At 73.1% G+C, this 115,343-nt stretch carries 97 protein-coding genes (2 of these 97 cut by a window edge); 54 read left to right on the top strand and 43 right to left on the bottom strand.

The window, feature by feature from the left end:
* The 3 genes in view from Q0795_RS00935 to Q0795_RS00925 are tightly spaced (each overlapping or abutting the next) and all read left to right on the top strand, a layout consistent with a single transcriptional unit that may run on beyond the window.
* A protein-coding gene (locus Q0795_RS00935) for a bifunctional RecB family nuclease/DEAD/DEAH box helicase (RefSeq protein ID WP_298885449.1) crosses the window boundary here: on the top strand, positions 1-1,553 show its end. Its footprint begins 1,981 nt before the window's first position; 1,553 of the gene's 3,534 nt are visible here — the last part of the coding sequence; its start codon lies beyond the left edge, outside the window; it ends in the stop codon at positions 1,551-1,553.
* On the top strand, positions 1,550-2,179 hold the full coding sequence (locus Q0795_RS00930) for a class I SAM-dependent methyltransferase (RefSeq protein WP_298885448.1): 630 nt from the start codon (positions 1,550-1,552) through the stop codon (positions 2,177-2,179). The genes Q0795_RS00935 and Q0795_RS00930 overlap by 4 nt, the downstream gene beginning before the upstream one ends.
* A complete protein-coding gene (locus tag Q0795_RS00925; protein ID WP_298885446.1) occupies positions 2,176-3,330 on the top strand; it encodes a UbiA family prenyltransferase in 1,155 nt (384 codons plus the stop codon). Before Q0795_RS00930 ends, Q0795_RS00925 begins: the two co-directional genes overlap by 4 nt.
* Here the strand turns inward: Q0795_RS00925 and glnA are convergent.
* The 6 genes from glnA to lipB form a co-directional block, all read right to left on the bottom strand.
* On the bottom strand, positions 3,252-4,676 hold the full coding sequence (glnA, locus tag Q0795_RS00920; RefSeq protein ID WP_298885444.1) for a type I glutamate--ammonia ligase: 1,425 nt from the start codon (positions 4,674-4,676) through the stop codon (positions 3,252-3,254). The two genes, Q0795_RS00925 and glnA, sit on opposite strands and share 79 nt — an antisense overlap.
* Positions 4,677-4,816: 140 nt before the next feature.
* On the bottom strand, positions 4,817-5,605 hold the full coding sequence (locus tag Q0795_RS00915; RefSeq protein WP_298885442.1) for a DUF4191 domain-containing protein: 789 nt from the start codon (positions 5,603-5,605) through the stop codon (positions 4,817-4,819).
* Between the two features lie 5 nt (positions 5,606-5,610).
* Positions 5,611-6,660 (bottom strand): lipoyl synthase, encoded by a 1,050-nt coding sequence (gene lipA, locus Q0795_RS00910; protein ID WP_298885440.1) that lies wholly within the window; start codon positions 6,658-6,660, stop codon positions 5,611-5,613.
* Between the two features lie 109 nt (positions 6,661-6,769).
* Complete coding sequence (locus Q0795_RS00905) at positions 6,770-7,759, bottom strand: hypothetical protein (RefSeq protein WP_298885438.1); 990 nt, start codon at positions 7,757-7,759, stop codon at positions 6,770-6,772.
* Positions 7,756-8,784, bottom strand: a complete 1,029-nt coding sequence (locus tag Q0795_RS00900; RefSeq protein ID WP_298885436.1) for an ATP-binding cassette domain-containing protein — start codon at positions 8,782-8,784, stop codon at positions 7,756-7,758. The genes Q0795_RS00905 and Q0795_RS00900 overlap by 4 nt, the downstream gene beginning before the upstream one ends.
* Positions 8,785-8,901: 117 nt before the next feature.
* A complete protein-coding gene (lipB, locus tag Q0795_RS00895; RefSeq protein WP_298885434.1) occupies positions 8,902-9,642 on the bottom strand; it encodes a lipoyl(octanoyl) transferase LipB in 741 nt (246 codons plus the stop codon).
* Between the two features lie 17 nt (positions 9,643-9,659).
* On the opposite strand from lipB, the gene Q0795_RS00890 reads away from it, so the two are divergent.
* Positions 9,660-11,366, top strand: a complete 1,707-nt coding sequence (locus Q0795_RS00890) for a serine/threonine-protein kinase (RefSeq protein ID WP_298885432.1) — start codon at positions 9,660-9,662, stop codon at positions 11,364-11,366.
* Here the strand turns inward: Q0795_RS00890 and Q0795_RS00885 are convergent.
* Both Q0795_RS00885 and sucB read right to left on the bottom strand, forming a co-directional pair.
* Entirely contained in the window at positions 11,308-12,267 is a 960-nt protein-coding gene (locus Q0795_RS00885) for a TIGR01777 family oxidoreductase (protein ID WP_298885430.1), read from the bottom strand. The two genes, Q0795_RS00890 and Q0795_RS00885, sit on opposite strands and share 59 nt — an antisense overlap.
* 5 nt (positions 12,268-12,272) lie before the next feature.
* On the bottom strand, positions 12,273-14,303 hold the full coding sequence (sucB, locus tag Q0795_RS00880; RefSeq protein ID WP_298885428.1) for a 2-oxoglutarate dehydrogenase, E2 component, dihydrolipoamide succinyltransferase: 2,031 nt from the start codon (positions 14,301-14,303) through the stop codon (positions 12,273-12,275).
* A gap of 187 nt (positions 14,304-14,490) precedes the next feature.
* Between sucB and Q0795_RS00875 the strand changes: the two genes are divergently transcribed.
* Positions 14,491-14,667, top strand: coding sequence for a DUF5302 domain-containing protein (locus tag Q0795_RS00875; RefSeq protein ID WP_161937878.1), 177 nt, complete (start codon positions 14,491-14,493; stop codon positions 14,665-14,667).
* A 75-nt stretch (positions 14,668-14,742) separates the two neighbouring features.
* Here the strand turns inward: Q0795_RS00875 and Q0795_RS00870 are convergent, their stop codons facing one another.
* Positions 14,743-16,263 carry a leucyl aminopeptidase gene (locus Q0795_RS00870; protein WP_298885426.1) on the bottom strand — a complete coding sequence of 507 codons (1,521 nt, stop codon included), beginning with the start codon at positions 16,261-16,263 and terminating at the stop codon, positions 14,743-14,745.
* Between the two features lie 81 nt (positions 16,264-16,344).
* Between Q0795_RS00870 and gcvT the strand changes: the two genes are divergently transcribed.
* Positions 16,345-17,457 (top strand): glycine cleavage system aminomethyltransferase GcvT, encoded by a 1,113-nt coding sequence (gene gcvT, locus Q0795_RS00865; protein ID WP_298885424.1) that lies wholly within the window; start codon positions 16,345-16,347, stop codon positions 17,455-17,457.
* A gap of 54 nt (positions 17,458-17,511) precedes the next feature.
* On the opposite strand, the gene Q0795_RS00860 is transcribed toward gcvT, so the two are convergent.
* Positions 17,512-18,105, bottom strand: a complete 594-nt coding sequence (locus Q0795_RS00860; RefSeq protein WP_298885421.1) for a DUF3043 domain-containing protein — start codon at positions 18,103-18,105, stop codon at positions 17,512-17,514.
* Between the two features lie 58 nt (positions 18,106-18,163).
* Here Q0795_RS00860 and Q0795_RS00855 point away from each other — a divergent pair, with 58 nt between their 5' ends.
* From Q0795_RS00855 to Q0795_RS00815, 9 genes are all read left to right on the top strand, one after another.
* A complete protein-coding gene (locus tag Q0795_RS00855; RefSeq protein WP_298885419.1) occupies positions 18,164-19,576 on the top strand; it encodes a dipeptidase in 1,413 nt (470 codons plus the stop codon).
* Positions 19,566-20,534 carry a glutathione S-transferase C-terminal domain-containing protein gene (locus tag Q0795_RS00850; RefSeq protein WP_366942439.1) on the top strand — a complete coding sequence of 323 codons (969 nt, stop codon included), beginning with the start codon at positions 19,566-19,568 and terminating at the stop codon, positions 20,532-20,534. Before Q0795_RS00855 ends, Q0795_RS00850 begins: the two co-directional genes overlap by 11 nt.
* 106 nt (positions 20,535-20,640) lie before the next feature.
* Entirely contained in the window at positions 20,641-21,726 is a 1,086-nt protein-coding gene (gene trpS, locus Q0795_RS00845) for a tryptophan--tRNA ligase (RefSeq protein ID WP_298885765.1), read from the top strand.
* Between the two features lie 28 nt (positions 21,727-21,754).
* Complete coding sequence (locus Q0795_RS00840) at positions 21,755-22,855, top strand: glycerate kinase (protein ID WP_298885417.1); 1,101 nt, start codon at positions 21,755-21,757, stop codon at positions 22,853-22,855.
* Positions 22,856-22,939: 84 nt separating this feature from the next.
* On the top strand, positions 22,940-23,290 hold the full coding sequence (locus tag Q0795_RS00835; RefSeq protein ID WP_298746024.1) for an iron-sulfur cluster assembly accessory protein: 351 nt from the start codon (positions 22,940-22,942) through the stop codon (positions 23,288-23,290).
* 178 nt (positions 23,291-23,468) lie between these two features.
* Positions 23,469-24,170, top strand: a complete 702-nt coding sequence (gene aat, locus Q0795_RS00830; RefSeq protein ID WP_298885415.1) for a leucyl/phenylalanyl-tRNA--protein transferase — start codon at positions 23,469-23,471, stop codon at positions 24,168-24,170.
* A gap of 139 nt (positions 24,171-24,309) precedes the next feature.
* Positions 24,310-25,110: a cytochrome c oxidase subunit II gene (gene coxB / locus Q0795_RS00825; protein WP_298746028.1), complete on the top strand. Its 801-nt coding sequence runs from the start codon at positions 24,310-24,312 to the stop codon at positions 25,108-25,110.
* Positions 25,110-26,888 (top strand): cytochrome c oxidase subunit I, encoded by a 1,779-nt coding sequence (gene ctaD, locus Q0795_RS00820; RefSeq protein ID WP_298746030.1) that lies wholly within the window; start codon positions 25,110-25,112, stop codon positions 26,886-26,888. The genes coxB and ctaD overlap by 1 nt, the downstream gene beginning before the upstream one ends.
* Positions 26,888-27,289: a cytochrome c oxidase subunit 4 gene (locus tag Q0795_RS00815; protein WP_298746032.1), complete on the top strand. Its 402-nt coding sequence runs from the start codon at positions 26,888-26,890 to the stop codon at positions 27,287-27,289. The genes ctaD and Q0795_RS00815 overlap by 1 nt, the downstream gene beginning before the upstream one ends.
* A 36-nt stretch (positions 27,290-27,325) precedes the next feature.
* Here the strand turns inward: Q0795_RS00815 and Q0795_RS00810 are convergent, their stop codons facing one another.
* The 3 genes from Q0795_RS00810 to Q0795_RS00800 are packed head-to-tail and all read right to left on the bottom strand — an operon-like array spanning position 27,326 to position 29,840.
* Positions 27,326-28,297, bottom strand: coding sequence for a quinone oxidoreductase (locus Q0795_RS00810; RefSeq protein WP_298885413.1), 972 nt, complete (start codon positions 28,295-28,297; stop codon positions 27,326-27,328).
* Between the two features lie 23 nt (positions 28,298-28,320).
* On the bottom strand, positions 28,321-29,421 hold the full coding sequence (gene trpD, locus Q0795_RS00805) for an anthranilate phosphoribosyltransferase (protein ID WP_298885411.1): 1,101 nt from the start codon (positions 29,419-29,421) through the stop codon (positions 28,321-28,323).
* Complete coding sequence (locus tag Q0795_RS00800) at positions 29,418-29,840, bottom strand: hypothetical protein (protein WP_298885409.1); 423 nt, start codon at positions 29,838-29,840, stop codon at positions 29,418-29,420. Before Q0795_RS00800 ends, trpD begins: the two co-directional genes overlap by 4 nt.
* Before the next feature lie 181 nt (positions 29,841-30,021).
* Here Q0795_RS00800 and Q0795_RS00795 point away from each other — a divergent pair, with 181 nt between their 5' ends.
* From Q0795_RS00795 to Q0795_RS00770, 6 genes are all read left to right on the top strand, one after another.
* On the top strand, positions 30,022-30,618 hold the full coding sequence (locus Q0795_RS00795) for a heme-copper oxidase subunit III (RefSeq protein ID WP_174964972.1): 597 nt from the start codon (positions 30,022-30,024) through the stop codon (positions 30,616-30,618).
* Positions 30,619-30,674: 56 nt separating this feature from the next.
* Positions 30,675-31,478: a cytochrome c gene (locus Q0795_RS00790; protein WP_298885408.1), complete on the top strand. Its 804-nt coding sequence runs from the start codon at positions 30,675-30,677 to the stop codon at positions 31,476-31,478.
* Positions 31,479-31,481: 3 nt separating this feature from the next.
* Entirely contained in the window at positions 31,482-32,570 is a 1,089-nt protein-coding gene (locus Q0795_RS00785; protein ID WP_298885406.1) for a ubiquinol-cytochrome c reductase iron-sulfur subunit, read from the top strand.
* 2 nt (positions 32,571-32,572) lie between these two features.
* Positions 32,573-34,381, top strand: coding sequence for a ubiquinol-cytochrome c reductase cytochrome b subunit (locus tag Q0795_RS00780; RefSeq protein ID WP_298885404.1), 1,809 nt, complete (start codon positions 32,573-32,575; stop codon positions 34,379-34,381).
* Positions 34,382-34,484: 103 nt separating this feature from the next.
* A complete protein-coding gene (locus tag Q0795_RS00775; RefSeq protein WP_298885402.1) occupies positions 34,485-34,820 on the top strand; it encodes a metallopeptidase family protein in 336 nt (111 codons plus the stop codon).
* 23 nt (positions 34,821-34,843) lie between these two features.
* Positions 34,844-35,125, top strand: a complete 282-nt coding sequence (locus Q0795_RS00770) for an Lrp/AsnC ligand binding domain-containing protein (RefSeq protein ID WP_298885400.1) — start codon at positions 34,844-34,846, stop codon at positions 35,123-35,125.
* 10 nt (positions 35,126-35,135) lie between these two features.
* Here the strand turns inward: Q0795_RS00770 and Q0795_RS00765 are convergent, their stop codons facing one another.
* Entirely contained in the window at positions 35,136-36,959 is a 1,824-nt protein-coding gene (locus tag Q0795_RS00765) for a DEDD exonuclease domain-containing protein (RefSeq protein WP_298885398.1), read from the bottom strand.
* A gap of 104 nt (positions 36,960-37,063) precedes the next feature.
* Here Q0795_RS00765 and Q0795_RS00760 point away from each other — a divergent pair, with 104 nt between their 5' ends.
* Complete coding sequence (locus Q0795_RS00760) at positions 37,064-37,423, top strand: hypothetical protein (RefSeq protein WP_298885396.1); 360 nt, start codon at positions 37,064-37,066, stop codon at positions 37,421-37,423.
* A gap of 26 nt (positions 37,424-37,449) precedes the next feature.
* Here Q0795_RS00760 and Q0795_RS00755 read toward each other — a convergent pair whose 3' ends face one another.
* Positions 37,450-39,243: a long-chain fatty acid--CoA ligase gene (locus Q0795_RS00755; RefSeq protein WP_298885394.1), complete on the bottom strand. Its 1,794-nt coding sequence runs from the start codon at positions 39,241-39,243 to the stop codon at positions 37,450-37,452.
* Positions 39,244-39,316: 73 nt separating this feature from the next.
* On the opposite strand from Q0795_RS00755, the gene Q0795_RS00750 reads away from it, so the two are divergent.
* Genes Q0795_RS00750 through Q0795_RS00740 form a run of 3 tightly spaced genes read left to right on the top strand, consistent with a single transcriptional unit; the run spans position 39,317 to position 42,029 of the window.
* Positions 39,317-40,273: an ROK family glucokinase gene (locus Q0795_RS00750; protein WP_298885392.1), complete on the top strand. Its 957-nt coding sequence runs from the start codon at positions 39,317-39,319 to the stop codon at positions 40,271-40,273.
* The gene (locus Q0795_RS00745; RefSeq protein WP_298885388.1) at positions 40,270-41,298 is read left to right on the top strand and encodes an ROK family glucokinase; all 1,029 of its coding nucleotides are present in this window, start codon (positions 40,270-40,272) and stop codon (positions 41,296-41,298) included. Before Q0795_RS00750 ends, Q0795_RS00745 begins: the two co-directional genes overlap by 4 nt.
* 44 nt (positions 41,299-41,342) lie before the next feature.
* Positions 41,343-42,029 carry an endonuclease/exonuclease/phosphatase family protein gene (locus Q0795_RS00740; RefSeq protein ID WP_298885386.1) on the top strand — a complete coding sequence of 229 codons (687 nt, stop codon included), beginning with the start codon at positions 41,343-41,345 and terminating at the stop codon, positions 42,027-42,029.
* A gap of 52 nt (positions 42,030-42,081) precedes the next feature.
* Here Q0795_RS00740 and Q0795_RS00735 read toward each other — a convergent pair whose 3' ends face one another.
* Complete coding sequence (locus Q0795_RS00735; RefSeq protein ID WP_298885384.1) at positions 42,082-42,564, bottom strand: hypothetical protein; 483 nt, start codon at positions 42,562-42,564, stop codon at positions 42,082-42,084.
* A 120-nt stretch (positions 42,565-42,684) separates the two neighbouring features.
* Between Q0795_RS00735 and Q0795_RS00730 the strand changes: the two genes are divergently transcribed.
* From Q0795_RS00730 to Q0795_RS00715, 4 genes are read left to right on the top strand one after another with little or no spacing between them, the layout of a single operon-like run.
* Entirely contained in the window at positions 42,685-43,575 is an 891-nt protein-coding gene (locus tag Q0795_RS00730) for a 1-acyl-sn-glycerol-3-phosphate acyltransferase (protein ID WP_298885382.1), read from the top strand.
* Positions 43,576-43,618: 43 nt separating this feature from the next.
* Positions 43,619-44,986 carry a class II 3-deoxy-7-phosphoheptulonate synthase gene (locus Q0795_RS00725; protein WP_201023248.1) on the top strand — a complete coding sequence of 456 codons (1,368 nt, stop codon included), beginning with the start codon at positions 43,619-43,621 and terminating at the stop codon, positions 44,984-44,986.
* Between the two features lies 1 nt (position 44,987).
* On the top strand, positions 44,988-46,058 hold the full coding sequence (locus tag Q0795_RS00720; RefSeq protein WP_298885380.1) for a GntG family PLP-dependent aldolase: 1,071 nt from the start codon (positions 44,988-44,990) through the stop codon (positions 46,056-46,058).
* Positions 46,055-46,648: a molybdopterin-dependent oxidoreductase gene (locus tag Q0795_RS00715; protein ID WP_298885378.1), complete on the top strand. Its 594-nt coding sequence runs from the start codon at positions 46,055-46,057 to the stop codon at positions 46,646-46,648. The genes Q0795_RS00720 and Q0795_RS00715 overlap by 4 nt, the downstream gene beginning before the upstream one ends.
* 40 nt (positions 46,649-46,688) lie before the next feature.
* Here Q0795_RS00715 and pknB read toward each other — a convergent pair whose 3' ends face one another.
* Together pknB and Q0795_RS00705 are read right to left on the bottom strand one after the other, a co-directional pair.
* Entirely contained in the window at positions 46,689-48,650 is a 1,962-nt protein-coding gene (pknB, locus tag Q0795_RS00710) for a Stk1 family PASTA domain-containing Ser/Thr kinase (RefSeq protein WP_298885377.1), read from the bottom strand.
* Positions 48,651-48,719: 69 nt separating this feature from the next.
* Positions 48,720-49,997 carry a LysM peptidoglycan-binding domain-containing protein gene (locus tag Q0795_RS00705; protein ID WP_298885375.1) on the bottom strand — a complete coding sequence of 426 codons (1,278 nt, stop codon included), beginning with the start codon at positions 49,995-49,997 and terminating at the stop codon, positions 48,720-48,722.
* A 155-nt stretch (positions 49,998-50,152) separates the two neighbouring features.
* Between Q0795_RS00705 and Q0795_RS00700 the strand changes: the two genes are divergently transcribed.
* The gene (locus Q0795_RS00700; RefSeq protein WP_298885374.1) at positions 50,153-50,509 is read left to right on the top strand and encodes an Rv2175c family DNA-binding protein; all 357 of its coding nucleotides are present in this window, start codon (positions 50,153-50,155) and stop codon (positions 50,507-50,509) included.
* A gap of 24 nt (positions 50,510-50,533) precedes the next feature.
* On the opposite strand, the gene Q0795_RS00695 is transcribed toward Q0795_RS00700, so the two are convergent.
* Complete coding sequence (locus Q0795_RS00695; RefSeq protein WP_298885373.1) at positions 50,534-51,616, bottom strand: polyprenyl synthetase family protein; 1,083 nt, start codon at positions 51,614-51,616, stop codon at positions 50,534-50,536.
* Positions 51,617-51,941: 325 nt separating this feature from the next.
* Between Q0795_RS00695 and Q0795_RS00690 the strand changes: the two genes are divergently transcribed.
* The 9 genes from Q0795_RS00690 (at position 51,942) to Q0795_RS00650 (ending at position 61,888) form a co-directional block, all read left to right on the top strand.
* Positions 51,942-52,343: a DUF6504 family protein gene (locus tag Q0795_RS00690; protein ID WP_298885372.1), complete on the top strand. Its 402-nt coding sequence runs from the start codon at positions 51,942-51,944 to the stop codon at positions 52,341-52,343.
* Positions 52,344-52,495: 152 nt separating this feature from the next.
* On the top strand, positions 52,496-52,939 hold the full coding sequence (locus Q0795_RS00685; RefSeq protein WP_058891515.1) for an SAV_6107 family HEPN domain-containing protein: 444 nt from the start codon (positions 52,496-52,498) through the stop codon (positions 52,937-52,939).
* Positions 52,940-52,947: 8 nt separating this feature from the next.
* On the top strand, positions 52,948-57,000 hold the full coding sequence (gene dnaE / locus Q0795_RS00680; protein WP_298885368.1) for a DNA polymerase III subunit alpha: 4,053 nt from the start codon (positions 52,948-52,950) through the stop codon (positions 56,998-57,000).
* On the top strand, positions 56,967-58,268 hold the full coding sequence (gene dinB, locus Q0795_RS00675; RefSeq protein ID WP_366942438.1) for a DNA polymerase IV: 1,302 nt from the start codon (positions 56,967-56,969) through the stop codon (positions 58,266-58,268). The genes dnaE and dinB overlap by 34 nt, the downstream gene beginning before the upstream one ends.
* A 113-nt stretch (positions 58,269-58,381) precedes the next feature.
* Positions 58,382-58,807, top strand: coding sequence for a DUF3040 domain-containing protein (locus tag Q0795_RS00670; RefSeq protein WP_298885367.1), 426 nt, complete (start codon positions 58,382-58,384; stop codon positions 58,805-58,807).
* The gene (gene sigK, locus Q0795_RS00665; protein ID WP_298885365.1) at positions 58,777-59,415 is read left to right on the top strand and encodes an ECF RNA polymerase sigma factor SigK; all 639 of its coding nucleotides are present in this window, start codon (positions 58,777-58,779) and stop codon (positions 59,413-59,415) included. The genes Q0795_RS00670 and sigK overlap by 31 nt, the downstream gene beginning before the upstream one ends.
* Positions 59,416-60,222 (top strand): anti-sigma factor, encoded by an 807-nt coding sequence (locus tag Q0795_RS00660; protein WP_298885363.1) that lies wholly within the window; start codon positions 59,416-59,418, stop codon positions 60,220-60,222. It begins immediately after the preceding gene.
* 129 nt (positions 60,223-60,351) lie between these two features.
* Positions 60,352-61,116, top strand: coding sequence for a CHRD domain-containing protein (locus Q0795_RS00655; protein WP_298885362.1), 765 nt, complete (start codon positions 60,352-60,354; stop codon positions 61,114-61,116).
* A gap of 1 nt (position 61,117) precedes the next feature.
* Complete coding sequence (locus Q0795_RS00650; RefSeq protein WP_298885360.1) at positions 61,118-61,888, top strand: class F sortase; 771 nt, start codon at positions 61,118-61,120, stop codon at positions 61,886-61,888.
* Positions 61,889-61,949: 61 nt separating this feature from the next.
* Here the strand turns inward: Q0795_RS00650 and Q0795_RS00645 are convergent, their stop codons facing one another.
* Both Q0795_RS00645 and Q0795_RS00640 read right to left on the bottom strand, forming a co-directional pair.
* A complete protein-coding gene (locus tag Q0795_RS00645; RefSeq protein ID WP_298885357.1) occupies positions 61,950-62,438 on the bottom strand; it encodes a DUF456 domain-containing protein in 489 nt (162 codons plus the stop codon).
* A gap of 75 nt (positions 62,439-62,513) precedes the next feature.
* On the bottom strand, positions 62,514-62,729 hold the full coding sequence (locus Q0795_RS00640) for a hypothetical protein (RefSeq protein WP_058891508.1): 216 nt from the start codon (positions 62,727-62,729) through the stop codon (positions 62,514-62,516).
* A gap of 197 nt (positions 62,730-62,926) precedes the next feature.
* Here Q0795_RS00640 and Q0795_RS00635 point away from each other — a divergent pair, with 197 nt between their 5' ends.
* From Q0795_RS00635 to Q0795_RS00625, 3 genes are all read left to right on the top strand, one after another.
* Positions 62,927-65,038, top strand: coding sequence for a DNA topoisomerase IV subunit B (locus tag Q0795_RS00635; RefSeq protein ID WP_298885355.1), 2,112 nt, complete (start codon positions 62,927-62,929; stop codon positions 65,036-65,038).
* A gap of 229 nt (positions 65,039-65,267) precedes the next feature.
* Entirely contained in the window at positions 65,268-67,520 is a 2,253-nt protein-coding gene (locus tag Q0795_RS00630; protein WP_298885354.1) for a DEAD/DEAH box helicase, read from the top strand.
* A 67-nt stretch (positions 67,521-67,587) separates the two neighbouring features.
* Positions 67,588-69,153 carry an NAD(P)/FAD-dependent oxidoreductase gene (locus tag Q0795_RS00625; RefSeq protein ID WP_298885352.1) on the top strand — a complete coding sequence of 522 codons (1,566 nt, stop codon included), beginning with the start codon at positions 67,588-67,590 and terminating at the stop codon, positions 69,151-69,153.
* A 10-nt stretch (positions 69,154-69,163) separates the two neighbouring features.
* Here Q0795_RS00625 and Q0795_RS00620 read toward each other — a convergent pair whose 3' ends face one another.
* From Q0795_RS00620 to Q0795_RS00610, 3 genes are read right to left on the bottom strand one after another with little or no spacing between them, the layout of a single operon-like run.
* The gene (locus Q0795_RS00620) at positions 69,164-69,316 is read right to left on the bottom strand and encodes a methionine/alanine import family NSS transporter small subunit (protein WP_298885350.1); all 153 of its coding nucleotides are present in this window, start codon (positions 69,314-69,316) and stop codon (positions 69,164-69,166) included.
* Entirely contained in the window at positions 69,313-70,860 is a 1,548-nt protein-coding gene (locus Q0795_RS00615) for a sodium-dependent transporter (protein WP_298885348.1), read from the bottom strand. The genes Q0795_RS00620 and Q0795_RS00615 overlap by 4 nt, the downstream gene beginning before the upstream one ends.
* A gap of 42 nt (positions 70,861-70,902) precedes the next feature.
* The gene (locus Q0795_RS00610) at positions 70,903-71,346 is read right to left on the bottom strand and encodes a type II 3-dehydroquinate dehydratase (protein WP_298885346.1); all 444 of its coding nucleotides are present in this window, start codon (positions 71,344-71,346) and stop codon (positions 70,903-70,905) included.
* A gap of 53 nt (positions 71,347-71,399) precedes the next feature.
* Here Q0795_RS00610 and Q0795_RS00605 point away from each other — a divergent pair, with 53 nt between their 5' ends.
* The 3 genes from Q0795_RS00605 to Q0795_RS00595 all read left to right on the top strand — a co-directional run bounded on the left by Q0795_RS00605 (position 71,400) and on the right by Q0795_RS00595 (position 75,277).
* Positions 71,400-72,146 (top strand): DUF429 domain-containing protein, encoded by a 747-nt coding sequence (locus tag Q0795_RS00605; RefSeq protein ID WP_298885344.1) that lies wholly within the window; start codon positions 71,400-71,402, stop codon positions 72,144-72,146.
* A gap of 109 nt (positions 72,147-72,255) precedes the next feature.
* Positions 72,256-73,743 carry an aldehyde dehydrogenase family protein gene (locus Q0795_RS00600; RefSeq protein WP_298885342.1) on the top strand — a complete coding sequence of 496 codons (1,488 nt, stop codon included), beginning with the start codon at positions 72,256-72,258 and terminating at the stop codon, positions 73,741-73,743.
* A 103-nt stretch (positions 73,744-73,846) separates the two neighbouring features.
* Positions 73,847-75,277 (top strand): GH1 family beta-glucosidase, encoded by a 1,431-nt coding sequence (locus tag Q0795_RS00595; RefSeq protein ID WP_298885340.1) that lies wholly within the window; start codon positions 73,847-73,849, stop codon positions 75,275-75,277.
* A gap of 73 nt (positions 75,278-75,350) precedes the next feature.
* Here Q0795_RS00595 and Q0795_RS00590 read toward each other — a convergent pair whose 3' ends face one another.
* From Q0795_RS00590 to xylA, 5 genes are all read right to left on the bottom strand, one after another.
* Positions 75,351-76,244 (bottom strand): carbohydrate ABC transporter permease, encoded by an 894-nt coding sequence (locus tag Q0795_RS00590; RefSeq protein WP_298885338.1) that lies wholly within the window; start codon positions 76,242-76,244, stop codon positions 75,351-75,353.
* Positions 76,241-77,230, bottom strand: a complete 990-nt coding sequence (locus Q0795_RS00585; protein ID WP_298885336.1) for a carbohydrate ABC transporter permease — start codon at positions 77,228-77,230, stop codon at positions 76,241-76,243. The genes Q0795_RS00590 and Q0795_RS00585 overlap by 4 nt, the downstream gene beginning before the upstream one ends.
* 93 nt (positions 77,231-77,323) lie before the next feature.
* Complete coding sequence (locus tag Q0795_RS00580) at positions 77,324-78,601, bottom strand: ABC transporter substrate-binding protein (RefSeq protein ID WP_298885334.1); 1,278 nt, start codon at positions 78,599-78,601, stop codon at positions 77,324-77,326.
* 197 nt (positions 78,602-78,798) lie between these two features.
* Entirely contained in the window at positions 78,799-79,818 is a 1,020-nt protein-coding gene (locus Q0795_RS00575) for a LacI family DNA-binding transcriptional regulator (RefSeq protein ID WP_298885332.1), read from the bottom strand.
* Between the two features lie 124 nt (positions 79,819-79,942).
* Entirely contained in the window at positions 79,943-81,133 is a 1,191-nt protein-coding gene (xylA, locus tag Q0795_RS00570) for a xylose isomerase (protein WP_298885330.1), read from the bottom strand.
* Positions 81,134-81,218: 85 nt separating this feature from the next.
* On the opposite strand from xylA, the gene Q0795_RS00565 reads away from it, so the two are divergent.
* Positions 81,219-83,489 (top strand): glycoside hydrolase family 3 N-terminal domain-containing protein, encoded by a 2,271-nt coding sequence (locus tag Q0795_RS00565; RefSeq protein ID WP_298885328.1) that lies wholly within the window; start codon positions 81,219-81,221, stop codon positions 83,487-83,489.
* Positions 83,490-83,527: 38 nt separating this feature from the next.
* Positions 83,528-84,763 (top strand): ROK family transcriptional regulator, encoded by a 1,236-nt coding sequence (locus Q0795_RS00560; RefSeq protein WP_298885326.1) that lies wholly within the window; start codon positions 83,528-83,530, stop codon positions 84,761-84,763.
* 24 nt (positions 84,764-84,787) lie between these two features.
* Here the strand turns inward: Q0795_RS00560 and Q0795_RS00555 are convergent, their stop codons facing one another.
* From Q0795_RS00555 to Q0795_RS00545, 3 genes are read right to left on the bottom strand one after another with little or no spacing between them, the layout of a single operon-like run.
* Positions 84,788-85,594, bottom strand: a complete 807-nt coding sequence (locus Q0795_RS00555; protein ID WP_298885323.1) for a helical backbone metal receptor — start codon at positions 85,592-85,594, stop codon at positions 84,788-84,790.
* On the bottom strand, positions 85,591-86,979 hold the full coding sequence (locus Q0795_RS00550) for a UTP--glucose-1-phosphate uridylyltransferase (RefSeq protein ID WP_298885321.1): 1,389 nt from the start codon (positions 86,977-86,979) through the stop codon (positions 85,591-85,593). The genes Q0795_RS00555 and Q0795_RS00550 overlap by 4 nt, the downstream gene beginning before the upstream one ends.
* A gap of 9 nt (positions 86,980-86,988) precedes the next feature.
* A complete protein-coding gene (locus Q0795_RS00545; protein ID WP_298885320.1) occupies positions 86,989-87,867 on the bottom strand; it encodes a DUF1295 domain-containing protein in 879 nt (292 codons plus the stop codon).
* 139 nt (positions 87,868-88,006) lie between these two features.
* Between Q0795_RS00545 and icmF the strand changes: the two genes are divergently transcribed.
* Positions 88,007-91,291 (top strand): fused isobutyryl-CoA mutase/GTPase IcmF, encoded by a 3,285-nt coding sequence (gene icmF / locus Q0795_RS00540; protein WP_298885318.1) that lies wholly within the window; start codon positions 88,007-88,009, stop codon positions 91,289-91,291.
* A 119-nt stretch (positions 91,292-91,410) separates the two neighbouring features.
* Here the strand turns inward: icmF and Q0795_RS00535 are convergent, their stop codons facing one another.
* Positions 91,411-92,976 carry a DEAD/DEAH box helicase gene (locus Q0795_RS00535; protein WP_298885316.1) on the bottom strand — a complete coding sequence of 522 codons (1,566 nt, stop codon included), beginning with the start codon at positions 92,974-92,976 and terminating at the stop codon, positions 91,411-91,413.
* Positions 92,977-93,142: 166 nt separating this feature from the next.
* On the opposite strand from Q0795_RS00535, the gene Q0795_RS00530 reads away from it, so the two are divergent.
* Both Q0795_RS00530 and Q0795_RS00525 read left to right on the top strand, forming a co-directional pair.
* Positions 93,143-94,000 (top strand): alpha/beta fold hydrolase, encoded by an 858-nt coding sequence (locus tag Q0795_RS00530; protein ID WP_298885313.1) that lies wholly within the window; start codon positions 93,143-93,145, stop codon positions 93,998-94,000.
* An 88-nt stretch (positions 94,001-94,088) separates the two neighbouring features.
* Positions 94,089-97,370, top strand: a complete 3,282-nt coding sequence (locus Q0795_RS00525) for a DEAD/DEAH box helicase (protein ID WP_298885311.1) — start codon at positions 94,089-94,091, stop codon at positions 97,368-97,370.
* Positions 97,371-97,426: 56 nt separating this feature from the next.
* Here Q0795_RS00525 and Q0795_RS00520 read toward each other — a convergent pair whose 3' ends face one another.
* Genes Q0795_RS00520 through Q0795_RS00510 form a run of 3 tightly spaced genes read right to left on the bottom strand, consistent with a single transcriptional unit; the run spans position 97,427 to position 100,474 of the window.
* Positions 97,427-98,260 carry a carbohydrate ABC transporter permease gene (locus tag Q0795_RS00520; protein WP_298885310.1) on the bottom strand — a complete coding sequence of 278 codons (834 nt, stop codon included), beginning with the start codon at positions 98,258-98,260 and terminating at the stop codon, positions 97,427-97,429.
* Position 98,261: 1 nt separating this feature from the next.
* On the bottom strand, positions 98,262-99,170 hold the full coding sequence (locus tag Q0795_RS00515; protein WP_298885307.1) for a carbohydrate ABC transporter permease: 909 nt from the start codon (positions 99,168-99,170) through the stop codon (positions 98,262-98,264).
* Positions 99,170-100,474: an extracellular solute-binding protein gene (locus tag Q0795_RS00510; RefSeq protein WP_298885305.1), complete on the bottom strand. Its 1,305-nt coding sequence runs from the start codon at positions 100,472-100,474 to the stop codon at positions 99,170-99,172. The genes Q0795_RS00515 and Q0795_RS00510 overlap by 1 nt, the downstream gene beginning before the upstream one ends.
* Before the next feature lie 178 nt (positions 100,475-100,652).
* On the opposite strand from Q0795_RS00510, the gene Q0795_RS00505 reads away from it, so the two are divergent.
* Entirely contained in the window at positions 100,653-101,462 is an 810-nt protein-coding gene (locus Q0795_RS00505) for a L,D-transpeptidase family protein (RefSeq protein WP_298885304.1), read from the top strand.
* Positions 101,463-101,487: 25 nt separating this feature from the next.
* Here Q0795_RS00505 and mmsB read toward each other — a convergent pair whose 3' ends face one another.
* From mmsB to araB, 6 genes are all read right to left on the bottom strand, one after another.
* Entirely contained in the window at positions 101,488-102,660 is a 1,173-nt protein-coding gene (gene mmsB / locus Q0795_RS00500; protein WP_298885301.1) for a multiple monosaccharide ABC transporter permease, read from the bottom strand.
* Positions 102,657-104,201, bottom strand: a complete 1,545-nt coding sequence (gene mmsA, locus Q0795_RS00495; RefSeq protein ID WP_298885299.1) for a multiple monosaccharide ABC transporter ATP-binding protein — start codon at positions 104,199-104,201, stop codon at positions 102,657-102,659. Before mmsA ends, mmsB begins: the two co-directional genes overlap by 4 nt.
* 105 nt (positions 104,202-104,306) lie before the next feature.
* Positions 104,307-105,464: a multiple monosaccharide ABC transporter substrate-binding protein gene (gene chvE / locus Q0795_RS00490; RefSeq protein WP_298885761.1), complete on the bottom strand. Its 1,158-nt coding sequence runs from the start codon at positions 105,462-105,464 to the stop codon at positions 104,307-104,309.
* Positions 105,465-105,545: 81 nt separating this feature from the next.
* Positions 105,546-107,060: an L-arabinose isomerase gene (araA, locus tag Q0795_RS00485; RefSeq protein WP_298885297.1), complete on the bottom strand. Its 1,515-nt coding sequence runs from the start codon at positions 107,058-107,060 to the stop codon at positions 105,546-105,548.
* A complete protein-coding gene (locus Q0795_RS00480) occupies positions 107,057-107,788 on the bottom strand; it encodes an L-ribulose-5-phosphate 4-epimerase (RefSeq protein WP_298885296.1) in 732 nt (243 codons plus the stop codon). The genes araA and Q0795_RS00480 overlap by 4 nt, the downstream gene beginning before the upstream one ends.
* Positions 107,785-109,521, bottom strand: coding sequence for a ribulokinase (gene araB, locus Q0795_RS00475; protein WP_298885294.1), 1,737 nt, complete (start codon positions 109,519-109,521; stop codon positions 107,785-107,787). The genes Q0795_RS00480 and araB overlap by 4 nt, the downstream gene beginning before the upstream one ends.
* A gap of 109 nt (positions 109,522-109,630) precedes the next feature.
* Here araB and Q0795_RS00470 point away from each other — a divergent pair, with 109 nt between their 5' ends.
* Positions 109,631-110,617: a substrate-binding domain-containing protein gene (locus tag Q0795_RS00470; RefSeq protein WP_298885292.1), complete on the top strand. Its 987-nt coding sequence runs from the start codon at positions 109,631-109,633 to the stop codon at positions 110,615-110,617.
* A gap of 14 nt (positions 110,618-110,631) precedes the next feature.
* The gene (locus Q0795_RS00465) at positions 110,632-112,911 is read left to right on the top strand and encodes an acyltransferase family protein (RefSeq protein WP_298885290.1); all 2,280 of its coding nucleotides are present in this window, start codon (positions 110,632-110,634) and stop codon (positions 112,909-112,911) included.
* A 10-nt stretch (positions 112,912-112,921) separates the two neighbouring features.
* Here Q0795_RS00465 and Q0795_RS00460 read toward each other — a convergent pair whose 3' ends face one another.
* Positions 112,922-114,097 carry an acyl-CoA dehydrogenase family protein gene (locus Q0795_RS00460; RefSeq protein WP_298885288.1) on the bottom strand — a complete coding sequence of 392 codons (1,176 nt, stop codon included), beginning with the start codon at positions 114,095-114,097 and terminating at the stop codon, positions 112,922-112,924.
* A 49-nt stretch (positions 114,098-114,146) separates the two neighbouring features.
* Between Q0795_RS00460 and Q0795_RS00455 the strand changes: the two genes are divergently transcribed.
* Positions 114,147-115,343, top strand: the 5' end (the start) of a protein-coding gene (locus tag Q0795_RS00455; RefSeq protein ID WP_298885286.1) for a xanthine dehydrogenase family protein molybdopterin-binding subunit. Its footprint extends 1,203 nt past the window's final position; the window shows 1,197 of its 2,400 coding nt (coding positions 1-1,197); its start codon is at positions 114,147-114,149; the stop codon falls past the right edge of the window.

Genomic DNA, 115,343 nt, shown 5'->3' with positions numbered 1-115,343 from the left:
CGGGTCCCGCGCGGACCGCAGGTCCGGACGGGGCGCCCTACGCCGCGGCGCGTGCCGACGCGATCGAGCCTGACGCCGACGACCCGCGGGTGGTCCTGCTCGTCGAGGCCCGATCGCCGGACGACGTCTTCGACGACCTGCCCGTGGCGCTAATCCCCGAGCCACCGCCCCGGCCCGACCCGATCCCGGCTGCCATCGCCGCGGTGGCCGGCGACGCCCTGGCCCACCCGGAGCTGCCCGGGGGAGCGGCGCTCGACCTGCTGGCCCGGCGTCTGCCGAGGCTGCGCGAGGGTGGTCGGCTGCCGCACGGGTCTGGTGCGGGCGCCCTCGGTGACATCGTCACGGCGCTCCTGGCGATGGACGACTCCTACGTCGCCGTGCAGGGCCCGCCCGGAACGGGGAAGACCTGGACCGGGTCGCGGGTCATCCGCCGGCTCGTGGAGGAGCACGGCTGGCGGGTCGGCGTGGTGGCGCAGTCGCACCTCGTCGTCGAGAACGTCCTCGGTGCCGTCGTGCGGGCGGGTCTCGACGCGACCCTGGTCGCCAAGTCGGCACCGAAGAGCGCCGACCCGACCTGGTCCACCCTGACGGATACGACGGCGGCGCGCGCGGCATACCTCGAGGAGCACCGGGGGACCGGGTGCGTCCTCGGCGGCACCGCCTGGACCTTCTCCCACCCCGACCTGGTCGAGCCCGGCGGCCTGGACCTGCTCGTCATCGACGAGGCCGGGCAGTTCGCGCTGGCCCCGACCGTCGGGGCCTCGCGGTCCGCGCACCGGCTCCTGCTGCTGGGCGACCCGCAGCAGCTGCCGCAGGTGAGCCAGGGCACGCACGCCGAGCCCGTGGACGAGTCGGCGCTGGGCTGGCTCATGGGGAAGGACTCGACCCTGCCGCCGGAGCGGGGGTACTTCCTGGAGCACACCTACCGCATGCACCCCGCGGTCACCGCGCCGGTCTCCGCCCTGGCGTACGCCGGCCAGCTCAGCTCCGCCGACCCCCCGTCCCGGCGACGGCTCGAGGGCCGTGCACCAGGTCTGGAGGTCGTGCGGCTCGAGCACCGGGGCAACCGCACGGAGTCGCCGGAGGAGGCGGCCGAGGTGGTGCGCCAGGTGCGGGCGCACCTCGGGGCCACCTGGACCGATCCCGAGGACCACTCCGGGCCACGAGCGCTGGGGCAGCGTGACGTTCTCGTCGTCGCGCCCTACAACGCGCAGGTGGCGCTCGTCCGGACGCACCTGGCCGAGGCCGGGCTGGGGCAGGTCCGGGTCGGGACGGTCGACGCGTTCCAGGGGCAGGAGGCCGTCGTCGCGATCCTGTCGATGACCGCCTCCTCCGCCGCCGACGTGCCGCGCGGCATGGGCTTCCTGCTGAGCCGCAACCGGCTCAACGTGGCGATCTCCCGCGCGCAGTGGCGGGCCGTGCTCATCCGCTCCGAGGCGCTCACCGCCCACCTGCCCTCCAGCCCGCACGCCGTGCTCCAGCTGGGGGCCTTCATCGGCCTGTGCGACGCAGGGGCGGGTGCCGACGTGGTCGCGGACGAGCTGGCGGGGTGAGGGTGGACCGCTACGGCGCGCTCACCGCCCGCACCTACGACCTGCTCTCCGGTGAGCCGGTGTATGCCGTGGGGCGGCACCTCGCCGTCCCGGCGCTGCGGCTGCGACCCGGCCACCGGGTGCTGGACCTCGGGTGCGGGACGGGGCTGAACCTCCCGGCGCTCCTGCACGGTGTCGGCCCGACGGGCACGGTCGTGGGCCTGGACCGCAGCCCGGCGATGCTGGAGGTGGCCGGCCGCAAGCGAGCCTCGTCGACGGGTCCGGGCCGGCTGCGGTTGGTGCAGGGGGACATGGCCGACCCGGAGGCGCTGCGGGAGGCTGCCGGGGGCCAGCCCTTCGACGCCGTCATCGCGACCTATGCGCTGTCGCTGACCCCCGACCCGGCAGCGGTGTGGCGCTCGGTCACCGGTGTGCTCCGGCCGGGCGCAGGCGTCGCCGTCGTCGACATGGCCCGGCCCACCGGCGCCGCGGCCTGGTCCGCGCCGCTGGCCCGGCTCGCCTGCCGGCTCGGCGGCGCCGACATCGACGCCCACCCCTGGGTGGTCGTCGAGCCGGAACTGACCCGGACCCGACGCTGGCGCCGTCGGGGCGGCCACGTGCGGGTGCTCGTCGGCACGTGGCGGTGAGCCACGGCGGACCCGCCGGGCCGACCTCGGTGCGGCTGCGCGCGGCCGTCCGGATGAGCCGCCCCGACCAGGTGCTGCTCATCCTCGCGGTCTACGCCGTGGGCTGGGTCGCGGGGACGGCGGGGGTAGGGGCCGGTGGGGCGGCGCTGCCCCGGCCCGGCGCCGTCCTCACCGCTCTGGTGGTCCTCGCGGTCGCGACCAGCGTGCACGTGGTCAACGAGTTCGCCGATGTGCAGACCGATGTCCGCACCGTCCGCACCCGGTTCTCCGGCGGCAGCGGGGCCCTGCAGGAGCACGGACTGCCCGCCGTGTTCGCGCTGCGCGTCGCCGTCGTGGCGGCAGCACTCGCCGCGGTGCTGACAGTCCTCGGACTGGCGACCGGCACGGTGAGCGGGCTGGTGGCCCTGCTGCTCACGCTCGGCCTGGTGGGCGGATGGGCCTACTCCGTCGGGCCCTGGCCGTTCTCGCGGCACGGGTGGGGGGAGGTGGCCAACGCGCTCCTGGGCGGCCTGCTGCTGCCGGCCACCGGGGCCGTGGTCGCCGGTGCTGCGCTCGGGCCGGGGTTGCTCACCTTTCTCCCCTTCGCCCTCCTGACCTTCGTCAACCTGCTCGAGACGCAGTGGGCAGACCGCGACGCCGACCGCGCGGCGGGCAAGCACACGCTGGCCACCCGGCTGCCGGCCCCGACGCTGCGGCGACTCGGGGCGGTGACCGGTGTGACGGCATACGGTCTGAGCCTGGTCGTCCACCCGTGGCCGGTCGCGCTCGCCGGCCTCCTCGCGGCCCCCCTGTCGGCCCTCGGCGTCCACCGCCTCACACGGCGCAGCGGGGGCCGGGCAGGCCGACCATCAGCCGGTCCGTCAACCAGGCGCCGGTACGTCATCCATCAGCCTCGACGAGGGGGCTGTCAGATGACGTTACGGCCGTCAGCTGACGTACCGGCCGACAGACGGCATACCGGCTGGGGAGACACCCCCGAGAACTCGTCCCCTGCAGACGCGGCGGAGGGCAGACAGCTCGTTCCTCGCTGCCTGCCCTCCGCCGACGCGATTCGTCAGCTGTCGACGCCTGATCAGATGTCGAAGTACAGCTCGAACTCGTGCGGGTGCGGCCGCAGCCGGGTCGGCTGGATCTCGTTGGCGCGCTTGTAGTCGACCCAGGCGCCGAGCAGGTCCTCGGTGAAGACCTCGCCCTCGGTGAGGAAGGCGTGGTCGTCCTCCAGCGCGTTGAGCACGTCCGGCAGGTTCGTCGGGAGCTGGTCGATGTCGGCCATCTCCTCCGGGGGGAGCTCGTAGAGGTCCTTGTCCACCGGCTCCGGCGGCTCGATGCGGTTCTTGATCCCGTCCAGGCCGGCCATGAGCTGGGCGGAGAAGGCGAGGTAGGGGTTCGCCGAGGGGTCGGGAACGCGGTACTCCACCCGCTTGGCCTTGGCCGAGGCCCCGGTGATGGGGATCCGGACGCAGGCCGAACGGTTGCGCGCCGAGTAGACGAGGTTGATCGGCGCCTCGAAACCCGGCACCAGGCGGTGGTAGGAGTTCAGCGAGGGGTTGGTGAAGGCCAGCAGCGCCGGGCCGTGGGAGAGCAGGCCACCGATGTACCACCGGGCGATGTCGGAGAGACCGCCGTAGCCGTTCTCGTCGTAGAACAGCGGCTCGCCGTCCTTCCACAGGCTCTGGTGGGTGTGCATCCCCGAGCCGTTGTCGCCGAAGACCGGCTTCGGCATGAAGGTCGCCGTCTTGCCCGCCGCCCAGGCGGTGTTCTTGATGACGTACTTGAACTTCATGAGGTCGTCACCGGAGTGGAGCAGGGTGTTGAACTTGTAGTTGATCTCCTGCTGCCCGGCGGTACCGACCTCGTGGTGGGCGCGCTCGACGTCCAGGCCGACGGTGTCCAGGTTGAGCACCATGCGGTCGCGGATGTCGGCGAAGTGGTCCACCGGCGGCACCGGGAAGTAGCCGCCCTTGAACCGGGGCTTGTAGCCGCGGTTGCCGCCCTCCTCGGCGCGGCCCGTGTTCCAGGCCGCCTCCACCGAGTCGATGTGGTAGTAACCCCCGCTGGGGCCGGTCGAGAAGCGCACGTCGTCGAAGACGTAGAACTCGGCCTCGGCACCGAAGTATGCGGTGTCCGCGATCCCGGTCGAGCGCAGGTGCTCCTCGGCCCGCCGCGCGATCTGCCGCGGGTCGCGCTCGTACGGCTCGTCGGTGAAGGGGTCGACGATCGAGAAGTTCATGACGAGCGTCTTCTCGACCCGGAACGGGTCGACGTAGGCCGTCTGCGGGTCCGGGATGAGCTTCATGTCCGACTCGTGGATCGACTTGAAGCCGCGGATCGACGAGCCGTCGAACATCTGGCCGGTGTCGAAGGCGTCCTGGTCGAACGTCTGGGCCGGCACGTTGAAGTGCTGCATGACACCGGGCAGGTCACAGAACCTGATGTCGATGAACTTGACGTCCTCGTCCTTGATGTAGGCGAGCACCTCGTCGGCATTGCTGAACATGGAGTTCCTCCTGTCGCGGACCGGGCGACGACTCGGGGTTACGGGTCCGGTGACCCTCAACCTACGTGGAGGCGGTTTCCGCCGGGTCACTCGGGTGTTACGCCGGTGTTACGCACCTGCATACTCCTGTGTCGTCAGCGTCAGCGGCCGCGCAGGGCGCGCCGGCTGGCGCGAGGCGGACGCGTCGGGTCCATGCCCGCCGGGATCGCCGGCTTGTTGCGGCTGCCCAGCGCCTTCATGCGTTGCTGGACGACGAGCGCCTCGTCGTTGCTCAACGACTTCGGGTACTTCTTGATGGTCTTGACGACCTCGCGCAGCGGGGTCTGGCCCTCGGCCTTGCCGACGGAGATCGTGTGCACGGGCACCTCGTGCCCCACGACGCGCGACACCTTGCGCTCCTCGGCCTTGACCAGACGCTGCGCGGAACCGCGCGGACCCTCGGAGATGAGCACGACGCCGGGGCGACCGACGGCCCGGAAGACCATGGCCGCGTTGTTGAGGTCACGCATACCGCGGACCTGGCCACCGGCCTCGGCGGCCACCGGTTCCTGGTCGTAGTACCAGCCGCGCCGCAGCTGCTGCAGCACCGCGGAGGCAGCGCCCGGCTGGCCCTCGATCTGCGCGAAGGCGGCCCGCTCGGCCTTGCGGCCCAGGACGATGACCGCCGCCAGGATGGCCATGGGGACGCCGAGGATGAGGACGTAGACCACCTGGTCGAGCCACAGCCCGACGAGCAGGGCCACCACGAGCACCGCCAGCGCCGCCAGGGCCATCCACCACAGGGCGGCCGGGTCCGCCTTGCGGGTCATGGTGAAGACCTGGCGGATCTGGGCGATGCGCCCGGGGTTGTTCGGGTCCTTGGGCTTGCGGGTGCGTCCGAAGCGGCGCTTCTTCGGCTCGGGCGCGGCGGTGGTGGAGGACGAGGACATGGGGATCAGGATACGCGGGCGCGGGGCATCTCCCGACGCTCCTGCGCCGCCACCAGCGAGGCCGCCTCCTGACGGGCGGGGATGTCCGCCTCGGCCTGCTGGGCCAGGTGGGACAGGTGCTCGGGCACCTCACGTCCCCACCGGCGCATGGCCTGCGCGTAGAGCTTGCCGGCCCGGTAGGAGCTGCGCACCAGCGGCCCGGCCATGACGCCCTTGAAGCCGATCTCCTCGGCGCGCTCGGACCAGTGGACGAACTCCTGCGGCTTGACCCACCGGTCGATGGGGTGGTGCAGCTTGGAGGGGCGGAGGTACTGGGTGATGGTAAGGATGTCGCACCCGGCGTCGTGCAGATCCTGCATCGCCTGGTCGATCTCCTCCTCGGTCTCGCCCATGCCGAGGATGAGGTTGGACTTCGTCACCAGCTCGTTGTCACGCGCCATGGACAGCACCCGCAAGGACTTGTCGTAGGTGAAGGCGGGCCGGATCTTCTTGAAGATCCGTGGCACCGTCTCCAGGTTGTGCGCGAAGACCTCGGGCCGGGCGTCGAACACCTGCTGGACCAGCTCCGGGACGGCGCCGAAGTCGGGGGGCAGGATCTCCACGCCGGTGGTGGGGTTGAGCTCGTGCACCTTGCGGATGACCTCGGCGTACAGCCAGGCCGCGCCGTCCTTCTGGTCATCCCGGGCGACCCCGGTGATGGTGGCGTAGCGCAGCTCCATCGTGCGGATGGACTCGGCGACCTTGCGCGGCTCCTCCCGGTCCAGCGGCAGCGGACGACCGGTGGAGATGTCGCAGAAGTCGCAGCGCCGCGTGCAGATGTCACCGCCGATGAGGAAGGTCGCCTCGCGGTCCTCCCAGCACTCGAAGATGTTGGGGCAGCCGGCCTCCTGGCACACGGTGTGCAGGCCACCGCTCTTGACCATCGAGTGCAGCTCCTGGTAGTCCGGTCCCATCTTGGCGGTGGTCCGGATCCAGTCGGGCTTGCGCTCGATCGGCGTCTCGGCGTTGCGCGCCTCGACACGCAGCAGTCGACGGCCCTCCGGTGCGACGGTCACAGGTGCTCCCTACGGTTCGGTTCGTTGTCACAGGTGACAACGCGTGCACCCCTTCAGGGTATGCCCCGCGTGCGCCCGTCGGTCCGGGCGGTCCACCCGGCCGAGCAGCTCAGTCGACGTCCGCGCGCAGGAACCGCCAGAGCGCGAGCCCGCCCACGATCAGCACGACGACGCCGAGCGTGGTCGCGGACTGGGCGAAGCTGAGCCGTTCCACCACCTCGCGGCACTCACCGGTCGGTCCCCAGCAGTCGGCATACACCGTCCACTGGGTGCCGTTCTCGATGAAGCCCTGGATGTTGCGGCCGAGGAGGTAGCGGGAGGTCTGCGGCAGCGAGGCGCCGAGGATGCCCTCCACCACGGCCAGGTAGCCCACCAGCACCCCCACGACGACGGCGCTGTGCCGGACGAGGAAGCCGGCGGCCGCACCGAGCGCCCCGGCCAGGGCGCCGAGCGCCATGATCCGCACGACGGCCCAGGTCAGCACGACCCACTGGTCCGCCGTGCCCCCGCCGTCGATGCCGTGCCACCGGAAGACGGCGGGCACCCCGAGCAGGACGAGGGTCACACCGACACCGGTCACGGGGAGGGCGACGATGGCGGCCGCCGTCACCTTGGAGGCGAAGACGACACCCCGGCGCGGCACGAAGGTGAGCCAGGACCCCATCGTGCGATGGGTGAACTCGGCGGCGACGTGCGTGGAGCCGACCAGCAGGGCCAGCAGGAGGAACGGGTAGGTGAGGGAGAGCAGGAGCTCGTCGTACTGCCCGGCCAGGGAGGGCATCGCGCCGTACATCTGCTCCGGGGTCGGGGCCTGCATCTGCTCGCACCCGAAGTCGACCGAGCCGTCGCCGCTGAGGCGGCGCTCCTCCTCCTGCGACTGCAGGCAGGTGGCGCGCTCCCGCTCGCCGTTCTCCTCCCACCACCGCAGCTGCTCCTGGAACGCCGCGTCGGCGCCGCTGCGGGCCCGCTCGAGCTGGACGGCCTGCTGGTTGACGGTGAACAGGGCGAAACCCGCGATCAGGGCGCTGGCCACCAGGGCCAGCACGACGATCCGCCGGGCCCGCAGGCGCTGCAGCTCGACTCCGACCAACCGGATCATGCGGCGCCCTCCTCGTGCTCGGAGGTGCGCATGGGCAGCGCGTCGTCCTCGGTGAGCTCGAGGAAGATCTGCTCCAGTCCCCTCCGGCTCGGCACCAGACGCTCCACCCACAGCCCCTGCGCCGCCAGCAGCCGGGTGATCTCGGCCGGGTGCGCGCCGGTGACCGTGAGCAGCCCGGCGACCTCCTCGTCCTCGCCCCGCCGGAGGGCGTCCGCCGCGTCCTGGCCACGGGGGCGGGCGAGCCACTCGGCGGCGAAGCCGGCCTCGCGCAGCACCCGTACGGCGGCCCCGGGGTGCCGCACCCCGACCTCGACCGTCTCCCCGCCGGCGCCGATGAGCCCGGCCACCGAGCCCTGTGCCAGCACCCGACCCCGCCCGATGATCGAGACCGTGTCGGCGATCTGCTCGACCTCGGAGAGGATGTGGCTGCTGACCAGGACCGTGCGCCCTTGGTCGGCGAGTCGGCGCATGGTGGTGCGGATCTCGTGGATGCCGGCCGGGTCGAGCCCGTTGGTGGGCTCGTCGAAGATGAGCAGGTCCGGCGCCTTGAGCAGGGTGGCCGCGATGGCCAGGCGTTGCTTCATCCCCAGGGAGTAGCTGCGGAAGGTGTCCTCGCCCCGGCCGCCCAGGCCGACCTCGTCCAGGACCTCGCCGACCCGGGTGGTCGGCGTGCCGATGGCCTCGGCGAGCAGGGTGAGGCTGCGGCGGCCGGTGAAGCCGGGGAAGAACTTCGGCGACTCCACGATGGCACCGACCCGGTCGACGACGGCCGGCAGCTCCCGGGGGACCGGGGTGCCGAAGATGCGCATCTCGCCGGCGTCCGGCCGCACCAGGCCGAGCAGCATACGGATGGTCGTCGTCTTGCCCGAGCCGTTCGGGCCCAGGAAGCCGTGCACGCCGCCCGTGGGGACGTCCATGTCCAGGCCGTGGACCGCGACCCTGCGCCCCCGCACGGTGCGGTAGGTCTTGCGCAGCCCGCGGATCGTCAGGGCCGGTCCCTCGTCGCTCGGGTGGGCCACGCTCACCTGCTCTCCTCGCATCGGTGGGCGCCCACACCCGGGCACCCGCACGTGGCCAGTCAACCGTGGCTGTGTCCTGAGGACCGCGTCTGTTGCACGCGTGTCCGCAACTTCCTGCGTCGGTCAGGCCCCAGGAGTGAGCGGGCGGTGTCCCGAGCCCGCAGCGGCCACCGGGGAGAGCACCCGGTCCAGGTGCCGCTCGACGACCGGCAGCACCTCCGGCACCCCCACGGGCCGGCCCAGCTCGGCGGACAGCGAGGTCACCCCGGCGTCGGCGATCCCGCACGGGATGATGGTGTCCGCCCAGCCCAGGTCGCAGTCGCAGTTGAGGGCGAAGCCGTGCATCGTCACGTCCTGGCTCACCCGGATGCCGATGGCCCCGATCTTGCGCTCGGGACGGTCGGCGTCCGCGGGCAGCCAGACGCCGGAGCGCCCCTCCACCCGGGTCGCCTCGACCCCGAGCTCGGCGCACACCCCGATCATCATGTCCTCGAGGCGGCGCACGTGCGCCACCACGTCGACGGGGGAGGGCAGCCGGACGATGGGGTATCCCACGAGCTGACCCGGCCCGTGCCAGGTGATCTTGCCGCCCCGGTCGACGTCCACGACCGGCGTCCCGTCCAGCGGGCGCTCGTGGGCCTCGGTGCGACGGCCCGCGGTGTAGACCGCGGCGTGCTCAAGCAGCAGGACCGTGTCCGGCAGCTCGCCGCTCACGACCCGGGCGTGAACCTCGCGCTGGTGCTCCCACGCCTGCACGTAGTCCACGAGGTCGGGGGCCAGACCGAGGTGCTCCAGACGCATACCAGCACTGTAGACCCTGACGGCCGGGGGCCTGTGGACAACTCCTGCATGCCTGCCCGCCAACCGGGCACGCTGTCGGTATGACGACCCCCACGGTCCCCGGATACGACCTCCTCGACCCGCTGGGGGCCGGCGGGAGCGGGCAGGTGTGGCGGGCGCGCCGCCGTGCGGACGGTCTGCCGGTGGCGGTCAAGCTCGTGCGTCCGGGCGCCGGCGACGGGGCCGCCCTGACCGCCGTCCTCGCCGAGGCGGGTCTGCTGGCCGGCCTGCGTCATCAGCACGTGCTGCACCTCTACGACGTGCTCCCGCTCGGTGACCCCGGGGACCCGACGGTGGCCCTCGTCACCCAGCTCGCTGCGGGCGGGTCCCTCGCCCAGGTGCTCGGTCGCCGCCGACTGCTCTCGCCCGGGGAGCTGGTGACCGTGCTGCACCCGGTCTCGGCTGCCCTGGGCGACCTGCACCGCGCGGGCGTCGTGCACGGCGACGTCTCACCGGGCAACCTGCTCTTCCGCAGCGACGGCATGCCGTTGCTCGGCGACCTGGGCGCGGCGCGGGTGGCGGGGGAGCAGGGGCTGCGCGGGTGGGGTACCGCCGCCCAGGAGGGGATGGTGGCGCCCGAGGTGCTGGAGGGCTTCGTGGCCACGGCCGAGTCCGACGTCTATCAGGTGGGCGCGGTGGCGTGGCTGTGCCTGGTGGGGGAGCGTCCGGGACCGGGCTTCGACCGGCCGGCCCTCGGGGACCTCGCGCCCGCCCTGCCGCCCGCGCTGGTCGAGCTGGTGCAGGCCTGCATGGCGCCGCAACCTGAGGACCGCCCCGCGGCCGACGACCTCCCCACCGCCCTGCTGGCGATCGTCGACCCCGAGCCGGTGGAGGTGGCTCCCGGTGCCGACGCCGCGACCGGCCTGACCGAGCGCCTGCGGCAGGTGGCGCTCGCGGACACCGAGGACCGGGCGGGCAGGCCGGACGCGGGTGAGCGGTGGTGGCGGCGACCCCTCGGACGCGGCCGCGGACCCGCCCGGGCGCAGGCCCGTCCGCGTCCGGTGGGCGGTGGCGGGCGGTCGGCGGACCGGCCCCGGCGCGGCGGGGCGCACCGGGTGCCCGACGGCACCGGACCGGCCCGCGCGGCGCAGGTGCGGCTGGTGCTGGGGCTCGGCCTGGTGCTGGCCGCGGTCGGTGTCGCGCTGTGGGCTGTGCTGCAGGTGCGGTCGGCGCCCGCGGGGGTGGCCGGGGCCGAGCCGACCCCGCCGGCCCCGGTCGTCCGGACCGCCGGTCCCCCCTCGTCAGGACCGGTCCAGTCGACGCCCTCCCCGGCCCCGGCGGACCCGGACGCGGCGGCCGGGACGGTCGCGACGGGGCACGACGGGTCGGTGCGGGACGTCGTTCAGGGGCTCCTCGACCACCGGTCCGCCGCCTGGGAGGGAGGGGACCTGCAGCGGCTGCGGCAGGTCACCGCACCCGGGTCCGTGGCGGACGTGCGCGAACGCTCCCTGCTCGGGGAGGCCGCCGAGCGGGGCCTGCGCTATCCCTCGGTGAGCTTCGAGGTGACGGATGCGGTGGTCGAGGAGCGCGACACCGGCCGGCTGGTCGTCGACGCCACCGTGCGCAGACCAGCCCTGGAGGTATGGCGTGGGGAGGAGCTGGTGCACGCCGTTGCGGGTGGTGTCGAGCAGGTCCGGATGGTGCTGACGGCGCACGACCGGGGGTGGCTGGTGCAGCGGTGGGAACCGCTCAGCCCCTCAGCTCCTCGACCACCCAGCGGGCCGCCCGCTCCCGGTCCGGGTGCGTGAACTCGAACCCGGACCGCTCGAGCTCGCGGGGCAGGGCGCGGGTCGAGGCCAGGATCTCCTGGGACATCTCGCCGAGCACGAGCCGTAGGGCCCACCCGGGAGCGGGCACGACGGCCGGGCGGTGCAGCTCGCGGGCCAGGGCACGGGTCACCTGCTGCTGGGTGGCCGGCGACGCGGCGCCGAGGTTGACCGGCCCGGTGACGTCGGCACGGTCCAGGAGGTGCACCAGCGCCCGCACCTGGTCGTGCAGGGTGATCCAGGGCCACCACGCGTCGCCTCCGGCCAGCGGGCCGGCCAGCCCGAGCCGGAGCAGCGGCAGCAGCCGGCCCAGCGCGCCGCCGTCGGGGGAGAGGACGATCCCGGTGCGCGCGTGCGCCACCGGCACCCCGGCCTCCTCGGCGGCTCCGGTCGCGGCCTCCCAGTCCTGGACCAGCCGGGCGAGGAAGCCCTCCCCGGCCGGGCTGTCCTCGGTGAGCACCTCGTCGCCACGGTCTCCGTAGAAGCCCACCGCGGAGCCGGAGACCAGGCGGGGCAGGTGCCCGTCGGCTGCGGCGACCTCTGCGAGGGCGCGGGCGAGGGTCCGGGTGCCGTCGACGCGGGAGGAGACCAGGACGGCCTTGCGCTCCTCGGTCCACCGCCGGTCACCGATACCCGCTCCCGCGAGGTGCACGACGCCGTCGACGCCCTCGAGGGCCCCGGGGTCCAGACGGTCCCCGGGGGCCCACCGGACCTCCCGCACCCGGTCAGGCAGCTCGGGCCCGGGTGCCGGGTCGCGGCGGACCAGGTGGAGCACCCGGTCGCCGCGACCACGCAGCACCTCGCTCAGCCGCGACCCGATGAGTCCGCTGGCGCCGGTGATGGCGACCAGCCGCGGCCCGGACGGGGTGTCAGGGAGGCTCACGTCGTTCAGACCTCGAACTTGCCGTCCTGCAGCCGTTCCTTCATGGTCGCGAGGAAGCGGGCGGCGTCGGCCCCGTCCACGACGCGGTGGTCGTAGCTGATCGCGAGGTAGACCATGTCGCGGATGGCGATGGTCTCCATCCCGTCCTCGTCCACGACCACGACCGGACGCTTGACGACCGCCCCGGTCCCGAGGATGCCGACGTTGGGCTGGTTGATGATCGGCGTGTCGAACAACGCTCCGCGGGACCCGGTGTTGGTCAGCGTGAAGGTGCCGCCGGACAGCTCGTCCGGTCCGACCTTGTTGTCCCGGGTCCGCTCGGCCAGGTCCGCGATCTTGCGGGCCAGCCCGGCGATGTTGAGATCGCCGGCGTCCTTGATCACGGGGACCAGCAGGCCGCGCGGGGTGTCCACGGCGACGCCCAGGTGCTCGGCCGCGTGGTAGACGATGGAGTCGTCCTCCACGCTGGCGTTGACGATCGGGTGCTCCTTGAGCGCCTCGATCGCCGCCATCGCGAAGAACGGCATGTAGGACAGCTTGGTGCCCTCGCGCTTGAGGAACTCGTCCTTGGCCCGCTTGCGCAGCCGGGAGATCTTGGTGACGTCGACCTCGACGACCGTGGTGAGCTGGGCGCTGGTCTGCAGCGACTCGACCATGCGGGTGGCGATGACCTTGCGCAGCCGCGACATCTTCTCGGTCGTGCCACGCTTGGCGTCGCTGCCGCCGCCGGCGGCACCGCCGCCGGTGGCCGGGGCACCCGACGTGCTCTCGGCGGGAGCCTGCTCGGCCGGGGCCTGCTCGCCCGCCGCCTGCTCGGAGGCCGCCTGCTCGCTCTGCTCCTTCTGGGCCTTGGCCGCGTCCAGCACGTCCTGCTTGCGGACGCGACCACCCACGCCGGTGCCGCTCAACGAGGCCAGGTCCACGCCGTGCTGCGCGGCCAGCTTGCGCACCAGCGGGGTGACGTAGGCGCTGACGTCCTGCGACGGCGCCTCACCCGAGCCGGAGCGCTGCTGGGCGTCCGGGGTGCCGTCGCCGTCGGCGTCCTTGTGCGAGGTGGTGCCGTTCTCGGTGGAGGTGGTCCCCACGCCGGTGGCGACACCGGAGTCGTCGGCCTCGGAGGTGCCGGACTTCTCGGCCGACTCCTCGGCGGCCTGCTCGTGCTTGTCCGACTCCTCGGCGAGGTCGTCGGAGGACCCGCCCTGCTCGTCGGCGGACGCCTCGTCGGCCTCCTGCTCGTCGGCCTCCTGCTCGTCGGCCTCAGAGCCCGAGTCCGTGTCGCCCTCGGCGTTGTCGTCCTGCTGCTCCTGCCCGCCACCGGAGGACCCGGAGGACTCGCCCCCGATGACCGCGAGCTCGCCGCCCACCTCGACCGTCTCGTCCTCGGCCGCGAGGATGGAGGTGAGGACGCCCGCCACGGGCGAGGGGATCTCGGTGTCGACCTTGTCCGTCGAGACCTCGAGCAGCGGCTCGTCGACCTCGACCGTGTCGCCCTCGGACTTCAGCCAGCGGGTGACCGTGCCCTCGGTCACCGACTCGCCCAGCGCCGGCATGGTGACCGTCTCGCCGCCCGAGGAACCACCACCGGAGGAGTCGCCGTCGGAGGACCCGCCCTCGGACGAGGCACCACCGGAGGACTCGTGGGTCGACGCGTCGTCGGAGGACCCGTCGTCGTCGGAGGTCTGGTCGTCCGCCTGGTCCTGCCCGTCCGGCTCGGAGGAGTCGTCGGAGGACTCGCCGGAGGAGTCGTCCTGCTGGGTGTCGGCGTCGGAGGAGCCGCCGTCGTCCCCGGAGCTGCCGTCGTCGTCGCCCACCACGCAGAGGTCGGCGCCCACCTCGACGGTGTCGTCCTCCTCGGCGAGGATCTCCTGCAGCACGCCGGCGACCGGGGAGGGGATCTCGGTGTCGACCTTGTCGGTCGAGACCTCGAGCAGCGGCTCGTCGACCTCGACGGAGTCGCCGACGCTCTTCAGCCAGCGGGTGATGGTCCCCTCGGTGACGGACTCACCGAGGGCGGGCATCGATACACGTTCCGACATGTGTTGACTCTCTCCTCGTCCGGGGCCTGCAGTCTACGGGTGATGCTGCCGCTGGGTCAGGCGTGGTGCCACCCAGGAAGGCCGGTCCGTGCGCCATCCTGCCACCTGCCGGAAATGCGGTGGCGGCCGATCCTCGCGCGTGTCAGGGTGAGCGCGTCATGTCCGGCGACAGTGAGGAGGTGGCCCGATGAGCAACGATCCGGTCACGGAGGATGTCAAGGCCAAGTTCCGCGAGGCGCTGGCCCGCAAGCAGGCCCACGGCGGCACGGACGTCTCGGACCACTCCGAGCACGGCAAGGTCGCGCAGGAGCGCGGCGCCAAGACCTCGGGTGCCCAGCAGATGTTCCGCCGCAAGAGCGGCTGACGTCCCGGAGACGGACACGAGGGGCACCACCGCGTCGCGGTGGTGCCCCTCGTGCGTGCCGGGGGCGAGGTGCGGTCAGCCCGCCAGCGAGCGGGCCAGGGCCACCAGGGGGCGGACCCCGGCGCCGGTCCCGCCCTTGGGGTGGTAGCCCCAGGCGGACTTCTCGTTGAACGCGGGCCCGGCGATGTCCAGGTGCGCCCAGGGGATCTGCCGGGCCTCCTCGCCCTCGCCCCGGGTCCCGACGAACTCCTGCAGGAAGGTCGCTGCCACCATGGCCCCGGCCGAGCGCTCGCCGGTGTGCTTGAGGTCGGCGACCGGGCTGTCGAGGGTGGGCCGGATCTCCTCGGGCATCGGCAGCGCCCACGCGGTGTCGCCGGACTCCGTCCCGAGCCGCGCCAGGGTGTCCCGCAGCTCGTTGTCGTTGCCCATGACCCCCATGGTGCGCTCGCCGAGGGCGACGATGCAGGCGCCGGTGAGGGTGGCGACGTCCACGATGGCGTCGGGCTGCTGCTCGGTGGCCAGGGCGAGGCCGTCGGCCATGACCAGCCGGCCCTCGGCGTCGGTGTTGATGATCTCGACGGTGCGACCACCGCGCATCGTCACCACGTCGCCGGGACGCTGCGCGAGGTCACCGGTCATGTTCTCGGCGAGGCAGAGGTATGCCGTCACCTGCACCGGGAGGCCGAGCTCGGCGACCGCGAGGGTCGCCGCCGCGCAGGCCGCCGCCCCGCCCATGTCCATCTTCATCGTCACCATCGAGGCGCCCGGCTTGAGGCAGAGCCCGCCGGAGTCGAAGGTGATGCCCTTGCCCACCAGCGCGAGGTGCTTCGCCGCCCCCGCAGGGGTGTACCGCAGGGTGACCAGCCGAGGTCCGCGTGCCGAGCCCTGCCCGACCCCGATGATGCCGCCGCAGCCCTCCGCGTCCAACCGCTCCGGGTCCCAGACCTCCACCTCGACCCCGGCCTCGCCGGCACGGCGCACGACGTCGTCCGCGAAGCTCTCCGGGAACAGCAGGTTGGGTGGCGTGTTGACCAGGTCGCGGGCGTAGCAGACCCCCGCGACCAGCGCCTCGACCTCGGCCTGGGCGGCGGTCGCCTCCTCGCCGCTCAACCCGGTCACCGAGGCCCGGGCGAGCCCGGCCTTGGCCGTGCCGGACTTGCCCACGCCGTGCTGCTCGGCATACGAGTAGGCGCCCAGCGCGACCCCCTCGGCGACCGCGACCGCCTCCTGCCGGTCCTGCTGACCGAGGGCGAAGACGGCCGACCCGCGGCCGGCCAGCGCCCGGGCGGCCGCCCCCGCGGCCCGCCGCAGCTGCTCGGTGCGGGGTGCCGGGCCACGGCCCGCGACGCCGACGACCACGACGAGGGGCGCCTCGATGCCCGCCACCCCGGTGAGCCGGGTCACCTCCTCGGGGCCACCCTCGGCCCCCAGCGCCACCAGCGCCTCCTGGAGCGCGGTGGCCGCCTCGTCGGACAGTCCGGATCCGGGCAGCAGGGCCACGGAGCCGTCCTGCTTGGCGGCCCCCACCACGAGGGCGTCGGCGGTGGTGGTGGTGGGGTCGTCGTCGGTGAAGGTCACGGGCGTGCGCGCAGCCATGGAGCGTCCTTGTCGTCGTCGGGGTGGAGGGTCGTCCGGCACCGAGACTAGGTCACCGGGCAGCCACTAGGGTGGCTGCCCATGAGCGACTCCGCGACGAAGACGTCCCCCCTGCACGAGAGGCATGTCGCGCTCGGCGCGAAGATGGCCGACTTCGGAGGGTGGTCGATGCCGATCGAGTACCCGGGGGGCGGCGTCGTGGCCGAGCACACCGCGGTGCGCGAGCGCGTGGGCCTGTTCGACGTCTCGCACCTCGGCAACGCCTCGGTCTCGGGCCCGGGCGCGAAGGACTTCCTCAACCGCTGCCTGACCAACGACCTGGACCGTATCCAGCCCGGTCAGGCGCAGTACACGATGTGCTGCGCCGAGGACGGTGGGGTCGTCGACGACATGATCGCCTACCTGCGCTCGGAGGACGAGGTCCTGCTCATCCCCAACGCCGCCAACACCGCCGCCGTGGTGCGGATGCTGCAGGAGGCGCCGGACCGGCCGGAGGGGGTCGTGGTGGAGGGCCAGCACGAGGACTACGCCATCCTCGCGCTCCAGGGACCCCGGGTGGACGAGGTCATGGAGGCGGTGGGCCTGCCGACGGGACACGGCTACATGAGCTTCGTGGAGGCGCGGTGGGGAGAGGTCCCGGTGGCGGTGTGTCGCACCGGCTACACCGGCGAGCGCGGCTACGAGCTCGTGTGCGCGGTGGCCGACGCCCCCGCGCTGTGGGACGCGCTCATGGCGGCCATGGGACCGATGGAGGGGTTGGCCTGCGGCCTGGGGGCCCGGGACACGCTGCGCACCGAGATGGGCTACGCCCTGCACGGCAACGAGCTGTCCCCGCAGATCACGCCGGTCATGGCGCGCACCGGCTGGGCGGTCGGGTGGCGCAAGCCGGAGTTCTGGGGCCGGGAGACGCTGGTCGCGCAGAAGGAGGCCAAGGAGTCGCGGCTGTCCGGTGGGTTGGTGGTCACCGGCCGGGGGATCCCGCGGGCCGGCTGCCAGGTGCTGGACCGGGACGGGCGCGAGGTCGGCACGGTGACCTCGGGCACCTTCAGCCCGACCCGCCGGCAGGGGGTCGCGCTGGCTCTCCTGGACCGCGGGGTGCAGCAGGGGGACGAGCTGGTGGTGGACGTCCGGGGCCGTGAGGTCCCGGTCGAGGTGACCAAGCCGCCGTTCGTCTCGGGGGGTGCCTCCGACTGATCCGACTGATCCGGCCGTTCCCGGAGGGCGGGCGGGGCCCGGCCCGGGGCGGGATCAGCGGCGGCGGAGCTCGGCGCCCCGGTCGACGGCCGGCCGGGGGATGCGGCTGCGGCGCATCTGGAAGGCCCGGAGCACGACGTACCACGCCGAGCCCCGCCCGGGCCCGTGCCCGAAGGTGGTCGTGAAGCGCTTGCGGGTGCGACGCCACAGCAGCCAGCAGTCGACGATGCCACCGAGCATGAGCGCGTAGGCGACGAGGAAGGTGCCCCCACGGGCCCAGTCGAAGGGCAGCAGGGAGATGGCCAGCACGAAGATCATCGCCGGCAGCAGGATCTCGCCGACGTTCCACCGGGTGTCCACGGCGTCGCGCAGGTAGCGGCGCTCGGGACCCTTGTCGCGAGCGGGCAGGTACTTCTCCTCGCCGTCCAGCATGGCCGCGCGGACCCGGGCGCGCTCGGCGCGGACCTTGGCCTTCTGCTCGGCCGTCTGCGCCTTGCGGTCGACCACGAGGGGGCGGCGGTTGGCGGCCTCCGCGTCACGTCGCCGCGGGGTGGGACGGCCCTTGCCACCCGGCCGCGCCGGGTCGGTCGGCGGAGCGGTGGTCACCGGTTCCGGGGCCACCTCGGTCGACTTCTTCCCGAACAGCACAGGAGGGAGTCTACTGGTCGCCCGTCGCAGGACCGCCCGCGTCGTTACCCTGGGCCGCGTGACTTCCCCCACCGAAGACGACCGGCCGACGGCGGCGACGACGCAGCAGCAGCGGACCGGTGAGCTCGCCGCGCGGATGACCGAGCTCATGCCCGGCGTGCGCTCGGACCTCGAGGCCCTCACCCGCATCCCCTCGGTGTCGCTCGACTCCTTCGACCAGCGCCACGTCGAGGACAGCGCAGCGGCCACGGCCGACCTGCTGCGGGCCGAAGGACTGGAGGTCCGGGTGGTGCGCGAGGGCGGGCGGCCGGCTGTCATCGGCCACCTCCCTGCGCCGCAGGGTGCCCCGACGGTCCTGCTCTACGCGCACCACGACGTGCAGCCCCCGGGCGACGACGCCGACTGGGACACCCCGGTCTTCTCGCCCACCCAGGTGGGGGACCGGTTGTACGCCCGCGGGATCGCCGACGACAAGGCGGGGATCATGGCCCACGTCGCCGCGCTGCGGGCGCACGCGGGGCGGCCCCCCGTGGGGGTGACCGTCTTCGTCGAGGGTGAGGAGGAGGTGGGCTCGGACTCGCTGCCCCGCATCCTGGAGGCGCACGGGGCGGACCTGGAGTGCGACGCCATCGTGCTGGCCGACTCGCACAACTGGAAGATCGGGGTGCCCGCGCTGACGACGACCCTGCGCGGCATGGTGCGGGTGGTCGTGGAGGTGCGAGCCCTCGAGCACGGGCTGCACAGCGGTCTCTACGGCGGTGTCGTGCCCGACGGCCTCACCGCGCTGTGCCGCCTGCTGGCCACGCTGCACGACGACGACGGCGACGTGGCGGTGCCGGGTCTGCGCACGTCCGAGGCGGCCGACCTCGAGTTCTCCGAGGACGACCTGCGCGCGGACGCAGGCCTGCCGGAGGGGGTCCGCACCATCGGCACCGGCTCGTTGCTGTCCCGGATGTGGACCCGACCCTCGATGACCGTCATCGGGATCGACGCGCCCGCGGTGGAGACCGCCGCGAACCTGCTCACCCCGGTCGGGCGGGCCAAGCTGTCCATGCGGCTCCACCCCGAGGAGGACCCTGCGCGGGCCGCGGAGGCGCTGACCCGCCACCTGCAGGAGCACGCGCCCTGGGGCTGCCACGTGCGGGTCACCGTGGTCGACGACGGCCGGGGGTTCGCCGCGGACGCGCAGGGGCCCGTCTACGACGCCGCCCGGGCGGCCTTCCGCGACGCCTGGGACGGCGTCGACCCGGTGGACATCGGGGTAGGGGGCTCGATCCCGTTCGTGGCGGCCTTCGCCGAGCGCTTCCCCGACGCGGCCATCCTCGTCACCGGCGTGGAGGACCCGGACACCCGGGCGCACGCGGCCAACGAGAGCCTTCACCTGGGCGAGTTCGAGCGGGTATGCCTGGCCGAGGCGCTCCTGCTGGACCGGCTGGCGGGTGCAGGGCATGATGGGGGCCATGATGAGTGACGATTCAACTACCCGCTCCGAAGGCTCGTCCGGCTACGTCAGCTCCGAGGGCAGCTTCGAGCGCAAGAGCCACTACATCCCCGAGCGGATCACCCAGGACGGACGCGACGGCTTCCCGGTGGAGCCGGGGCGCTACCGCCTCGCCGTCTCGCGGGCCTGCCCGTGGGCCCACCGGATGATCCTCACCCGTCACCTGCTGGGGCTCGAGGACGTCATCAGCATGGCGGTCGCCGGGCCGGTGCACGACGAGGACTCCTGGACCTTCGACCTCGACCCCGGCGGCGTGGACCCGGTGCTCGGCATCCCCAAGCTCAAGGACGCCTACGACGCCCGCCCCGAGGGCTACCCGGACTCCGGCGTCACCGTGCCGGCCTTCGTCGACACCACGACCGGCCAGGTGGTGACCAACGACTTCCATCAGATGGTCAAGGACCTCGTCACCGAGTGGGGCGACCACCACGCCCCCGATGCCCCGGACCTGTGGCCCGAGCACCTGCGGGACGAGATCGAGGAGGTCTCCGACCTCGTCTACGCCGACGTCAACAACGGGGTCTACCGCTGCGGCTTCGCCGGCTCCCAGGAGGCCTACGACGAGGCCTTCGAGCAGCTGTTCTCCCGCCTCGACTGGCTCTCCGAGCGGCTGGCCGACCAGCGCTACCTCGTCGGCGACCAGCTGACCCTCGCCGACGTGCGGCTGTGGCCGACGCTCGTGCGCTTCGACGCGGCCTACCACGGGCACTTCAAGTGCAACCGGCACAAGCTGACCGAGATGCCGGTCCTGTGGGCCTACGCCCGGGACCTGTGGCAGACGTGGGACTTCGGCTCGACCGTCGACCTGGAGCACGTCAAGGCGCACTACTACGCCACGCACCGCGACATCAACCCGACCGGTGTGGTCCCGCTGGGGCCGGACACCAGCGGCTGGACCACGCCGCACGGTCGGGAGTCGCTGGGCTGAGGCCGGACCACCCGCGCCGCACCGGCGGCGCGGGTGGCTACCATCACTCGTCGTGACCACCGAGCCCCAGACGACCCGATCGCAGGACGAGCCCGGCAGCGAGGCGCTGTCGGACTCCACGTCCGAGGCCTCGCTGCGCCGCAGCACGGCCCGCAGCGAGGAGATCTGGGCGGACCTGGAGCACCACCCCTCCCGCTACCGGATGCTCACCGGTGACCGCCCCACGGGGCACCTGCACCTGGGGCACTACTTCGGCAGCCTGCGCAACCGGGTGGCCCTCCAGGACCAGGGGGTGGACACCTGGGTGCTCATCGCCGACTACCAGGTCATCACCGACCGGGACACCGTCGACTCGATCCAGGAGCGGGTGTTCTCGCTGCTCGCCGACTACCTCGCGGTCGGCGTCGACCCGGCGCGCACCACGATCTTCGCGCACTCCCAGGTGCCCGCGCTCAACCAGCTGCTGCTCCCGTTCCTGTCGCTGGTCACCGACGCCGAGCTGCGCCGCAACCCGACGGTGAAGGCCGAGCAGGAGGCGACGGGGGGCCGACCCATGACCGGTCTCATGCTCACCTACCCCGTCCACCAGGCCGCCGACATCCTCTTCTGCAAGGCCAACGTCGTCCCGGTCGGCAAGGATCAGCTCCCGCACGTGGAGCAGACCCGGGTCGTGGCCCGCCGCTTCGACGAGCGCTACGGCCGGGCCGGGGACGGTTCGGTGCCGGTCTTCCCCGCACCCGACGCGCTGCTCTCCGAGGTGCCGAACCTGCTCGGCACCGACGGGCGGAAGATGAGCAAGTCCCGTGGCAACGTCATCGAGCTGCGGATGAGCGCCGACGACACCGCGCGCGCCGTCAAGAAGGCGGTGACCGACCCCCACCGGCACATCACCTACGACCCGGTCGCGCGCCCGGAGGTCTCCAACCTCGTGCTGCTCGCCTCCCTGACGACCGGTCGCGACCCGCACACCATCGCCGAGGAGATCGGCGACGGCGGGTCCGGCGCCCTCAAGCGGGTGGTCACCGAGGCGGTCAACGAGCACCTCGCCCCGCTGCGGGCCCGCAGGGCCGAGCTGGAGGCGGACCCGGCCGAGCTGCGGCGGGTGCTCGCCGTCGGCAACGCGCACGCGAACGACGTGGCCGAGGCGACGTTGTCCGAGGTGCGCGAGGCCATGCAGATGGTCTACGCCTGAGTCGCGGCGCGGTCGAGGGGTCCTGAGGGTGCGCACGCCACGTGTGGTCGTCGTCGTCGACCGTTCCGGTGACCGGCTGCCGCCGGGCACCGAGGAGGCCGTGGCGCGGGGCTGGCGCCGGGCGGCCCCGCACGCGCAGGTCGAGGCGCACCTGCTGCACGACGGGGGAGCCGGGTTCGCCGCGGTCGTGGCCGAGCGCGCCGCGTCCTCCGGCGCGCCCACGACCACCCACCCCGTCCTCGTGCCCGACCCGGCCGGACGCGAGGTGCCCGCGGCGGTCACCGTCGTCGGCGAGGGGAAGCAGGCCTCGGCCTACCTCGACACCGCGCAGGTCGTCGGACGCCACCTCGTGGACGCGAGCCGGCTGACGGACCCGGTCGGCCTCACCAGTGCCGGGGTCGGGGTGCTGCTGCGCCGCGCCCGTGACCTGGGGGTCGGCCGCGTCGTCGTGGGTGCCGGCCCGGCGGCCGCGCACGACGGCGGCCGTGGCCTGCTCGCCGAGCTCGGTGCCGGCGCCGATCTCCAGCACCTGGCCGCGGTCCGCGAACGCTGGTCCGACGTCGCTCTGGTGCTCGCGACGACCACCGAGGCCTCGCTGCTCGGGTTCCACGGGGCGAGCGCCTCGCTCGGCGAGCTGGGGGTGGCTCCCGCGGTGACCCAGCGGCTGGAGACCGAGCTGGGGCTGCTCACCGACCGCGTCAACGCGCTGCTGCCGCCGCCCCGGGACCTGCTGACCGGGCTGCCCCGCCGTCCGGAACGGTCCCCGGGGTCGGGGGTGGCCGGGGGGATCGGGTACGCCCTCCAGCTGCTCGGTGCCCGCACCGACACCGGGCCCCGCCTGCTCCTCGAGGACCTCGGCGTCGGCGCCCGGCTGGGCGGGGCGCTGGTCGTGCTCGTCACCGACACCTACGACTACACGACCGTCCACGCGGGAGTGGTCCCCGACACGGCCCGCGCGGCCTCCGAGGTCGCCGCCCCCACGGTCGTGCTCGCCCGCGAGGTCGCGGTCGGTCGTCGGGAGGGCATGTCGCTGGGGGTGAGCGGTTCCTACGGACTGCGGCCGGGGGAGGACCTGGCGGACCTGGCGGGGCGGGTCGCCCGGACCTGGACGCCGCCCGGACCCCGGTGACGTACCCTGGCGTGGACGGGAACAGGATCGCCCCAGGGTGACGTTCCACGTGCACGACTTCCCCTCACGAGAGGACCCCAGCGCATGACCGAGACCCAGACCACCAAGAGCCACGGCGTCACCCTCAGCGACCTCGCGGCGGGCAAGGTCAAGAGCCTGCTCGAGCAGGAGGGTCGCGACGACCTGCGCCTGCGGATCGGGGTGCAGCCGGGCGGTTGCTCGGGGCTCATCTACCAGCTCTACTTCGACGAGCGCACCCTCGACGGCGACCTGGTCGCCGACTTCGACGGTGTCGAGGTCGTCGTGGACCGGATGAGCGCCCCCTATCTCGACGGCGCGTCGATCGACTTCGCCGACACGATCGAGAAGCAGGGCTTCACGATCGACAACCCCAACGCTGGCAGCTCCTGCGCCTGCGGAGACAGCTTCAGTTGACCCCGCGGAACGCGAGCGCCGGCGAGCCTGTTTCGCGGAACAGAGAAAGATGGGCGAGCGGAGCGAGCGCGGAGCAGTACCCGGCGCAGCCGGTGACGGTGTAGCCGCTGGCGGTGTAGCCGCTGGCGGCGCAGCCGCTGGCGGCGCAGCCGCCGGAGGTGTAGCCGCCGGAGGTCCGGTGGAGCCCGATCCCACCCCCTGGGAGCTGACCACCGCGGGTGCGCTGCCGGGGGAGGACCTGGTGGGGGTCGGCGCCGACCTCGAGCCGGGAACCGTCCTCGCGGCCTACCGCGCCGGCCTGTTCCCCATGGGCCTGGGGGACGGCGGGGCACCTCCCATCGGGTGGTGGTCGCCGGACCCCCGGGGGGTGCTGCTCCCGGGGGACCTGCACGTGAGCCGCTCCGCCCGCCGCGCGAGCCGGGGGTGGCGGGCGACCGTCGACCAGGCGTTCGGCGCCGTCGTCGAGGGGTGCGCCGACCCTCGCCGGGACGGCGGCTGGATCACCCGGGACATCGCCGAGGCGTACGGCGCGCTGCACGAGCTGGGGTGGGCGCACTCGATCGAGGTATGGCGCGGGGACGAGCTCGTCGGCGGCGTCTACGGGCTGGCGGTCGGCCGCCTCTTCGCCGGTGAGTCGATGTTCCACCGGGCCCCCGACGCCTCCAAGGCGGCCCTGCACGAGCTCGTCGCCGTGCTGTCCGAGGACGGCGAGCCGTGGCTGCTGGACGTCCAGTGGCAGACCGCCCACCTGCGCTCGCTGGGGGTCAGGTCGGTCGACCGGAGGACCTACCTGGACCTGCTCCGGGACCGGGTGGCACAGGACCTGCCCAGCCGGTGGCGCGGCATACCCCCCGGTGGCAGAGCCGCAGCCACCTGGTGAGGGTAGAGTGTCTGGCGTGAAGCCGACCGTCCCAGCAGCAAGAGGTGGATCTGTGCCACGGACCGAACGACGAGTGGCCCCGGCCGGGTCCCTGAGACGCCGGGCGGTCGTCCTGATCGCCGCCGGAACGGGCACGGCAGTGCTCTCCGGGTGTGGCGACGTCACCCGCGGATACCTCCCCGAGCCCGCGACCGAGGTCGGCACGGACGTCATCGGCTTCTGGAACGCCACCTGGATCGCGGCGCTGGCCGTGGGGGGACTGGTCTGGTTCCTCATCCTGTGGGCGGTCTTCGCCTACCGGCGTCGGCGTGAGGACGACGTGCCGGTGCAGTTCCGCTACCACGTGCCCTTCGAGATCCTCTACACCGTGGTGCCGATCCTCATGGTCGCCGCGATGTTCGGTCAGACCGTCCCGCTCCAAAACGCCATGCTGGACACCGAGCCTGAGCCCGACGTCGTCGTCAACGTCGCGGGCAAGAAGTGGAGCTGGGACTTCAACTACGTCAACGAGCAGGTCTTCGTCACCGGGGAGCAGGCCGACGCGCTGACCGAGGGTGAGGAGGGGGTCCCGGAGACCCTCCCGACGCTCGTGCTGCCGGTCGACAGCCGGGTCGAGTTCGTCCTCACCTCGCGTGACGTCATCCACTCCTTCTGGGTCGTCAACTTCCTGCAGAAGCTGGATATTGTCCCGGGGCGGGTCAACATCTTCCAGGTCACCACCACCGAGGAGGGCACCTTCGCCGGCAAGTGCGCCGAGCTCTGCGGCGCCTACCACTCGCAGATGCTCTTCAACGTTGAGGTCGTCTCGGAGGAAGAGTACGACGCCTTCATCGCCGGTCTCGAGGAGTCGGGCAACACCGGGCAGCTGGGGCCTGACCTCGACCAGTACGAGCTGCAGCCCGACCAGCAGGACAAGCTGCCCGAGGGAGTGAGGAACTGATGGCCATCACCACCGAGCGCCCCGAGGTCGGCGCACCCTCGAGGCCGCCGCAGGTGTCCGAGCGCAGCTCGTTCGTGCGCAACGCCGTCCGGGTGCTGACGACGACCGACCACAAGGTCATCGGCAACCTCTACTTCGTCACCACGATGGTGTGGTTCATCCTCGGCGGGCTCATGGCGCTGGTTATCCGGGCCGAGCTCTTCGTCCCGGGGCTGCAGGTCGTGGACAACCCAGAGATCTACAACCAGCTCTTCACCATGCATGGGACCGTCATGCTGCTGATGTTCGCGACACCGCTGTTCGCCGGCTTCGCCAACGCGCTGGTACCCCTGCAGATCGGCTCGCCGGACGTCGCCTTCCCGCGGCTCAACATGCTGGCCTTCTGGATGTTCCTCTTCGGCAGCCTCATCGCGGTCGGCGGCTTCCTCACCCCCAGCGGTGCCGCCAGCTTCGGCTGGTTTGCCTACCAGCCGCTGGCCGGGCCCACGCACAGCCCCGGGATGGGCGGGGACCTGTGGGTGGTCGGGCTCGCCGTCAGCGGTTTCGCCACGATCTTCGGCGCCGTCAACTTCATCACGACGATCCTCTGCATGCGCGCCCCCGGCATGACGATGTTCCGGGTGCCGATCTTCACCTGGACGATCCTCGTCACCTCCATCCTCGTGCTCGTGGCCTTCCCCGTGCTGGCCGCCGCCTTCTTCGGCATGGCTGCCGACCGGCTGTACGGGTGGCACGTGTTCGACCCCGAGCACGGCGGGGCTATGCTCTGGCAGCACCTGTTCTGGTTCTTCGGCCACCCCGAGGTCTACATCATCGCGCTGCCCTTCTTCGGGATCATCTCCGAGGTCATCCCCGTCTTCTCCCGCAAGCCGCTCTTCGGCTACAAGACGCTGGTCATGGCGACAATGGCGATCGCCGCGCTGTCGGTGTCGGTGTGGGCGCACCACATGTATGCCACCGGCGCGGTCCTGCTCGAGTTCTTCACCATCATGACGATGCTCATCGCCGTGCCGACCGGGGTGAAGTTCTTCAACTGGATCGGCACCATGTGGAAGGGTTCCATCAGCATGGACACCCCCATGCTGTGGGCCGTGGGCTTCCTCGTCACCTTCCTGTTCGGCGGGCTGACCGGCGTCATCCTCGCCAGCCCGGCCCTGGACTTCCACGTCTCCGACACCTACTTCGTGGTCGCGCACTTCCACTACGTCGTCTTCGGGACCGTCGTCTTCGCCATGTTCGCGGGCTACTACTTCTGGTGGCCCAAGTTCACCGGGCACATGCTGGACGAGCGGCTCGGCAAGATCCACTTCTGGATGCTCTTCCTCGGCTTCCACGGCACCTTCCTCATCCAGCACTGGCTGGGGGTGCAGGGGATGCCCCGGCGCTACGCCGACTACCTGCCCGAGGACGGCTTCACCTGGATGAACCAGCTGTCGACCGTGTCGTCCTTCCTGCTCGCCGCCTCCATGCTCCCCTTCTTCTACGCGGTCTGGAAGAGTTTCCGGACGCCCAAGGTCGAGGTCGACGACCCGTGGGGCTGGGGTATGTCGTTGGAGTGGGCGACCTCCTGCCCGCCGCCCCGCCACAACTTCGAGTCGCTGCCGCGGATCCGTTCCGAGCGCGCCGCCTTCGACCTGCACCACCCGGAGATCGGCACGCTGGAGTCCGCGGAGCCCGACAAGGGGGTCGCCGAGCAGCTGCTCGGTGGTCCCGACACCGACCCGGACGGTCGCACCGGCACCGATACCGGCGGCTATACCGGCAAGGAGCGTGACTGATGCGGGCAGAGGTCAAGATCTTCGGCGCCCTGGTGCCGTTCTTCGCGCTGGCGACGGCGCTCTACGCCTGGTTCACCGACCCCAAGGAGTGGGTCGGCATCATCGGCCTGCTCCTCACCATGCTCTTCACGGCGTTCATCTCCTTCTACCTCTGGGTGACCGGCCGCAAGACGGACGCCCGCCCCGAGGACGACCTGCAGGGGGAGATCGCCGACCTGTCCGGCGACTACGGCCACTTCGCGCCTTACAGCTGGTGGCCGCTCTGGCTCGGGCTCTCGGTCGCGGCCGTGGCCCTCGGGCTCGCCGTGGGGTGGTGGCTGCTCATCTGCGCCGTGCCCTTCCTGCTGATCTCGATCCTCGGCTGGACCTTCGAGTTCTTCCGCGGCGCCAAGGCGGTCTGAGGCAGCGCCAGAGCTGGACGTCGGCTCGCCCGGTCCTCAGGGCAGGATGAGCAGCTTGCCGGTGGTGCCTCCGGCCTCCAGGTCCGTGTGGGCCTGCTGCGCGTCGGCCAGGTCGTAGCGCCCGGACACCCGCACCTGCAGGTCCCCGGCAGCGACCAGGTGAAGCAGGTCGTCGGCGCGGGCGAGCAGCTCGGCCCGGTCGGCGACGTAGTGCGCCAGGCTGGGCCGGGTCAGGAAGAGCGAGCCCTGCTGGTTCAGCACCTGCGGGTCGACCGGGGGGACCGGGCCGCTGGCCGCACCGAAGAGCACCATGGTGCCGCGCGGGCGCAGGAGCTCGAGCCCGGCGTCGAAGGTGTCCTTCCCCACCCCGTCGTAGACGACGTGCACCCCCTGGTCGCCGGTGATCTCGCGGACCCGGTCGACCAGGTCCTCCTCGCGGTACAGCACGACGTGGTGGGCGCCGGCGGCCCGCGCCAGCTCGGCCTTGGCCGGCGTGCCCACCGTCCCGACGACGCGGACGCCTGCCCTGGCGAGCAGCTGGGTGAGCAGCAGACCCACGCCTCCGGCGGCCGCGGTCACGAGGGCGGTGTGGCCTGGCGCGGCCTCGAAGGTGGTCCGGGCCAGGTAGTGGGCCGTCAGCCCCTGGAGCATCACGGCGGCGGCCGTCTCGAGGTCGACCTCCGCCGGCACGAGCACGAGGCGGTCGGCGGCCACGACGGCCTCGTCGGTGTACCCGGTCCCCGGTGACATGGCCCACGCCACGCGGTCGCCCTCGGAGACCCCGGAGACGTCCGGGCCCACCGTGCGCACGGTCCCGGCCCCCTCGCTGCCGACGACGAACGGGGTCGGCAGGGGGTAGGCGCCGGAACGGTGGTAGACGTCGATGAAGTTCACGCCGGCGGCGGCCACCTGGACCAGCACCTCGCCGGGGCCGGGCTCAGGGGTGGGGCGGTCGACGAGGGTGAGGGCCTCCGGCCCTCCGGGCTGGTCCACGATGATGGCGCGCATGTCGCGACGCTATCGCGGGCCGGTCAGCGGGTCGCGGCCACCCACCGCTGGACGACCTGCGCGGCGGCACCGCTGTCGAGCGCCTCGGCGGCCCGGCGTATGCCGTCGCGGACCGCGCCCTCCAGCTCCTCCCCGCTGCCGGGGTGCGAGGAGGACTCGCCCGCCTCGACCAGGGCCAGGGCCGTGCCGGCGTTGAGCAGCACCGCGTCGCGCACGGCACCCGTCCCGCCGTCGAAGAGACGGCGGGCCACCTGGGCGTTGTGCTCCGCGTCCTGCCCGCGCAGCTCCTCCAGGAGATGCAGCGGCAGGCCGAGGCGTCGAGGGTCGAGCACGTGCTGCGTCACCCGGCCCTCGGCGTCGGCCCACCACAGCGAGCTCGTGGTGGCGGTGGTGATCTCGTCGAGGCCGTCGTCACCGCGGAACACCACCGCCTGGGTGCCCCGGTCGGCGAAGACGTGCGCCATGAGGGGCGCCATGCGGGAGTCGGCGCAGCCCACGGCGGCATAGCGGGGTTGCGCCGGGTTGGTCAGCGGCCCGAGGAAGTTGAAGGCGGTGCCGATCCCCAGCTCGCGGCGCACGCTCCCGGCATACCTCATCGAGGGGTGGAAGGTGAGCGCGAAGCAGAAGGTGATGCCCGCCTCGTGCGCGACCTGCCGGACCCGCTCGGGGGAGAGGTCGAGGCGGACGCCGAGGGCCTCGAGCATGTCGGCGGACCCGGACCGGCTGGAGGCGGCCCGGTTGCCGTGCTTGACCACCGTCGCACCCGCCGCCGCCATGACGACGGCCGACATCGTGGAGATGTTGACCGTCATGGCCCGGTCCCCGCCGGTCCCGACGATGTCCACGGTCGGCCCCGGGACCTCGAACCGGTGCGCGTGCTCGAGCATCGTGCTCGACAACCCGGACATCTCCTGCGCGGTCTCGCCCTTGGTGCGCAGCGCGGTCAGGAAGCCGCCGAGCTGGGCGTCGCTGGCCGCCCCGGTCATGACCTGGTCCATGACCCAGGAGGTCGTGCTGCTGGAGAGGTCCTCTCCCCGGGTCACCGAGCTGAGGACGTCCGCCCAGCTGGTGACGACGGCACCGGCGCCGGCCCCACCCGTCCGGTCGGCGCCGTCCTCGGTCACCGGCGGGCCAGGTCGGCGACGGCCGCCGTCAGCCGGGCCTCGTCCAGGGGCCGGGAGAGGACCGCGTCGGCCTGCGACCAGGTCGCGAGCCACCCGTCGCCGGGACGACCCGTGAGCACGAGGACCGGGGGGCAGCCGAACAGCTCGTTCTTGAGCTGCCGGCAGACGCCCATCCCGCCGTAGGGCTGCGACTCCCCGTCGAGGATGAGCAGGTCGTAGTCGCCGTCCCTGGCCTCGATGAGGGCCACCTCGGGCGTGGCGCACTCCTTCCAGCGCTCGACGACCACGTCGTCGGCCGGCCGCTCACCCACACCGACGCGCACGGCGTCCCGCACCGAGCGGTCGTTGCTGTAGAGCAGGACCGAGACGGAGGTGGTGGTGAGGCCGCCGGAGGCGGAGGGGACCGCGGGAGTGCTCATGGCGGCGATCCTACCGAGCCGCCGGACCCGGAGCCAGCACGGGAGCGCGTGCGGCGGGGTGGCCGCGCGTGCTGTGCCGCGATGGGCCTAAGATGGGCCTGTGGCGACATCTCCTGCAGCAACCCTGAGCGACGCTGACCGGTTCCACGCGACCGCGCACGGACCGGCGACGCGGCCCAACATGGTCGCGGTCGGCACGATGGTCTGGCTGGGCAGCGAGATCATGTTCTTCGCCGGGCTGTTCGCGATGTACTTCACCATCCGCTCGGTCTCTCCCGACCTGTGGGCCGAGCGCACCGAGTACCTCGACGTCACCTTCGCCACCATCAACACGATGATCCTCGTCATCTCCTCCGTGTGGTGCCAGTTCGGGGTGTGGAAGGCCGAGCGGGGCATCCCGCACCGCACCGGCAGCCTGTTCCACATCGGCAACCCGCTGGGGGACACCGGCTGGGGCATGCGCGAGTGGTACACCCTCACCTATCTCTTCGGCGCGACCTTCATCGCCGGGCAGGTCTGGGAGTACGCCACGCTGACCATGGAGGGCCTGACCCCCACCGCCGACCCCTACGGCTCGGTCTTCTTCATCACCACGGGATTCCACGGCCTGCACGTGACCGGCGGGCTCATCGCCTTCCTCCTCATCATCGGCCGCAGCTTCACCGCCAAGCGCTACACCCACGCGCAGGCCACCGGCGCGGTGGTCACCTCCTACTACTGGCACTTCGTCGACGTCGTGTGGATCGCGTTGTTCGCGGTCATCTACCTGCTGCAATGAGACGTCCGCACCTCCGCCCCCGTCCCGCCGTCCCCGAACCCCGGAAGGACCGCCGAGTGAGCTCCCTCGCCGCCCGCCGTCGCAGCCCGCTGGCGCTGCTCATGCTCCTGTTCCTGGGCCTGACCTTCACGGGCACCGCCTACGCCGCCCTGCAGACCGGCGCGGCACCGGGGACCTCGGCCGAGGGTGCCTCCCAGGAGCAGCTCGGCGAGGGCCGTCAACTCTTCCTTGCCAACTGCGCCTCCTGCCACGGCGCCAACGCCGAGGGCAACGGCGAGGCGGGCCCCTCCCTCTACGGCGTGGGCGCCGCCGCGGTGGACTTCCAGGTGGCCACCGGCCGGATGCCGCTGCCGGCGCCGGGCGTCCAGGCCGAGCGCAACATCTCCCAGGTGCACTTCAGCGACGAGCAGATCGAGGCCCTCGCCGTCTACGTCGACTCCCTCGCCCCGGGTCCCGACGTCCCGGAGGAGCAGTGGCTCGACGCCTCCCAGGGCGACGCTGCCAACGGTGGGGCGGTCTACCGCACCAACTGCGCCATGTGCCACAACTCCTCGGGCACCGGAGGTGCCCTGACCAGGGGCAAGTACGCCCCGACCCTCATGGGCGTGGATGCGCAGCACATCTACGAGGCCATGCTCACCGGCCCGCAGTCCATGCCGGTGTTCAACGACCAGAACATCACCCCCGAGGAGAAGCGAGACGTGATCGCCTTCCTCAAGAGCATCGAGGACGGTGCCAACGACCAGGGCGGCCACACGCTGGGCAGCCTGGGTCCGGCCGGCGACGCCCTCTTCGCGTGGACCATCGGCATCCTGGCCTTCATCGGCGCTGCCGTGTGGCTCGGACGAAAGGCGGCCTGAGGTATGGCGAACCCCCACCACGACGACACCGCACCCGCCATGCGCGACGACGCGGCCGCCCCGGCCAGGTCCGAGACGTTCCAGAACCCGGGTCTTCCTCCGCACGTGCCCCGGCGCGCCGACGGGGACCCCAAGGCCGCCAAGCGCGCCGAGATCCAGGTCGTCGTGCTCTTCACCCTGTCGGCGCTGGCGTCCATCGCGTTCGTCGTCGCCTACTTCGTCATCGACCCGGACCTCAAGGGCTACCTCCTCGGTATCGGTGAGATCAACCTCTTCCACCTCGCGATCGGCGTCACCATGGGGGTGTCGCTCCTCGGTATCGGCCTGGGTGCCATCCACTGGGCCAAGACGCTGATGCCGGACGAGGAGGTGGTGGAGCAGCGCCACCCCCAGGTCTCCGGAGACGACGACCGCGAGGCGGTGGCGCAGACCCTGTCGCACGGCTGGCGCAGCTCCCAGCTCAACCGGCGCTCGGCCCTCCTCGGGTCGGCCGGGGGAGCGCTGGGGCTCTTCGCGCTCCCGATCGTCCTCCCGGTCATCGCCGGGCTGGGCCCGCGTCCGCAAGGGCTCTACACCACCAACTGGGCGGAGGGCACCCTGCTGCGGATCGACCCCTCGGGTGCGGCGATCCGGGCGGGAGACGTCACCCAGGGCTCGGTGTTCCACGTCATGCCGGACGGCTGGGTGGGCCACGAGGCGGTCGAGGAGCACGGGGCCGAGGAGGCGATGATCGCCAAGGCCAAGGACCAGGTGATCCTGGTCCGCCTCGACCCCTCCCTCATCAAGAGCCAGAAGCAGCGCGAGTGGGGCTACGAGGGCATCGTGGCCTACTCCAAGGTGTGCACGCACGTGGGGTGCCCCGTGGCGCTGTACGAGCAGCAGACGCACCACCTGCTGTGCCCGTGCCACCAGTCGACCTTCGACATGACCGACGACTGCAACGTCATCTTCGGGCCGGCCAAGCGGGCCCTGCCTCAGCTGCCGATCACGGTCGACGGCGATGGATACATCGTGGCCGCGGGACCGTTCCGCGAGCCCGTCGGACCGAGCTTCTGGGAGCGCGAGCGCCCGGGCTTGATGGGAGTTGAGTAGTCATGACGACGCACGTTCCCCAGGGCGCCGGTCACCTGCGCACCGATGAGACCCCGCCGGAGCGTCCGGCCAGCCAGACCGACCAGTCCTCGCCGGACGCCAAGTTCCCCGGCGCGCTGGTCTGGGCCGACGAACGGGTGGGGGCGGCCAAGGGCCTGCGCTTCGCCCTGAAGAAGGTCTTCCCCGACCACTGGAGCTTCCTGCTCGGCGAGATCGCGATGTACTCGATGATCATCGCGCTCATCACCGGGACGTTCCTGACGCTCTGGTACGTCCCCAGCATGGGCCACGTGGTCTACGACGGCGACTACGTCCCGCTCAAGGGCGTCGGCATGTCCGAGGCCTACGCCTCCACCCTCGACATCAGCTTCGAGGTCAAGGGCGGACTGCTCATCCGGCAGCTGCACCACTGGTCGGCGCTGTTCTTCATCGTCGGCATCGCGCTGCACGCCGCGCGCGTCTTCTTCACCGGTGCCTTCCGCAAGCCGCGGGAGATCAACTGGCTCATCGGTGTCGTCCTGTCGCTGCTGGCGATCATCGAGGGCTTCGCCGGCTACTCGCTCCCGGACGACCTGCTCTCCGGCACCGGCATCCGGGCGATGAACGGCTTCATGATGTCGGCGCCCGTCATCGGCACCTGGATGACCTTCTTCGTCTTCGGCGGTGAGTTCCCCGGTGAGGCCATCATCCCGCGCCTCTACATCGCGCACGTGCTGCTGATCCCCGCGATCCTCGTCGGGCTCTTCGTGCTGCACCTGGCTCTCGTCGTGGTCCACAAGCACACCCAGTACCCCGGCCCGGGACGGACCAACGACAACGTCGTCGGCTTCCCGATCATGCCGGTCTACGCCGCCAAGGCCGGTGGGTTCTTCTTCGTCGTCTTCGGCATCACCGCGCTGGTCTCGGCTCTCGTGCAGATCAACGGGGTGTGGGTCTACGGGCCCTACGACCCGACCCAGGTGACGGCGGGCAGCCAGCCGGACTTCTACATGTGGTTCTCCGACGGTGCCCTGCGTCTGCTCCCAGGCTGGTTGGAGTTCACCCTGTTCGGGACCGTCTGGAGCTTCAACATCTTCCTCGGGTCGCTGGTCCTGCTGCCCCTCGTGTGGGTGGTCCTGGGTGCCTACCCGTTCCTCGAGGCCTGGGTCACCGGCGACAAGCGCGAGCACCACATCCTGCAGCGCCCGCGCAACGCCCCGACCCGGACGGCGATCGGTGCCGCGGCCATCTCGATGTACCTCGTCCTGGCGCTGGCGTGCGTCAACGACATCCTGGCCATCAAGCTGGGGTTGTCGATCAACGACCTGACGATCCTCTTCCGGACCATGTTCTTCGTGCTCCCGGTCCTGGTGTTCGTCGTCACCAAGCGGCTGTGCCTGTCGTTGCAGCGCCACGACCGCGAGCGGGTCCTGCACGGCAACGAGACCGGGCGCATCGTCCGCACCCCGGAGGGCCGGTTCTTCGAGGCGCACGAGCCGCTGGACGAGTTCGAGCGCTGGGCCCTCGTGGACTACGACACGCCGACGCCGCTGGGTCTCACCCAGGGCCCGGACGTCGACAGCCGCGGCGTCGCCCGTCGGCGCGGCCCGCTCGCGGGCGCGCAGGCGGCGGTGTCCTCCTTCTTCTACAAGGACGCGGTCACGGCGGTGACGCCGGCCGAGCTGGCGGCGGCCCACCACCACGGCGAGCACGACGCGCTGGAGTCGCCATCGATCCCGCAGCTGGGCGCGCCGGTCAACGACAGCACCGGTGACGACGATTTCTCCGAGGGGCACGGATCCGCGGTCCAGGCACCCACGCACCATCGCTGAGGACCAGCCCGAGCGACCGCGCCCTGCCCCGGAGACGGACGGCGGGGCGCGGTCGCGTCCGGGGTCCGAGCACGCCGCGTCCCAGCAGGGGGACCCGCTGGACATGTCGGTGGAGGAGTTCGAGGAGGCCGTCGGGGACTCGCTGGACCTCGTCCCCCCGCCGTTGATGGCCCGGCTCGACAACGTCGTCTTCCTCGTCGAGGACGAGCCCCCACCCGAGGAGCCGGACCTGCTGGGTCTCTACGACGGCGTCCCGCTCACCGAGCGTGACTGGGGCGCCCAGCTGCCGGACCGCATCTTCGTCTACCGGGGTCCGCTGCTGCGCATGTGCGCCGACCGCGAGGAGCTGCTGGACGAGATCGCGGTGACGGTGGTGCACGAGATCGCGCACCACTTCGGGATCGACGACTCCCGTCTGCACGAGCTCGGGTGGGGCTGACCGTCGGGGGCTACAGTGAGCAGGTGATTTCTGCCATCGTCATGATCAAGGCCGAGGTCGGTCGCATCCCCGAGGTCGCCCAGGAGATCGCCGAGATCGACGGGATCCGGGAGGTCTACTCCGTCACCGGGGACGTGGACCTCATCGCGATCGCGCGGGTGCAGCAGCACGAGGATTTCGCCGATGTCATCGCCGACCGTCTCAACAAGGTGGGCGGGGTGCTGGAGACCACCACCCACATCTCCTTCCGCGCCTACTCCTCCTCCGACCTCGAGGCCGGCTTCTCCCTGGGTCTGGAGCACTGAGGCCGACCGCTCAGCCGGGGAGTGCGCCGACCGGTCGGTCGAACGGTCGCGCCTCGCGCCCCGCAGCGGGCTCGGTGGTCGACCAGGACGCCGCACCGGGCTCGAGCAGGGCGCGGCTCGCGCCTGCACCCCCCACGGGGCAGGTCCACTCGCCCTCGAGGTCGACCAGCCGCACACCCGGGGCCTCGAGCCAGCGCAGCACCAGCTCGGTCTCCTCCGCCAGCGCCGCGGGCGCGTCCGAGCCCTCGGGCCGGGAGACCACCTCCGCGGTCTCGCGTAGTGCCTCGACGTAGGGCATGGGGTCCGCGCCACGCGGGCTCAGGGAGGCGCCGGCGAGTCGTCCGTAGCGGACGCAGACCAGCTCCCAGCCTCCCTCCTCGCGCCGTCGGGCGGCGACCACCTCGGAGGAGCGTGACAGGGGTCTGAGCCGCTGGCCCCGCGCCGCGGCCCGCACCAGGGCCATCATCCGGTCCCGCAGCGTGCGAGCCTCCTCGAAGCGTTCCTGCCTGGCCAGCTCGTCCAGCCGCGCCCGCAGGGCGGCCACGACGTCGGTCGTGCTGCCGACCAGCGCCCGTGCCGCCTGCTGGACCACCTGCGCGTAGTCGTCCCTGCTCTGCGCCCCGACGCACGGCCCCCCGCACCGGCCGATCTCCAGCAGCACGCAGGCGCTCGAGCCGGGAGAGCGCTCGGAGAGGCGGCGGGTGCACTGCCGCAGGGGGACGACCTCGTGCAGCGCCGTGACGGCAGCCTCGGCGGTCCGGCGCGAGCCGAACGGCCCGGCATACTGCGCGCGGTCGTCCCGGACCGAGCGGACGACGGACAACCGGGGGAACGGCTCGTCGGTCAAGCGCACCCACACGGCCTTCTCCGGGTGCCGTGACCGACGGTTGTAGCGCGGCTTGTGCTCGGCGATGAGCCGCAGCTCGCGGACCGAGGCCTCCAGGGCGGTGGCGCACACGATGGGGGTCAGGGAGTCGGTGAGTCCCACCATCTCCGTCATCCGTCGTCGGCCCTCCGAGGCCGTGAAGTAGCTGAGCGTGCGGCGCCGCAGGTCGCTGGCGGTGCCGACGTAGAGCGGCACGCCGGCGCGGTCGCGGAAGACGTAGACGCCGGGGGCCGACGGCATGGCCTCCGCCAGCACGCGCTTGCGCCGTTGTGCCGGGCTGACCCGCGAGCTGTAGGACTGCAGCTCCTCCAGGGTGTGCACCCCGAGGTTGCCCACCCGCTCGACCAACCCGTGCAGGACGTCGACGGTGGCCCGGGCGTCGTGCAGCGCCCGGTGGTCGGGCGTGGTGGCGGACCCGAACAACCGGGCCAGGCTGGCCAGCTTGTGGTTGGGGGCCTCGTCCTTGTGCACGAGCTGGCGGGCCAGGCGGACGGTGTCGAGCACGGGGAAGGAGGGCCACGGGTGCCCGGTCTCGGTGGCGGCGGCCTTGAGGAAGGAGACGTCGAAGCCGGCGTTGTGCGCCACCAGGACGCTGCCCCGGGCGAACTCCAGGAACTGGGGGAGGACGACCGAGATGGGCGGGGCCTGCACCACCATGGCGTTGGTGATGCCGGTCAGGACCGTGATGAACCCCGGGATGGGCGTGGCGGGGCGCACGAGGGTCTGGAACTCCCCGAGGACCTGCCCGCCCCGCACCTTGACGGCACCCACCTCGGTGATCTGCGACCCCGAGGGCGATCCGCCGGTGGTCTCGAGGTCGACCACCACGAAGGTGACCTCCGACAGCGGGGTGCCGAGGTCGCCGAAGGTCTCCTGCGTGTAGGTCCCTGGGCCTCCCGGGTCGGAGGAGCGGCCCGAGGGGCCACGCCCCGTGTCCAGCGTCTGCATACCGCCGAGGCTAGGTGGGGCCACCGACAGACCGGGGGAGGACGTCGCCACGGGGTATGTCGGTGCCCGCCCCTAGCGTCGTCGGCATGAAGGAGGTGGACCCTGTGAACCCGTACCCGACCACACCACCGCCCCCGCACGACCAGGCGGTCACGCTCATCGACTGCCAGACGTGCCCGGTCCGCGGCCGCCACTGCGGGGACTGCTTCGTGCCGGTCCTCGGCCGTCTCTGGCTCGACGACCCGGCGCCTGCGTCAGCCCCCGGGTCGGCCCCCGGTGCCGACCCGGCGGCGCAGGAGCCACCGGGCGGGGACGAGCCGGTCCAGCAGCACGGGACCGCACGACTGGACACGGACGAGCTGGCCGCCGTCGGTGCCTTCGTCCGGGCCGGGCTGGTCACGCCCGCCGAGGCGCGCGACGCCCGGGCCGCCCTCAGCCCGTCCCGGCGCGCGGCGGCGGGCTGAGGTCGGGGCGGTCGTCCGGGCCGACGTCATCGTGGGCGGTAGATCGCCTCGATCTGCTCGGCGTGCGACGCGGCCACGACGTGTCGGCGCAGCTTCAGCGACGGGGTGAGCGTCCCGGCCTCGACGGTGAAGTCCTCGGCCAGCACGGTGAAGGCGCGGATCGACTCGGCGCGGCTGACCGTGGCGTTGGCCCCGTCCACCGCGGCCTGGATCTCCTGCCGCAGGAGGGGATGCGCGACGACCTCCTCGGGCGGCAGCCCGCCGAGGCCCCGGTGCTCCAGCCAGTCGGGCAGCAGGTCGGCGTCCAGCGTCACCAGCGCCGCGACGAAGGGCCGGGCCTCCCCGACGACCATGCAGTGCGAGACGAGCGGATGACTCCGCAGCCGGTCCTCCCAGGGGCCAGGGACGACGTTCTTGCCACCGGCGGTGACGATGACCTCCTTGCTGCGGCCGGTGATGCGCAGGAACCCGTCGGCGTCCAGCTCGCCCAGGTCCCCGGTCCGCAGCCACCCTTCCCGCAGGACCGCCTCGGTGCCCGCCGGGTCGTGGCGGTAGCCGCGGAACACCCCCACGCCCTGGACGAGGATCTCGCCGCTGTCGTCGACCCGCACCGCGACCCCGGGCAGGGGCCGCCCGACGGTCCCGATGCGCAGCTGGTCGGGGGTGTTGACGGTGGCGGGTGCCGTGGTCTCGGTCAGGCCGTACCCCTCGAGCACGACGATGCCCGCGCCCCGGAAGACGTGCCCGAGCCGTGCCCCCAACGCGGCCCCGCCGGAGATGGCATAGCGCACCCGGCCGCCCAGCGAGGCGCGCAGGCGGCTCAGGACCAGGCGGTCGGCGACGGCGTGCTGCAGCCGCAGGCCGGGTCCGACCGACCCGGTGTCCACCGCCCGGCTGTGGGTCTCGGCGACCCGGGCCGCCCACCGGAAGACAGCGGCCCGCCCCGAGGCCTGCGCCCGCTGCTCGGCGGCGGCGTAGATCTTCTCGAAGACCCGCGGCACCGCCAGCACGAAGGTCGGGCCGAAGCCGGCCAGGTCCTCCAGCAGGGTGCGGGCGTCCGGGCTGTGCCCCAGGCGCACGCCCGCCCGCAGGCAGACCACCTGGATGAACCGGGCGAAGACGTGCGCCAGCGGGAGGAAGAGGAGGTTCGCGGCGCCCGGGGCCTCGACGACGATGCTGAGCCGTTCGCAGGCGTTGTCGGCCAGGGCGATGAAGTTGCCGTGGGTCAGCTCGCAGCCCCGGGGCGCCCCGGTCGTCCCGGAGGTGTAGATGATCGTGGCGAGATCTCCGCGGTCGACGCTGGTGCGGCGGGCCTCCAGCTCGGCGTCCGCGACCTCGAGCCCTGCTGCGGCCAGCTCCTCCAGCGACCCCGACTCGATCTGCCACACGTCGCGCAGCTCTGGCAGGTCGTCGCGGCAGCGGGTGACGACGGCTCGCATCGCGGCGTCCTCGACGATGATGGCGACCGCTCCTGAGTCCTGGCAGATCCACCTCACCTGGTCGGCGGAGCTGGTCTCGTAGACGGGCACCGGCACCGCTCCGGCGCTCCACAGCGCCAGGTCGGTCACGGTCCACTCCAGGCGCGTCCTGCTCATCAGCGCCACCCGGTCACCCGGGCGGATGCCGGCGGCGAGGAAGCCCTTGGCCAGGCGGTCGACCCGCCGCTGCAGCTCGATCGCGGTGACGTCGTGCCAGGTGTCCCCGTCCCGGGTCGAGGCCAGGACGCGGGACGGCTCCCGGTGCGCCCACCCGAGCAGGTAGTCCACGAGGTTTCCGGTCCCGGACCCGGTCGCCAGGGGAGGGACGGACACCTCGGACACGACAGCAGCTCCCCTTCACGGATCGGCTTCACTCGGGCGGGCTCACCCTACCCTCGCCCGATAAGGTGAACGGGTGAGGACCTGCGTCGGCGTGGACATCGGAGGCACCAAGATCGCGGCCAGCGCGGTCCAGGACGGCACCATCCTGGAGCAGGCGCTGCGCGAGACCCCGGCGCAGGCGCCGGACGACATCGTGACCGCCGTCGCCGACCTGCTGCGCGAGCTGGCGGAGCAGCTGGGCCCGGACCGCCCGATCGAGGCGGTCGGGGTGGCGTGCGCCGGCTTCATCGACCGCTCCGGTGACCTCGTCGTCTTCGCCCCCAACCTCGCCTGGCGCGACGAGCCGCTGCGGGAGCGGCTGGAGCAGGCCACCGGCCTGCCGGTCGTGCTGGAGAACGACGCCAACGCGGCCGCCTGGGGAGAGTTCCGCTTCGGCGCCGCCCGCGACGCCGAGGAGATGGTGCTCATCACCCTGGGTACCGGCGTCGGCGGGGGCATCGTCGTGGACGGTGAGCTCGTCAGGGGCACGCACGGGATGGCGGCCGAGGTGGGCCACATGCGGATGGTCCCGGACGGCCACCGGTGCGGGTGCGGCAACAAGGGCTGCTGGGAGGTGTATGCCTCCGGCAGCGCCCTGGTGCGGGAGGCGCGCGACCTGGTGGCCGGCGGCAGCCCGCACGCCGGCGCGTTGTCGGACGCCTGCGGGGGTGACCCGGCCGCCCTCACCGGGGTCATGGTGACCCAGGTGGCCCAGGGCGGGGACCCGGCGGCCCAGGAGCTCCTCGAGGACGTCGGTCGCTGGGCCGGGGAGGGCCTGGCGTCCCTCGCCGCCATCCTCGACCCCGGGCTGCTCGTCATCGGCGGTGGGGTCTCGGCGGCCGGCGACCTCCTCCTGCAGCCGGCCCGGCGCGCCTTCGCCCGCCACCTCACCGGACGGGGACATCGCGACATCACCCCGGTGGTGCTGGCCGAGCTCGGCAACGAGGCAGGGATGATCGGGGCGGCAGACCTCGCCTCGCGCCGGGTGTGAGCGACCCGGCCGAGGCCCCCGCGCTCCCGGCCGTCGGTGTCGACGTCGGGGGGACCCACGTCAAGGCAGGCCTGGTCGACGCGCAGGGCCGGGTGACGTCCGAGGCCTACCGCCGGACCCCCGCGCGCACGGCCGCGGTCGCCGTCGTGGAGGGCCTCGTCGTCGAGGTGGTGCAGGAGCTCCTGCAGCAGGTGCCGCCCGGGGTCCGCGCCCGCGTGCCGGTCGGGGTGGGGGCGGCCGGCTTCGTGGACGCCGACCGGGGCCGCGTGGTCTTCGCGCCGCACCTGTCCTGGCGGGACGAGCCGCTGCGGGACACCCTGGCAGCACGGCTCGGGCGCCCGGTGGTGCTCGACAACGACGCGCACGCCGCGGCCTGGGCCGAGCACCGGTTCGGGGCCGGTCAGGGGGAGAGCCACCTGGTCGTGCTGACCCTGGGGACCGGCATCGGCGGTGCCATCCTCACCCACGGCCGGCTGCAGCGCGGGCGCCACGGGCTGGCCGGGGAGTTCGGGCACCAGCAGCTGGTCCCCGGGGGGCTGCCGTGCGAGTGCGGCAACCAGGGGTGCTGGGAGCAGTACGCCTCGGGCCGGGCGCTCGCCCGGCTGGCCCAGGAGGCGCTGCGGGTCGGAGGTCCGGCCGCCGCGGGGCTGCGGGACGCCTGTCCGGGTGGGGGACCGTCCGGGATCACCGGGGAGCACGTCTGGCGGGCCGCGCGCGACGGGGACCCCACGAGCCGGACGATCCTGGCCGAGGTCGGGCGGTGGCTGGGGACGGGTCTGGCCGGTGTCGTGGGCTCCCTCGACCCGGGCACCGTCGTCGTCGGGGGTGGCGTCAGCGGGGCCGGTGACCTCCTGCTCGACCCGGCGCGCGAGACCCTCGCCGGCAGCCTCGTCGGCCGCGGCCACCGGCCGGTCCCACCCGTCCTGGCGGCACGGCTGGGGCAGCGGGCCGGTGTCGTCGGGGCGGCCGACCTGGCCCGCCGCCGCGACCGGGCGTCCTTCCCGCGCCGGGCGGGGGACCGGTGACCCCGCATACCGGGTCCTCCGGTGGGGTGGGGGAGGATGAGCTCATGCCCTCCCTGCGTGTCGCCAGCTACAACCTGCGCGGACTCAAGGACAGCGCGGACGCGGCCGCCGCCGTCGTCCGCGCGATCCGCCCCGACGTCCTGCTGCTGCAGGAGCTGCCCCGTCACCCGGGCTCGGAGTACGCCATCAGCTCCTTCGCCCGCAGCTGCGACCTGCTCTGGTCCGGCCGCACCAGGCTGCTCAGCGGCACCGGCCTCATGACGTCCCTGCGGGTGACCGCGGCCGACTCGGTGGACCGCCGGCTGCGCGTCGGGCTGCGGGAGAACCCGCGCAGCTACACCACGACCCGGGTCCGGCTGCCGGAGGGGCCGCAGCTGGACGTCGTGTCCGTCCACCTGTCCCTGCGGGCCGAGCAGCGGGAGCAGCACACCGGCACGGTCCTGGCCGAGCTCGCCGCGTCGCGGGCCGGCTCCGAGGACGTCCCCCTCGTGCTGGGCGGCGACCTCAACGAGGAGCGCGACGGGGCGGCGTGGCGGATGCTGGCCGACGGGCTGCAGGAGGTCAGCGCCGACCGGCCGACGTTCCCCGCCCACCAGCCGCACCGCCACATCGACGCGGTGTTCGCCCGGGGCCACCGGGATGCCCAGCCCGGGGACCCCGCCCTGCTGGAGGGTATGCCGGTGCGTGAGGCCAGCGACCACCTGCCGGTCTGGGTGGATCTCGAGGTCTGAGGAGGGCCCCGACACGGGTCAGTCGGGCGCGAGCTGCGGCGTCCGGCGCGGCTCAGACCCGGGCGCCGTCGTCCCCGTCGAAGGGCGGCCGGCGCCGCGGCTGGCGCAGCACCAGCAGGACGAACCCCCCGATGGCCAGGAGCGCCCCCACGCCCGCGAAGACGGGGTGCAGCAGGGGCACGACCGCCGCGAGCACCACGAGCAGCGGGCCGACGACCAGACCGACGACGATGCCCCAGAAGTGCAGGTCACCGGCCGGCAGGGGCTCCGGCGGCGGGGGGACGAAGTGCTCGTCGTCCTCCATCTCCGGTGGCTCGTAGGACCGGTGGTCGGTCGCCATGCCCTCCGGGGTCCGCGGGCCGAGGTGAGTGGGGCGCCCGGACGTCGGCTCGGGGTCCGGGGCGGAGGGCCAGGGCGGGTTGACCGCCCCCCGGTGCTGGGCGTCGGCCTCACCGCGCAGGCCCGCCACGATCTCGCGGAAGACCCGGTCCACGTCAGGGTCGGCGGGGCCGTCCTCGGGGCTGCGGTGGCTCACCGCACCAGTCTCGCACGGTGCCCGGGTCGGTCCGACACGGCGCGGGCCTCCCGGGGGTAGAGTCAGCGCGCAGACCGGCGCCCGCGGCGCGGCGGACGACACGGCCGAAGGAGGACCCCGATGATCTACTGGATCCTCAAGCACCTGGTGGTCGGCCCGCCGTTGAAGGCTGTCTTCCGACCCTGGATCGAGGGCAGGCATCACCTCCCCGAGACGGGGGCGGCGATCCTGGCGAGCAACCACCTGTCGTTCTCCGACTCGATCTTCCTCCCGCTCCTCGTGGACCGCCGGATCACCTTCCCCGCCAAGATGGAGTACTTCACCGGCACCGGCGTGAAGGGCTGGCTCACCCGCCTGTTCTTCACCTCCACCGGCCAGATCCCGATCGACCGCTCCGGGGGCTCGGCGTCCATGGCCGCGTTGGAGCAGGGCCTGCACGTGCTGCGCCGCGGCGAGCTGTTCGGCATCTACCCCGAGGGCACCCGCAGCCCCGACGGCCGGCTCTACCGTGGCAAGACCGGCATGGCCAGGCTCGCGCTCGAGGCCGGCGTCCCGATCATCCCGTGCGCCATGATCGACACCGACAAGGCGCAGCCGACGGGGCAGAAGATCCCCAACGTGGTCCAGGTGGGGGTGCGCGTCGGGCGCCCGCTCTCCTGGCCCGAGCACGCCGGGCGCAGCGAGGACCACGCGGTGCTGCGGCAGATCACCGACGAGGTCATGGCCGAGCTGCAGCGGCTCTCCGGCCAGGTCTACGTCGACGAGTACGCCGCCAGCGTCAAGGAGCGGCTCGCCGCCCGCGCCCGGTCCGGGGTCGAGCAGGCCCGGGTCGGCCTGGAGCAGGCCACGGAACGGGCCAGGGAGGGCCTGGAGCACGCGGGCGAGAAGGCCCGGGAGGGCCTGGGCCAGGCCCGTGAGGACATCGCCGGGGCCACCGGGAAGGCGAAGGAGAGCCTCGCCGAGCGACGGGCGCGGCGGCATACCGAGCACGAGGACGCCCCCGAGGCATGACGCGGCGTCAGAACCACCACCCGCCGTCTCCTACCATGGAGCGGTGAGCACCGACCTGACCGGCCTGGCCACCTCCGGGGGCCCCGACATCGACTGGCCCGACCTGCCCGCGCGTCAGCAGCCGACCTGGCACGACCCCGCGGCCCTCGCCCAGACCCTGTCCGTGCTCGGGACCTATCCGCCGCTCGTCTTCGCCGGGGAGTGCGACCAGCTGCGCTCGCGGATGGCCGACGTCGCCGCCGGGCGGGCCTTCACGCTGCAGGGCGGCGACTGCGCCGAGACGCTGGCCGACGTGACCGGGCCCAACATCAGGGACCGCATCAAGACGATCCTGCAGATGGCCGTCGTCCTCACCTACGGCGCGGGGACGCCGATCGTCAAGGTCGGGCGGATGGCCGGGCAGTTCGCCAAGCCGCGCAGCTCGGACACCGAGACGCGCGACGGCGTCACCCTGCCGGCCTACCGCGGGGACATGGTCAACGGCTTCGAGTTCACGCCGCAGGCGCGGCGCCCCGACCCCGAGCGGCTGCTGCGCTGCTACCACGCGAGCTCGGCCACCCTCAACCTCGTGCGCGGGTTCACCAGCGGCGGCTTCGCCGACCTGCGCAGCGTGCACGCCTGGAACAAGGGCTTCCTCACCGGGCCCGCGCAGGCGCGGTACGAGGTCATGGCCGGGCAGATCGACCGGGCGGTCCGCTTCCTCGAGGCCTCGGGCGTCGCCGACGCCGAGGAGATGCGCCGGGTCGAGTTCTACTCCGCGCACGAGGCGCTGGTCCTCGACTACGAGCGACCCATGGTGCGCCGCGACCACCGCACCGGGCTGCTCTACGACACCTCCAGCCACCTCGTGTGGGTGGGCGAGCGCACCCGTGACCTGGACGGCGCGCACATCGACTTCGTCTCCCGGATCCAGAATCCGGTCGCGGTCAAGCTCGGCCCGACCGCCGACCGCGACACCGTGCTCGCCCTCATGGACCGGATCGACCCCGAGCGCACCCCGGGACGCCTCACCTTCATCACCCGCATGGGTGCCGGGACGATCCGGGACGTGCTCCCGTCGCTGCTCACCTCCCTCGGCGAGGACGCCCGACGGGTGGCGTGGGTGTGCGACCCGATGCACGGCAACACCTTCACCTCGCCCAGCGGCTTCAAGACCCGCCGCTTCGAGGACGTCGTGGACGAGGTGCGCGGGTTCTTCGCCGCGCACGCGGAAGCGGGCACCCACCCCGGTGGCATCCACGTGGAGCTGACCGGCAACGACGTCACCGAGTGCGTCGGCGGCACCACCCCGGTCGACCTCGATGACCTCGGGCTGCGCTACGAGACCCTGTGCGACCCCCGGCTCAACCACCAGCAGAGCCTGGAGCTGGCCTTCCTCGTCGCCGAGATGCTGGAGCGGGGCGGCCGCTGAGATGGGTGGGTCCGCCGTCGGCCAGACCGCCGACCTGCGCTCGGACACGCTGACCCGGCCCACGACGGGGATGCGGGCGGCCATGGTCGAGGCCGAGGTCGGGGACGACGTCTACGCCGAGGACCCGACCGTCGCCGCCCTGGAGGAGCAGGTGGCCACGCTGCTGGGGCATGAGGCGGCGCTCTTCATGCCGACCGGGTCGATGGCCAACCAGATCGGGCTGCGCCTGCACGCCGGCCCCGGGTCGGAGGTCATCAGCGACCACCTCGCCCACGTCCTGCGGGCCGAGCTCGGAGCCGCGGCGGCGTTCTCGGGCATCACGACGCGCAGCTGGGTCGCCGACCGGGGGCGGCTGGACGTCGACACCGCGCTCGCGGTCATGGTGCCCGACGGGGGCGCCTACCAGGTGAGCACCGCGTGCGTCGTCGTCGAGAACACCCACAACTTCGGCGGGGGCACGGTGCAGCCGCTGGAGGACCTGCGCCGCCTGCGGGAAGGGACCCGGGCGGCCGGGGTCGGGGTGCACCTCGACGGGGCCCGCCTCTGGAACGCCCACGTGGCCACCGGGGTGGCCCTCGCGGACTACGGCGCCTGCGCCGACACGGTCTCGGTATGCCTGTCCAAGGGGCTCGGCGCGCCGGTCGGCTCGGTGCTCGTCGCGTCGGCGGACCGCATCGCGCAGGCGCGGATCCTGCGCAAGCGGATGGGGGGCGGCATGCGCCAGGTCGGCCTCCTGGCCGCGGCCGGACGCTACGCCCTGGACCACCAGCTCGACCGGCTGGCCGAGGACCACCGCCGCACCGCGGCCGTGGCCCGGGCGCTGGGCGGTGCCGTTCCCGACGTCGTCGACCCGGAGCAGGTGCACACCAACATCCTCGTGCTCGACGTGGGGGCGGCCGGGTGGGCCGCCGCCGACTTCGTCGCTGCCGCCGGGGAGCGCGGGGTGCTCGGCTATCCCACGGACGCCCGGCACGCGCGCTACGTCTGGCACCTCGACGTCGACGACCCGATGACCCAGCATGCCGAGGGCGTCCTGCTCGAGCTGCTGGACCGGGGCGGCGTCGCTCCGTGACCGACGCCGGGGGCGAGCCAGGCAGCCCGCTGCCCCCCGGGCAGCGGGCGACGCGGACCTGGCGGCCCTCGCACTACGGCCGGGTGCCGCGCCTGGACCCCGAGGCCTGGACCCTGCGGATCGCCGGCGACACCGCCGACGGCGGGGTGACCGTGCTGACGTGGGACGACCTGGCCGGGCTGCCGTTCGTCGAGGTGTCGGCGAGCCTGCACTGCGTCGACCGGCACAGCGTCCCGGACCTGCGGTGGGGCGGGGTGCGGATGCGCGACGTCCTCGCCCTGGCCCCGCCGCACCCGGACGCCGGTCACGTCCTGCTCGCCGCCGCCCGGGGGTATGCCGCCGGGGTCCTCCTCGAGGACCTGCACCACCCCGACGCCCTCGTCGCGCACAGCGTGCACGGGGACCCGCTCACCGCCGAGCACGGCTGGCCCGCCCGGGCGGTGCTGCCGCACCTCTACGGCTTCAAGGGCCCGAAGTGGCTCGTCGAGGTGACCTACCACCGGCAGCCGCAGCAGGGGTGGTGGGAGTCGCACGGATACCACCCCCGGGCCCGGGTGGACCGCGAGGAACGCTGGGCGCACCAGGGCTGACCGTCGGGTCGGTCCGCGGACCGCCACCGGCCCGAGGGCGTCAGACGACGGCGAGCACGACCACGGTGCCCCGGGGCACCTGCTCGCCGGGTTCGACGGACTGCTCGCGGACCGTCCCGAAGAAGCCGCCCCGGACGTTGTCGCGCTCCACGACCAGCCCCAGCTCGACGAGCTCCTCCTCCGCCTCGGTGAACTGGCGCCCCACGACCTGCGGGACGCTGACCAGCTCAGGACCCTTCGACACCACGACGGTGACGGTGCTGCCGCGCTCGACCGTGCCCGAGGTGGGGGCCTGGCTCACCACCGACCCCTCGGGCACCTCCTCGTCGAAGACCCGCTCCGGGGCCACGGTCACGGTCAGTCCGGCCTCGACCAGCGCTGCCGTGGCTTCCTGCTCGGTGCGCCCGGCGACCTGCGGCACGGACACCGGGGCGGGCCCGTCACTGACGACGACCGCGACCTCGCCCCCGGGAGGCAGCGGTTCGCCGGTCGCCGGGGTGCTGCTGAGGATGCGTCCCTCCGGCTCGCTCTCGTCGTGCTGGCGGGTCTGCTCCCCGAGCGCGAGGTTCGCGCCGCTGAGCGCCTCCTGCGCCGACTCGACGCTCAGCCCGGCCAGCGGCGGCACGGCATACCGCTCCGGCCCCTGGGAGACGACCACCGGCACGTCGGTGCCGTGGCGCAGCTGCTGACCGGCCTGCTGCTCGGCGGAGATGACGACCCCGGAGGGGACCTGCTCGGAGTAGGCGTAACTGATGACGGGGTCGAGCTGCTCGGCGTCGAGCACGGCGCGGGCCTCCCCCTCGGGCAGGTCCACGACGGCGGGCATGGGGGAGTGGACCCCGGGGCCGTCCAGCAGCCACCACGCGGCGTATCCGGCCCCGCCGAGCAGCGCGACCAGGAGCAACGACAGCACGACCCCGCCGCGGCGGCGGGAGGGACGCGGCTGCGCCGGTGCGCGGGTCGGCGTGGTGGGACGCGGCGGTCGGTTGCCGGTGGTCCGGGCGTAGTGCCCCTCGGTGGGGTCCGGCGGGACGAGCGGCAGGTGCCGGGTGGAGTCGCCGACCCCCGCCACGACCTGCGTGAGGTCCGCGTGGGAGGCATCGCCGGAGGCCGGCGCGAGGGGGCCGGGTGCGGCGTCCAGCTGGGCGTCGTCGAGCTCGCGCAGGCACTCCCGCATCTGCGCCAGGAGGTCGGCGGCGTCGCGCGGCCGAGCGGCGCGGTCGGTCGCGGCCGCCCGGCGCACCAGGGCGTCGACCGGTGCCGGGACGCTCCCGGCGAGCTCGCGCGGGGAGGGGATGCTGCCGTGGACGTGCTCGTAGGCGACCCGCAACGGGTCGCCGCCGGGGAACGCCTTGCGGCCGGTGAGCAGCTCGAAGAGCAGCAGTCCGACGGCATACACGTCGGTCCGGGCGTCGACGGCGTCCTGCTCGACCTGCTCGGGGGCGAGGTAGGCGGCCGTCCCCCACAGCAGCTCCGAGCTCGGCTGCCGGCCCGCGGCGGAGACCGCCCGGGCGAGCCCGAAGTCGGCGACCTTGACCCCGCTCTCGCGCCCACCAGCGAGCAGGACGTTCTCCGGCTTGATGTCGCGGTGCACCAGACCGCGCCGGTGCGCCTCGGCCAGGGCCTCGGCGACGGGGAGCAGCAGGGCCATGGCCCGGCGGGTGGACATCGGCGCGTGGGCGGTGATGACGTCGCGCAGCGTGGGGCCCTCCACGAGCTCCATCGCCAGGAAGACGACCTCCCCGTCCTCGCCCTGGTCGTAGACCCCGACGACGTGCGGGTGGGACAGTCGAGCCGCGGCCCGGGCCTCGGCGACGAAGCGCCGCACGAAGGCGTCGTCCTCGGCGAGCTCGGGGCGCATGACCTTGAGCGCGATGGGACGGTCGAGGCGCCGGTCACGAGCGCGGTAGACCGTCGCCATCCCGCCCCGGGCGAGCTCGCCCTCCACCTGGTAGCGACCGTCGATGACGCGGTCGAGGAGGGTGGAGGTCGGGGCGGTCACGCCCACGAGTCTACGGAGCGCGGCGCTCCGACCGTGGGACGTGCGCCGTCGGTATGCCCGCGGCCGGGCTCAGAGGGTCCGCTGGAAGTGCTTGATGTTGCGGACGTACTGCCGGGTGTCGGCGAACAGACCGTGCTGGCGGACGCTGGCCAGGCCCTGGTAGTAGCCCCCGATGGCCTCGTCGGTGCTGTCGGCCGAGCGCAGCAGGGTGCGCATGATGACCACGCCGGCGGTGACGTTGTCCTCGGGGTCCAGCAGGTTGAGCTCGCGCCCGACCAGGCCTGAGGCCCACTGTCCCGAGCTCGGGATGACCTGCATGGCGCCGATCGCGTTGGCGGGGGAGACGGCCCGGTGGTTCCAGCCCGACTCCTGGTAGGACATCGCCAGCATGAGGGTGGGGTCGACCCCGTGCCGATCGCTGGTCCGGACGATGAGGTCGCGCACCGCCGACCGGCTGGGGACGTCGACCTCGGCGAGGTAGTCCCGGTTGGCGGCGGCGGACCGGGCGATGCCGTCGCTGTAGCGGTAGTGCAGGAAGGTGTCCGGCACCTTCTCGCCGGCCCGGTGGTCCCCGATGGTCGACTCGTCGTAGGGACGGTCCAGGGCTTTCGGTGGGGTGGTGCCGACGCGGGCGGCCTCGCTGGACCCGCCGAGACGCAGCTGCTGGCCCGGGTAGATGAGCCGGGTGTCGTTCAGGCTGTTGGCCTGCGCGATGTCGGCGACGGTGACGCCGTGCCGTGCGGCGATCCCGGTGAGGGTGTCACCGGCCCGCACCGTCACGCTGCGGGCCCCGGACGTCGCGGCCTTCGGAGCCTTCGCGGCGGGTGCCGAGGCACTGCTGGAGGCACTGCCGGAGGGACGCTGCTCGCCAGGCAGGCGCAGGACCTGGCCGGGGTAGATGAGCCTGCTGTTGGCGATGGAGTTGACCGCGACCAGGTCCTTGATGCTCACGCCGTGACGCACCGCGAGGTGGGACAGGGTGTCGCCCGGCCGCACCGTGACGGTGCCCGGTGACGCGGCCTTCTTCGCGGGCGCCGGGGAGGAGGTGGGAGCGGGCGCCGGAGCGGACGGGGCCGCCCCTGCGCCGGAGGGGATCCGCAGCGTGGTGCCGGGCATGATCCACCGGCCGCCGTCGGGCAGGTCGTTGGCGCGGACGATGGCCCGTGCGCCGACGTCGTAGCGTGCGGCGAGGTCGTAGACGGTGTCACCGGGGGCGACGGTGTGCGTGGTGTCCTTCTGGGTGCGCACCATCGTCTCCAGCGGTGCGGTGGCGTGCACCCCGGTGGGCGCGACGTAGGCCAGGGACGGCAGGTCGCCCGGGGGCAGGGCGGCGAAGAGGGGGCTCACGTCGTTCCTCCAGTGACGGCTGTGAAGCAAGGTATGTGGGACGCTCCCGGGACGTAGGGGGACAAGGTGACCCGTGAGGCATGAGGGACAGTACCTTGCGAATCGTGCCACCGCCACCCTTTCGGCGTGTCGTGCCATGTGATTGACTAGAAGATGTGGTAAGTGACAGCGATGTAATTTCTGAGTGGTGGACCATCCCCGAGGTGATGGAGCGCACCGGCGTCAGCCTCCAGCAGGCCCGGCGCTGGGTGCAGGAGCGTGATGTCGTCGGGCTGCGACGCGGCCCCGGTGCGGTGCTCATGGTCCCGGCCGGCTTCTTCGTCGACGACGGCCCCCTCCCGGCCCTGCGCGGCACCATCACCGTGCTCGCCGACGGGGGCCTGAGCGATGAGGAGATCGTCTCCTGGCTGCACGCGCCGGACGACTCGCTGTCGGGCGGCAGCGCGCTGGCCTCCCTGCACGCCGGGGCGAAGACGGAGGTGCGCCGCCGCGCGCAGGAGCAGGCGTTCTGACGTCGCCGAGGGGGTCCGGCCGGCTCAGGTGGAGCGCTGGGTGCAGACCGCCACGAGCTCGGTCAGCGCCTCCCGTCCCTCCGGGGTCAGGTCCGGTGCGCCGCTGATCTCCTCCAGGGCGCGCTCCGCGCCCTGGTCGACCATCTGCTCGGTGCGCTCCAGGGCGCCGGAGCCCACGAGGACCTCCCGCACCCGGTCCACGGCATCCTCGTCGAGGTCCGGGTCGCCCAGCGCACCCTCGACGAGCTGCGCCCCGACGGGGTCGGTCAGGGCGAGCGCGTGGGCCACGAGCACCGTGTGCTTGCCCTCCCGCAGGTCGTCGCCGGCCGGCTTCCCGGTCTGCTCGGGGTCGCCGAAGACGCCCAGGACGTCGTCACGCAGCTGGAAGGCCTCCCCGAGGGCGGCGCCGTAGCGACCGAGGGACCGCCGGGTCTGCTCGTCGACCTGGGCGGCGTCCGCGCCGATGAGCAGCGGCTGCTGGACGGAGTAGCGCGCGCTCTTGTAGCGGATCACCGTGAGGCACCGCTCCAGGCGTTGCTCGAGGTCGAGGTCGCGCCAGCCGCGGGCGCCCTCCAGCATGTCGAGGAACTGGCCACCCATGAGCTGGGTGCGCATGCGGTCGAACTCGGGCCGCGCCCGGTGCAGGGCGTCCTGCGGGAGCCCGCTGGTGGTGAAGACCTCGTCCGTCCAGTTGAGGCACAGGTCGCCGGCCAGGATCGCGGCGGCGTGGCCGAAGGAGTCCGGGTCCCCGGACCACCGGTGCTCCCGGTGGTACCTCGCGAAACGGCGGTGGGCGGTCGGGTGCCCACGCCGGAGGTCGCTGTGGTCCATGACGTCGTCGTGCAGGAGGGCCGCGGCCTGGAAGATCTCCATGGCGCTCGCGGCCCGCACGGCCGCCGGGTCGTCCGGCCCGCCGAGGGCGCGCCAGCCCCAGTAGAAGAAGGTGGCGCGCAGGCGCTTGCCACCGCTCAGCAGCTCGGCGATCGCCTCCAGCAGCGGGGCCATCGGGGGTCCCAGCTCGTCGAGGACGGCGCGCTGCCGCTCGAGCTGCTCGTCCAGAGCCTGCTGCACGCGGGGGCGCAGGTCCACGCGGTCCAGGGCCTGCATCACGGATCCTCTCGTCCCTCGACGGGTCTCTCGGCGGGCGCCGGGAGGGGGTGCGTCCCGGCTGCGCGGGCCGACTCCGAGCCTATCCGCTGCAGGGGGCGGCCCGGGCCGCCCCCTCCTGCGGCCCGGGCCCCGCTCTCATGGTCGTGCGCGGTCCGCCGGCCGCGCAGAAGTTGTCCACAGGGGCGCCGGGGTCGGTCGCGAGGTGGAAGGGGGTTGAGTCCGTCGGTGGTGGGTCGTACATTTGTTCCATCACCACGATCGAACACAAGTTCGATATGACGGTCGTCCTCGTACGACCACACGCACGGAGGAGGTGCCGGCCATGAGCAGGAGCTACCACGAGCCGGTCGAGGTCAGGCTGGGCAGGGCGCAGGAGCACGGCGTACGGATCGAGACGGCGCTGCCGGCCGGTGTGGCCGACGACCGGGAGGCACCGGAGGACCTCGACCCCCAGGTTCCTGCCGTGTTCCTGTGGCGCGGGCGGCTCCATCTCGTCCGGGCGGTGCTGGGGCAGTGGAGCCTGCGGGTGGCGTGGTGGCGGACGGAGGACCGGGACGGCCACCCCGCCGCCGACCCCGAGCGGCCCGGCCTCGGCGACGGTCCGGGTGAGCAGCTGGAGCGGGTCGTCTGGCGGGTCGAGGCCGGCGCGGGCCGCTCGGCAGGGACGGGTGTCTACGACCTCGTCCAGGGGGAGCGGTGGTGGCTGGAGCGGATCGCCGACTGACCGCGGCACGACTGACCGCGGCACCGCGCGGGGGCGGGCCGCCGCGCGGTGAAGAACCAGGAGCAGGACCGCGACGGGCCACAAGCACCACGAGCACCACGAGCACCACGAGCACCACGAGCACCACGAGCACCACGAGAGGACACGACAGGATGACGACCATCGAGACCGGGGCCAGCGCAGGCGCCGTGCTGGATCTGCTGGAGCGCTCGCGCGGGGTGCTGCTGCAGGCCTGCCACAGCGGGACGGCGGCGGAGCGCTACACCCAGGCCCACCTGTCCGCGCTGCGTGCCGGGGCCGCGTTGCTGGCCGCCCGCACGACGCCTGCGCCCGGCCGGCGCGGCCGCCCCCGCAGCGTCTGGGAGATGCTTCCCCCCGTCGCTCCGGAGCTGACCGAGTGGGCCGCGTTCTTCGCCGCGTCCGGGCGCCGCCGGGTAGCGCTGGAGCGGGGTGCGGCCAGCGCGGCGGTGACGACCCGGGAGGCCGACGACATGGTGCGGGCGGGGGAGCGCTTCCTCGAGCTGGTGCGGGCCTCGCTCCACCTGCCGTGCGAGACCTCGCTGCACTCCGAGCTGACGCCGTTGGGCCACGGGTGAGACCGGCCGTGTCGACGGCACCGGCGACGGCGACGGGAGGTGACGACTTCGTCCACCTGCACGTCGCGTCCAGCGCCTCCATGCGCTACGGCGCCTCCCACCCGGTCGACCTGGTACGCCGTGCGGCCGAGCTCGGCCAGTCCGCGCTGGCCCTGACCGACCGCGACGGTCTCTACGGCGCGATCCGCTTCGTCCGGGCCTGCACCGAGGCGGGGGTCGCCCCCGTGCTGGGGGTCGACCTCGCCCTGGCGGGGTCGCCCTCGGCGCCGGGCACCGGACGGAGCGCCACCGCTCCCGCACCCACCCCGTTCGTCACCGGCCTACGCCCGACGGCTCCGTGGACGCAGGACCGGGTGGCGCCCGGCCGGGGCTGGGGGGAAGGTCTGGACGTCCGACCCGCCCGGCGTGGTCCGCGGACCCCGGTCAAGGGGGGCTCGCTCGTCGACGACCAGCAGCCCCGGGTGGTGCTGCTGGCGCGCGGTCAGCGCGGCGGTGCCGAGGCGGGGGTGGGCTGGGCCAGGTTGTGCCGGCTGGTGACGCACACCCATCTGTCCGGCGAGCGCTCGGTGCCGAGGGTCACCCCCGAGCTCATCGCCCGGGCGGCGGCCGGGACCGACGGGGCCTGCCCGGTCGTCCTGCTGCTGGGGCCGGACTCCGACGTCGGGAGGGCGCTGCTGGCCCGGCGGCACGACCTGGCCCGACGGCTGCTCCAGGGATGGACGAGCCTGCTCCCGGCCGGGGCGGTCCGGGTCGAGGTGGTCTGCCACGGGGGGCCTGAGGGCACGCCGGGGAGCCTCGCCCACGCGACGTCGGCGTGGATGCTGGCGCGGGAGGTCGGGGTGCCCGCCGTGCTCACCGCGGCCGTCCGGCACGCCCACCCCGAGCAGGCGCGGGTCGTGGACGTGCTCGACGCCGCCCGACGACGGGTCGCGCTCGACGAGCGCCACCTCGACCGGGTGAGCAGTGCCGGCCACCTCGCGGGGACGGCCGTCATGCACAGGCTGGCCCGTCAGCTGGAGCGCGCCGCGGGTCCCGGCGCCCGGGCCGAGGAGCTCGTGCGGGACACCCTGCAGCTGGCCGCCGACTGCCACCAGGACGCCCGCTCCGACCTCGGGATCGGGGGGGTGCACCTGCCGGAGCCCGAGGTGCTCGGTGTGCGGGGGGTGGGGCAGGCGCACCAGGTCCTCACCGAGCGCTGCACCCAGGCCGTCGGTGGTCGTTACCCCGGTGCGGGGAGGCTGGCCGAGCAGGACATCCGCGACCGGCTCGAGCAGGAGCTGGGGGTGATCGCCGGGCTGGGCTACCCGACCTACTTCCTCACCGTCGCCCAGGTCTGCGACCTGATCCGGGAGCAGGGGGTGCGCGTCGCGGCGCGCGGTTCCGGGGCCGGAAGCCTGGTGGCCTACCTGCTCGGCATCAGCGGTGTGGACCCGATGGAGCACGGCCTGCTCATGGAGCGGTTCTGCTCCCCCCTGCGGGCCCAGCTTCCGGACATCGACATCGACGTCGAGTCGGCCCGGCGTACCGAGATCTACGAGCGCATCCTCGAGCGCTTCGGGTCCGAACGGGTGACCTGCGTGTCGATGACCGAGACCTACCGGGTCCGGCACGCCGTGCGCGACGTCGCGGCGACGCTGGGCCTTCCCCCCGGCGAGATCGACGTGATCGCCAAGGCCTTCCCCCACATCCGGGCACGCGACGCCCGGGCGGCGATCCGGGACCTTCCCGAGCTGCGGCGCCAGGGTCTGGACGCCCCCCGGATGCGGGTCCTCATGGAGCTGGTGGAGGCGCTCGACGGGTTGCCGCGGCACCTCGCGATGCACCCGTGCGGGGTGGTGCTGTCCGACACCGGGCTGCTCGACCGGACGCCGGTCGAGGCGAGCTGGCTGGGGTTCCCCATGAGCCAGTTCGACAAGGACGACGTGGAGGAGCTGGGCCTGCTCAAGCTGGACGTGCTGGGGATCCGGATGCAGTCGGCGATGGCGCACGCCGTCGACGAGGTCGCGCGGGTGGACGGGACCCGCCTCGACCTGGACGACCGGGCCCAGGTGCCGCTCGACGACCCGGACACCTTCGCCCTGGTCCAGTCCACCCGCACCCTCGGATGCTTCCAGATCGAGTCACCGGGTCAGCGCGAGCTGGTGGGCAAGTTCGCCCCGGAGACGTTCTCCGACATCATCATCGACATCTCCCTCTTCCGGCCCGGCCCGGTGAAGTCCGACATGATCCGACCCTTCCTCCACGCCCGCCAGGGCTGGGGAGAGCCGGAGTACCTCCACCCCAGCCTGGTCCCCTACCTCGAGCAGACCTGCGGGGTCGTGGTCTTCCACGAGCAGGTGCTGCAGATCGTCGCGGAGACGACGGGGGTGTCGTTGGCCCAGGCCGACGAGGTGCGCCGGGCGATGGGCAGCCCGGCCGGGCAGGAGGAGGTGAAGGTGTGGTGGTGCGCCGCGGCGGCGGACCGGGGCTACCGCGCCGAGGACGTGGACCGGATCTGGGCGGTCCTGGCCGCCTTCGCCTCGTTCGGCTTCTGCAAGGCGCACGCGGCCGCCTTCGCCCTCCCGACCTACCAGTCCGCCTGGCTCAAGACGCACCACACGGCCGCCTTCCTCTCCGGTGTCCTGACCCACGACCCGGGGATGTACCCCAAGCGGCTCATCCTGGACGAGGCCAGGAGCATGGGGGTCCACGTGCTCGGGCTCGACGTCAACGCCTCGGGCGCGACCTACCGGGTCGAGCGCGTGACGACACCCACGTCGCCGGCCGGAGGGGCCGCCTGGGGTGGGGAGCCCTCGCGTGACGGGTCAGCGACCGGTGGGGCACGGGGCACGCTGCGCCGTCCACCGGACCGGGTCGACGCGGTCATGGCCGAGGTCGAGCGGCGTGCCGCGGGTTACGGCATCAGGCTGTCCTTGTCGGACGTCAAGGGCATCACCGAGGACGAGGTCGGCAGGATCGTCGCGGGACAGCCCTACGACTCCTTGTCCGACCTGTGGCACCGGGCCCGTCCCAGCCGCCCCACGGCCGAGCGGCTGGTGCTGGCCGGGGGGCTGGACGAGCTGCACCGGGTCGGCCGGTGCAGTCCTCGGACCCGCGGTGCGGGACGCCGCGCCACCGCAGGTGCCGACGGCACCCCGCGCACGAGCCTGACTCGCCGCGACCTGATGCTCCACGTCCGCGACCTCGAGCGGTGGTCCCGGCATACGGGTGGGGCGCAGGGGACCTCCCGCGCCGGACGCCGACGCCCGGCGCCGGTGGTCGAGGCGGGAGAGGTCGCCGCCCGGGCGCAGAGCCAGGCGGTGGGCCGACGCCCGTGGCACGAGGCCGGTGGCGCCGCACCGACCCAGCTGACCCTCGAGCTCGGCGACGACCCCGCACCGCTCGTCGGCAGCGGGCTTCCGGAGATGAGCCCGTCCGAGCAGCTCCGGGCCGAGCTGGAGGTGCTCGGCCTGGATGTCAGCAGCCACGTGGTGGAGAGTTTCGGTCCGATGCTGGCCGAGCTGGGGGTGACCCGGGCGCGCGACCTGCTCTCCTACCGGGGCGGTGCCGAGGTACTGGTCGCCGGTGCCAAGGTCGCCACCCAGACCCCCCCGGTGCGGTCCGGGAGGCGTGTCGTCTTCCTCACCCTGGACGACGGCAGCGGACCGGCCGACGCGACGTTCTTCGAGGACGTCCAGGGCCCGTTCGCCACCACGGTGTTCCACTCCTGGCTGCTCCTGGTGCGCGGCGTCGTGCGCCGCACCGGGCCCAGGGGGGTGTCGATCAGGGCCACCGCCGCCTGGGAGCTGGGGGAGGTGGCGCAGGCCTGGGAGCACGGCGGTCCGCCGGCCGCCCACGCGCTCATGGAGCGGTCCGTGCAGCAGGCGACGCTGCTGGCGCAGGAGGCCGAGGCCGTGTCCCGGGAGGCGGCCTCGGCCGACACCCCGCCCGGGCGGCGCGTGCTGGTGCACGCCTCGGGTTTCGTGCAGTCGCCCTACGCCGACATCGCCCCGGCCGGCGAGGCGACCCGGCAGCCGGGCGGCAAGCTGTGGCACTCCAGCCCCGGGAGCTCGGGATGGTGAGCGTCACGGTCGCGGCTCCCGCAGCCCCTTCGGCGGGCTCCTCCGCACGGGGGGACGCGCCGGCCGCGGGAGAGGTGTCGGACCGGGCGACCGGCGACGCCGGTCGGGGCTGGGTGCTCCACGTCGACATGGACGCCTTCTACGCCGCGGTCTCGCTGCTGGACCAGCCGGACCTGCACGGTCGACCGGTGGCGGTGGGGGGTGGTTGGCGCAGCGTCGTGCTGTCGGCGAGCTACGAGGCCCGGGCCTACGGCGTCCGCTCCGGCATGCCGATGGCCACGGCGCGCCGCCGGTGCCCCCCGCTCGTGGTGGTCCGGCCCGAGCCCGACCGCTACGCCCGGGTCTCCGAGGCGGTCATGGCGATCTTCGCCGAGGTCACGCCCCTGGTCGAGCCGGTCTCGATGGAGGAGGCCTTCCTCGACATCTCCGCCACCGGTCGCCGCTGGGGCGGCCCGGAGCGCATCGGCAGCTGGATCAGGGACACCGTCGCCGACGAACAGGGGATCACCTGCTCGGTCGGAGGCGCCCCGTCCAAGGCCGTCGCCAAGATGGCCTCCCGGGCGGCCAAGCCGGACGGCATGCGGCTGGTCACCCGGGACGAGGTCGTCCCCTTCCTGCACCCGATGCCGGTGGGTGCGCTGTGGGGGGTGGGGGAGTCGACCGAGGCCGAGCTGCACCGGCTCGGGCTGCACACGGTCGCCGAGCTGGCGCACGTGCCGCTGGCCACGTTGCGGCGCGCGCTGGGGGACCAGCACGCCACCCGGTTGCACACCCTGGCGTGGGGCACCGACGACGACCCGGTCGTGGCCCACCGACGGGAGCGCAGCGTCGGGTCGTCCGAGACCTTCGCGCAGGACGTCGACGACCCCCAGGTCGTCCGCCGCCAGCTGCTGCACCTCGCCGAGCGCACGGCGAGCCGGATGCGGCACGCCGGGGTGCTCGGACGCACCGTGGTGCTGACCGTGCGGTTCTCCGACTTCACCACGATCACCCGCTCGCGCACCGTGGCCAGCCCGACCGACGTGACCCGCGAGGTGCACGAGGTCTCCTGCTCGCTGTATGCCGCGCTGGGGCTGCAGCGGGCTCGGATCCGCATGCTGGGTGTCCGGGTCGAGGGCATCACCGAGGCGGACCGGACCCTCGTGCAGGGTCGGCTCGACGAACCGGAGAGGGGCTGGCGCGAGGCGGAGCGGGCGATGGACCGAGCCGTGGCCAGGTTCGGGCTGCAGGCTGTGCGACCAGCCAGTCTGCTGGTCCGGCAGCCATGATGGAACTCCGGGTAGTGCTCCGTCCGTTGACGTCTTATCCTGGAACTCAGCAACGTGGTGTCGGTCCCGTGCCGCAGGTCGCCGACCCACCATTCGCACCACCGGAGGTGAACGTGCCGCTCTCAGACCACGAGCAGCGTGTGCTCGAGCAGATGGAGCAGGCCCTCTACGCCGAGGACCCCCGGCTCGCGAGCCAGCTCAAGCGGTCCGCCAGCGCCGGAGGTGCCGCCGGACTCGACCGGCGCCGTCTGGTGCTCGGTGTCCTCGTCGCCCTGGGCGGTCTCGCCCTGGTGGCCGTGGGCGTGATGTCCTCGATGATCTGGATCGGCGCGATCGGCTTCCTCGCCATGGTCCTCGGCGGAGCCTGGGCGGCGTCGCCGACCCGGTCGCCGGCGACGCGTACCGGACAGCTGGGGGTCGTCGGCAAGGACGGGGCGGTCCGCAAGCCGACCGCAGGAGCCCGCCGGACTCCCCGGCAGGGCACCTTCATGCAGCGGATGGAGCAGCAGTGGGACCGGCGGCGGGAGCAGGGTTCCTGAGTCCCGACACCGCTGGTCACGACCCGGGTCCTGCCCGGGTCGTCGACGTTCCCGACACGGGGCGCCGCGAGCTCTTCCCGGTCATCCGCCGGATCGCCGACGGCGACCAGCAGGCCCTGGCCGAGCTCTACGACCTGGCCGCCCCGCGCATCTTCGGTCTCGCCCTGCGCATCGTCCGCGACCGCTCGCTCGCCGAGGAGGTCACCCAGGACGTCTTCGTCCAGATCTGGCGGCAGGCCGCCGAGGTCGACCCCGCACGCGGCTCGGTCATCGGCTGGATCATGACCCTGACCCACCGCCGCGCGGTCGACCGGGTCAGATCGGAGCAGGCGCAATCCGATCGGTTGCACCGCTACGAATCCCGGCAGACGACGAGGCCCTACGACGTCACCGCCGAGGCGGTGACCGACCGGGCCGAGGCGGAGCGGGTCCACGCAGCGCTGGACCGGATCGGTGAGCCGCACCGGACGACGGTGGCACTGGCGTACTTCTCCGGGCTGACGCAGAGCGAGGTCGCGCACCGGCTCGGCATCCCGCTCGGTACCGCCAAGACGAGAATCAGGGACGGACTGAAGAAACTGCGCGGGCAGCTGGAGGAGGTGAGCTGAATGAGTGAGGACGACGTGCGTGACCACGACGTCTGCGACGACGAACGCGACGATGACGTGCACGCGGACGCACTGGCCTACGCCATCCACGCGCTCGATGACGACGAGCAGCAGGAGTTCGAGGCACACCTCGCCGGGTGCCCGTCCTGCCAGGACGAGGTCGCCGCGACGCGAGAGACCATGGGGATGCTCAGCGACGACCTGGCCGTCGACCCACCTCCCGGTCTGCGCTCGCGAGTGCTGCAGCAGGTGGCGGAGGAGGCCGCCGGTCCTGCCCGGCACGACGTGGACGAGCAGGACGCCCAGCGGACGGCCGACGTGACCCCCCTGGCATCGCGACGGACCGGGTCGAGGGCGCAGGCCGGGCGGACACCCTCCGTCGGACGCTGGCTCGCCGCCGCGGCGGCGGCCGTGGTGCTCGCCGGCGGCGTGTGGGGCATCACGCAGACGCTGGACCCCGACCCCACCCGCGAGGTGCTGCAGGCCGACGACGCGTCGGAGCACACCGCGGACACCGAGGCCGGGCCGGTGGCGGTGACCGTCTCCGACGCCGCGGGGCAGGCGGTGGTCCAGCTGCCCGGGGACTTCGCGGCGCCCCAGGCGGGCGAGGTCTACCAGGCATGGTTCGTCGGACCGGACGGCTCGGCCCGGTCCGCGGGCCTGCTCACGGCACAGACCGTCTCCGAGGGGCGCAGCCTGCTCGAGGGCGCCCCCGAGGACGCGGTGGCCGTCGGCCTGACGGTCGAGCCGGCGGGCGGGTCCAGCCAGCCCACCAGCGAGCCCTTCGTGGTCGTCCCCCTCACCTGACCGCGTCCCCGCGCAGGACGTGACCTGGGTCACAGGCGCAATCCGGCGTGCGGAGCGGGTCCGAAGCCTCGGTGTTCCACGGCGCCGCGGCACCCGGCTGCGGCGCAGGACAGCGAAGGAGCGACACCGATGAAGCGCACGACCGCCCTGGCCGCCCTGGCCGCCCCCGCGCTGCTGGCGCTGAGCGCCGCCCCGGCCAACGCCCATGACATCGACGACGTGACCGTCGAGCTGATGGCCCCGCTGGAGGAGCTGAACGACTCCGGGGGCAGCGGTGAGGCCTGGGCCAAGGTCACCGGCAACGAGGTCTGGATCAAGGTCGAGGTCCAGGGTCTGCTGGACGGCTCCCCGCACGCCCAGCACATCCACCTCGGCGGTGCCGGCGAGTGCCCCGACCCGGCGATGGAGGGCAGCGGGTTCGACGGCGCCATCCGCACCACCGACGCCATCGACAGCTACGGCGAGGTCCGGGTCTCCCTGACCGGGAACGACGCCGACACCTCCGAGGCAGCGGCGCTCGACGTGTCGAACTTCCCGGCCGACGGCACCTACACCTACGAGCGGACCTTCGAGGTCCCCGACGACGTGGCCGAGGGCCTGCACCACGGTGACGGCGTCGTCGTCATCCACGGGGTGGACCACAACGGGTCCGGCGAGTACGACGGCGAGCAGATGTCCGACCTGGACGACAGCCTGCCGTCCGAGGCCACCGATCCCGCCCTCTGCGGGGCCTTCCAGGAGACCCAGATGAGCGCTCCCGGCGGCGGTGTCGAGACCGGCGGCGGCAGCACCAGCGGGATGGAGAACTCCGGACTGATCGCCGGCGGAGCCCTCCTGGTGGCCGCGGGCGCAGGTGCCGTCGCCCTCAACCAGCGTCGCCGCACCGACAGCTGACATGAGCACCGAGCAGCCGGGCCAGGGCCGACGAGGAGCCATCCTCACGGCCCTGGCCGTGCTGGCCGTCGTCGTGGGCGTGGTGGTGCTCGTCGTCGGGATCAGCACCCAGCGACCCGATCCCCCCTCGCCGCCCACAGCCACCTCGGGAGCCGAGCCGACAGAGGCCGGCGCCCGGGAGCAGGCCGCCGAGGCCCCGGGGGCCTCGGCGGACGCCGACGACGGGACGTCGACCACGGACGCCCCGGGCGCGGGATCGACCTCGACCGGGTCCGGGACGCAGCAGCCGCCCGGACCGGAGGTCGCCGCGCTCGAGCCGTCGGAGCCGGTCGAGGTGCGCCTCCCCTCCATCGACGTCACCAGCCCGCTGCACCCGCTCGGGCTGGCCGAGGACGGCACCCTGGAGGTGCCCAGCGGGGACCGCTACCACGAGGCCGCGTGGTACGACGGCTCGCCCACGCCCGGAGAGCTGGGCCCCACGGTCATCGAGGGCCACGTCACCGGCGCGGGCGGGGTGGAGTCGGTCTTCTTCGAGCTCGGCGCGTTGCGCCCCGGGGACACGGCCGAGGTGGACCGGGAGGACGGGCAGACGGTCACCTACGAGGTGTACCGCGTGGACCAGTTCGCCAAGGACGCGTTCCCGACCGTCGACGTCTACGGGCCCACCGACGTCCCGGAGCTGAGGCTCATCACCTGCGGCGGAGAGTTCGACGAGCAGGAGCAGAGCCACGAGGACAACACCGTGGTCTACGCCCGCATGGTCGAGGGCTGAGCCGACCGGACCCGCCCCCGGTGCCGTCCGCAGGGAGACCGGCACCGGGGGCGTCGTGCGCTCAGGCCGGGGTCAGCACCACCGCGCCCACGACGAACATCGCGATGAGGGTGAAGGCCGTCGCCAGCTCGATGAGGATGTTGAGGCCCACGGCGTGCAGGGCGTGCCGGGTGGCCCGCAGGGCCTCGGCACGGTCGCGGGTCCGGGCCAGGGAGACGAGGAAGATGCCCAGGGGGAAGCCCAGGAACAGTCCGACGACAGGGATGAGCACCCCGAGCACCAGGGCGCAGACCACCCCGATGACGAGGGTCGAGGTCCGGACGCCGGCGCGCCGCATGCGCTGGCCCGGCACCGCCCACTGCAGGCCCACCCCGAGCAGGTAGACCAGCGCGGACAGGCCGAAGACGACCCAGCCGAGCGTGGTCTGCTCCTTCAACGCCCAGGCCAGGGACCCCGCCAGCACCACGACGAGGCCGGGAAGGACCGGGATGACGATCCCGACGACCCCGATGAGCATGAGCACCAGGATGAGGACCTCAGCGACGGACATGAGCCAGATTCTGCCCGATGCAGCACGACGCCCGCCCACGGCCAGAGCCGGGGCGGGCGTCGGGTGAGTGGAAGGTCAGACCGCGGGGGTCTCCTCCTGCTCGAGCTTGTGGGTCTCGTCCAGGATGGCGACGTCGTCCTGGGCGCGCAGCTTGTCGAGGTGCTCACGCCCGTGGTGGGCGCAGAACAGCAGGTGCAGACCGTCACCGAGGCTGGCCCGGATGTAGGCCTGGGCCCCACAACGGTCGCACCGGTCGGAGGTGGTCAGTTCGGGGGTCAGAGTGGCGTTCACGGCGGTCTCCTCTCCATCGGGCAAACCAGCGGTTGGTCGACCCAGTCAAGCATGCCAACGTCGCAGAACCCGATCTTTGTGCCCGTGCGGGGCGGTGTTCCGCTCTGCGCGTAAGCCCCGCTGACTCATCGGTGGACCTGCCCGGGCCCAGTCGTGCCTGCCCGGGGCTGTCGGTCCCACGCGCTAGCCTGCCGGACGTGACCACTCAGGACTACTCCGCCCGGCACCTCCAGGTTCTCGAAGGCCTCGAGGCGGTGCGCAAGCGCCCGGGGATGTACGTCGGGTCCACGGACTCGCGGGGCCTCATGCACTGTCTCTGGGAGATCATCGACAACGCCGTCGACGAGGCGCTCGGCGGCCACGGTGACCGGATCGAGGTCATCCTGCACCGGGACGGGTCGGTCGAGGTGCGCGACCGGGCGCGCGGCATACCGGTGGACATCGAGCCGCGGACCGGGCTGCCGGGTGTCGAGGTGGTCTTCACCAAGCTGCACGCGGGCGGCAAGTTCGGTGGCGGCTCCTACGCCGCCTCCGGCGGCCTGCACGGGGTGGGGGCCTCGGTCGTCAACGCCCTGTCCTCCCGGCTGGACGTCGAGGTCGACCGCGCCGGGAAGACCTACGGCATGAGCTTCCGGCGGGGCGAGCCGGGCACCTTCGACGACGGGCGCTCCGGGCCGGACCCGGAGGCGAGGTTCAGCCCGTTCGAGCGCAGCAGCGAGCTGGCGGTGGTGGGCAAGGCGCGCCGCGGGGTGACCGGAACCCGGGTGCGCTACTGGGCCGACCCGCAGATCTTCCTGACCAAGGCGGAGTTCGCCTACGACGAGCTCATCGCCCGCGCCCGGCAGACCGCCTTCCTGGTCCCCGGCCTGACGATGGTCGTCCGCGACGAGCGAGGTCTGCCCGGCACCCCTGGCGCGGACGGACCCACGGAGGAGACCTTCGCCTACTCGGGCGGCATCGCGGAGTATGCCGAGTACCTCGCGACCGACCCCGCGGTGACCGACGTGTGGCGGCTGCAGGGGTCGGGCACCTTCACCGAGACCGTGCCCATGCTGGACGAGCTCGGGCACATGGTGTCCCGGGAGACCGAGCGCGAGTGCGAGGTGGACGTGGCGCTGCGCTGGGGCACCGGTTACGACACCAGGGTGCGCAGCTTCGTCAACATCATCACCACGCCGCACGGCGGTACCCACGTGGCGGGGTTCGAGCAGGCGCTCATGAAGGTCTTCCGCAAGCAGCTCGAGCTCAACGCGCGCAAGCTCAAGGTGGGCGGGGACAAGGTCGAGAAGGACGACATCCTGGCGGGCCTCACCGCCGTGGTGACGGTGCGGCTGCCCGAACCGCAGTTCGAGGGTCAGACCAAGGAGGTCCTCGGCACCAGCGCCGTGCGCGCCATCGTCTCGCGCACCGTGGAGCGGGCGCTGACCGAGCGGCTGACCAGCAAGCACCGCGGCGACAAGGCGCAGGCGGCGCTGCTGCTCGACAAGGTCGTCGCGGAGATGAAATCGCGCATCTCGGCTCGCCTGCACAAGGAGACGCAGCGCCGCAAGAACGCCCTCGAGTCCTCCTCGCTGCCGGCCAAGCTGGCCGACTGCCGCAGCAACGACACCGAGCGCTCCGAGCTGTTCATCGTCGAGGGCGACAGCGCGCTGGGGACGGCCAAGCTCGCGCGCAGCAGCGACCACCAGGCGCTGCTGCCGATCCGCGGCAAGATCCTCAACGTGCAGAAGGCCTCGGTCCAGGACATGCTGTCCAACGCCGAGTGCGCGGCCATCATCCAGGTCATCGGTGCCGGCTCCGGGCGGTCCTTCGACCCGGACATGGTCCGCTACGGCAAGGTCATCATCATGACCGACGCGGACGTCGACGGCGCCCACATCCGCACCCTGCTCCTGACCCTCTTCTTCCGCTACATGCGGCCCCTGGTCGACGCGGGCCGGGTCTACGCGGCCATGCCGCCCCTGCACCGGATCGAGGTCAGCGGGGGCCGCGGCCGCAGCACCGGACGCGAGTTCATCTACACCTACACCGAGGCGGAGATGCGGCGGACGGTCGCCACGCTGGAGAAGAAGGGCCGCGTCGTCAAGCAGCCGATGCAGCGCTACAAGGGGCTGGGCGAGATGGACGCCGACCAGCTCGCGGAGACCACGATGGACCCCCGGCACCGGACCCTGCGCAAGATCACCCTCAAGGACGCCGAGCGCGCCGACCGGGTCTTCGACCTGCTCATGGGCTCATCCGTCGCGCCCCGCAAGGACTTCATCGTGGAGTCCGCACACGAGCTGGACCGCCAGCGCATCGACGCCTGACCCGAACCGCCTGCCTGGTGCCCCGTCCGAGGGTGGCGTCCGGAGGGTCTGCGTCGCGATAGACTGGTTCCTCTCCCCGTGGTGCTGCGCGCCCGGGTGACCCCTCAGGACGATCCGTTCCTGGGGGACGACCGGGCGCCACGTCGAGCGCCTGGAGGTAGGTCCGGTCACGCCGCAGGCGTCGAGGCGAGAACCCACCTCGACCCCCCCTGTGAAGAGGTAGCCGATCATGGCCAAGCCCAGTAGCGCCGGCGCGTCCGGCAAGAAGCCCCGCCACACCACGGCCCAGAAGAAGGCCGCCCGCCAGGCGCGGGAGAAGCAGGCCCGCGCCCAGCTCAAGGGCGGGCGCGGAGACCGGCGCAGCGCCTCCCGCGGGGCTGAGGACGGCGGCGCAGACAAGCAGCGCTGGCGGGACCGGGACCAGCGTGACCCCCGTGGTCGCGGGGAGCGGGCCGACCGCCGGGACCGCCCCGAGGGCCGGCAGGAGGGCGGCCAGGACCGTCGCCGCCGTGACTGGGAGCCGCGCGGGGCGCGGCCCGACCGCCGGGAGGACCACCGCCGGTCCTGGGACGACGGTCGGCCGCGGCGCGACCGCGACGAGCGCGGCACGTCCCGCAGCACGCCGCCCGGCCGCCGGGAGGACCGCGAGCACCACCGTCGCCCCGACCGCGACGGCGAGCGCCGCGGCTACCAGGAGCGCACCTGGCGCTCGCACCGCGAGGAGCGCGAGGGTCGCCCCGAGCGCGGGCACCACGACGGGCGCAGCTGGGACTCCGGGCGGCGGCACGAGGACCGTGGTGCCGACCGACGGGACGACCGTGGTGCTCGCCAGGGTCGTCCCGACCAGGGCGGTGAGCGTCGGGAGGACCGGGGCGCCCGTCAGGGCCGCTGGGACGACCGCGGCGACCGCGGCAGCCGGCAGGGTCGCTGGGAGGACCGTGGGGCCGAGCGTCGCGGCGCCCGGTCCTGGGGCCGTGCGGACGAGCGGCGGCCGCAGGACCCCTTCGCCGAGGCGGAGGCCGATCGTGACGCCGCGGACGCGGCATACCAGGAGCGTCGGTCCGCCATGCAGGCCGAGGACGTCGACGCCGCCGTCGAGGCGGACAACGGCTTCGCCGCGCTGGGGCTCCACGAGCAGCTGGTGGCCACCCTCGCGCGGATCGGCATCACGACGCCCTTCCCCATCCAGGCCGCGACCATCCCCGACGCCATGGCGGGTCGCGACCTGCTGGGTCGGGGTCAGACCGGGTCGGGCAAGACCATGGCCTTCGGGCTGCCGCTCCTGGACCGGCTATCCCGGCGGCCGCGCGCCGTCCCCCACCGCCCCCGCGCGGTCATCCTGACACCGACCCGCGAGCTCGCGATGCAGATCGTCGACGCGCTGGCGCCGCTCATGCGGGCCGTCGACCGCCGGTTCGTCCTCGTGGCCGGCGGGATGTCCTACACCCCGCAGCTGCGCGCCCTGGAGAAGGGGGTCGACGTGCTGGTGGCGACCCCCGGCCGCCTCATCGACCTCATCGACCGCAGCGCCGCCGACCTGTCGGAGGTCGAGGTCATGGTCCTCGACGAGGCGGACCACATGGCCGAGATGGGCTTCGTCGAGGCGATCCGCCAGATCCTGGACCGCACACCGCGCGAGGGGCAGCGGCTGCTGTTCTCGGCCACCCTCGACCACGGGGTGGACCAGGTGGCCAAGACCTACCTCAAGGACCCGGTGACCCACTCCACCGACGACGTGCGCGCCAGCGTCACGACGATGGCGCACCACGTCTTCCTGGTGCACCCGCACCACAAGAAGCCGATCACCGCGGCCATCGCCAACCGTCCGGGCCGCACGGTCGTCTTCTGCCGCACCAAGCTGGGCGCGGACCGGGTCGCCCTGCAGCTGCGCGAGTCCGGTGTCTTCGCGGCCGCCCTGCACGGCGGTCTCAACCAGGCGCAGCGGACCAGGGTCCTGGACGCCTTCAAGTCGGGCACCCTCCCGGTGCTGGTGGCCACCGACGTGGCCGCCCGAGGCATCCACGTCGACGACGTCTCGCTCGTCCTGCAGGTCGACCCTCCCGCCGACCACAAGGACTACCTGCACCGCTCGGGCCGCACCGCGCGGGCCGGGGAGGACGGGGTGGTGGTGACCCTGGCCCTGCCGCACCAGAAGCGGCAGGTCTCCCGGATGCTGGATGCGGCCGGTGTCGAGACCGACCCGCAGACGGTGGCGCCCGAGGACCACGCCGTCATCCAGACCGCGGGCGGGTCCGTGCCCGTCGGCGAGCCGGTGCCGCAGAGCCGGCTGGACGAGGTCATGCGTCCCAAGCGCCCCGCCGGTCGACGTCCTGGCGGCGGTGGTCGCCGCCAGGGACCCGGTCCCTCCGGTGGCCGTCGAGGCCCCCAGGGTGACCGACGCCCCCGTCAGGGTGGCGACCGACGTCCGGACCGCCGGCCGCGCTCGGAGGACCGCCGCTCGGACTGGCGTCCGCGGGACTGACAGCGAACACGCCCCTGGCCGCCCGGCTCGACCACGCCGGGCGGCCACGGGCGACTACCATCGGGCCATGAGCTCCACCCACGACGCCGTGGTGGTCGGTGGCGGGCACAACGGCCTCACCGCTGCGGCCTACCTCGCCCGGGCAGGCCGCTCGGTCCTGCTGCTCGAGCGCTCGTCGGCCCTGGGCGGCGCGACGGTGTCCGCGGAGGCCTTCCCCGGGACGGGCGCCCGGCTCTCGCGCTACTCCTACCTCGTGAGCCTGATGCCCCGGCAGATCGCCCGTGACCTGTCGCTGTCGTTGTCGCTGGCCCGGCGTCGCTACTCGTCCTACACCCCGTCGGCGGGGTCGACGGCCGGTCTGCTCATCGACCACGGCGACCCGGCGGCGACCGCCGCCTCCTTCGCCGCCGTCGGCGCCGCGGCCGACGCGCCGCGCTGGGAGGGGTTCTACGCCCGGGTCGAGGAGCTGTCGCGGGCGGTGTGGCCGACGGTCACCCAGCCGCTGCTGCGTCGTCGCGAGATGGCGCACCGGATCGGTGACCCGGGCCTGGTCCGCGACTTCCTCGAGCGACCGCTCGGCGAGGTGGTCGAGGCGGCCGTCGCCGACGACCTCGTGCGCGGTGTCATCCTCACCGACGGCCTCATCAGCACCTTCGCGGACCCGCACTCGGCGCACCTGCGGCACAACATCTGCTTCCTCTACCACGTGATCGGCGGCGGCACCGGGGACTGGGACGTCCCGGTCGGGGGCATGGGCGAGGTGTCCGGCCAGCTGGAGCACGCCGCGCGGACGGCGGGGGCGGACCTGCGGACCGGGGCCACGGTCACTTCGCTGGAGGAGGGCGCGGTGACGTGGGAGGACGCGGAGGGTATGCCGCACCGCGCCACGACGAGGCACGTCCTGTGGGCGGCGGCACCGGCGGTGCTCGACGAGGTCGCCGGTGAGGGTCGCGCCCCGTCCGAGCGGGTGGAGGGGTCGCAGGTCAAGGTCAACCTGCTGCTGTCGCGGCTGCCCCGGCTGCGGGACACCGGCGTGGCGCCGGAGGCCGCCTTCGGCGGCACCTTCCACGTCCACGAGACCTACTCCCAGCTGCGGCAGGCCTACGCCGCCGCCGAGGCGGGGGCCGTCCCGGACCCCCTGCCCGCCGAGATCTACTGCCACACGCTGACCGACCCCAGCATCCTGTCGCCGCGGCTGCGGGCCGAGCACCCGCAGGCGCAGACCATGACCGTCTTCTCCCTGCAGACACCCGACCGGCTGCTCGACGGGCGCGGCGCGGACGCCCGGGACGACCTGCAGCGCCGGGTCCTGGAGTCGCTGTCCTCGGTGCTGGCCGAGCCCCTGGAGGACGTCGTCCTCACCGGGCCGGACGGGCGACCGTGCATCGAGACCAGGACCACGCGCGACCTGCAGGACAGCCTGGCCATGCCCGGAGGCAACATCTTCCACGCCCCGCTGGACTGGCCGTGGGCCGATGACGACGACCCGCTCGACACGCCGGCCCGCCGCTGGGGCGTCGACACGGCATACCCCGGCGTGCTGCTGGCCGGCGCCGGGTCGCGGCGCGGGGGAGGCGTGAGCGGTCTCGGCGGCTACCACGCCGTCCGGGCGCTGCTCGAGACCGAGGGCTAGCCTGGTCGGCTCAGCCCTGCTCGCCCGGAGGAGCGGCGTCCGGGTCGGGGAGCTCGGTGTCGTCCACCTCGGGTCGGGCCCGCAGGAAGAGCACGCTGGCGACCAGTCCGCCCCACACGACGAGCATCGCCACGATCATCATGAGCACGGCCGACGTGGTCATCGCTGCTCCTCCTCGAGCTCGGGCCAGGCGCGGAAGTCGGCGTCGTCCCGACCCCGCCAGGGGATGAGGGTCAGCACGAGCGCACCCACCGCGACGACGGCGATGGTGCCCCAGCCGAAGACCAGGAGATACCACCCCGGGTAGCCCTCGTACCCCTCGGTGGCCAGCGTGCGGACCCGCTGGACGAGCATGGTGGTGAGCACCACCGGCGCCAGGCCGCCGATGAGGACGAACCAGACGCGGCCCACCCGGAAGGTCGAGACGCGGTTGAGGTGGGCCCGCAGGACCGGAGCCGTGCGGAAGACCCACACGATGAGCACCGTCATGACGATGGCCGAGACGACGATGCCGATGTTGTTGGCCCACTGGTCGACGGTGTCCAGGGCGATGAGGCCGGAGGTGGTGGAGAACAACCCGATCGAGATGATCGAGCACACCACGCAGACCGCGACGGCGGCCGTGCGGTGGGTCAGCCCGAACTTCTCCTGGACCGAGGCCGCCACGCCGAGCAGGATGGAGATGATGGAGGTGAACCCGGCCAGGACGAGCGCACCGAAGAAGACGGCGCCGAAGAGGTTGCCCCCCGGCATCTCGCTGATGACGGCGGGGAAGGTGACGAAGGACAGGATCGGCCCGGACAGGCCCTCCAGCTGGTCGATGGTCGTGGCCTGCTGCCGGGCCAGGAAGCCCAGGGTCGCGAAGACGCCGATGCCGGCCAGGATCTCGAAGCTGGAGTTGGCGAAGGCGACGACGAGGCCTGAGCTGGTCATGTTGGCCCGGCGCCGCTGGTAGGACGCGTAGGTGACCATGATGCCGAAGGCGATCGACAGGCTGAAGAAGATCTGGCTGTAGGCGGCGATCCACACTCCCGGGTCGGCCAACGCCGCCCAGTCGGGGGTGAAGAGGGCGTTGAGACCGTCGGTGGCGCCCGGGAGGGTGAGCGCCCGCACGACGAGGCCCACGAAGGCGAGGACGAGCAGCGGGATGAAGATGATGTTGACCCGCTGGACCCCCTTGGTGACCCCGAGGGCGATGATGACCAGGACCGCGGCCCACACGAGCACGAGCGGGACGGCCACCCCGGAGACCAGGGTCGTCGAGATCTCCGGGTCCCCGACCTGGAGGTACTCGTCGACGAAGAAGGCGGCCGTGTCCTCCCCCCAGCGCAGGTCGAAGGCGAAGACGAAGTAGCTGAGCGACCAGGCGATCACCGCCGCGTAGTAGACCGCGATGACGAAGCTGAGCACGATCTGGAACCAGCCGAGGGCCTCGGCGGGCCGAGCCATCCGGCGGTAGGACAGCGGCGCCGCCCCGCGGTAGCGGTGACCGACGGCGTAGTCGAGGAAGAGGATGGGGATGCCCGCGGTCAGCAGCGCCACGAGGTAGGGGATGAGGAAGGCGCCGCCGCCGCTCTCGTAGGCCACGCCGGGGAAGCGCCAGATGTTGCCCAGGCCGACCGCCGAGCCGACGGCCGCCAGGATGAACCCGGTCGAGCTGGTCCACGTCTCGCGCTGCGGTGCCGCTGCGTCATGGTGGGGGGCCACGCGTGCTCCTCGTCCTCGTCCTCGGTCGTCGGGTCCGGCCGGTCAGCCGCCGGTGGCGGCCAGGTGGTCGATGGCGTAGCCGTAGCCGCGCAGGCCGGCCCCCGCGACGACCACCTCGGCCACGGGAGAGATGAACGAGGTGTGCCGGAACGGCTCGCGGGCGTGCGGGTTGGACAGGTGCACCTCGACGACCCGGACCCCGGTCCCCTTGATCGCGTCCAGCAGCGCGACCGAGGTATGCGTGTAGGCGCCGGCGTTGAGCACGACCCCGACGACGTCCGGATCGGCGCCGGCCTCCTGCAGGGCGCCCACCAGCTCGCCCTCGTGGTTGCTCTGGCGGCAGGAGACCTCCAGCCCGTGGGCGGCGGCCCGCTGCGCGCACCAGGCCTCGACGTCGGCGAGGGTGTCGGTGCCGTAGACGGCCGGCTCGCGGGTGCCGAGCAGGTTGAGGTTGGGTCCGTTGAGGACGACGATGCGCCGTGCCATGGGGCATACGTTCTCACACCACGGGGGCGCCGCAGAAGAACTAGTCTGCCGCCATGGTCCTGGGCGAGGCGAGCGACGGCGGGGCACCCGCCGGGCCGTCGGGGCGGGCGCACCCGGGGGACGGCGTGCTCGGTGTGGACGCCTGCCGGGCCGGCTGGGTCGGAGCGTTCCTGGGGCCCGAGGGTCGCGGCGCGGTGTCGGTCGTCGTGGCACCCACCGTCGCGCTGCTCCTGCGGCTCGGCGGCGCGGTCCCGGTGGTGGGGGTGGACATCCCCATCGGCCTTCCCGACAGCGGACGGCGCGAGGCGGACGTGTGCACCCGCCGGTTCCTCGGCGGCGCCAAGTCCTCCTCGGTCTTCACCACGCCGACCCGGGCGGCCCTCGTGGAGCCCGACTACGCCACGGCCAACGTCCGCAACCGGGAGCGCGCGGGGATGGGGCTGTCGCGCCAGGCGCACGCCCTGCGGGAGAGCATCCTTCAGGTGGACGCCTGGGTCCGGGCCGGCACCGGCTGCCGGGTCGTCGAGGTCCACCCGGAGGCCAGCTTCGCCATGATGACCGGTGCCACCCTGACCACCCGCAAGCGCACCCCCGAGGGCCAGCGAGAACGGCGGGCCGCGCTCGCCGGCTGCGGCATCCAGGCCCCGCCCGCGGCGCCGCGGGGCGCCGGGCTCGACGACGTGCTCGACGCCTGCGCCGCGGCCTGGAGCGCCCACCGTGCCCGGACCGGGGCCGCCCGCACGTTCCCGGACGAGCCCGAGGTCTTCAGCGACGGCATCCCTGCGGCCATCCACGTCTGACGCCCGCCACCCGCCCGACCACCCCCGACGACCCTCCCGACGACACCCGCCCCGGCCCGCAGCAGGATGGACCGGGAACGACCGCCACCGCCACGACCCAGGAGCCCCGATGAGCACCCACACCGTCCCGACCTTCGAGGCGAGCACGCCGACGGCATACCGCATGCTCGTCGGGGGAGAGTGGGTCGAGGCCGCCGACGGCCGGACCCTGGAGGTCATCACGCCGATCGACCGCCGGCGGGTGATCGCGACGACCCCCCGGGCGGGCGCTCAGGATGTCGAGCGGGCGGTCGCCGCGGCCCGGGAGGCCCAGCCGCGATGGGCCTCGCTGCCCTCCACCGAGCGGCAGCGCGCACTGCTGCGCATCGCCGACGACCTCTCGGACGCCGCCGAGGACCTCGCCACGCTCACCGCCCTGGACACCGGCAACGCGCTGCGCACCCAGGCACGACCGGAGGCGTTGCTGCTGGCCTCCGCGTTCCGCTACTTCGCCGGTCTCGCCGGCGAGCTGAAGGGGGTCACCCTCCCGAGCGGCACCGACGCCCTGTCCCTGTCCCGGAGGGTGCCCGTCGGGGTGGTGGCCGGGATCCTGCCGTGGAACAGCCCGCTCATGATCGCCGCCTTCAAGCTGCCGGCGGCGCTCGTCAGCGGCAACGCGATGATCCTCAAGGCCGCGGAGGACGCCCCCACGACGATCCTCGAGCTCGCGCGCGTCTGCGAGCGCCACCTGCCGCCCGGTGTCCTCGGGGTGCTCACCGGCTACGGCGCGGAGGTGGGGCAGGCGCTCGTCGAGCACCCGGGCGTGGACAAGGTGTCCTTCACCGGGTCGACGGCGACCGGGTCGGGCGTGGCGGCCGCCGCGGGGGAGCGGCTCGCGCACGTCAGCCTCGAGCTCGGGGGCAAGAGCCCGTGCATCGTCTTCCCGGACTCCGACACCGACGAGGTGGTCGAGGAGATGCTGCTGGCGACCCGCTTCGCCCGGCAGGGGCAGAGCTGCACCTCGGGGTCGCGGCTGTTCCTGCACGAGTCGGTGCACGACAGCTTCCTCGACCGGCTGGTGGACCGGGTGTCGCGGCTCGTGGTCGGTGACCCCCGGGAGGAGGCCACCGACATCGGCTGCATCATCAACCAGCGTCAGTGGGACCGGGTGCAGGGCTACGTCGACGACGCGCTGGCGACCGACGGGATCCGGGTGGCCCACGACGGGCGGCCAGCCCTCACCGTCGGGGAGCCCGGCTTCTACCACGCGCCGATGATCCTCAGCCAGGTCGACAACAGCTGGCGCATCGCCCGGGAGGAGGTCTTCGGGCCGGTCCTGTCGGTGATCCCCTGGCGCGAGGAGGACGAGGTGGTCGCGATGGCCAACGACAGCCACTACGGGCTCGCCGCCTTCGTCTTCGCCCGCGACATCGGTATGGCGCTGCGCACCGCCCAGCGGGTCGAGTCCGGGTGGGTGCAGGTCAACCAGGGGGGCGGTCAGCAGGTCGGCCAGTCCTACGGCGGCATGAAGGCGAGCGGCCACGGCCGGGAGTTCTCCCTGGAGGGCATGCTCGAGGGGTTCACCCAGATCCAGCAGATCAACGTCCGGCTCGGCTGACGCCGGCCGGCCCGTCGCGGTCCGTTGACACGCCCGTGACCTGCGTGCGAGGCTCGTATAAGAGCGCTCTCACATGCGTGTCACCAACCAGACAGGAACCCTCATGGCCACGACGTCCGCCTTCCCTTCCGGCTTCCTCTTCGGTTCGGCCACGGCGGCCTACCAGATCGAGGGGGCGGCGCACGAGGACGGTCGTGGTGACTGCATCTGGGACACCTTCGCCGCCACCCCCGGGGCCGTGCTCGGCGGCCAGAACGGCGAGGTGGCCTGCGACCACTACCACCGCATGCCGCAGGACGTGCAGCTCATGCGCTCGCTGAACCTCGGCGCCTACCGGTTCTCGATCTCGTGGCCGCGGGTGTGCCCGGACGGGCGGACGGTCGACCCGCGCGGGCTCGACTTCTACTCCCGTCTGGTCGACGAGCTGCTCGAGCAGGACATCGTCCCGTGGGTCACGCTCTACCACTGGGACCTGCCCCAGGCGCTCGAGGACGCGGGGGGGTGGCCGGCCAGGGACACGGTGGAGCGTTTCACCGACTACGCCCTCACGGTGCACGACCGGCTCGGGGACCGGGTGCAGAAGCTCACCACGCTCAACGAGCCGTGGTGCTCGGCCTTCCTCGGCTACGCCGCCGGCGTGCACGCGCCGGGGCGGACCGTGCCCAGCGACGCGCTGCGGGCGGCCCACCACCTGCTCCTCGCCCACGGCCGCGCGGTCAAGGCCCTGCGCGAGCGGGACCCGCAGCTGGAGCTGGGCCTGACCCTCAACTTCGCCGACGCCCAGCCGCAGCGGCCCGACTCCCCGGCCGACCAGGACGCGGCCCGGCGCATCGACGGGCTGGCCAACCGCTACTTCATCGAGCCGATCGTCCGCGGTGCCTACGCCGAGGACGTGCTGGAGGACCTGGCCGAGCTCTGGCCCGAGGACCTCGTCCAGGACGGCGACATGGAGGACATCAGCACCCCCATCGACGTCCTGGGGGTCAACTTCTACAGCGGCACGGCGGTGACCGGCTGCGACCCTGCCGTGGCGCCGGACGCCGCGCGGCAGGCGCGCACCTACGACCAGCCCACCCCGAACGTCGGGTCCGAGCACGTCCGGAGCGTGCGACGCGGCCTGCCGGTCACCCACATGGGCTGGGAGATCGGGCCGCAGTGGCTGGGCGACCTGCTGCTGCGGCTGCACCGCGACTACACGGGAGATGCGGGTATCCGCCTCTACGTCACCGAGAACGGCGCCGCGATGCCCGACCTCGCCGACGAGGACGGTGCGGTGGACGACCAGGACCGGATCGCCTACCTCGACGGCCACCTGCGGGCGGTCCGGGAGGCGATGGAGCAGGGAGCGGACGTGCGCGGCTACTTCGTCTGGTCGCTGCTGGACAACTATGAGTGGGCCTTCGGCTACACCAAGCGGTTCGGCATCGTGCGGGTCGACTACGACACCCAGCGGCGCATCCCCAAGGCCAGTGCGCGCTGGTTCGCGGACCTCGCGGCCTCCGGCGCCCTTCCCGGCGAAGGCGGACGCGGCTGACGGCACCTCGGGCGGGTCTGGCGACCGGCCCGGCCCTCCCGGCGGCCGACCCACGCCGGTCGACGGCGGTGCGTCAGCTCTTCACGGCACCGGCCGTGATGCCGCCGACGATCTGCCGGCCGAAGATGGCCGTCACGACGATCAGCGGCACGGTCGCGATGACGGTGCCGGCGAGGATGACGGCGATGTCCGGTGTGTAGCCGGCCCCGATCCCCGCGACCGCCACCTGGATCGTCGGGGAGTTGCGCACCGCGATGAACGGCCAGAGGAAGTCGTTCCAGGAGGCCATGAAGGACAGGATCCCGAGCACGGCCATGCCCGGCCGCGCGATGGGGAGCACGATCGAGAAGAGGATGCGGTTCAGCCCGGCGCCGTCGACCGTCGCCGCCTCGATGAGCTCGTCCGGCAGCGCCTGGCTGATGTACTGCCGCATGAAGAACACGCCGAACGCCGTGACGGCCGCCGGCAGGATGACCGAGGCCAGGTTGTTGACGAGCCCGAGCCGGCTCATGACGACGTACAACGGCACGATCCCGAGGGTCGGGGGGATGGTCAGCGTGGCCAGGGCGATGCCGAACAGCGCGGTGCGGCCGGTGAACCTCAGCTTGGCGAAGGCGAAGCCGGCGATGGTGCAGAAGAAGACCGTGGAGGCGGTGACCGTGCCCGAGACGACCAGTGACCGCCCCAGAGCCTCGAACAGCTCGGCCTGATCCAGCGCGCGGGCCAGGTTGTCGAACAACCCCGGCCCGGGAAACAGCGGTGGCTGGCCGTCGTAGAGGTCCGACGGGGTGTGCGAGGCCGCCACGATCGAGTAGTAGAGCGGGAAGAGGAACAGCAGCGCCGTGATCGTCAGGGCGACGTAGGTGCCCACGCCGGCCTGGTCCTGCCGGCGGTAGCGACGCCGGGTCGGTGACCCGGTCGGGGCGGCCGCCGGAGGCCGTCCTGCGGTGTCGGTGTCCCTGGTCATCGGGCGCCTCCTGACGGTGTCGTGCGGATCGGTCGGTCACGCATCTTCAGGCGGGCCAGGCCGGTATTGAGCAGGACCAGGGCGATGACCAGCACGAGCAGGACCATGGCGATGGCCGAGGCCCGCCCGAGGCGGCCGAAGGTGAAGGCCACCTCGTACATGTACATGGCGATGACCTGGTACTGCCCCAGCGCGCCGCCCCCGGCGCCGTTGCCGAAGAGGAACGGCTCGGTGAACAGCTGGGTCGCCCCGATGGTGGACACCACGATGGTGAACAGGATCGTGGGACGCAGGCCGGGGAGGGTCACGTGCAGGAACTGGTGCCACCGGCTGGCGCCGTCGATGGCGGCCGCCTCGTAGAGGTCCTGCGGGATCGACTGCATACCGGCGAGGTAGATGAGGGCGTTGTAGCCCGCCCAGTGCCAGGTGACGATGACGGCGATCGCGAACTGCGCCGTCCACTTGCCGTTGGTCCACGAGACGGGGTCCAGCCCGACCAGCCCGATGAGCACGTTGGCCAGACCTCCCGCGCTGTTGGAGAAGATCGAGCCGAAGACCAGGGTCGCGGCCACCAGCGAGGTGGCGTAGGGGATGATCATCGACACGCGGAAGAAGTTGCGCAGCCGCATGCTGTAGTTGAGCTGATGGGCCAGGGCGAGGGCGATGCACAGCTGGGGGACGGTGGACAGCAGCCCGATGGTCAGCGTGTTGAGGAGCGCGTTGTAGAACGCGTCGCTCCCGAACAGCCAGACGTAGTTCTCCAGGCCCAGGAACTGCGGGTCGCCGCCCCCCAGGCGGAACTCGAAGAAGCTGAGCCAGAGGGTGAAGGCGAGCGGGAACAGGCCGAACGCCCCGAAGAGCAGGAAGAACGGCGAGATGTAGCCGTAGGGCGCGAACCGCTCGGCGAGCGAGCGGCGCTGGCGGGGCCCGGGCGAGGTCGTCCTGGACCCGGCGGCCTCACGGTCGGGTGGGGCGTCGACGGACATGGGGTGCCTTGTCTGTGGGGCGGTGCCTGGTCTGGGCGGGCGGCCCCCGTCGGGTGCGGGGGCCGCCGGCGGTGCAGGCCGGCGGACGGCGGGTCAGCCGGCCTGGTTCTCGATGTTCTGCACCGCGGTGTTCCAGGCGTCCTCCGGGGAGACGTCGTTGGTGCGCACCGAGACCAGGGCCTCGGTCAGCGCGACGTCGATGACGCCGTCGTCCACGCCGAGGGGCTGGTCCGGGGCGGACGCGTAGGAGGCGCTGAAGATCTCGCCGATGGGGGCGTCGCTGAAGTAGGCGTCCGTGACGTCGCGCACCTGCTCGACCGAGTCGCTGTGCGAGGGGAAGGACAGGCCCTGGTTGAAGAGCTCGTTCTGCGACTCGGCGCTGGTGAGGAAGGCGGCCAGCTGGATCGCGGCCCCGGCGTTCTCGCTGGTGCGGGGCACCGAGAGGTAGGAGCCTCCCCAGTTGCCGCCCAGCTCCTGGGGCAGCGGCATGACCGACCAGTTGCCGGCGTTCTCGTCACCGGCCTGCTGCTTGATGTAGCCCAGCATCCAGGCCGGGCAGGCGAGGGTGGCGAAGGCACCCGTGCTCATCGCCGTGTTCCACTCCTGGGAGAACTGCTCGTAGTCCGCCGTCAGGCCCTGCTCGGCGGCGGCCGCCGCGCGCATGAAGGCGGGCCGTACGGTGTCGTTGGTCTCCCACGTGGGCTCTCCCTCCTCGTCGTAGTTGCGCACCGGCTCCACCGAGGTGAGCAGGCGGTAGTAGCCGGACACGGTGTCCATCCACGGCTCACCGGTCGCCTCGGTGTACTCCTGCCCGAGGCTCTCGTAGGCGTCCCAGTCGGTGATCTCCTGCGACAGCTCGTCGGCGGTCGCGGGCAGGCCGGCCTCCTCGAGCTTGTCGGTCCGGAAGCAGATGGCCATCGGGCCCGCGTCGGTGCCGAAGCCCAGGACAGCCCCGTCCTCGGTCGTGATCGCGCCGTTCTTGGCGTCCGGGTAGTCGTCGATGTGGTCGGCCTCGGCGCTCTGGGTCAGGTCGACCCACCGGTCCTGCTGCTGCTGGGTGACCAGGGCCGTCCGGCTGATCTCGATGGGCTGGATGTCGGCCAGCCCGGAGCCCGAGTTGAGCTTGGTCGTCAGGGCGGTCCAGTAGTCCGGCTCGTCCTGGGTCTCCTGGAACTCGATGGTGACGTTCGGGTGCTCGTCCATGTAGGCGTCGAGCAGCCCGGCCTTCTCGTAGTTGTCGAAGATGCCGCCGAAGGAGTCGACGGTGATGGTGACCGGCTCCTCCTCGTCGGGGGCGGCGACGGGCGTCTGCTCCGCCGAGCCGTCCGAACCCCCGGAGCAGGCAGCCAGTGCCAGAGCCCCGACGGTCACGGATGCCAGCAGCCTGGCGGTGGACCTGTGAACACGTGCGGTCATGACCGAACCTCCTGCTCGTTCCCCGTGGGAACGCGAATCGCCGTTGATGTCAGGCTCCCCCCGCACACCGTCGGCGTGAAGTAAGAGCGCTCTCATGTTGCGTCAAGAAACAAACCGCTGTCAAGGGACGGTGACCAGATCGTGACCTTGGCTCACGCGGAGCCGCGCACCCGCAGGGTCGTGGGCAGCAGGACGTGGCGCGGACCGGACCGGCCGTCGATCTGGTCCAGGAGGAGGTCGGCGACCTCACGACCCATCTGGCGGATCGGCTGCCGGACGGTGGTCAACGGGGGCTGGGCGGCCTCGGCCAGTGGGACGTCGTCGAAGCCGACGACGCCGACGTCCTCCGGGACCCGGCGACCCCTCGCCGTCAGCGCCTGGATCGCGCCGACGGCCATGGCGTCGCTCGCGGCGACCACGCCGTCCAGCTGCGGATGGCGGTCCAGCAGGACCTCGGTCGCCTCCCGGCCGCCCTGCACCGTGAACGGCGCGTGGACGGTCCGGTCCTGCGTCGCGGTCAGCCCGCGGCCGGCCAGCTCGAGGTCGAAGCCGGCCCGGCGGTCCTGGGCCGGGGTCATGTCCGCCGGTCCGGCCACGTGGACGACGAAGGCGCGGCGGTCCAGCAGGTAGCCGGCGGCCGCGCGGCCCCCGCCGACGTTGTCCGCGTCCACGAACGCCAGGTCGTCGTCCGCCTCGTGCGGCCGGCCGCACTGCACGACCGGTATGCCGAGGGCCCGGACCGCGTCCGGGAGGGAGTCGGCGCCGTGGAAGGCCCCGAACATCAGGCCGTCGAGGTGGCCGCCGACGATGAACTGCTGCAGCCGGTGCCGGTCGTGCTCGGAGGAGACGATGATGAAGGTCAGCTGACGTTCGCGTGCCGCGACCCCCTCGTGAACCCCCCGGAGCACGGTGGCGAAGAAGGGGTCGAGGAAGACGCTCTCCTCCGGCTCGGAGACGACGAAGGCCACGGCGTCGCTGCGCCGGGTCATGAGCGAGCGCGCGGCGTAGTTGGCGACGTAACCGAGCTCGGCCGCCGCCTCGTGCACCGCCTTGCTGTTCTCCCCCCGGCCCGCCTTGCCGGACAGGATGCGTCCCGCCGTGGCCCGGGACACACCCGCGCGGGCAGCCACCGACTCCAGCGTGGGAGCAGGGACCTTGCGGAACCCGGCCACGGCACCTGCCCTTCTCGACGCACCGACCTGCGGACGCCGAGCAGACTACCCGGTGTCCCGCGGTGTCCGGGTGCGGATGCACCCCGCAGGGCGGGTCCACCCTGCGGGGTGTCGTCGAGCAGGGTCAGGCGGCGCCGAGCAGGTGGCGCAGCGCCAGCTGCTGCAGCTGGACGTGCCCGTAGCCACGCGTGGCCAGCCGGCCGGCCTGCTCGCTGATCTCCCGCCCGAGATCCTCGCTGTCGAGGAGGCTCGCCACCGTCTCGCCCTCGTCGAGGGTGGGCCGGGCGAGCTCGTCGATCCCGGAGTCGCTCATGGCCTGGACGGTGGCAGGGTCGGCGCGGAAGGCCCTGGCCCGGTCCGCCAGGAGGCTGTAGGTCTCCATGTTGGCCGCGGCGGAGGCCCACACGCCGTCCATGTCCTCGGTGCGCGGGGGCTTGTAGTCGAAGTGGCGCGGGCCGTCGTAGCGCGGGCCCCCGCCGGGGAAGCCGTTCTCCAGCAGGTCCACCGTGAAGAACGCGGAGATGAGGTCCCCGTGGCCGAAGACGAGGTCCTGGTCGAAGCGCGGGCCGTGCTGGCCGTTGAGGTCGAGGTGGAAGAGCTTGCCGGCCCACAGGGCCTGCGCGATGCCGGCGGTGAAGTTGAGCCCGGCCATCTGCTCGTGCCCCACCTCGGGGTTCACGCCGACGATGTCGCCGTGCTCGAGCATCGCGATGAAGGCCAGCGCGTGCCCGACCGTGGGGAGCAGGATGTCGGCCCGCGGCTCGTTGGGCTTGGGCTCCAGGGCGACGCGCATGTCGTAGCCCTGCTCCTTGATGTGGGCCGCGACGCAGTCGACACCCTCGGCATACCGGGCCAGGGCGGCGTGGTGGTCCTTCGCGCCGTCGTACTCGGTGCCCTCCCGGCCGCCCCACATGACCAGGGTGCGGGCGCCGAGCTCGGCCCCCAGCTCGGCCTGGCGCAGGACCTTGCGCAGCGCCAGCCGCCGGACCTGCCGGTCGTTGCTGGTCAGCGCGCCGTCCTTGAAGACGGGGTGGGTGAAGGTGTTGGTCGTCACCATGGGCACCTGCAGACCCGTCTCGTCCAGCGCCTGCCGGAAGCGGGCGAGCACCGCGTCCCGGTCGGCGCTCGAGGCCCCGAACGGGACCAGGTCGTCGTCGTGGAAGGTGACCCCGGCCGCGCCGAGCCCGGCGAGCCGGTGCACGCTCTCCACCGGGTCGACGGGGTCGCGGGTGGGGTCGCCGAACGGGTCCTGCGCGGACCAGCCGACGGTCCACAGGCCGAAGGTGAAGGGGACCGGGTAGGTGGGTGCTGGCAACGGAGCCTCCTGGGTTGGTTGTGAACTGAAACTATCTACCCCTAGGCTGGGTCGCGCAACCCCACCCCGACGGAAGGCCCGCCCCATGCCCGAGCAGAGTGAGAGCGCTCCCGATATCGACGCGATCCTGGCCGACATGACCCTGGAGGAGAAGCTCGCGCAGGTCGTGGGCTTCTGGGACCAGGGCGACGGGGAGGCCGTGGCCCCCATGCAGGGGGTCTTCGAGGGGGGTGGTTCGCCGCTGCACGAGGTCGCCCGCCACGGGCTCGGCCACCTGACCCGGCCCTACGGCACCCGTCCGGTGGAGCCGGAGGAGCAGGCCCGCCGGTTGTGGGAGTTCCAGCGCTGGCTGGTCACGGGGACGCGCCTGGGCATCCCGGCGCTGGTCCACGAGGAGTGCCTGACCGGGCTGGCGGCGTGGCGCGCGGCCACCTACCCGACCCCGCTGGCCTGGGGCGCGAGCTTCGACCCGGACCGGGTGCGGGAGATGGCCGCGCTCATCGGCAGGTCGATGCGCGAGCTGGGCGTCCACCAGGGTCTGGCGCCCGTCCTCGACGTCGTGCGCGACCCGCGCTGGGGGCGGGTCGAGGAGGCGATCTCCGAGGACCCGTACCTCGTGGCCACCATCGGGACGGAGTACGTCCGGGGTCTGCAGTCCGAGGGGGTCCACGCCACGCTCAAGCACTTCGTCGGCTACTCGGCCTCCCAGGCCGGACGCAACTTCGCGCCCGTCCACGCCGGGCCCCGCGAGGTCGAGGACGTGCTGCTCGTGCCCTTCGAGATGGCCGTCGTCGAGGGCGGGGTGCGGTCGGTGATGCACTCCTACGCCGAGATCGACGGCCTGCCGGTGGCAGCCGACCCGCACCTGCTGACCGGGGTGCTCCGGGAACGCTGGGGTTTCGACGGGACCGTCGTGGCCGACTACTTCGGGGTCGCCTTCCTGCACCTCCTGCACCACGTCGCCGCCGACCTCGGCGAGGCGGCGGGCCAGGCCCTGGCGGCCGGGGTCGACGTCGAGCTGCCGTCGGGTGACGCTTACCTGGGTCCGCTCGCCGAGGCGGTGCGCGACGGGCAGGTGGACGAGGCCCTGGTCGACCGGGCGTGCCGCCGCGCCCTGCGGCAGAAGGCCGAGCTCGGACTGCTCGGGCAGACCTTCGAGGACGAGCCACCGGCCCGGGTCGACCTGGACACCGCCGAGCACCGGACCGTGGCGGCGAGCCTCGCCGAGGAGTCGGTGGTGCTGCTCGCCAACGAGGGCACGCTGCCCCTCGCCCAGCCGGGTCGCGTCGCCGTCCTCGGACCGAACGCCGACCGCCTGGAGGCGCTCTTCGGGTGCTACGCCTTCGTCACGCACGTGCTGCCCCAGCACCCGGGGACCGAGGCGGGCATCGCGGCACCGACGGTGCGGGAGGCGGTGTCCCGGGAGTGGCCGGGGGCGGACGTCAGTCACGCCCAGGGGTGCCCCGTCGAGGGGGGTGACGACGCCGGCATCGCCGAGGCGGTCGACGCCGCGCGGGACGCCGAGGTGGCCGTCGTGGTGGTGGGCGACCAGTCCGGCCTCTTCGGGCGGGGGACGTCCGGGGAGGGGAGCGACCGCGACGACCTGGAGCTGCCGGGTCGGCAGCGGGAGCTGGTGGAGGCCGTGGTGGCGACCGGCACGCCGGTGGTGCTCTTGCTCATGACCGGACGCCCCTACGCCGTCGGCTGGGCCCTGGAGTCGTGCGCCGCCGTCGTCCAGGCCTTCTTCCCCGGCGAGGAGGGCGCCGGTGCCGTGGCGGGGGTGCTGTCGGGTCGGGTGAACCCCTCCGGTCGTCTCCCGGTGAGCCTGCCCCGCTCGACCGGGAGCCAGCCCTACACCTACCTCCACCCGACCCTGGGTGGCGACACCGACGTCACCAACCTCTCCAGCCGCCCCGCCCTGCCGTTCGGGCACGGCCTGAGCTACACCACCATGGAACGGCGTGACCTGCAGGTGCGCGGCGCCGCCGCCTCGGAGGGTCTCGACGTGACGGTGACCGTGAGCAACACCGGCGACCGGGCGGGAGTGGAGGTGGTCCAGCTCTACGTCCGGGACCTCGTCGCCTCCGTCACCCGGCCGGTGGCCCAGCTCGTCGGCTACGCCCGGGTGGCGCTGGACGCGGGCGCGAGCGCGGACGTGCGCCTCGTGGTGCCGCCGGCGCGGCTGGCCTTCACCGACCGCGACGGCCGCAAGGTGGTCGAGCCCGGCGACCTCGAGGTGTGGGTGGGGGCCTCGGTCGCCGACCGCAGCCTGCTGAGCACGGTGACGCTGTCCGGGGACGTGCACCACGTCGGGATCCACGACCCCCGCCGCACCGAGGTGCTGGTGGAACGGTGACCGGGGCCGCGGACCACCGTCTGAGTAGGCTGCCCGGCATGCCTGCTCTCCCCGTGACGGCTGGTCCGCCGGCCTCCGCGCGGCAGTCCAGCGTGCGCGCGACGAACCTGGGCGTGGTCCTGCGGTGCGTGTGCGCCGCGCCGGAACCGCTCTCCCGGGCCGGGGTGGCGGCGGCCACCGGCCTGACCCGCTCGACCGTCTCCCGCCTGGTCGACGACCTGGTCGGCGGCGGTCTGGTCGAGGAGGGGACGGCGACGACGGTGGGGCCGGGGCGGCCCGGCACGCCGTTGACCCCGTCCGGTCGGGTCTGCGCCCTGGGCCTGCAGGTCAACGCCGCCCACGTCGCCGTGCGGCTCATCGACCTGCGCGGCGTGGTCCGTGCGGAGTCGCGGTCCGAGCCCGACCTCGTGGGGTCGGAGCCGGCGGCCGCCCTGCGGTTGCTGGACGGCCATGTGCGTGAGTGCCTGGGCGCGGTGCCCGAGGGCGGCCGGGTGGTGGCCGCGGGGATGGCGCTGCCGGGCGTGGTCGACAGCGCCGGTGAGCGACTGCTGACCGCGCCCAACCTCGGCTGGCGCGAGGTGGCACCCGCCCGGTGGGTGCACCCGCTCCTGCAGGGCGTCCCCCTGACCCTGGGCAACGAGGCCAACCTGGCCGCCCACGCCTTCGCCCAGCCGGCACCGGGACGAGCCGGGCCGTTCAGCCACTTCGTCTACGTCTCCGGCGAGATCGGCATCGGCGGGGCGGTCGTCGTCGACGCGGAGGTGCAGGCGGGGCGGCACGGCTTCGCGGGGGAGCTGGGCCACATGACCTTCCGTCCGGGTGGCGACCCGTGCCCGTGCGGGTCCGACGGGTGCCTCGAGCGCTATGCCGGTCGGCTGGCGATGACCCGGCGGGCCGGCCTGCCCGACGGCACCACGCTGGCCGAGCTGGGAGCCCTCGCGCAGCAGGGGCACCCGGGCAGCCGGGAGGCCCTCGACCTGGCCGCCGAGGCGCTCGGGGTGGTCCTCGCCGGGGTGGTCAACCTGCTCGACGTCCCGACCGTCGTCCTCGGTGGCGAGATCGGCGACCTCGCCCCCCAGCTGGCCCCGGTGGTCGAGGAGCGTCTCCGGGCGAGGGTCCTGGCGGCGGAGTGGATGTCGGTGGCCGTGGCCCGCGACGAGGACGACGTCGCCGGTGCCACGGGTGGGGCGCTGCGCAGGCTCACGGACGTCGTGGCCGAGCCCGTGGCCCATCTCGCCGACGGGCGGCACGGCGTGCCGCCCGTGCTCGCCTGAGTCAGCCGGCTCCCGAGCGCACGCCTACCGGGCCTGCGGCCCGCGACCGCCGGCCAGCTCCTGGAGCAGGTCGGCCGCCTCGAGCATGGCCGGGCCGTACCACGTGAGCAGGCGCCCGCTCACCAGCCGCGTCGGCGTCCGGGCGAACGCCTCCGGGCCGTCGTCGTGGGTGAACACGTAGGGCTCGTCGGGCAGCAGCGCCACGTCCGCGCCGGCGGCGTCCAGCTCGGTCAGCTCCACCCTCGGGTAGCGCTCGGTCCCGGCGGCGTAGACGTTGTCCAGACCCGCGCGCGCGAGCAGGTCGGTGGTGAAGGTGCGCGGACCGACAACCATCCACGGGTCGCGCCAGATCGGCACGGCGACCCGGGGGCGGCCCGGGGGCCGACCGGCGCCGGAGGAGGTCGTGGGCGGTCCGGCCCAGCGGCGCTCGACCTGGACCAGCCAGTCCGGCGCACCCCAGCGCAGCACGTCGACGAGCAGCCGACGGAGCACCCGCAGCGCGTCCTCGACCGACTCCACCACCCCGACCCAGACCGGTATGCCGGCGCTCCGCAGCCGCTGCACGTCCAGCTCGCGGTTCTCCTCCTGGACGCACACGACCAGGTCGGGCCTCAGCGCCGCGACGGCCGAGCGGTCGGGGTTCTTGGTCCCCCGGACCCGCGGGGCCTCCAGGTCCGGGGGCTGCGTGCACCAGTCGGTCGCGCCGACGAGGGCGGAGGGCCGGGTGGCCGCCAGGGCCTCGGTGAGCGAGGGGACGAGCGAGACGACCCGCCCCACCGGGCCGTCCGGCAGCTCGGCGACCCCGCCCAGGTCGTCGCGGACGCTCCTCACGACCGCCCCAGCGTGGCCCCGTCCTCGACCTCGCCGCCCTCGGCACCGAGGTGGGCGACGCCCTCGACCCGGACCCCGGCGCCGAAGCGCCAGTCGCCCTCCACCTCCAGGCGCTCGGCGGCGACCAGCGAGGGGACGCCGTGCGGGAAGCGCTCGTCGAAGTCGCCGATCATGCCGTAGTGGGTCTTCGCGAGGTCGACGACCGGCGCCGGGTCGACGGTCCGGCTGAGCCGGTAGGACGTGTCGTCCACGGCATACGCGTCGGAGCGCAGCAGCGCGAGCTCGTTGGTCGTCTTGACCGGCACGAAGCGGTCCCGGGTCACCGCGATCGAGGCGGCGTCGTCGAAGAGCTCGACCGCGCTGCCCATCGCCGACTCGATCTGGATGACGGGCGTGGAGTCCTTGTCGGTGGGGTCCACCGTCTTGGCGTTGCGGATGAGCGGCAGCTCCATCACCCCGCCCCGCTCGGTCAGCATCTCGCGCAGCCGGGCGAGGTCGAACCACAGGTTGTTGGTGTTGACGTAGGGGTGCTTGTCGCCGTCCATGAAGTGGACCATCTCGTCCTCGGCGGTCTGCGCGGTGTCGCGCAGCACCAGCCGGCCGTCGGCGCGGCGGCGCACCAGGTGCCCACCCTTCTTGTCCATCTCGGTGCGCCGGCAGACCTCGGCGGCGAAGCCGGCACCACGACCCGCGAACCAGGCCGCGACCCGCCCGTCGGGCACCGCGCCGAGGTTGTCCACGTTGGAGACGAAGGCATACCGGAAGCCGCGCTCGAGCAGCCGGTCGAGCAGGCCGCTGGCGAGCAGCGAGGGGTAGAGGTCGCCGTGGCCGGGCGGGCACCACTCCAGCCGCGGGTCGGCCTCCCAGGTGACCGGGCTGAGGTCGTCGGCACGCAGCTTGGGCTCCTGGCTCTGCACGAAGTCCAGGGGTATGCCGTCCACCGCCAGGTCGGGGTAGCGCTCCAGGACCTCCAGGGTCGCCTCGCGGGTGGAGAAGCTGTCCATGAGGACGAGGGGGAGGGCGACGTCGAAGCGCTCGCGCAGCGCCAGCACCTGCCGGACCGTGATGTCGAGGAAGGTGAGCCCGTCGCGCACCGGCAGCAGCGACTTCGGGCCGGCCAGCCCCATCGACGTGCCCAGACCGCCGTTGAGGGTGATGACCGCGGTGGCGCCGAGCGCCTCGCGGGCCTCGTCCTCGTCCACCTCGACGTCCTCGAGGTGCGCGGAGGGCAGGGCGGGCTCGACGTCGGACTCCGCGATGAGCCCGGTCTCGCCCGCCGCCAGGTGGTCGTAGTGCCGGGCGAAGGTGTCGCGGGCCGGCTGGCTCACCCCGGCCTCCTCCATGCGGTCCAGGGCCTGCTGACGTCCGGCTGCGCTCGCGCTCATGGGACCAACCTAGCGAGACCGGTCGGCGCCCGCCCGCGGGACCGGGAAGAGCACCGGGGTCCGCGCCTTCCAGGCCTCGTAGTCCGCTCGGCCGCCCCACCGCTCGTCGGCGCGCCGCTCCAGCGCGGGCACCCCGCTGCCGAAGCGCAGCAGCAGGTAGATGAGGACGGGGGAGACGAGGGTGACGTGCTGCCACCCGACGAGGGGGGCTGCCGCGACCATCGCCACCCCGGTCCACAGCAGGATCTCCCCGACGTAGTTGGGGTGCCGCGAGACCGACCACAGCCCACCGCGGACGAACTCGCCCTGATGGCGCGGGTCGGCCCGGAAGGCCGACTTCTGGGCGTCCGCGAGCGCCTCGACGGCGAAGCCGGTCACCCAGACCAGGATCCCGGCATACCCCAGGACGCCCAGCGGCGAGCGCTCCCCGGAGGTGATCGCGGCCAGTGCCGCGCCGGCGGTGAAGGTCACCCACAGGGCCTGCACCGTCCAGACCATGAGGAACCTGCTCCAGCTGGTCTTGAGCTCGTCGAACCGGCCGTCCTTGCCGGCCCGGGTGACCCGGCGGAAGAGGAACATCCCCAGCCGCAGCGCCCAGAGGAGGACCATCGCCGCGAGGACCCAGGTGCGCGCGTCGCGGTCGGCCACGAGGACGAGCGCGAGGACCGTCACCAGCTGGAAGGTGAGCGAGCCGGTGAGGTCGAAGAAGCGCTCGGTCTGCGCGCGGTAGGAGGGCCCGTAGACCACCCAGTTGAGGACGTAGGCGAGCAGGACGAGGACCATCATCACCGGGAGGCCGTCCAGCAGCAGCTGGCCGCCGTCGGACGCGGCCAGGGCGAGCAGGAGGCCCGCGACGGTGGCCAGGGCGGACAGCAGCAGACTCTTCACGCGGACACCCTACGGACCCCGGTGGTCCGGGGGCCGCACACGGACCGGGCGCCGGGGTGGTCTTGACGGGCGCGTCAATCACGCGGGCGGTCTCCACTACCATCGAGGAGCACGGCCCCACTCGACGAGGAGATGCACGGTGAAGAACGACCAGGGCGCAGGCCCCGCCGCGGACGCGACCAGCGGGGCACCGGCGCTCCGGCGCCCGGAGCACCCGGTGCGCATCGTCACCGCCGCCAGCCTCTTCGACGGCCACGACGCCTCCATCAACATCATGCGCCGGATCATGCAGAGCCAGGGCGCCGAGGTCGTGCACCTGGGGCACAACCGGTCGGTCGCCGAGGTCGTCGAGGCGGTCCTGGACGAGGACGCCAACGCGGTCGCGGTCTCCTCCTACCAGGGGGGCCACGTCGAGTACTTCGAGTACCTCGTCGAGCAGCTCCGCGAGGCCGGTGCCGGGCACGTCAAGGTCGTCGGCGGTGGCGGGGGCGTCATCGTGGAGGAGGAGATCACCCGGTTGCGGGAGGCCGGGGTGACGATCTTCTCCCCGGAGGACGGCCAGCGGCTGGGCCTGCCGGGGATGATCAACCAGGTCATCACCGATGCCGACCACGACCTGTGGCAGGTGCGGCCGGCCGAGGTCGAGGAGGTGCTCGCCGGCAGCCGGACCGCGGTGTCACGGGCGATCACCGGTGCCGAGCTCGGCTCCCTGCCCGCCGCCGACCGGGAGCGGTATGCCGCCGCGGCCCGGGAGAGCAGCGCGCCCGTCCTGGGGATCACCGGCACCGGCGGCTCCGGCAAGAGCTCGCTCACCGACGAGCTGGTCCGGCGGCTGCGCATCGACCAGGGGGACCGGCTGCGGATCGGCATCATCGCCATCGACCCGACCCGACGCAAGGGCGGCGGCGCCCTGCTGGGCGACCGCATCCGGATGGGCGCGATCGGGGGGCGGCAGGCCTTGTTCCGGTCCATGGCCACGCGCGGGGAGTCCGAGGTCCCCGAGGCGCTGCCGGCCGCCATCGACGTGCTCAAGGCCGCCGGCTTCGACCTCGTCGTCGTGGAGACGCCGGGCATCGGCCAGGGGGACGCGGGCATCGTGCCCTTCGTCGACACCTCGCTCTACGTCATGACGCCCGAGTTCGGGGCCGCCAGCCAGCTGGAGAAGATCGACATGCTCGACTTCGCCGACGTCGTGGCGATCAACAAGTTCGAGCGGCGCGGCGCGATGGACGCCCTGCGCGACGTCGGGCGCCAGCTGGTGCGCAACCGGGAGGCCTTCGGCGCCCGGCCCGAGGACATGCCGGTCTTCGGGACCTCCGCCGCCACCTTCAACGACGACGGGGTCACCGCGCTCTACCAGGCGCTGCGGGACCGGCTCGCCGAGGACGGCCTCGACGTCCGCGAGGGCGCGCTGCCCGCCGTGGACACGCGCTACTCCTCGATGATCCGCCAGGTGGTGCCGCCGAAGCGGGTCCGCTACCTCGCCGAGATCGCCGACACCCTGCGCGGCTACCACGCCGACACCGAGCGGTACGCCCTGGCGGCCCGCCGGGTGGAGCGGCTGGAGCAGACCGCGGACGAGCTGGCCGCGTCCTCCGGGGGCGGGGGGAGCGACCACGGCCTGGACGAGCTCCTCGACGCCGCCCGCCGGGACGTCCCGACCGAGGTCCGGGAGATGCTCGAGGGCTGGCCGGCCCGGGTCGAGGCATACTCCGGGGACGAGCAGGTGGTCACGGTGCGCGACCGGGAGATTCACACCCGCCTGACCAAGGAGTCGCTGAGCGGCAACCGCATACCCCGGGTCGCGCTGCCCCGCCACGACGAGGCCGGGGCGCTGGTCCGTTTCTGGCGCAGCGAGAACCTGCCCGGCCACTTCCCCTACACCGCCGGCGTCTTCGCCTTCAAGCGCGACAACGAGGACCCGGCCCGGATGTTCGCCGGCGAGGGCGACCCGTTCCGCACCAACCGACGCTTCAAGCTGCTCTCCGAGGGGCAGCCCGCGACCCGGCTGTCGACCGCCTTCGACTCGGTGACGCTCTACGGGCACGACCCGGCCGAGCGTCCCGACATCTACGGCAAGGTCGGCACCTCGGGGGTGTCCATCGCGACGCTGGACGACATGAAGGCGCTCTACGACGGCTTCGACCTCGTCGACCCGACCACCTCGGTGTCCATGACGATCAACGGCCCGGCCCCCACCGTGCTGGCGTTCTTCCTCAACACCGCCATCGACCAGCAGCTCGACGCGTTCCGGGAGCGCGAGGGCCGCGAGCCCTCCGGTGCTGAGGCGGAGGAGCTGCGCACGTATGCCCTGCAGCACGTCCGCGGCACCGTGCAGGCGGACATCCTCAAGGAGGACCAGGGGCAGAACACCTGCCTGTTCACCACCGAGTTCTCGCTACGGATGATGGGTGACGTCCAGGAGTGGTTTATCGAGCAGGGGGTCCGCAACTTCTACTCGGTGTCGATCTCCGGCTACCACATCGCCGAGGCGGGGGCGAACCCCATCAGCCAGCTCGCCTTCACCCTGGCCAACGGGTTCACCTACGTCGAGTCCTACCTCGCCCGCGGGATGGACATCGACGCCTTCGCGCCCAACCTGTCCTTCTTCTTCTCCAACGGGATGGACATCGAGTACTCCGTCATCGGCCGGGTCGCCCGGCGCATCTGGGCGGTCGCGATGCGGGAGCGGTACGGCGCCAACGAGCGCAGCCAGAAGCTGAAGTACCACGTGCAGACGTCGGGTCGGTCGCTGCACGCGCAGGAGATGGACTTCAACGACATCCGCACCACGCTGCAGGCGCTCATCGCGATCTACGACAACGCCAACAGCCTGCACACCAACGCCTACGACGAGGCCGTCACCACCCCCTCGGGGGAGTCCGTGCGCCGGGCGCTGGCGATCCAGCTCATCATCAACAAGGAGTGGGGCCTGGCGATGAACGAGAACCCGAACCAGGGCTCGTTCGTCATCGACCACCTCACCGAGCTGGTCGAGGAGGCCGTGCTGGCCGAGTTCGACCGGATCAGCGAGCGGGGCGGGGTGCTGGGCGCCATGGAGACGGGCTACCAGCGCGGCAAGATCCAGGACGAGTCGCTGCTCTACGAGCACCGCAAGCACGACGGCTCGCTGCCGATCATCGGCGTCAACACCTTCCGTCGGCCCGAGGCCGAGCGGGAGGAGGTCGAGGTGGAGCTGGCCCGGGCCACCGAGGCGGAGAAGCAGTCCCAGCTGGACCGGGTGCAGGCCTACCAGGAGGCGCACGTCGAGGAGGCGCAGGAGGCGCTGGCGCGGCTCAAGGAGGCGGCCATGGCCGGGGACAACGTCTTCGCGGTGCTCATGGACGCCGCGCGGGTCTGCACGCTCGGTCAGATCACCGAGGCCTTCTTCGAGGTGGGCGGGGAGTACCGCCGCAACGTCTGAGCGGGCTCCCGCCGGCTCGCGGCGTTGGTCCGACCCACTCCTCCGCAGAAGGTGTTCCTCTGCGGTGACGTATCACTGCAGAGGAACACCTTCGGGGTATGAGTGGCGCTGGGTTCCGCTCAGCGGCGGCCGCGGCCCCCGCTGGAGGTCGAGAAGGCCACCACCGACCCGCCCGAGGATCCGCCCTGGCGTCCGCCACCCTGGCCGCCGGAGCGCCCGCCACCGGAGCGTCCGCCGCCCTGGCCGCCGGAGCGCCCGCCACCCGAACGGCCCTGGCCGCCGGAGCGTTCGCCGTTCTGGCCGCCGGAGCGCCCGCCACCCGAACGGCCCTGGCCACCGGAGCGACCGCCGCCCTGGCCGCCGGAGCGACCGCCACCGGAGCGTCCACCACCCGAACGGCCCTGGCCACCGGAGCGACCGCCGTTTCCACCGCCGGAGCGCCCGCCGCCGCCAGAACCGCGCGAGCCCTGGCCGCCCTGGGTCGGGACCTCGACGACCAGCCCGCCCGGCGTCAGCACCCGCTCGCCCGGGGCCAGCTCGCGCAGGATCGGGTGGCTGGAGTGGGCCTTGGTGGTGGTGGCCTTGATGCCGGCCGCGCGGGTGAGGGAGCGCACGTCGCGCACCTGGTCGTCGGTCATGAGGGTGACCACGGTGCCGGCGTTGCCGGCCCGGGCGGTGCGTCCGGAGCGGTGGAGGTAGGCCTTGTGCTCCACGGGCGGGTCCGCGTGCACGACGAGGGCGACGTCGTCGACGTGGATGCCGCGGGCCGCGATGTCCGTCGCGACCAGGGTGCTGGCGCGCCCGGAGTGGAAGGCGTCGAGGTTGCGGGTGCGGGCGTTCTGCGCGAGGTTGCCGTGCAGCTCCACGGCCGTGACCCCGGCGCCGTTGAGCTGCTTGGCCAGCTTCTTGGCGCCGTGCTTGGTCCGGGTGAAGACCACCTTGCGGCCCGGGGCGGCACCGAGGTCGGTGAGCACCGCGAGGCGCTCGCCGGCGTCGATGTGCAGGACGTGGTGGTCCATGGCCTCGACCGGGGACTGCGCCGAGTCGGCGTGGTGGGTCACCGGGCTGCTGAGGTAGCGCTTGGCGATGACGTCGACCCCGGCGTCCAGGGTGGCGGAGAAGAGCATCTTCTGACCCTGCCGCGGCGTGCGGTCCAGGAGCCGGCGGACGACCGGGAGGAAGCCGAGGTCGGCCATGTGGTCCGCCTCGTCCAGCACGGTCACCTCGACCCCGGAGAGGTCGGCATACCCCTGGCCGATGAGGTCCTCGAGCCGGCCGGGGCACGCGACGAGGACGTCGATGCCGGCCTGCAGGGCCCGCACCTGCGGGTTCTGCCCGACACCGCCGAAGACGGTGAGGTGGGTCAGCCCGGCGGCGGCCGCCAGCGGCTCCAGCGCGGCGGCGATCTGGCCGGCCAGCTCGCGGGTCGGGGCGAGGACGAGCGCGCGGGGCGTGCGGCCGCGGCGCCGGCTGGCGCCGGGGTCAGCCATGAGCCGGGTGACGAGGGGCAGCAGGAAGGCGTAGGTCTTGCCGGAGCCGGTGCGGCCCCGGCCCAGGACGTCCCGGCCGGCCATCGAGTCCGGCAGCGTGGCGGCCTGGATGGGGGTCGGGGTGGTGATGCCGCGCTCCGCGAGGAGGGCAGCGAGGGTCGTGGGCACGCCGAGGTCGGCGAAGGAAGAGGTCACAGGGATCTTTCGAGACGTGTGCGGAGTCCCACCCGGCGCCAGGCCCGGGGGCGGCGCGAACGTGGCAGCCGGTCGGCTGCGAGATCGGGCAGTCCGGGGCGAGACGATCCGGGCTGCTGACACCACTCTAGCGCAGACGCGGCCGCCCACCCGCCATCATGGACCGGTGAGCACGAACGAGACCCTGCGGCACACCCGGGACGGGCTGACCCACGAGGCGCTGGTCGGTGGACCGCCCGGTGGGCCGGTGGTCCTGCTGCTGCACGGCTTCCCCCAGGACGGCACCGCCTGGGACCGGGTGTCCCCGGCGCTGCAGGCGGCCGGGCTGCGCACCCTGGCTCCGCACCAGCGGGGGTATGCCGAGGGTGCGCGCCCTCGGCGCGTCGCGGCATACCGGGTGGAGCGGCTGGTCGAGGACGCGCTCGGGCTGCTGGACCACCTGGGGGCGGGTCGGGCCCACGTCGTCGGGCACGACTGGGGCGGCGCCGTCGCGTGGGCACTGGCCGCGTGGCACCCGGAGCGCGTGGCCACCCTCACCGTCGCCTCCACGCCGCACCAGCGGGCGCTCGCGTGGGCCGTGCGGCACGCCGACCAGGCCCGCCGCAGCTGGTACATCGCCGGCTTCCAGGTCCCGGTGCTGCCGGAGCTCGTCATGGCGCGGGCCCTGCGCGGCGGCACCCTGGTGCGCACCGGCCTGCCGGCGCAGGACGCGCGCCGCTACGCCGCGCGGCTGGGCACCCGGGCGGCCCTGCGCGGCCCGGTGGGCTGGTACCGCGCGGCCGCCCGTCCCGGTGGCCGGCCGGTCGGCCGGGTCGAGGTGCCGACCACTCTGGTCTGGGGATCCCGTGACCCGTTCCTGGGCCGGGCCGCCGCGGAGCGCACCGCACGCGCCGTGTCCGGCCCCTACCGGTTCGTCGAGCTCGACGCCGGCCACTGGCTGCCCGAACGCCGTCCCACCGAGCTGGCCCAGGAGGTCCTGCTGCGCTGCGGCGCGGCGTCGGGCCCGTCTGGGGGAGCCGGCTGACGGCGGGGCGCGGCCCCGACCGGCCGGTCCGCCGCCGGCCTGTGGACGAGCCAGCCGACCTGTCGGTCCCCGGCCCTAGGCTCGGTCCATGTCGCCGAACCTGTCCGCCGCCGGGTGGGTGCTGCGCGTCGGCGACGCCGACCTGCGGGCCGAGGTCGGCGAGCTGACGCTGGCTCGCGGCCGGGGGTATGCCGACGCCGGTCACGTCCGCACCCTGGTCACCGGTCCCGACGGGGGTGCGCTGGTCGGCACCGTGGTGGGCTCCGGTGGGCGGGTCTACCAGACGGTGGTCCGCGTGCACGACCGCGACATCGTCGTGTGGAGCGGGCAGTGCAGCTGCCCCGTGGCCCAGGACTGCAAGCACGCCGTCGCCGTCCTGCTGACCGCCCGGGCACGGTTGCGCTCGGACCCGCCCGCGGCACCGGGGTGGGAGGCGGCGCTCGCCCCGCTGGTCCGCCCCGCGCCGGGCACCGACGCGACCCGCCACCGGCTCGGGCTGCAGGTGTCGCTCACCCGGGGGCCCGGTGGTCGGGAGGAGTCCGCCCGGGTGACGCTGGCCCCGGTGCGGCCCGGCCGCAGCAAGCCGTGGGTGGGGCAGGGCGTCAGCTGGGACGACCTGACCAACCGCTGGTCCCCGACCGAGGTGGACCCTGAGCACCGGGCGCTGCTGGGACAGCTGGCGGCGCTGGGCAAGAGCTCGGGGTTCGGCTACTTCTACGCCTCCGCCAAGGAGCTGCCGCTGGGGGCGATCGGCGCCGTCGCCTGGCCGGTGCTGCGGCAGGTCCTGGAGGCGGGGATCCCCCTCGTGGCCGGGCAGGGGGTCGCCGGGGTCGAGCTGGGGGAGGGGTCCGCCGCGATCGGTCTGGACCTCGCCCGCGGCGACGACGGGACCCTCACCCTCGCGCCGGAGGTCGGGGTCGACGGCGCCCCGCCGACGGGGGGCAGGTGCTTCCTCGTGGGTCGTCCGGCCCACGGTCTGGGCTGGGTCGACACCGACGACCGGCTCACCCTGTGGCCCCTGCGGGGTCCGGTGCCCGAGCCGGTCGCCGGACTGCTCGAGGGCGGCACCTCGCTGGAGGTCCCCCCCGACCAGGTGGGGCACTTCCTCGCCCGCTACTACCCCGCGCTCGCGCGGAAGGTCGGGCTCACCTCCAGCGACGGCAGCGTCGTGACCCCCGCCGACCGCCCGCCGCGGCTGCGGCTCGAGGTCACCCCCGAGCCCGGCCACGTCCTGCACCTGCGGTGGACCTTCGGGTATGCCGTCCCGACCGTCGAGGGGGAGCCGGACACCGTCGTGGTCGGCCTGGACGCCGGGCCCGAGGACCTCGCCCGGGACGAGGCGGCCGAGCGGGCCGCGGTGGCGGCGGTCCTGCCCCTCCTCGAGGCGTCCCCGGCGGTGTTCGCGAACGGCCCATCCGGGTCGGTGCGGCTGCGCCCGCGGTCGGTCCTCACCGGGCTCGCGACCGCGCGCTTCGCGGGCGAGGTGCTGCCCGCGCTGCAGCAGCGCGAGGACCTCGACGTCCTGGTGCACGGTGAGCTGGCGACCTACGAGGAGGCGGCGGAGGACCCGGTGGTGCACCTCACCACCAGCGAGGCCGGCGAGGGCGACTGGTTCGACCTGCACGTCAGTGTCACCGTCGACGGTCAGGAGGTCCCGTTCGAGCAGCTCTTCGCCGCGCTCGCGGCCGGGCAGGACGTCCTGCTGCTCGACTCCGGACTGTGGCTGCGGCTGGACCAGCCGGAGCTGCGCACCCTGCGCCGCCTCATCGAGGAGGCGCGCGAGCTGGTGGAGGACGAGGACGACGCCTCCCTGCTTCGGCTGACGCCCTACCAGGCCGGGCTGTGGGAGGAGCTGGTCGACCTGGGGGTGGTCCAGGAGCAGGGCGGCCGGTGGACCGAGCGGGTCGACGCCCTGCTCGCGATCGGCGACGGCGACCGCGGGCACGTCGTGCCGCCACCGGACCTGCGGGCCACCCTGCGCCCCTACCAGCTCGAGGGGTACCGCTGGCTGTGCGCCCTGTGGGACGCCGGCCTCGGCGGGATCCTCGCCGACGACATGGGGCTCGGCAAGACCCTGCAGGCGCTGGCCATGGTGGTCCGGGCCGAGCACCGCGCCGACCTCGCGGAGGGGCCGGTGCTGGTCGTCGCCCCCACGAGCGTGGTGACCGCCTGGACCGAGCAGGCCGCACGCTTCGCCCCGCACCTGCGCACGGCCACCATCTCGGCCACCCGGAGACGCCGCGGCACGGACCTCGCGAGCGCCATCGGGGCCGCGGACCTCGTCATCACGTCCTACACCCTGCTGCGGATGGAGGCCGAGGACTACCGCGCGATGCCGTGGAGCGCCGCGGTCCTCGACGAGGCCCAGGTCGTCAAGAACCGTCGCTCGGCGACCTACCAGGCGGTGCGGCGGCTGGGGGCCGCCCGCACGTTCGCGATGACCGGCACGCCCCTGGAGAACACCCTCATGGACCTGTGGTCGATGACGTCGCTGGCGGCACCCGGGCTCTTCCCGCGACCGGAGGCCTTCACGGAGCGCTACCGCACCCCGATCGAGTCGGGCGCCGCGCCCGAGGAGCTGGCCCGGCTGCGACGACGGATCCGTCCCTTCATGCTGCGTCGCACCAAGGCCCAGGTGGCCGCCGACCTGCCCGACAAGATCGAGCAGACGCTCGCCGTCGACCTGCACCCCGCGCACCGCCGCGTCTACGACCAGCACCTGCAGCGGGAGCGGCAGCGCGTGCTGGGGCTGCTGGCCGACCTGGACAAGAACCGCGTCAAGATCCTGCGGGCCCTGACGATGCTGCGCCAGCTGTCCCTCGACCCCGCGCTGCTCGACGAGGCGCACGCCGGGCTGGCGACCTCGGCCAAGGTGACCGCGGTGGTCGAGCGGCTCACCGCGCTCGCGGCCGAGGGGCACCGCGCCCTGGTCTTCTCCAGCTTCACGAGCTACCTCGCGCTCGTGCGGGACGCCCTGGACGCGGCCGGCATCGGGTACGTCTACCTCGACGGTCGCACCCGGGACCGCTCGGCGCGCATCGCCGCCTTCCGGGAGGGTGCGCAGCCGGCCTTCCTCATCAGCCTCAAGGCCGGCGGGGTCGGGCTGACGCTGACCGAGGCGGACTACGTCTTCGTGCTCGACCCGTGGTGGAACCCCGCCGCGGAGGCGCAGGCCGTGGACCGGACCCACCGCATCGGCCAGCACCGGACGGTCCACGTCTACCGGCTGGTCTCGACCGGCACCATCGAGGAGAAGGTCGTGGCCCTCCAGGAGCGCAAGCGCCGGCTGTTCACCAGCGTCGTGGATGCAGGCGAGTTCGGTTCCGGCATGGTCACCGCCGAGGACATCCGTGGGCTGCTCGAGGGGTGAGCCCCGGGCGGGTCCCAGGCGGATCACGGGAGGGGCTGGGGCGGGGCCGGGAGCCCTCAGTCGCTGATGCCGGTGCGCTCGACGCCCTGGACGATCCACCGTTGCAGGAGCAGGAACATCAGCAGCAGCGGCAGGATCGCCACCAGGGCGGCCATGAACAGCAGGCTGACCTGCGAGGTCTGGGCGGTGAGGTAGGTCGACAGCGCCACCTGCACCGTCCAGGACTCGGGCGTACGCCCGATGACCAGCGGCCACAGGAAGGCGTTCCAGGAGCCGATGAAGGTGACCGTCCCGATCGCGGCGGCGAAGCCGCCGGAGTTGGGGACGACCACCCGCCAGAAGATGCCCCACCACGAGAGCCCGTCCAGGGCAGCCGCCTCCTCGATCTCCCGGGGGAAGGAGAGGAAGAACTGGCGGAAGAGGAAGGTCGCCAGCGCCTGGAAGAGCCCCGGCACGATGAGCCCGCGCAGCGTCGAGATCCACCCGAGGGAGGAGACGAGCACGAAGCTCGGCACGAAGGTCACGGCAGCGGGGATGAGCAGGGTCACCGTGATGAGCCAGAAGACGACGTTCGACCAGCGGTAGGGGATCCGGGCCAACCCGTAGCCGGCCATCCCGGAGAGCACCAGCACCCCGACCGTCTGGCTGACCGCGATGAGGGTGCTGTTGAGCAGGGCACGGCCCAGCGGGACGGTGCGGTTGTCGAAGACGGCCGCGAGGTTGCCCCACTCCCACGTGGGCGGGAGCCAGTGCCAGGTGGCCGAGGTGAGATCGGCCTCGGTGCTGAACGCGCCGCGCAGCAGCAGGTAGAAGGGCACGAGGAAGAGCACCGTGCCCACCAGGAGCAGGCTGCGGCGCAGCACGGCGTGACGTCGACGTTCGTGCAGCATCTCAGTCCCTCCCGCCGAGGCGCAGGACCCGGGTCTGGGCCAGCGCGACCGCCGCGATGAGGACGGTGAGGATGACCGCGCCCGCACTGCCGTCGCCGAAGTTCTGCCCGCTGCCGAGTGCGGTGTAGTAGAGGTAGACGAGCGGTGGGCGGGCGTAGGGCGGGTAGCCGCTGAAGCCGGCCAGGATGTTGTAGAACTCGTCGAAGGCCTGGAAGGCGTTGATGAGCAGCAGCAGGAGCACCGCCGTGGAGGCGGGCAGCAGCTGCGGCCAGGTGATGTGCCGGAAGACCTGCCACCCCTCGGCGCCGTCGATGGCCGCGGCCTCGTAGAGGTTGACCGGCACCCGTTGCAGGGCGGCCAGGAAGAGGATCATGTAGAAGCCGACCTGCAGCCAGAGCCGGGCCGACACGATGACGAGCCAGTACCACGGCGGATCGGTGATCGAGAGCCACGGGATGGGGCTGACCCCGGCCAGCCCGAGCAGGGCGTTGGCCGCCCCAGAGCTCATGCCGGAGAAGATCGACATCTTCCAGACGAGCGCCCCCACGACGTAGGAACAGGCCACCGGGAGGAAGAAGACCGAGCGGAAGAACGCCTGCATCACCCGGGTCCGCGCCACCAGGAGGGCGGTGAGCAGCGACAGGGCGAAGGTGGTGGGCACGATGAACGCGGCGAAGACGACGAAGGTCAGCAGCGAGTCCCGGAACGCCTGGTCGGTGAGCATGTCGCGGTAGTTCGCCAGCCCGACGAACTCGGTGGGGGTGACGGTGTTGTAGGCCTCGAAGAAGGAGAGGTAGACGCTCCAGCCGATGGGGACGTAGATGAACAGCACCAGGCCGGCGAAGAACGGGCCCACGAAGACCCAGAACCACAGGTTGACGTCCTGGCGACCGCGAAGCCGCGCGAGCATCAGCCGGTGACCCGCTCCAGCTCGGCCTCGACGATGGGCACGAGGGCGTCCAGCTCGGCCTGCGGGTCCGCGCCGTCGCGCACGATGCGGTTCATCATGTCGCTCCAGGCGGTCGCGCTCTGGGGGGTCCACAGCAACGGGGTCTGCGCGTGCCCGTGCTCGGTGACGTAGCCCGCGGCGTCCGCGGCCGGGCCGGAGGCCAGCACCTCGGCCTCCGGCACGAGGCTGGTGCGCGAGGGCAGGTGGAAACCGTAGGCGGTGGCGAAGTCCAGCTGCTTGTCGGTCTGCTCGATCCACAACCACCGCACGAAGTCCTTGGCGGCCTGGACGTCGCTCGCGCGGGTCGAGACGCAGGACCCGTAGGCCCCCACGGGGACCGAGGGGGAGCCGCCCTCCATGGCGGGCCAGGGGATGACACCGAAGTCGTCCCCCAGCGCCTCGGCGATGACCGGGAAGGTCCACAGTCCGGTCCACTGCATCGCCGCGCGCCCGGAGGTGAGGGCCTCGGGGTCGAACCAGTCCTTGGCCTGGCCCAGCAGCACGGTCTCGTCGGTCCACAGGGTCCGCAGCACCGCCAGGGCCTCCGGCGCCCCGGCACTGTCGAAGCCGACCTGCTCGCCGTCGAGGTAGTCCAGCCCCGCCGCCCACAGCATCGGGCCACCGAGCAGCCCCGCGCCGCCGTCGTTGCCGAGGAACAGCCCCTTGACGTCGTCGCGGGTCAGCTCCCGGGCGGCCTCCACCAGCTCGGAGATCTGCTGCGGCGGCTCGATCCCGGCCTGCTCGAGCAGGCTGCGGCGGTAGACGAGCACCTGCGTGTCCACGACCTGGGGGACGGCCCAGACCTTGCCGTCGTAGGTCATCCGCTCGACCAGGGAGGGGGTGAAGTCGTCGAGGGTGTCGCCGAAGAGGTCGGTGAGGTCGGCCACCTGCTCACCGCGGATCATGTCGATCGTGGGGCCGTTGCCGTACTCGAAGACGTCAGGGCCGGAGTCGGTGAGCAGCGAGGCCGCCGTGGACTGGTCGTAGTCACCCGGCTTCCACGAGACGGTGACGTCGGCGGGCTCGTAGTCGGCGGCATACCGTTCCACGGCCTCCTGCGTGCCCGCCTCGCCGTACTGGTGGTACCACTGGGCGATCTGCGGTCGCCCCCCGGCGCTGGACCCCGCGCCCTCCGGGCTGCTGGAGCCACCGCGCCCGGTGTTGTCCCCGCAGGCGGCGAGCGAGGCGCCGAGCGCGCCGACGCCACCCAGGGCGAGCACCCTCCGGCGGGAGAGGGAGGGCAGCGGTCGGTGCGGGCGGGCCATGGTGGTCCTCCTTGGGCGCGTGGTGTGACAACCTGGGGTGTGGTGCAGCATATGCGCGCCCCGGGGATCGGGCGCGGGCGAGCGCCCACATCACGATTCGGCAACATCGGGAGCGGCGGGCAACCTCCCGGGTGCACCGCCGCGTCTACTGGCCAGGAAGCAGACGAAGGGGACACACATGCGCAGGCAGAGGTATGCGGCGTGGGCCGGGCACCTCCGGACCGCACCGCTGCCCCGACGGGCGCTCGTGCAGGGTGGCGCGGGCCTGATGGCGGGTGCCGTGGTCGGGGGTCTGGAGGACTCCGGCGACGTGTTCGCCCTCCCGCCGGAGCCGGAACCCGAGCCGGAGCCCGAGCCCGAGCCCGAGCCCGAGCCCGTCGAGCCGCCACCCCCGCCGATCCTGCAGCGGGGCAGCGGGGGCGAGGCCGTCTGGGTGCTGCAGGAGCAGCTGGGTGCGGCCGGCTACTGGTGCGGCGAGCCGGACGGCGGCTTCGGTCACCTCACCCAGCAGGCCGTGTGGGCGCTGCAGAAGGCGCACGGCCTGTGGCGCGACGGGGTCGTGGGCCCCAGCACCCGCGCGGCCCTGGCGACCGGCTACCGTCCGGCGCCGGCCTACGGCGGTGACCACGTCGAGGTCCACCTCGCCTCCCAGCTGCTGCTCGTCGTCCGGGGCGGCGCGACACTGATGACCCTCAACACCTCGACCGGCAACGGCGAGCCCTACACCTTCGAGGACCGCGACTACGACGCGCGGACCCCGACCGGCGACTTCACCGTGTGGCTCACCCACAGCGAGGGCTGGCAGGACGGGGAGCTGGGCAAGATGTACCGGCCCATGTACTACCACGGCAACTACGCGGTGCACGGCTCGCGGTCCATCCCCCCGGTCCCTGCCTCGCACGGCTGCGCCCGGATCTCGGTGGACGCCATGGAGATGTTCTGGTCCCAGGCGCTGCTGTCCCTGGGGGACCGGGTCGTGGTCCTCTGACCCGCTGAGCCGCGACCCGGCCGCCTCAGTTGCCCGCGCGCCGCTTGTTGTAGACGTCGAAGGCGACCGCGAGCAGCAGCACCAGGCCCTTGATCAGCTGCTGCGTCGACTGCTCGGCGCCCATGAGCTGCATGCCGTTGGACATCACCGCCATGATGAGTCCGCCGATCATCGCGCCGGTGACCCGGCCGACACCACCGGTCACCGCGGCCCCGCCGATGAAGCAGGCGGCGATCGCGTCCAGCTCGAACATGTTGCCCGCACCGGGCTGGGCACCGTTCATCCGCGAGGAGAACACCACGCCGGCGATCCCGGAGAGCAGCCCCATGTTGACGAAGATGAGGAAGTTGACCTTCTTCACCTTGACGCCGGAGAGCTTGGCGGCGGTGAGGTTGCCGCCGATGGCGTAGACGTTGCGGCCGAAGACGGTCTTCTGCGTGACGAGGCCGTAGATGAGGATGAGCACCGCGAGCAGGATGAGCACGTTGGGCAGACCACGGCTCTGGGCCAGCTGGAAGCCGAACCACATGACGACCGCCCCGACCGCGACGATCTTCAGCACGAACAGCGGCAGCGCGCCCACCTCCTGCTCGTAGGCGACCGCGGCACGACGCTGCCGCCAGGCGTTGACGGCATACCCGAGGACCGCGACCGCGAAGATCACCAGGGTGAAGACGTCTACGCCGTAGCCGCCCAGGATGCCGTTCTGGAAACCGTTGGCGATCTGGTAGTAGGTGCCGCCGAAGGGGGAGAGCGAGACGTTGTCCAGGACCTGGAAGGTGAGGCCGCGGAAGATGAGCATCCCGGCGAGGGTGACGATGAACGCGGGGATCCCCACGTAGGCCACCCACAACCCCTGCCAGCACCCGGCCAGCACGCCCACCGCCAGGGCCGCGAGCACCCCGACCCACCAGGGCATCCCGTTGCGGATCGAGACCACCGCCGCGGTCGCCCCGGTCAGGGCCACGAGCGAGCCGACGGAGAGGTCGATGTGCCCACCGATGATGACGATGATCATCCCGATGGCCAGGATGAGGATGTAGGAGTACTGCAGGACGATGTTGGTGAGGTTCCCCGGCGTGAGGAAGCTGGGGTGGAGGACCGAGAAGAACGCGACGATCACCACCAGCGCCAGCAGGATGCCGCTCTGGCGGATGTTGCTGGTGAGCAGTTCCTTGAGGTTGAGCGTCCCGGTCATCGGGCGGCACCTTCCTTGTCCATGGTCATGAGTGACATGAGGCGTTCCTGGGTCGCCTCGGCGACGGGCAGCTCACCGGTGATCCGGCCGAAGGCCAGGGTGTAGATGCGGTCGCTGATGCCGAGCAGCTCGGGCAGCTCGGAGGAGATGACGACGACCGCCTTGCCGGCCGCGACCATCCGGTTGATGATCGTGTAGATCTCGTACTTCGCCCCGACGTCGATGCCGCGGGTGGGCTCGTCGAGGATGAGCACGTCGGGATCGGTGAAGAGCCACTTGGCGAGCACGACCTTCTGCTGGTTGCCGCCGGAGAGCTTGCCCACGCTGTTGAGCACGCTGGGGGTGCGGGTGTTGAGGTCGCGCCGGTAGTCCTGCGCGACCTTGAGCTCCTCCAGGCCGTTCACCCAGCCGAACCGCGACAGCTGGTCCAGGCCGGCGGCTGAGGTGTTGTGCCGTACGTCGTCGATGAGGTTGAGCCCGTAGGCCTTGCGGTCCTCGGTCGCGTAGGCGATGCCGTGCCCGATGGCGCGGGAGACGGTCGAGACGTCGACCTCCTGGCCCTGCTTGAGGACCCGGCCGGAGATCCCGCGGCCGTAGCTGCGCCCGAAGATGCTCATCATCAGCTCGGTGCGGCCGGCGCCCATGAGGCCGGCGATCCCCACGACCTCCCCGGCCCGGACCGAGAAGCTGGCGTCCTCGATGACCACCCGGTCGGCCTGGGTGGGGTGGTGGACCCGCCAGCTCTCCACCCGGAGCATCTCCTCGCCCACGTGCGCATCCCGCTCGGGGTAGCGGTGCTCCATGTCGCGCCCGACCATCCCGCGGATGATCCGGTCCTGGGTGGCGTCGGCCTCGCTCATGTCGAGGGTCTCGATCGTGCGACCGTCCCGGATGATCGTCGTCCGGTCGGCGATGTCGGCGATCTCGCCCAGCTTGTGCGAGATCATGATGCAGGTGACCCCCTGGTCCCGGAGCTGACGCAGCAGGCCGAGGAGGTGCTCGGAGTCGTTGTCGTTGAGGGCCGCCGTGGGCTCGTCCAGGATGAGCAGGCGCACGTCCTTGGACAGCGCCTTGGCGATCTCGACCAGCTGCTGCTTGCCCACGCCGACGTGGCCGATCTTGGTCACCGGCAGCTCGTGCAGACCGACCCGGTCCATGAGCTCGGTGGCGTCGCGGTTGGTGCGGTGCCAGTCGATGAGCCCGCCGCGTCCGCGCCGTTCGTTGCCGAGGTACATGTTCTCGGCGATCGACAGGTGCGGGACCAGGGCGAGCTCCTGGTGGATGATGACGACGCCGTTGGCCTCGCTGTCGTTGATCGAGGAGAAGCGGACGGGCTCGCCCTCGAGCAGGATGTCGCCCTCGTAGGTGCCGTGCGGGTAGACGCCGGACAGCACCTTCATCAGGGTCGACTTGCCGGCGCCGTTCTCGCCGCAGATGGCGTGGATCTCGCCGCGCCGGACCTCCAGGTTCACGTCCTCCAGCGCCTTCACGCCGGGGAACGTCTTGGTGATCCCGCGCATCTCCAGGATGGTGTCGCTCATGGAGCTCCTCACGGAGGGGCCACCGCCGGGGTGTGCGGCGGTGGGGGAGTGGGCGCTCCTGACCCGTCGTCGTCGCGACGGGTCAGGAGCGGTCGGGCGGAGGGGTCACTCGGCGACGCCGGAGTCGACCTCCTCCTGGGTCCAGTACTCGGAGTCGATGAGCAGCTCGGTGATGTTGTCCTGGTAGACGATGTCGGACTCCAGCAGGAACGAGGGCACGACCTTGACGCCGTTGTCGTAGCTCTCGGTGTCGTTGGCCTCGGCCTCCTCGCCGGCCATGTACGCCTCCACCGTGACGACGGCCTGGTCGGCGAGCTTGCGGGTGTCCTTGAAGATCGTCGAGTGCTGGACCCCGTCGGCGATGAGCTTGACCGAGGCGATCTCGGCGTCCTGGCCGGAGACGATGGGCAGCCCGTCCTCGATCGTGTCGCCCATGCCGTCGTTACGCAACGCGGTGATGATGCCCCGGGACAGGCCGTCGTAGGGGGAGAGCACGCCGTGCAGCTCGGTGCCGTCGCTGTAGGTGCTGGTGAGCAGGTCCTCCATGCGGCGCTGGGCCGTCTCCTGCTGCCAGCGCAGCGTCGCCGCCTGCTCGATGTCGGTCTGGCCCGAGGGCACCTCCAGGGTGCCGTCGTCCATGAAGGGCTGGAGGGTGTCCATCGCCCCGTCCCAGAAGAAGTGGGCGTTGTTGTCGTCCAGGGACCCGGCGAACAGCTCGACGTTGAAGGGTCCCTCGGCGTCGCCCTCCGAACCGTCCTCGTTGAGCAGGCCCAGCCCGACGAGCAGCGCCGTGGCCTGCTGCACGCCGACGTTGTAGTTGTCGAAGGTGACGTAGAAGTCGACGTTCTCGCTGTCCCGGATGAGCCGGTCGTAGGAGATGACCGGGATGCCGGCGGCCGCGGCGGCGTCGAGCTGGCTGGACAGGGCGGTGCCGTCGATCGCGGCGATGACCAGGGCGTCCGCCCCGTTGGTGATCATCTGGTCGATCTGCTGGCTCTGGGTGGGGATGTCGTCGTTGGCGAACTGCAGGTCGACGTCGTAGCCGGCCTCGGTCAGCCCCGCCTCCACGGCGTTGCCGTCGGCGATCCAGCGCTCGGAGGTCTGGGTGGGCATGGCGACACCGACCGTGCCACCCTCGCCCCCTCCGCCTCCGGACTCGCTGCCCTCGTCGGCGCTGCTGCTGCCCGCACCCTCGCCGCCGCAGGCCGCGAGGCTGAGGGCGAGCGTGGCACCGGCGGCGATGGCGGTGTACCTACGGATCATCATGGGTGTCTCCTTGTGGTGTCGTCCCGCGGGTGCGGGTGCGGGTGGTGGTGGTCCATGGGGGTATGTCGTGCTCTCGCCTCAGATGCCCTGCGCGAGCCGGTGGTAGGCCTGGTTCCAGCGCACCTCGCGGGCGAAGCCGCGGGTGGTGGTGTCCTGGTCGATGACCAGCAGCTCGGTGCCCGACATCGCGGCCCACTCCTCGATGACCGGCACGCCCACCTGGGTGGTGAGGACGGTGTGGTGGGCCGCCCCGGCGGTGAGCCACGCCTCCGCCGAGGTGGCGAGGTCCGGCTGCGGGCGCCAGACGGCGTGGGCGACGGGCAGGTGGGGCAGCGGGGCGTCCGGGGCGACCACGTCGACCGCGTTGGCGGTGAGCCGGAACCGGTCCCGCATGTCGGCCATGGCCACGACCACCCCGGGTCCGGGGTCGGCGTGGAAGACCAGGCGGACCGGGTCCTCCCGGCCGCCGATGGCCAGCGGGTGCACCTCGAGGCGCGGTCGGGCGGTGGTCAGCGAGGGGCAGATCTCCAGCATGTGGGCCCCGAGGACCTTCTCCGCGCCCGGCGTGAGGTCGTAGGTGTAGTCCTCCATGAGGGAGGCCCCGCCCGGCAGACCGGCGCCCATGACCTTGGCCGCCCGGACCAGGACGGCGGTCTTCCAGTCGCCCTCCGCGCCGAAGCCGTAGCCCGCGGCCATGAGGCGCTGGACGGCGAGGCCCGGCAGCTGCTTCAGGCCCCCCAGGTCCTCGAAGGTGGTGGTGAAGGCGGTGGCGCCGAGGGACTCCAGCAGCGTGCGCAGCGCGACCTCCTGGCGAGCCCCGTCGCGCAGCGACCCGGCCCGCTCTCCTCCCGGGCGCAGCTCGGGCGCGACGTCGTAGAGGTCGAGGTACTCGTCGACGAGGGCGTCGACCTCGTGGTCGCCCACCTCGGCGACCGCGGCCACCAGGTCGTTCACCCCCCAGGTGTTGACCGAGACCCCCAGCCGGATCTCGGCCTCGGTCTTGTCGCCCTCGGTCACGGCGACGTTGCGCATGTTGTCGCCGAAGCGGGCCAGCCGCAGCGACCGGGTCGCGGCCCAGCCGGCGGCGGCCCGGGCCCAGTCGCCGACCCGGCGCTGGACGGGGGCGTGCGAGACGTGCCCGATCACGGTGCTGCGCCGCACCCCCATCCGGCTCTGCAGGTAGCCGAACTCGCGGTCCCCGTGCGCGGCCTGGTTGAGGTTCATGAAGTCGAAGTCGATGGTCGACCAGGGCAGCTCGACGTTGGCCTGCGTGTGCAGGTGCAGCAGCGGTCGGTCGAGGGCGGCCAGGCCGGCGATCCACATCTTGGCGGGGGAGAACGTGTGCATCCAGGCGACGACCCCGAGGCAGCCCTCGTGCGCGTTGGCCTCCAGGGCCAGCCGGTGGATCGCCTCCCGGTCGGTGAGCACGGGCTTCCAGACCACCCGGACGGGCACCGCGTCGGCGTCGTCGAGGGCGCGGGCGATGGCCTGGCTCTGCTCGGCGACCTGCCGCAGGGTGTCCTCTCCGTAGAGGTGCTGGCTGCCGGTGCAGAACCAGATCTCGGCGTCCTCGGTGCGGGGCTGCGCGCTCATGCTGGTTCCTGCTCCTGGTGCGGCTCGGTGGTCGGCGCGGCGGGTGCCTGGCCGTAGACGTGCTGGTAGCGGTCGTAGAGGGCGTCGACGTCGCGCTGGTCGAGGGGGGTCAGGGGGCCGAGCTGCCGGGCGAGGTGCAGGGTCCGGGCGACCTCCTCCACCATGACCGCCGCCTTGACGGCGGCGCGGGCGTCGGCACCGACGGTGAAGGGTCCGTGGCTGCGCATGAGGACGGCCGGGCTGCGCGACCCGCGCAGGGTCTCCACGATGCCGCGGCCGATGGAGTCGTCCCCGATGAGCGCGAACGGGCCGATAGGGACCGGCCCGCCGAACTCGTCGGCCATCATCGTCAGGGCGCACGGGATCTCCTCGCCCAGGGCCGCCCAGGCGGTGGCGTAGGGGGAGTGGGTGTGCACGACGCCCCCGATGTCGGGACGGTGCCGGTAGACGTAGGCGTGGGCCGCGGTGTCCGAGCTGGGGCGGTGGGCGCCGTCGACCAGCTCGCCGTCGAGGTCGCACACCACCATCGCCTCCGGGGAGAGCTCGTCGTAGCCCACGCCGGAGGGCTTGATGACGAAGAGGTCGGTGCCGGGGACCCGCTGGGAGACGTTGCCGGCGGTCCACACGACGAGCTCCCACCGGGGCAGCTCGGCGTGCAGGCGGGCCACGACCTCCCGGACCTCCGCGATGCGTCCCCGGACCTCGTGGGGGTAGGGCTGCAGGCTCATGCCGCCGACCCCGACCCGCCCCGGGCGGCCCGCCGCAGGGCGCGCAGCCGGTGCATGACCTCGCTGCCGCCACGCCCGAAGTGGTCGTGCAGCGCGCGGTACTCCGCGAACAGCGCGTCGTAGCCGCGGGCCGCCTCCTCGTCGGGGGTGTAGACCGCGCGGTCCACCCGGCCCATGGCCGAGGCCGCGGCGCGGATGTCGGCATACGCCCCCGCGGCGACGGCCGCGTGCAGGGCCGACCCGAGCGCCGGGCCCTGGTCGGTCGCGATGGTCGAGATGGGCAGCCGGGTGACGTCGGCGTAGATCTGCATGAGGAGGGCGTTCTTGAGCAGGCCCCCGGCGACGATGAACTCGGTCACGGGGACGCCCGCCTCGGCGAAGGCCTCGACGATGACGCGGGTGCCGAACGCCGTCGCCTCGAGCAGCGCACGGTAGGTGTCCTCCGGCCGGGTCGCCAGGGTCTGGCCGACGATCAGGCCCGACAGCTCGTGGTCGACGAGGACCGACCGGTTGCCGCTGTGCCAGTCCAGCGCGACGAGGCCGTGCTCGCCCACCCGCTGCCGGGACGCGAGCTCGGTGAGCAGCTCGTGGACCGACACGCCCTGCCGGCGCGCCTCCTGGTGGTAGGCCGGGGGGACGCCGTGCTCGACGAACCAGCCGAAGATGTCGCCGACGCCGGACTGGCCGGCCTCGTAGCCCCACAGGCCCGGCACGATGCCGCCCTCGACGACGCCGCACATCCCGGGGACCTCCCGCAGGGACTCGCCGTTCATGACGTGGCAGGTCGAGGTGCCCATGATGGCGACCATCTGCCCGGGGTCGACGGCACCGGCAGCGGGGGCGGTGACGTGGGCGTCGACGTTGCCCACCGCCACGGTGATCCCTTCAGGGAGACCGGTCCAGGCCGCCGCCTGCGCGGTCAGCCGGCCCGCGGCGGCGCCCAGCTCGCCGATCGGCTGGTCCAGCTTGTCGGTGACGAAGTCGGCGAAGCCGGGGTCGAGCGCGGCCAGGAAGTCGCGGTCGGGGTAGCGGCCGTCCTGCCGGATGCCCTTGTAGCCCGCGGTGCAGGCGTTGCGCACGTAGCTGCCGCACAGCTGCCAGACGATCCAGTCGGCGGCCTCGACCCAGCGCTCGGTGGCGGCGTAGACCTCGGGGTCGTCCTCGAGGAGCTCCAGCCCCTTGGCGAACTCCCACTCCGAGGAGATGAGCCCGCCGTAGCGGGCGATCCACGGCTCGCCCCGCTGGTGGGCCAACGCGTTGATCCGGTCGGCGTGCGGCTGCGCCGCGTGGTGCTTCCACAGCTTGACGTAGGCGTGCGGGCGGTCCGCGAGCTCGGGGAGCTCGCTCAGCGGGGTGCCGTCGGAGGTGGTGGGGACCATGGTGCAGGCGGTGAAGTCGGTCGCGATGCCCACGACGTCCTCGGCCCGCACCCCGTGCTCCTCGCGGGCCGCGGCAAGGGCGGCGGGCACGGCGTTCGCGAGGACCTCGACGTAGTCGCCCGGGACCTGCAGCGCCCAGTCGGGGGGCAGCGGGGTCGGGCGGCCCGCGGTGGCGGCCGGGCCGGCGGACAGCTCGGCCTCCATCACCCCGTGGGGGTAGGGGTGCGCGGCGCTGCCGACCACGCTCCCGTCCTGGACGCGCACGACCACGGCGCGACCGGACAGGGTGCCGAAGTCGACGCCAACCACGAAAGTGTTGTTACCGCTCACAAACGAGGAGGTTACCGCTAACATCTCGTTTGTCAAAGGCCTCTCGTCGCGAACGCGACGAACGGTGCAGGATGGTCGCCGAGCGGACGGAGAGGTGATGGACGGGCGAGGTCGACGCACGACCATGTATGACGTGGCGGCCGCCGCCGGCGTGTCCCACCAGACGGTCTCGCGGGTCGTCAACGGCAGCCCGCAGGTGCGTCCGGAGACCGTGGACCGGGTGCGCCGCGCCATGACGCGGCTGGGCTACCGGCCCAGCGGGACCGCCCGCAACCTCGCGGTGCGCCGCACCCGGTCGTTGGGGGTCGTCAGCTTCATGGGACCCCTCTTCGGGCCGATGTCCATGCTGCTCAGCATCGAGGCCGCGGCGCGGCGCAGCGGCTACGCGGCCCAGATCGTGTCCGCGCACGGGCTGGACGCCGGCCAGGTGGACGCCGTCCTCGAGGAGGTGCTGCGCCGGGACGTCGAGGGGGTGGCCGTCATCGCGCCCACCGACGGGCAGGCGCGGATGGTGGACGGGCTGCGCGCCCAGCTGCCCGTCGTGGCCGTCGAGGGCCGGCTCGGCGACGACGTCCCGTTCGTCGCCAGCGACAACGAGGCCGGCGGCCGGCTCGTGGCCGAGCACCTGCTGGACTGCGGGCACCGCACCGTCGCCCACGTCAGCGGTCCGACGGACTGGGGGGAGGCCCGGCAGCGCACCGCCGGGTGGGCAGACCGGCTCGTCTCGGCCGGGGTGCAGCCCGGCCCGGTCTGGGTCGGTGACTGGAGCCCCGAGTCGGGCTACCGGGCCGGTCTGGAGCTGCTCGAGCACCCTCGCTGGGAGGAGGTCGGTGCGGTGTTCGCCGCGAACGACTCGATGGCGCTCGGCCTCATGGCGGCGCTGCACCGCTCGGGCGTCGAGGTGCCCGCCCGGGTGAGCGTCATCGGCTACGACAACACGCCCGAGAGCGGATGGCTGCAGCCGGCGCTCAGCACGGTCGAGCAGCAGTTCGACGCCGTCGGCGCGGCCGCGGTGGAGCGGCTGGTGTCGCTGCTGGAGGGGGGAGACGGGGCGGCGGAGCTGCTCATCCCGCCCCGGCTCGTCTCCCGGTCGAGCGTGTCCCGGCTCGGGAGGGGCTGACTACACTTCCCCGGGTGAGCAGGCTCGGTGGTCGTGTGGTCCCGCCGGGCTACCGGGCCGACATCCAGGGGCTGCGGGCCCTGGCCGTCCTCCTCGTGCTGCTCTACCACGCCGGGGTGCCCTGGCTCCCCGGCGGCTTCGCCGGGGTCGACGTCTTCTTCGTCATCTCCGGCTACGTCATCACCGGCCTGCTCGTGTCCGAGGTGCTGCGCACCGGGACGGTGGACCTGGGGCGGTTCTGGTCCCGCCGGGCACGGCGGCTGCTCCCGGCCTCGGCCCTCGTCCTCGTGACGACGGCGCTGCTCACCCTCACCCTGCTGCCGCAGGTGCGCTGGCGCGAGACCGGCTGGGACATCGTCACCTCTGGGCTCTACGTCGTGAACTGGCGGCTGGCGGACCGCTCGGTGGACTACCTGGCCGAGGACTCGGTCGACTCCCCGGTGCAGCAGTACTGGTCGCTCGCCGTCGAGGAGCAGTTCTACCTCCTGTGGCCGCTGCTGCTGCTCCTCGCAGCCTGGCTCGCGCGACGGCGCGGTGTCCGGCCGGTCCCGCTCACCGCCGTGCTCCTGGCCGTGGTCGTGGTCCTGCCGTCCTTCGGCTGGGCGGTGCACCTGACCTCCGCCAGCCCCCCGGAGGCCTACTTCGTCACCTCGACCCGGCTGTGGCAGCTCGGGGTCGGCGCGCTGGTGGCGCTGGGGAGCGCCTGGTGGTCGCGCGTCCCCGTCCCCGTCGCCACGGCCCTGGCGTGGGGCGGTCCGGCCGTGGTCGTGGCCGGGGCGGTGCTGACCGGCCCCCAGACCCCCTGGCCCGGCTGGGCGGCGCTGGTCCCGACCCTGGGGACCGCGGCGGCGCTCGTCGGCGGGGTGCGGGCGGCGGAGGCGTCCGGGCCGGTGCGCGTCCATCGCGTGGCGCCGCTGCAGTGGACGGGGGCGTTGTCCTACTCGCTCTACCTCTGGCACTGGCCGTTGCTCGTCGTGGCCGAGGCGAGGTGGGGGGAGCTGTCGGTCTGGGTGGGCCTGGGGGTGGTGCTGCTCAGCGCGCTGCCGGCCACCGCGGGCTACCTGCTGGTGGAGCAGCCGGTGCGCCACGCCCGCGGCCGTTGGGCGCGCCCGGCGGCCGGGTTGGCGGTGGGCGCGCTGTGCACGGTGCTGGCGACGGCCTCGGGCTGGCAGCTGGTGCGCGAGGTCGACCGTCAGGTCCGCGCCAACGAGGCCACGGCCGACGCCGACGGGGCGGCGGTCCTGTCGGGTGACCGCCCGGCCGGCCCCCAGGAGCTCGCCGAGGACGGTCGCCGCGCGGGTGAGCGGCTCGGGGGGGCGGGGGCGGCTGCCTCGGAGGGGGACCTCGGGGACGGTGCGGGAGAGGATGGTGCGGGCGCGAACGGTGCGGGCGCCGACGGGTCGGGGGACCGCGAGGTGGTGTCCGGCACCGAGGGCGCCCCCTCGCCGGACCTGGACGGCCTCGACCTCGCACCCGCCTCCATCACCCCGGACCCGCTCGAGGCCACCCGGGACCTGCCGGCGCTCTACCGGCAGGACTGCGACGCCACGGGCGAGGAGGTGCTGCGCTGCGCCTACGGCGACCCGGAGGGCGACCTGCACGTCGCGGTCGTCGGGGACTCCAAGATCGCCCAGTGGACGGGCGCGCTGGACCGGCTCGGGGAGGAGCGCGGGTGGGGGATCGACGTCTACTACCGGTCGGCGTGCCCGTGGAGCGCCACCCCGGTCGAGTTCGAGGACGAGGCGCAGGCGCAGGCCTGCCGCTCCTGGGGGGCCGAGGTGACGCGCCGCCTGGTGGCCGAGCCCCCGGACGTCGTGCTGACCTCGTCGGTCAAGTCCCAGGGCCTCGACGAGGACGGAGAGCCGTCCGGGGCGGCGCTCGCCGAGGGGATGGCGCAGCACTGGCGCGAGGTCGGTGCCGCCGGCGTCCCGGTCGTCGCCGTGGCGGACACCCCGCAGCCCGGTGACCTCCAGGTCTACGCCTGCGTCGCCGACCACCGCGACGACCTCGACCGCTGCATCTTCGACAGCAACCGCGGCAGCGGCACCGGGCCGCTGCTGCAGGCCGTGGAGCAGGTCCCCGGGGCGACCTTCGTCACGATGAACGACTGGGTCTGCCCCGGCCAGGACCGCTGCCCTCCGGTGGTGGGAGAGGTGCTCGTGTACCGCCAGGGCAGCCACATCACCGACACCTACGCCCGCTCGCTCGCCGACGTGCTGGGCGACCGGCTGGAGGCGGCCTTCGACCGGCTCGGGGTCGACGCCGGACCCGACGCGACCTCACCGGGCCGCTGAGCCAGGCCGGCTAGCGGTAGGCCTGCTGCCCGGTGAGGGCCTGTCCGACGACGAGGGTGTGCATTTCCTCGGTGCCCTCGTAGGTGAGGACCGACTCGAGGTTGGCCATGTGGCGCATGACCGGGTAGTCCCCGGAGATGCCGTTGGCCCCGAGGATGGTGCGGGCGGTGCGGCAGATCTCCAGCGCCGCGCCGACGTTGTTGAGCTTGCCGACGCTGACCTGCTCGGGGCGCAGGCCGTGACGGTCCTTCAGCCGGCCCAGGTGCAGCGCCAGCAGCATGCCGGTGGCCCAGGACTGGTGCATGCGGGCCAGCTTGGCCTGGGTGAGCTGGAAGGCGCTGATGGGGCGGTCGAACTGCTCCCGGGTGGCGGCATACCCCAGGGCCGTCGACAGCGCCGAGCGGGCGGCCCCCATCGACCCCCAGACGATGCCGTAGCGCGCCTCCGACAGGCAGGACAGCGGCCCCTTGAGCCCGCGGACGCCCGGCAGCACCGCGTCCTGCGGCAGGCGCGCGCCCTCGAGCACGACCTCGCCGGTCACCGAGGCCCGTAGCGACATCTTCCGCGCGATGGTCGGGGTGGAGACCCCCGGGGTGGAGGTGGGCACGACGAAGCCGCGGATGCCGTCCTCGGTGCGGGCCCACACCACCGCGACGTCGGCGAGGGGGGCGTTCGTGATCCAGGTCTTGGCCCCGTCGAGGACCCAGTCGGCCCCGTCCCGCCGCGCCCGGGTGGTCATCGAGCCCGGGTCCGAGCCGTGGTCGGGCTCGGTGAGCGCGAAGCAGCCGATGGTCTCCCCGGAGGCCATCCCGGGCAGCCAGGCCTGCCGCTGCTCCTCGCTGCCGTAGGCGTGGATGGCGTGCATGGCCAGGGACCCCTGGACGGACACCAGGGAGCGGACGCCGGAGTCGACGGCCTCCAGCTCGGTGCAGGCCAGGCCGTAGTCGACCGCGCTCATCCCCGCGCACCCGTAGCCCTGCAGGTGCATCCCCAGCAGCCCCAGCCGGCCGAACTCCCGCGCCAGCTCACGCACCTGGCCGTGCTCGAGGTGGCCGGCCTCGTACCACCCGGCGACGTGCGGGACGACCTGCTCGGCGCACACCGCGGCGACCGAGTCGCGCACGGCGCGTTCGTCGTCGTCGAGCAGGGAGTCGAGGTCGAGCAGGTCCGGCTGGGCGTCGGGCATACCCCCATCATGCCGCTCGCCGACCCTGACGAGGAGGCAGGATGGGGGTATGACGGATCTTCAGCGCGGGACGTCCATCCTCGGCACCGAGGTGCGCCGGGTGGAGGACCCCGACCTGCTGCGCGGGCGCGGCACCTTCGTCGGCGACCTCGACCTGGACGACCCGGAGGTCCTGCACGCCGTGTTCGTGCGTAGCCCGGTGGCGCACGCGCGCCTGGCCGGGATCGACACGTCCCAGGCCGCGGCGGCGCCCGGGGTGGTGGGGGTCTTCACCGCGGAGGACCTCGGCACCGACCCGGTGCCGCCGTTCGCCCAGATCCACGACCGGGTGGCGCGGACCGCCCTCGCCACCGGCCGGGTGCGTTTCGTGGGGGACCCGGTCGCCCTCGTCGTGGCGGGCAGCCGGGTGACGGCCGTCGACGCGGCCGACCTCGTCGACGTCGACTACGAGGAGCTGGACGCCGTGGTCGATCTCGAGGACGCCCTGGCCGAGCAGGCGCCCCGGCAGTTCCCCGAGCTCGGCACCAACCTGGTGCTCGCGGTCAAGGACCCGGACGGCGAGCAGGACGTCCTCGCCGGGGCGCACCGGGTGGCGCGGCTGCGGATGGAGAACAACCGGATGGCGACCAGCCCGATCGAGGGGCACGGCATCCTGGTGCGGCCCACCGTGGCCGGTGGGGCAGAAGGCCCACGCTCCTCGCAGGTCACAGGGCTGGACGTCGCCCTGGGCACGCAGCACCCGCACCTGGCGCAGCGCCTGCTGGTCCGCTGGACCGGGCTGCCGAAGGACGCGGTGCGGGTGCGGGCGCCGCACGTCGGCGGCGCCTTCGGCGGCAAGGCCGGCATCATCCCCGAGCACGCGGCCGTGGTGCGCGCCAGCTGTCGGCTCGGGCGACCGGTGCGCTGGGTGGAGACGCGCAGCGAGTCGATGCTGTCGATGACCAGCCGCGGCCAGGTGCAGTACGTCGAGGTGGGGCTGGACGAGGACGGCAGGATCACCGGGATGCGGGCCCGGCTCGTGGGGGACTGCGGCGCCTACGCCGGGTTCGGCGGGTCCTTCGCCAGCGGTTCGACCCGGACGATGTCCGAGGGCTCCTACGTCATCCCCCGGCTGCGCTACGACGCGGTCTCGGTCATGACCAACACCGCCCCGACCGGGGCCTTCCGCGGGGCCGGACGGCCGGAGGCCGCGGCCATGGTGGAGCGGGCGGTGGACCACGCGGCCCGGGAGAGCGGGCTCACCCCG

Source organism: uncultured Serinicoccus sp. (genome assembly GCF_947487915.1).
Classification (GTDB): Bacteria; Actinomycetota; Actinomycetes; order Actinomycetales; family Dermatophilaceae; genus Ornithinicoccus.
This window is presented reverse-complemented; position numbering and strand designations above follow the sequence as displayed.

Coding starts and splice junctions, on each gene's coding strand:
- glnA (WP_298885444.1), bottom strand. CDS start 4,676: ATGTTCAGCAATGCCGACGAGGTGCTCGCCTACATCAAGGACGAGGAC.
- Q0795_RS00915 (WP_298885442.1), bottom strand. CDS start 5,605: ATGTCCTCGTCCTCCACCACCGCCGCGCCCGAGCCGAAGAAGCGCCGC.
- Q0795_RS00905 (WP_298885438.1), bottom strand. CDS start 7,759: ATGATCCGGTTGGTCGGAGTCGAGCTGCAGCGCCTGCGGGCCCGGCGG.
- Q0795_RS00890 (WP_298885432.1), top strand. CDS start 9,660: ATGACGACCCCCACGGTCCCCGGATACGACCTCCTCGACCCGCTGGGG.
- sucB (WP_298885428.1), bottom strand. CDS start 14,303: ATGTCGGAACGTGTATCGATGCCCGCCCTCGGTGAGTCCGTCACCGAG.
- Q0795_RS00875 (WP_161937878.1), top strand. CDS start 14,491: ATGAGCAACGATCCGGTCACGGAGGATGTCAAGGCCAAGTTCCGCGAG.
- Q0795_RS00870 (WP_298885426.1), bottom strand. CDS start 16,263: ATGGCTGCGCGCACGCCCGTGACCTTCACCGACGACGACCCCACCACC.
- gcvT (WP_298885424.1), top strand. CDS start 16,345: ATGAGCGACTCCGCGACGAAGACGTCCCCCCTGCACGAGAGGCATGTC.
- Q0795_RS00850 (WP_366942439.1), top strand. CDS start 19,566: ATGATGAGTGACGATTCAACTACCCGCTCCGAAGGCTCGTCCGGCTAC.
- Q0795_RS00835 (WP_298746024.1), top strand. CDS start 22,940: ATGACCGAGACCCAGACCACCAAGAGCCACGGCGTCACCCTCAGCGAC.
- ctaD (WP_298746030.1), top strand. CDS start 25,110: ATGGCCATCACCACCGAGCGCCCCGAGGTCGGCGCACCCTCGAGGCCG.
- Q0795_RS00815 (WP_298746032.1), top strand. CDS start 26,888: ATGCGGGCAGAGGTCAAGATCTTCGGCGCCCTGGTGCCGTTCTTCGCG.
- Q0795_RS00810 (WP_298885413.1), bottom strand. CDS start 28,297: ATGCGCGCCATCATCGTGGACCAGCCCGGAGGGCCGGAGGCCCTCACC.
- Q0795_RS00800 (WP_298885409.1), bottom strand. CDS start 29,840: ATGAGCACTCCCGCGGTCCCCTCCGCCTCCGGCGGCCTCACCACCACC.
- Q0795_RS00795 (WP_174964972.1), top strand. CDS start 30,022: ATGGTCGCGGTCGGCACGATGGTCTGGCTGGGCAGCGAGATCATGTTC.
- Q0795_RS00785 (WP_298885406.1), top strand. CDS start 31,482: ATGGCGAACCCCCACCACGACGACACCGCACCCGCCATGCGCGACGAC.
- Q0795_RS00780 (WP_298885404.1), top strand. CDS start 32,573: ATGACGACGCACGTTCCCCAGGGCGCCGGTCACCTGCGCACCGATGAG.
- Q0795_RS00775 (WP_298885402.1), top strand. CDS start 34,485: ATGTCGGTGGAGGAGTTCGAGGAGGCCGTCGGGGACTCGCTGGACCTC.
- Q0795_RS00765 (WP_298885398.1), bottom strand. CDS start 36,959: ATGCAGACGCTGGACACGGGGCGTGGCCCCTCGGGCCGCTCCTCCGAC.
- Q0795_RS00740 (WP_298885386.1), top strand. CDS start 41,343: ATGCCCTCCCTGCGTGTCGCCAGCTACAACCTGCGCGGACTCAAGGAC.
- Q0795_RS00730 (WP_298885382.1), top strand. CDS start 42,685: ATGATCTACTGGATCCTCAAGCACCTGGTGGTCGGCCCGCCGTTGAAG.
- Q0795_RS00720 (WP_298885380.1), top strand. CDS start 44,988: ATGGGTGGGTCCGCCGTCGGCCAGACCGCCGACCTGCGCTCGGACACG.
- Q0795_RS00695 (WP_298885373.1), bottom strand. CDS start 51,616: ATGCAGGCCCTGGACCGCGTGGACCTGCGCCCCCGCGTGCAGCAGGCT.
- Q0795_RS00690 (WP_298885372.1), top strand. CDS start 51,942: ATGAGCAGGAGCTACCACGAGCCGGTCGAGGTCAGGCTGGGCAGGGCG.
- Q0795_RS00685 (WP_058891515.1), top strand. CDS start 52,496: ATGACGACCATCGAGACCGGGGCCAGCGCAGGCGCCGTGCTGGATCTG.
- Q0795_RS00660 (WP_298885363.1), top strand. CDS start 59,416: ATGAGTGAGGACGACGTGCGTGACCACGACGTCTGCGACGACGAACGC.
- Q0795_RS00655 (WP_298885362.1), top strand. CDS start 60,352: ATGAAGCGCACGACCGCCCTGGCCGCCCTGGCCGCCCCCGCGCTGCTG.
- Q0795_RS00650 (WP_298885360.1), top strand. CDS start 61,118: ATGAGCACCGAGCAGCCGGGCCAGGGCCGACGAGGAGCCATCCTCACG.
- Q0795_RS00645 (WP_298885357.1), bottom strand. CDS start 62,438: ATGTCCGTCGCTGAGGTCCTCATCCTGGTGCTCATGCTCATCGGGGTC.
- Q0795_RS00630 (WP_298885354.1), top strand. CDS start 65,268: ATGGCCAAGCCCAGTAGCGCCGGCGCGTCCGGCAAGAAGCCCCGCCAC.
- Q0795_RS00625 (WP_298885352.1), top strand. CDS start 67,588: ATGAGCTCCACCCACGACGCCGTGGTGGTCGGTGGCGGGCACAACGGC.
- Q0795_RS00620 (WP_298885350.1), bottom strand. CDS start 69,316: ATGACCACGTCGGCCGTGCTCATGATGATCGTGGCGATGCTCGTCGTG.
- Q0795_RS00610 (WP_298885346.1), bottom strand. CDS start 71,346: ATGGCACGGCGCATCGTCGTCCTCAACGGACCCAACCTCAACCTGCTC.
- Q0795_RS00605 (WP_298885344.1), top strand. CDS start 71,400: ATGGTCCTGGGCGAGGCGAGCGACGGCGGGGCACCCGCCGGGCCGTCG.
- Q0795_RS00600 (WP_298885342.1), top strand. CDS start 72,256: ATGAGCACCCACACCGTCCCGACCTTCGAGGCGAGCACGCCGACGGCA.
- Q0795_RS00595 (WP_298885340.1), top strand. CDS start 73,847: ATGGCCACGACGTCCGCCTTCCCTTCCGGCTTCCTCTTCGGTTCGGCC.
- Q0795_RS00590 (WP_298885338.1), bottom strand. CDS start 76,244: ATGACCAGGGACACCGACACCGCAGGACGGCCTCCGGCGGCCGCCCCG.
- Q0795_RS00585 (WP_298885336.1), bottom strand. CDS start 77,230: ATGTCCGTCGACGCCCCACCCGACCGTGAGGCCGCCGGGTCCAGGACG.
- Q0795_RS00565 (WP_298885328.1), top strand. CDS start 81,219: ATGCCCGAGCAGAGTGAGAGCGCTCCCGATATCGACGCGATCCTGGCC.
- Q0795_RS00560 (WP_298885326.1), top strand. CDS start 83,528: ATGCCTGCTCTCCCCGTGACGGCTGGTCCGCCGGCCTCCGCGCGGCAG.
- Q0795_RS00550 (WP_298885321.1), bottom strand. CDS start 86,979: ATGAGCGCGAGCGCAGCCGGACGTCAGCAGGCCCTGGACCGCATGGAG.
- Q0795_RS00525 (WP_298885311.1), top strand. CDS start 94,089: ATGTCGCCGAACCTGTCCGCCGCCGGGTGGGTGCTGCGCGTCGGCGAC.
- Q0795_RS00520 (WP_298885310.1), bottom strand. CDS start 98,260: ATGCTGCACGAACGTCGACGTCACGCCGTGCTGCGCCGCAGCCTGCTC.
- Q0795_RS00515 (WP_298885307.1), bottom strand. CDS start 99,170: ATGCTCGCGCGGCTTCGCGGTCGCCAGGACGTCAACCTGTGGTTCTGG.
- Q0795_RS00510 (WP_298885305.1), bottom strand. CDS start 100,474: ATGGCCCGCCCGCACCGACCGCTGCCCTCCCTCTCCCGCCGGAGGGTG.
- Q0795_RS00505 (WP_298885304.1), top strand. CDS start 100,653: ATGCGCAGGCAGAGGTATGCGGCGTGGGCCGGGCACCTCCGGACCGCA.
- mmsB (WP_298885301.1), bottom strand. CDS start 102,660: ATGACCGGGACGCTCAACCTCAAGGAACTGCTCACCAGCAACATCCGC.
- mmsA (WP_298885299.1), bottom strand. CDS start 104,201: ATGAGCGACACCATCCTGGAGATGCGCGGGATCACCAAGACGTTCCCC.
- chvE (WP_298885761.1), bottom strand. CDS start 105,464: ATGATCCGTAGGTACACCGCCATCGCCGCCGGTGCCACGCTCGCCCTC.
- araA (WP_298885297.1), bottom strand. CDS start 107,060: ATGAGCGCGCAGCCCCGCACCGAGGACGCCGAGATCTGGTTCTGCACC.
- Q0795_RS00480 (WP_298885296.1), bottom strand. CDS start 107,788: ATGAGCCTGCAGCCCTACCCCCACGAGGTCCGGGGACGCATCGCGGAG.
- araB (WP_298885294.1), bottom strand. CDS start 109,521: ATGTTAGCGGTAACCTCCTCGTTTGTGAGCGGTAACAACACTTTCGTG.
- Q0795_RS00460 (WP_298885288.1), bottom strand. CDS start 114,097: ATGCCCGACGCCCAGCCGGACCTGCTCGACCTCGACTCCCTGCTCGAC.